The 96,633-nt window shown below is 72.8% G+C and carries 71 protein-coding genes (1 of these 71 running past the window's edge); 38 read left to right on the forward strand and 33 right to left on the reverse strand.

What is annotated here, in order from left to right; genetic code table 11:
* The 6 genes from LPA42_RS03195 to LPA42_RS03220 form a co-directional block, all read left to right on the forward strand.
* On the forward strand, window positions 1-724 hold the 3' portion of the coding sequence (locus LPA42_RS03195) for an ATP-binding cassette domain-containing protein (protein ID WP_077939574.1). Its footprint begins 107 nt before the window's first position; the window shows 724 of its 831 coding nt (coding positions 108-831); the start codon falls outside the window, past its left edge; it ends in the stop codon at window positions 722-724.
* Window positions 721-2,289 carry an ABC transporter substrate-binding protein gene (locus tag LPA42_RS03200; RefSeq protein ID WP_077939575.1) on the forward strand — a complete coding sequence of 523 codons (1,569 nt, stop codon included), beginning with the start codon at window positions 721-723 and terminating at the stop codon, window positions 2,287-2,289. The genes LPA42_RS03195 and LPA42_RS03200 overlap by 4 nt, the downstream gene beginning before the upstream one ends.
* Before the next feature lie 132 nt (window positions 2,290-2,421).
* Window positions 2,422-3,441 (forward strand): ABC transporter permease, encoded by a 1,020-nt coding sequence (locus LPA42_RS03205; protein ID WP_077939576.1) that lies wholly within the window; start codon window positions 2,422-2,424, stop codon window positions 3,439-3,441.
* Window positions 3,438-4,355, forward strand: a complete 918-nt coding sequence (locus LPA42_RS03210) for an ABC transporter permease (protein ID WP_077939577.1) — start codon at window positions 3,438-3,440, stop codon at window positions 4,353-4,355. The genes LPA42_RS03205 and LPA42_RS03210 overlap by 4 nt, the downstream gene beginning before the upstream one ends.
* Window positions 4,352-5,524, forward strand: a complete 1,173-nt coding sequence (locus LPA42_RS03215) for an acyl-CoA dehydrogenase family protein (protein ID WP_077939578.1) — start codon at window positions 4,352-4,354, stop codon at window positions 5,522-5,524. Before LPA42_RS03210 ends, LPA42_RS03215 begins: the two co-directional genes overlap by 4 nt.
* A complete protein-coding gene (locus tag LPA42_RS03220; protein WP_077939579.1) occupies window positions 5,521-6,684 on the forward strand; it encodes a CaiB/BaiF CoA-transferase family protein in 1,164 nt (387 codons plus the stop codon). Before LPA42_RS03215 ends, LPA42_RS03220 begins: the two co-directional genes overlap by 4 nt.
* A 309-nt stretch (window positions 6,685-6,993) precedes the next feature.
* Here LPA42_RS03220 and LPA42_RS03225 read toward each other — a convergent pair whose 3' ends face one another.
* The 5 genes from LPA42_RS03225 to LPA42_RS34340 all read right to left on the reverse strand — a co-directional run bounded on the left by LPA42_RS03225 (window position 6,994) and on the right by LPA42_RS34340 (window position 11,159).
* The gene (locus LPA42_RS03225; RefSeq protein WP_077939580.1) at window positions 6,994-7,281 is read right to left on the reverse strand and encodes a BON domain-containing protein; all 288 of its coding nucleotides are present in this window, start codon (window positions 7,279-7,281) and stop codon (window positions 6,994-6,996) included.
* Window positions 7,278-7,523, reverse strand: a complete 246-nt coding sequence (locus tag LPA42_RS03230; protein WP_077939581.1) for a hypothetical protein — start codon at window positions 7,521-7,523, stop codon at window positions 7,278-7,280. The genes LPA42_RS03225 and LPA42_RS03230 overlap by 4 nt, the downstream gene beginning before the upstream one ends.
* Before the next feature lie 239 nt (window positions 7,524-7,762).
* Window positions 7,763-8,191 carry an OsmC family protein gene (locus tag LPA42_RS03235; RefSeq protein WP_077939582.1) on the reverse strand — a complete coding sequence of 143 codons (429 nt, stop codon included), beginning with the start codon at window positions 8,189-8,191 and terminating at the stop codon, window positions 7,763-7,765.
* A gap of 129 nt (window positions 8,192-8,320) precedes the next feature.
* Window positions 8,321-8,593 carry a YgaP-like transmembrane domain gene (locus LPA42_RS03240; protein ID WP_198956719.1) on the reverse strand — a complete coding sequence of 91 codons (273 nt, stop codon included), beginning with the start codon at window positions 8,591-8,593 and terminating at the stop codon, window positions 8,321-8,323.
* Between the two features lie 43 nt (window positions 8,594-8,636).
* Window positions 8,637-11,159 carry a helix-turn-helix transcriptional regulator gene (locus tag LPA42_RS34340; protein WP_077939584.1) on the reverse strand — a complete coding sequence of 841 codons (2,523 nt, stop codon included), beginning with the start codon at window positions 11,157-11,159 and terminating at the stop codon, window positions 8,637-8,639.
* 116 nt (window positions 11,160-11,275) lie between these two features.
* Here LPA42_RS34340 and LPA42_RS03250 point away from each other — a divergent pair, with 116 nt between their 5' ends.
* Together LPA42_RS03250 and LPA42_RS03255 are read left to right on the forward strand one after the other, a co-directional pair.
* Window positions 11,276-11,767 carry a hypothetical protein gene (locus LPA42_RS03250; protein ID WP_144082772.1) on the forward strand — a complete coding sequence of 164 codons (492 nt, stop codon included), beginning with the start codon at window positions 11,276-11,278 and terminating at the stop codon, window positions 11,765-11,767.
* A gap of 162 nt (window positions 11,768-11,929) precedes the next feature.
* Window positions 11,930-12,343, forward strand: coding sequence for a hypothetical protein (locus LPA42_RS03255; protein ID WP_144082773.1), 414 nt, complete (start codon window positions 11,930-11,932; stop codon window positions 12,341-12,343).
* A 157-nt stretch (window positions 12,344-12,500) separates the two neighbouring features.
* Here the strand turns inward: LPA42_RS03255 and LPA42_RS03260 are convergent, their stop codons facing one another.
* Complete coding sequence (locus LPA42_RS03260; protein ID WP_077939587.1) at window positions 12,501-12,941, reverse strand: hypothetical protein; 441 nt, start codon at window positions 12,939-12,941, stop codon at window positions 12,501-12,503.
* 383 nt (window positions 12,942-13,324) lie between these two features.
* Between LPA42_RS03260 and LPA42_RS03265 the strand changes: the two genes are divergently transcribed.
* The 5 genes from LPA42_RS03265 (at window position 13,325) to LPA42_RS34700 (ending at window position 17,094) form a co-directional block, all read left to right on the forward strand.
* Window positions 13,325-14,251: an ABC transporter ATP-binding protein gene (locus tag LPA42_RS03265; RefSeq protein ID WP_077939588.1), complete on the forward strand. Its 927-nt coding sequence runs from the start codon at window positions 13,325-13,327 to the stop codon at window positions 14,249-14,251.
* The gene (locus tag LPA42_RS03270; protein WP_077939589.1) at window positions 14,229-15,017 is read left to right on the forward strand and encodes an ABC transporter permease subunit; all 789 of its coding nucleotides are present in this window, start codon (window positions 14,229-14,231) and stop codon (window positions 15,015-15,017) included. The genes LPA42_RS03265 and LPA42_RS03270 overlap by 23 nt, the downstream gene beginning before the upstream one ends.
* Window positions 15,010-16,143, forward strand: a complete 1,134-nt coding sequence (locus LPA42_RS03275; protein ID WP_304442038.1) for a CdaR family transcriptional regulator — start codon at window positions 15,010-15,012, stop codon at window positions 16,141-16,143. Before LPA42_RS03270 ends, LPA42_RS03275 begins: the two co-directional genes overlap by 8 nt.
* Before the next feature lie 344 nt (window positions 16,144-16,487).
* Window positions 16,488-16,877: a carboxylesterase family protein gene (locus LPA42_RS34120; RefSeq protein ID WP_304442037.1), complete on the forward strand. Its 390-nt coding sequence runs from the start codon at window positions 16,488-16,490 to the stop codon at window positions 16,875-16,877.
* Window positions 16,771-17,094, forward strand: a complete 324-nt coding sequence (locus LPA42_RS34700) for a hypothetical protein (RefSeq protein WP_368665531.1) — start codon at window positions 16,771-16,773, stop codon at window positions 17,092-17,094. Before LPA42_RS34120 ends, LPA42_RS34700 begins: the two co-directional genes overlap by 107 nt.
* Here the strand turns inward: LPA42_RS34700 and LPA42_RS03285 are convergent.
* Both LPA42_RS03285 and LPA42_RS03290 read right to left on the reverse strand, forming a co-directional pair.
* Window positions 17,060-19,495, reverse strand: coding sequence for a M14 family metallopeptidase (locus LPA42_RS03285; RefSeq protein WP_077939299.1), 2,436 nt, complete (start codon window positions 19,493-19,495; stop codon window positions 17,060-17,062). The two genes, LPA42_RS34700 and LPA42_RS03285, sit on opposite strands and share 35 nt — an antisense overlap.
* A gap of 381 nt (window positions 19,496-19,876) precedes the next feature.
* Window positions 19,877-21,109: a CdaR family transcriptional regulator gene (locus LPA42_RS03290; RefSeq protein ID WP_141722336.1), complete on the reverse strand. Its 1,233-nt coding sequence runs from the start codon at window positions 21,107-21,109 to the stop codon at window positions 19,877-19,879.
* Between the two features lie 221 nt (window positions 21,110-21,330).
* Between LPA42_RS03290 and LPA42_RS03295 the strand changes: the two genes are divergently transcribed.
* The 11 genes from LPA42_RS03295 to LPA42_RS03345 all read left to right on the forward strand — a co-directional run bounded on the left by LPA42_RS03295 (window position 21,331) and on the right by LPA42_RS03345 (window position 37,386).
* On the forward strand, window positions 21,331-22,248 hold the full coding sequence (locus LPA42_RS03295) for a dihydrodipicolinate synthase family protein (RefSeq protein WP_228986304.1): 918 nt from the start codon (window positions 21,331-21,333) through the stop codon (window positions 22,246-22,248).
* Window positions 22,249-22,502: 254 nt separating this feature from the next.
* Window positions 22,503-24,548 carry a M6 family metalloprotease domain-containing protein gene (locus tag LPA42_RS03300; RefSeq protein WP_077939302.1) on the forward strand — a complete coding sequence of 682 codons (2,046 nt, stop codon included), beginning with the start codon at window positions 22,503-22,505 and terminating at the stop codon, window positions 24,546-24,548.
* 77 nt (window positions 24,549-24,625) lie between these two features.
* Complete coding sequence (locus LPA42_RS03305) at window positions 24,626-25,078, forward strand: hypothetical protein (protein ID WP_141722335.1); 453 nt, start codon at window positions 24,626-24,628, stop codon at window positions 25,076-25,078.
* On the forward strand, window positions 25,075-25,656 hold the full coding sequence (locus LPA42_RS03310; protein WP_052503910.1) for a TlpA disulfide reductase family protein: 582 nt from the start codon (window positions 25,075-25,077) through the stop codon (window positions 25,654-25,656). The genes LPA42_RS03305 and LPA42_RS03310 overlap by 4 nt, the downstream gene beginning before the upstream one ends.
* Before the next feature lie 423 nt (window positions 25,657-26,079).
* On the forward strand, window positions 26,080-27,192 hold the full coding sequence (locus LPA42_RS03315) for a sugar phosphate isomerase/epimerase (protein WP_228986305.1): 1,113 nt from the start codon (window positions 26,080-26,082) through the stop codon (window positions 27,190-27,192).
* 380 nt (window positions 27,193-27,572) lie between these two features.
* Entirely contained in the window at window positions 27,573-30,791 is a 3,219-nt protein-coding gene (locus LPA42_RS03320) for a ThuA domain-containing protein (protein WP_077939305.1), read from the forward strand.
* Between the two features lie 305 nt (window positions 30,792-31,096).
* The gene (locus LPA42_RS03325; RefSeq protein ID WP_077939306.1) at window positions 31,097-32,323 is read left to right on the forward strand and encodes a glycosyltransferase family 4 protein; all 1,227 of its coding nucleotides are present in this window, start codon (window positions 31,097-31,099) and stop codon (window positions 32,321-32,323) included.
* A 64-nt stretch (window positions 32,324-32,387) separates the two neighbouring features.
* On the forward strand, window positions 32,388-33,887 hold the full coding sequence (locus LPA42_RS34345; protein WP_077939307.1) for an O-antigen ligase: 1,500 nt from the start codon (window positions 32,388-32,390) through the stop codon (window positions 33,885-33,887).
* 26 nt (window positions 33,888-33,913) lie between these two features.
* Window positions 33,914-34,969 carry a Wzz/FepE/Etk N-terminal domain-containing protein gene (locus tag LPA42_RS03335; RefSeq protein WP_158229456.1) on the forward strand — a complete coding sequence of 352 codons (1,056 nt, stop codon included), beginning with the start codon at window positions 33,914-33,916 and terminating at the stop codon, window positions 34,967-34,969.
* Between the two features lie 6 nt (window positions 34,970-34,975).
* A complete protein-coding gene (locus LPA42_RS03340; RefSeq protein WP_144082739.1) occupies window positions 34,976-36,544 on the forward strand; it encodes an oligosaccharide flippase family protein in 1,569 nt (522 codons plus the stop codon).
* Complete coding sequence (locus LPA42_RS03345) at window positions 36,541-37,386, forward strand: sulfotransferase (RefSeq protein WP_077939310.1); 846 nt, start codon at window positions 36,541-36,543, stop codon at window positions 37,384-37,386. Before LPA42_RS03340 ends, LPA42_RS03345 begins: the two co-directional genes overlap by 4 nt.
* Before the next feature lie 12 nt (window positions 37,387-37,398).
* On the opposite strand, the gene LPA42_RS03350 is transcribed toward LPA42_RS03345, so the two are convergent.
* From LPA42_RS03350 to LPA42_RS03360, 3 genes are read right to left on the reverse strand one after another with little or no spacing between them, the layout of a single operon-like run.
* Window positions 37,399-38,883: a hypothetical protein gene (locus tag LPA42_RS03350; RefSeq protein ID WP_077939311.1), complete on the reverse strand. Its 1,485-nt coding sequence runs from the start codon at window positions 38,881-38,883 to the stop codon at window positions 37,399-37,401.
* The gene (locus LPA42_RS03355; RefSeq protein ID WP_077939312.1) at window positions 38,880-39,680 is read right to left on the reverse strand and encodes a sulfotransferase; all 801 of its coding nucleotides are present in this window, start codon (window positions 39,678-39,680) and stop codon (window positions 38,880-38,882) included. The genes LPA42_RS03350 and LPA42_RS03355 overlap by 4 nt, the downstream gene beginning before the upstream one ends.
* Entirely contained in the window at window positions 39,673-40,608 is a 936-nt protein-coding gene (locus LPA42_RS03360) for a hypothetical protein (RefSeq protein WP_077939313.1), read from the reverse strand. Before LPA42_RS03360 ends, LPA42_RS03355 begins: the two co-directional genes overlap by 8 nt.
* Window positions 40,609-40,847: 239 nt before the next feature.
* On the opposite strand from LPA42_RS03360, the gene LPA42_RS03365 reads away from it, so the two are divergent.
* From LPA42_RS03365 to LPA42_RS03385, 5 genes are all read left to right on the forward strand, one after another.
* Window positions 40,848-42,092, forward strand: coding sequence for a glycosyltransferase (locus LPA42_RS03365; RefSeq protein ID WP_158229457.1), 1,245 nt, complete (start codon window positions 40,848-40,850; stop codon window positions 42,090-42,092).
* Window positions 42,089-43,144, forward strand: coding sequence for a sulfotransferase (locus tag LPA42_RS03370; protein WP_077939315.1), 1,056 nt, complete (start codon window positions 42,089-42,091; stop codon window positions 43,142-43,144). The genes LPA42_RS03365 and LPA42_RS03370 overlap by 4 nt, the downstream gene beginning before the upstream one ends.
* Window positions 43,145-43,147: 3 nt before the next feature.
* Complete coding sequence (locus tag LPA42_RS03375) at window positions 43,148-44,059, forward strand: sulfotransferase (RefSeq protein WP_043967787.1); 912 nt, start codon at window positions 43,148-43,150, stop codon at window positions 44,057-44,059.
* Between the two features lie 137 nt (window positions 44,060-44,196).
* Complete coding sequence (locus LPA42_RS03380) at window positions 44,197-46,092, forward strand: CocE/NonD family hydrolase (protein WP_077939316.1); 1,896 nt, start codon at window positions 44,197-44,199, stop codon at window positions 46,090-46,092.
* 199 nt (window positions 46,093-46,291) lie between these two features.
* The gene (locus tag LPA42_RS03385; RefSeq protein WP_077939317.1) at window positions 46,292-47,875 is read left to right on the forward strand and encodes a beta-1,3-glucanase family protein; all 1,584 of its coding nucleotides are present in this window, start codon (window positions 46,292-46,294) and stop codon (window positions 47,873-47,875) included.
* Between the two features lie 212 nt (window positions 47,876-48,087).
* Here the strand turns inward: LPA42_RS03385 and LPA42_RS03390 are convergent, their stop codons facing one another.
* The 7 genes from LPA42_RS03390 to LPA42_RS03420 all read right to left on the reverse strand — a co-directional run bounded on the left by LPA42_RS03390 (window position 48,088) and on the right by LPA42_RS03420 (window position 56,439).
* Window positions 48,088-49,317, reverse strand: a complete 1,230-nt coding sequence (locus LPA42_RS03390; RefSeq protein WP_077939318.1) for an iron-containing alcohol dehydrogenase — start codon at window positions 49,315-49,317, stop codon at window positions 48,088-48,090.
* A 126-nt stretch (window positions 49,318-49,443) separates the two neighbouring features.
* Window positions 49,444-50,904, reverse strand: a complete 1,461-nt coding sequence (locus tag LPA42_RS03395) for an NAD-dependent succinate-semialdehyde dehydrogenase (RefSeq protein WP_077939319.1) — start codon at window positions 50,902-50,904, stop codon at window positions 49,444-49,446.
* 97 nt (window positions 50,905-51,001) lie between these two features.
* A complete protein-coding gene (locus LPA42_RS03400) occupies window positions 51,002-52,078 on the reverse strand; it encodes an ABC transporter ATP-binding protein (RefSeq protein WP_077939320.1) in 1,077 nt (358 codons plus the stop codon).
* Window positions 52,078-53,145 (reverse strand): ABC transporter ATP-binding protein, encoded by a 1,068-nt coding sequence (locus LPA42_RS03405; protein ID WP_077939321.1) that lies wholly within the window; start codon window positions 53,143-53,145, stop codon window positions 52,078-52,080. The genes LPA42_RS03400 and LPA42_RS03405 overlap by 1 nt, the downstream gene beginning before the upstream one ends.
* Window positions 53,145-54,056 (reverse strand): carbohydrate ABC transporter permease, encoded by a 912-nt coding sequence (locus tag LPA42_RS03410; RefSeq protein ID WP_077939322.1) that lies wholly within the window; start codon window positions 54,054-54,056, stop codon window positions 53,145-53,147. Before LPA42_RS03410 ends, LPA42_RS03405 begins: the two co-directional genes overlap by 1 nt.
* Window positions 54,056-55,006: a carbohydrate ABC transporter permease gene (locus tag LPA42_RS03415; RefSeq protein WP_077939323.1), complete on the reverse strand. Its 951-nt coding sequence runs from the start codon at window positions 55,004-55,006 to the stop codon at window positions 54,056-54,058. The genes LPA42_RS03410 and LPA42_RS03415 overlap by 1 nt, the downstream gene beginning before the upstream one ends.
* The gene (locus LPA42_RS03420; RefSeq protein ID WP_077939324.1) at window positions 55,003-56,439 is read right to left on the reverse strand and encodes an extracellular solute-binding protein; all 1,437 of its coding nucleotides are present in this window, start codon (window positions 56,437-56,439) and stop codon (window positions 55,003-55,005) included. Before LPA42_RS03420 ends, LPA42_RS03415 begins: the two co-directional genes overlap by 4 nt.
* 384 nt (window positions 56,440-56,823) lie before the next feature.
* Between LPA42_RS03420 and LPA42_RS03425 the strand changes: the two genes are divergently transcribed.
* From LPA42_RS03425 to LPA42_RS03435, 3 genes are all read left to right on the forward strand, one after another.
* Window positions 56,824-57,567, forward strand: a complete 744-nt coding sequence (locus LPA42_RS03425; RefSeq protein WP_077939325.1) for a GntR family transcriptional regulator — start codon at window positions 56,824-56,826, stop codon at window positions 57,565-57,567.
* Between the two features lie 87 nt (window positions 57,568-57,654).
* Complete coding sequence (locus tag LPA42_RS03430; protein WP_077939326.1) at window positions 57,655-58,224, forward strand: DJ-1/PfpI family protein; 570 nt, start codon at window positions 57,655-57,657, stop codon at window positions 58,222-58,224.
* 19 nt (window positions 58,225-58,243) lie between these two features.
* Window positions 58,244-59,065 (forward strand): alpha/beta fold hydrolase, encoded by an 822-nt coding sequence (locus tag LPA42_RS03435; RefSeq protein WP_077939327.1) that lies wholly within the window; start codon window positions 58,244-58,246, stop codon window positions 59,063-59,065.
* Between the two features lie 62 nt (window positions 59,066-59,127).
* Here LPA42_RS03435 and LPA42_RS03440 read toward each other — a convergent pair whose 3' ends face one another.
* From LPA42_RS03440 to LPA42_RS03460, 5 genes are all read right to left on the reverse strand, one after another.
* Complete coding sequence (locus tag LPA42_RS03440; protein ID WP_077939328.1) at window positions 59,128-59,859, reverse strand: cation transporter; 732 nt, start codon at window positions 59,857-59,859, stop codon at window positions 59,128-59,130.
* Window positions 59,859-60,188: a helix-turn-helix transcriptional regulator gene (locus tag LPA42_RS03445; RefSeq protein WP_077939329.1), complete on the reverse strand. Its 330-nt coding sequence runs from the start codon at window positions 60,186-60,188 to the stop codon at window positions 59,859-59,861. Before LPA42_RS03445 ends, LPA42_RS03440 begins: the two co-directional genes overlap by 1 nt.
* Before the next feature lie 70 nt (window positions 60,189-60,258).
* Window positions 60,259-60,657 (reverse strand): VOC family protein, encoded by a 399-nt coding sequence (locus LPA42_RS03450; protein WP_077939330.1) that lies wholly within the window; start codon window positions 60,655-60,657, stop codon window positions 60,259-60,261.
* Window positions 60,658-60,798: 141 nt separating this feature from the next.
* Window positions 60,799-61,467 (reverse strand): hypothetical protein, encoded by a 669-nt coding sequence (locus LPA42_RS03455; protein ID WP_077939331.1) that lies wholly within the window; start codon window positions 61,465-61,467, stop codon window positions 60,799-60,801.
* Window positions 61,468-61,575: 108 nt separating this feature from the next.
* Window positions 61,576-62,403, reverse strand: a complete 828-nt coding sequence (locus LPA42_RS03460) for a M23 family metallopeptidase (RefSeq protein WP_077939332.1) — start codon at window positions 62,401-62,403, stop codon at window positions 61,576-61,578.
* Between the two features lie 176 nt (window positions 62,404-62,579).
* Here LPA42_RS03460 and LPA42_RS03465 point away from each other — a divergent pair, with 176 nt between their 5' ends.
* Both LPA42_RS03465 and LPA42_RS03470 read left to right on the forward strand, forming a co-directional pair.
* Window positions 62,580-64,124 (forward strand): MDR family MFS transporter, encoded by a 1,545-nt coding sequence (locus LPA42_RS03465; RefSeq protein WP_144082742.1) that lies wholly within the window; start codon window positions 62,580-62,582, stop codon window positions 64,122-64,124.
* A gap of 65 nt (window positions 64,125-64,189) precedes the next feature.
* Window positions 64,190-65,062 (forward strand): oxidoreductase, encoded by an 873-nt coding sequence (locus LPA42_RS03470; protein ID WP_077939334.1) that lies wholly within the window; start codon window positions 64,190-64,192, stop codon window positions 65,060-65,062.
* Between the two features lie 14 nt (window positions 65,063-65,076).
* On the opposite strand, the gene LPA42_RS03475 is transcribed toward LPA42_RS03470, so the two are convergent.
* Window positions 65,077-76,941 carry a type I polyketide synthase gene (locus LPA42_RS03475; RefSeq protein WP_198956692.1) on the reverse strand — a complete coding sequence of 3,955 codons (11,865 nt, stop codon included), beginning with the start codon at window positions 76,939-76,941 and terminating at the stop codon, window positions 65,077-65,079.
* Between the two features lie 272 nt (window positions 76,942-77,213).
* Between LPA42_RS03475 and LPA42_RS03480 the strand changes: the two genes are divergently transcribed.
* Genes LPA42_RS03480 through LPA42_RS03490 form a run of 3 tightly spaced genes read left to right on the forward strand, consistent with a single transcriptional unit; the run spans window position 77,214 to window position 81,055 of the window.
* Window positions 77,214-78,710 (forward strand): NDP-hexose 2,3-dehydratase family protein, encoded by a 1,497-nt coding sequence (locus tag LPA42_RS03480; RefSeq protein WP_228986306.1) that lies wholly within the window; start codon window positions 77,214-77,216, stop codon window positions 78,708-78,710.
* A gap of 43 nt (window positions 78,711-78,753) precedes the next feature.
* Window positions 78,754-79,518 (forward strand): thioesterase II family protein, encoded by a 765-nt coding sequence (locus tag LPA42_RS03485; RefSeq protein ID WP_077939336.1) that lies wholly within the window; start codon window positions 78,754-78,756, stop codon window positions 79,516-79,518.
* A gap of 19 nt (window positions 79,519-79,537) precedes the next feature.
* Window positions 79,538-81,055 carry an FAD-binding oxidoreductase gene (locus LPA42_RS03490; RefSeq protein ID WP_077939337.1) on the forward strand — a complete coding sequence of 506 codons (1,518 nt, stop codon included), beginning with the start codon at window positions 79,538-79,540 and terminating at the stop codon, window positions 81,053-81,055.
* Window positions 81,056-81,059: 4 nt separating this feature from the next.
* On the opposite strand, the gene LPA42_RS03495 is transcribed toward LPA42_RS03490, so the two are convergent.
* Complete coding sequence (locus LPA42_RS03495; RefSeq protein ID WP_077939338.1) at window positions 81,060-82,325, reverse strand: nucleotide disphospho-sugar-binding domain-containing protein; 1,266 nt, start codon at window positions 82,323-82,325, stop codon at window positions 81,060-81,062.
* A 44-nt stretch (window positions 82,326-82,369) separates the two neighbouring features.
* Entirely contained in the window at window positions 82,370-83,566 is a 1,197-nt protein-coding gene (locus tag LPA42_RS03500; RefSeq protein ID WP_158229458.1) for a nucleotide disphospho-sugar-binding domain-containing protein, read from the reverse strand.
* 141 nt (window positions 83,567-83,707) lie between these two features.
* Between LPA42_RS03500 and LPA42_RS03505 the strand changes: the two genes are divergently transcribed.
* On the forward strand, window positions 83,708-84,313 hold the full coding sequence (locus tag LPA42_RS03505; protein ID WP_158229459.1) for a TetR/AcrR family transcriptional regulator: 606 nt from the start codon (window positions 83,708-83,710) through the stop codon (window positions 84,311-84,313).
* 203 nt (window positions 84,314-84,516) lie between these two features.
* Here LPA42_RS03505 and LPA42_RS03510 read toward each other — a convergent pair whose 3' ends face one another.
* From LPA42_RS03510 to LPA42_RS03540, 7 genes are all read right to left on the reverse strand, one after another.
* Window positions 84,517-86,367, reverse strand: a complete 1,851-nt coding sequence (locus tag LPA42_RS03510) for a 2-oxo acid dehydrogenase subunit E2 (RefSeq protein ID WP_077939341.1) — start codon at window positions 86,365-86,367, stop codon at window positions 84,517-84,519.
* Window positions 86,364-86,591, reverse strand: coding sequence for an acyl carrier protein (locus LPA42_RS03515; protein WP_043967830.1), 228 nt, complete (start codon window positions 86,589-86,591; stop codon window positions 86,364-86,366). Before LPA42_RS03515 ends, LPA42_RS03510 begins: the two co-directional genes overlap by 4 nt.
* Window positions 86,588-88,489: an HAD family hydrolase gene (locus LPA42_RS03520; RefSeq protein WP_077939342.1), complete on the reverse strand. Its 1,902-nt coding sequence runs from the start codon at window positions 88,487-88,489 to the stop codon at window positions 86,588-86,590. The genes LPA42_RS03515 and LPA42_RS03520 overlap by 4 nt, the downstream gene beginning before the upstream one ends.
* Window positions 88,486-89,514 carry a 3-oxoacyl-ACP synthase III family protein gene (locus LPA42_RS03525; protein WP_043967832.1) on the reverse strand — a complete coding sequence of 343 codons (1,029 nt, stop codon included), beginning with the start codon at window positions 89,512-89,514 and terminating at the stop codon, window positions 88,486-88,488. The genes LPA42_RS03520 and LPA42_RS03525 overlap by 4 nt, the downstream gene beginning before the upstream one ends.
* 55 nt (window positions 89,515-89,569) lie before the next feature.
* Window positions 89,570-91,045 carry an FAD-dependent oxidoreductase gene (locus tag LPA42_RS03530; protein ID WP_144082743.1) on the reverse strand — a complete coding sequence of 492 codons (1,476 nt, stop codon included), beginning with the start codon at window positions 91,043-91,045 and terminating at the stop codon, window positions 89,570-89,572.
* A 20-nt stretch (window positions 91,046-91,065) separates the two neighbouring features.
* Entirely contained in the window at window positions 91,066-95,679 is a 4,614-nt protein-coding gene (locus LPA42_RS03535; RefSeq protein ID WP_077939344.1) for a type I polyketide synthase, read from the reverse strand.
* Window positions 95,680-95,753: 74 nt separating this feature from the next.
* Window positions 95,754-96,633, reverse strand: an 880-nt coding sequence (locus LPA42_RS03540) for a beta-ketoacyl reductase (RefSeq protein ID WP_228986307.1), incomplete at its 5' end; no start/stop codon positions are given.

Raw genomic sequence — 96,633 nt, forward strand, 5'->3', positions numbered from 1 at the left:
CTTCGACATCCCGACCGGATCCACCTTCGGTCTGGTCGGCGAGTCCGGCTCCGGGAAGTCCACCACCGCCCGGATCGTCTGCGGGCTGGAGCCGATGGACCGGGGCGCGGTCCGGGTGCAGGGCCGGGATGTCGGGTCCCTGCGCCGTCGGGACGTCAAGGCGTTCCGACGGTCCATGCAGATGGTCTTCCAGGACCCGATGGCTTCGCTCAACCCGTACTGGAAGGTGGGAACGCTGGTCGAGGAGGGCATCCGGGTGCACGACCTGGTGCCCCGCAACCGGCGCCGGGACCGGGTCGTCGAGCTGCTGGAGCGATGCGGTCTGCCGGCGTCGGCGCTGGACCGGCACCCCCACGAGTTCTCCGGCGGACAACGACAACGGATCTCCATCGCGCGGGCGCTCGCCGTCGAGCCGGCCATCCTCGTGCTGGACGAGCCGGTGTCGGCGCTGGACGTCTCCATCCAGGCCCAGATCCTCACCCTGCTGAAGCATCTGCAGGAGGAGTCGCACCTCACCTATCTGTTCATCGGCCATGACCTGGCCGTGGTGGAGCGCTTCTGCGACCGCGTCGCCGTCATGCGGCGCGGACTCATCGTGGAAGAAGGCTCCACGAGGGACGTCATCCGAAATCCCCAGGATCCCTACACCGAACGCCTCATCGAAGCCACGCCGGTTCCTGACCCGACGCTGCGGCGTCGCGTCCCACGAAAGGACCACTCATGAAGCTTCCCCGACCCGGGCGCCGCCCGCGCCCGGGACATCGACCCGCCGGGCGATCCGTCACGGCCGTTCTGCTCACCTCCCTGCTGGCCCTGACCGCCGCCTGTTCCAGCGCCAGCGGCACGGACGACGCCACCGGCAACGACGGGGAGACCGCTCTGCTCACCATCGGGCAGGCCGACAAGGTGATGAACCTCGACCCGGTTCAGCCGCCCACCGGCGGCCGGGAGACACGGGCGGTCAAACGACAGATCTTCGACGCCCTCGTGGTGCAGGGACGCGACCTGGTTCCGGCTCCGCAACTGGCCCGTTCGTGGAGCAATCCCGATGAGTTGACCTGGGTGTTCACCCTGCGCGACGACGTGACCTTCCACGACGGGGAGAAGTTCACCGCGGCGACCGCCAAGTTCAACCTCGACCGCATCCTCGACCCGAAGAACAACGCCTCGTGGCAGACCCAGCTGGCGGCGCTCGTCGCCGAGGTCAGCGTGAAGGGCGACCACGAGCTGGTGATCAAGACCAAGGCACCCGCCCCGACCCTGCTGACCATCCTCGCCTTCCAGGAGATCGTGCCGCAGCAGTACCTGGAGAAGGTCGGTGCCGCGGAGTTCAACGCCAAGCCGATCGGCACCGGGCCGTACAAGTTCGTCAGCCGCACCGAGGACCGCATCATCCTGGAGCGCAACGACGACTACTGGGGTGGCAAGCCCAAGGCGAGGCAACTCGCCTTCCAGACCATCCCGGACGTGGCCGCCCGCATCGCGGCGTTGCAGGCCGGCGAGATCAACATCGCCGACAAGATCCCCACCGACCTGGCGGACACGCTGACCGGCGGCGTCAAGGCCGTGTCGGCCAGCGGGACCCGGATCTACTTCCTCGCCATGAACGTCACCGCCGCCCCGTTCACCGACGTCGGCGTGCGGCAGGCGGTCGGCTCCGTGATCAACACCGAGGAGCTCGCCAAGAGCCTCTACAAGGGGCGCGCCCAAGCGCTCAACCAGCCGGCATTCCCGCAGATGTTCGGCTACCAGAAGCAGGCCGCCGGCTTCAGCTTCGCTCCGCAGCCGGCTACGGCGACCCTGAAGTCGGTCGGCGCCCCGGTGACGGTCGACATCAAGCAGTCCGACCTGACGCTGGCCCAGGCTGTGGTGGGGCAACTGACCTCGGCCGGCCTCAAGGTCAAGCTCCAGCCGCTCGAGGACGAGGCCTTCAACGAGGCCATCTCCACCGGCCGCAGCCAGGCATACCTGGGCTCCTGGGGGGTGGCCGAGGGTGACCTCGACGCCATTGTCGGCCGGCACTTCTGGGGCCAGCGTGGTGACGACAGCCGCTACACGAACTACGAGAGCGCGGCGCTGGACGCGCTGATCGAGCACGCTCGCGGCACCGCCGACCAGCCCACCCGGCTGGCGGACTACGCGAAGGTCATCGACCTTCTGGTGCGCGACGCGCCGTGGCGACCCCTCGTGACCCCGGACGAGATGTACGGCGTGTCCAGTTCGCTGCAGGGCTGGGAGCCGTCCCCCACCGGGATCTACCACCTCACCGAGGCGTACCTGGCGGGGTGACCTGTCGTCGACCGGGCCCGCGCCGACGGGCCGGGCCCGGTCGGCACTCCCGGAGGCGGTTCCGGCCCCCGGGATCACCCGTAGGCCCGCGTCAGCCCCACCGGCGCGCCGAGACACTTGTTTGGAGGTGTCATGCTCCGACTTCTCTTCAACCGTCTGTTGCAGACAGCGCTCGTGCTTCTCATCGTCTCCGTGATCGTTTTCCTGCTGTTGCACCTGGCGCCGGGCGACCCGGTCGACCGACTGTTCGGTGAGCAGAACGTCAGCGCCGAGCAGAAGGAGGAAGCGCGCCGCAACCTCGGTCTGGACCGGCCTCTGCTGCTGCAGTACCTGCACTTTCTGGGCTCGGCCGTCACCGGCGACCTCGGTAACTCGATCTTCCGTGGGGCCAGCGTCCTCTCGCTCATCAAACCGGCGTTGTTCGCGACGATCGAGCTGACCGTGGGCGCGGTGCTGGTCGCGACCATCGTCGGGGTGCCGATCGCGGTCGTGTCAGCCCTGCGACAGAACAGTTTCGTGGACCGCGCGGGCAGCGCCATCGCGTTGTTCGGCATCTCGATGCCGAGTTTCTGGCTCGGCATCATGCTCATCCTGCTCTTCTCGGTGAAACTGGGCGTACTGCCGACCGGATCACAGCTCGACCTCGGGGTCGACGTGCCACACCTCACCGGTTTCGTGGTGCTGGACAGCCTGCTGAGCGGTGACCCGGCCGCCTTCGGTTCCGCCCTGCGGCATGTGGCGCTGCCGAGCGTGACGCTCGGTACGGCGCTGGCGGCCACGGTCGTGCGAGTGTTGCGCGCCGGTCTGATCGAGGCGAAGAACCAGGACTTCATCGACGCGGTGCGGGCCCGCGGCGTCAGCCACCTGACCGTGGTCCGGCACATGCTCCGCAACGCGTTACCACCCACCGTCATCATGATGGGAGTCAAGATCGGTTCGCTGCTCGGCGGAGCGATCGTGGTGGAGACCATCTTCTCCTGGCCGGGCCTGGGACGGCTCATCGTCGAGGCGATCCGAGCCCGCGACTACCCGTTGGTGCAGGGCGGCGTCCTGCTGATGGCCGTGCTGTTCGTGCTGGTCAACCTCTGCGCCGACATCCTCCACGGCGTCCTCGACCCCCGGATCCGGCAGGGTAGGAGGAGCCGGGCATGAAGACTCTCGCGCACGTGCTGCGTACGGGACTGCTGCGCAGCTGGTCCACCCGCGTCGCGGTGCTCGTGTCCGTGCTCTTCGTCGTGGTGGGGGTGGCGGCGCCACTGTTGGTGCCACAGGATCCGAACGCCCAGGACCTCGGGGCGCGGCTGCTCGCTCCGCTGTCCGACGGGCACCTCCTCGGCACGGACCTGCTGGGTCGTGACGTGCTGTCCCGGCTCATCATGGGCACCCGGGTCGCGCTGATCGTCGCCCTGGTGGCGGTGACCGTGTCGGTGCTGATCGGCGTCGTGGTCGGTCTGGTCAGCGGATACTACGGCGGTTGGGTCGACTCGCTGCTGATGCGGCTCATCGATGCGTGGCTGGCGTTTCCGTTCCTCCTGCTGGCCATCGCCATCGTGGCGGTCCTCGGTCCCGGTCTCCGCAATGTGATCATCGCGCTGATAGCCAGCGGCTGGGTCCTCTATGTCCGCCTGGTTCGCGGTGAGACGCTGTCCCTGCGGGAGCGGGAGTTCGTGGCCTCGGCGCGGATGCTCGGCGTGGGCACCGTGGCGATCATGGTCAAGCACATCCTGCCGAACATCTTCGCGCCGATCATGGTGGTGGCGACGCTGGAGATCGGCGTGGTGATCGTGACCGAGGCCTCGCTCTCCTTCCTGGGACTGGGGGTCGACGCGGCCCAACCTACCTGGGGAGCGATGCTGGCCGACGGCAAAGCGTACGTCGCGACGGCCTGGTGGCTGGCACTGTTGCCCGGCCTGATGATCTTCCTGATCGCGCTGGCCGTGAACATCGTCGGGGACGCCCTGCGTGATCTGCTCGACCCGAGAACCAAGTCGTCGGCCCGGTCGGTCGATCCCGAACTCACCCAACACGCCGGCGTGACCGGCGATGCCAGAAGGAGTGCGCCGTGAGCCGGACGTCAACCTGGAGACGACTGCTCGAGATCGAGCCGCTGCTCGCGGAAGAGGAGATCGCCATCCGGGACACCGTGCGGCAGGTCGCCGAGAACCGGATCCGGCCCCACGTCGCGCAGTGGTTCGAGTCCGCCACCATTCCTGCGCGTGAACTGGCCCGGGAACTCGGCTCCCTCGGCGTGCTCGGCATGCACCTGGAGGGGTACGGGTGTGCGGGCCTGTCGGCCACGGCATACGGACTCGCCTGCCTGGAACTCGAGGCCGCCGACTCCGGGGTCCGCAGTCTGGTCTCCGTTCAGGGGTCACTGGCGATGTTCGCCATCCACCGGTACGGCAGCGAAGAACAGAAGACGGAGTGGCTTCCCCAGATGGCCGCTGGCGAGGCGATCGGCTGTTTCGGCCTCACCGAGTCGGACTTCGGTTCCGATCCGGGCGGGATGCGGACCCGGGCCCGCAGGGACGGCCGGGACTGGGTACTGAACGGCACCAAGATGTGGATCACCAATGGCTCGATCGCCGACGTCGCCATCATCTGGGCGCGGACCGACCAGGGGATACGCGGATTCGTCGTGCCGACCGCCACACCCGGCTTCAGCACGTCGGAGATCACCGGCAAGCTGTCGCTGCGGGCATCGGTGACCTCCGAGTTGGTGCTCGACGACGTCCGGCTGTCGGAGTCGGCGATGCTCCCCGGCGCGCACGGTCTGTCCGGGCCCCTGGGCTGCCTCAACGAGGCCCGCTTCGGCATCGTCTTCGGCGCACTCGGCGCTGCCCGCGAGTGCCTGGAGACCGCCACCATGTACGCGAACACCCGGCTGGTCTTCGGCCGGGCGCTGGCGGGATACCAACTGACCCAGGCCAAGCTGGCCGACATGGCGGTCGAACTGGTGAAGGGGCACCTCCTCGCACTGCACCTCGCCCGGCTCAAGGAAACTGGTCGGTTGCGAGCGGAGCAGATCAGCGTCGGCAAGTTGAACAACGTTCGAGAGGCGCTCACGATCGCCCGCGAGTGTCGCAGCATCCTGGGCGCCAACGGCATCACCCTGGAGTACCCGGTGCTCCGGCACGCCGCCAACCTGGAGTCCGTGCTCACCTACGAAGGCACCTCCGAGGTGCATCAACTGGTCATCGGCCAGGCGCTCACCGGTGAGGCGGCCTTCCGGTGAGCGGACCCGACGCCCTCGGCGGGCTCCTGATCGCCGACTTCGGCCGGGTCCTGGCCGGGCCGTACGCCACTATGCTCCTGGCCGACCTCGGTGCCGAGGTCGTCAAGATCGAACGGCCGGGGCAGGGGGACGACACCCGAGCCTGGGGCCCACCATGGGACGAGGCCGGCAATGCCACGTACTTCATGGCCGTCAACCGCAACAAGCGCTCGGTGGCCCTGGACCTGCGCACCGCGCAGGGCCGGGCCGCGGCGGAAGGCCTGGTGGCCCGCGCGGACGTGGTGGTAGAGAATTTTCTTCCCGGCACGATGGACCGGCTGGGGCTCGGGTACGACGACGTGCGGCGCGCCAACCCCGACGTGGTCTACTGCTCCATCACCGGGTTCGGTCGGCAGAGCACGTTGCCGGGTTACGACCTGCTGGTCCAGGCCGTCGGTGGGCTGATGAGTGTCACCGGCCCCGACCCCACCCAGCCGGTCAAAGCCGGGGTCGCCGTCGTCGATGTCGTCACCGGCCTGCATGCGGCCATCGGGATCCTTGCCGCCCTGCGCCACCGCGACCGGACCGGGCAGGGCCAACGGGTGGAGGTCAACCTGCTGTCCTCGCTGCTGTCGTCGTTGGTCAACCAGGCCTCGGGTTACCTCGCGACAGGTGCCGTTCCCCACGCCATCGGCAACCGCCATCCGAGCATCGCGCCGTACGAGACCTTTGCCACCGCCGACCGGCCGATGGTGGTCGCGGTGGGCAACGACCGCCAGTTCCGGGCGCTGGCCACGGCCCTGGGCACGCCGTGGTTGGCGGACGACGTGCGGTTCCGGACGAACGCTGCCCGGGTCGCCCACCGCGAGCCCCTGCACCAGGAGCTGAGTCGGCAACTCGAGCCGCGTACCGCAGACGACTGGTTCGGCCTGCTCAGCGCGGCCGGGGTGCCGTGTGGTCCGGTCAACGATCTCGCGGGGGCCTTCGCGTTGGCGGACCGACTCGGCCTCGACCCGATTGTGGAGATCCCTGACCAGGAACAGGGCATGACGTCCCGTCAGGTGGCCCATCCGATCCGGTTGAGCGCATCGCCATCGCGATACCGCAACGGCCCACCACGGCTCGGTGAGCTGTCTCCCGAGTTGCTCGCCCGTGCGGGCCACGCCGGGCCACTGCCGTAGCTGTCGCCCGGATCATCCGGATCCTGTGGTCCACGACGGTTCTTCCGCCCGTCCTCAGAGAATCCTCAGACGATCGAAAAGTATCGGCGCGGCGATTCCCGCAGGCTTTGCGCGGGTCCGGACCGGCGGACCCGCATGTCGAGGGAGAGATCGCCGCGGTGACTACCGCCCAGGCTCCCGCCACCGATGCCGTCGGGGTGGGTGGCGGCGCACAACAAGCTCAGCCATCCGAGGTGAGGCGGGATGGCGGGGCGACGATCCGGCCACGGATTTCCATCTGCGCTGGTCGATGTGATCGATGGTGTGACCTCATCCGTGGTTGCGGCCCCGACCGTACAGGGTGAGGGCGTTGCACACGTCGAAGACGCCGGGAACGTCCCAGGCCAGCTCGGCGGCGGCCGCCCTGGTAGCGGGGTCGGCGACCATGCCGGTGAGGATGACCACGGCGTTCTGCACGGTCACCGAGATCTGCTGCCGGCGGGTGGTCCAGTCGATGCTGATCCGCTGAGCAACCAACGCCGCGAGACGCAGGTCCTCGTCCAGCACATGGCTGTGTTCCGGAAAGTTGTTGTGCTCCGGGTGCGGCCAAGAAGTCACTCTCTGGCCTCCTTCGTCGATGTCCGTCCGGCCGGCGTCACGGCAGGGACGATGGATTGTCGGAACGACGTGCGGGGGACGGTCCCGTTGCCGGTGCCGATGATCCGCCGGGTCCGCAGGCTGGGCGCCCCCGAGGTGAGCACTCCGCCGTGACGGCTCACGCGGCGTTGAACATCGAGGAGCAGGCCGATCGCCGCTGCGTCCACATGCCGGCATTCGGGCAAGCCGATCATCACCTCCACGGGGCAGGGACAGGGCCCGGTCGATCGACGCGTGGACGTCGGACCGGCGGGGAAGGCCGGGTTCCTCGATGACGTGGATCTCGACCCGGAGCACCCGATTGCCCTGAGCACTCTGCCCGCGGATGGTGGAGGTCACTCCGCAGGTTGATGACAGTCCTGTGACAGAACCGAAGAGGCGGGACCGGGTAGGCCGGTGCGCCGATGTCCGTCTCGTATCCCGCAACCGTGACCGGACGCCGTCAGAGTGCGTCGATGGTCACCTTCGGTGGTGCCGTCAGGGTGTTGTGCACCGTGCAGTGCGATGCCACCGCCAGCAGCGCCTGCCTCCGGGCCGGCGGGAACCCCTGCGGCAGCCGTAGGCGCAGCTGGATGTCGGCCACCCGGGCCGGCCGGTCGGCCGCCATCCGGTACGTGACCGACACCCCCAGACCATCCCGGTCCAGGCCGTGGCGGGTCAGGTACCGGCCGGCGTAGAACGCCACGCAGGTGGCCAGCGACGCCACGAACAGTTCCGTCGGTGTGGGCGCCTCGTCGGCGCCACCCGCCTCCGCAGGTTGATCCACCAGCGACTGGTGCCCCCGCACCGCGAACTCGTACGACTCGCCCGCCGCGAACCGGACGTCGACCGTCCCGACCCCGTTCGTGGTCTGCACGCCAGCGTGGCCCATGTCCCGCTCCTCTCGCGTTCCCGATTCAGCGAACACCCGAGGCATGCCTGCGCAGAAGTTCCGTCCGGCCCTGGTGGGAGGACCTTCGACCCGGTGGTCCCGTCGGTGGGCCCGGTGCCGGATCGGCCGTCATCGGCGGGTGCTGCTCCGGCTCGCCTCCTGGAAGCGGCGGCCGGACAGCGGCATGCCGAACAACGGTGCCAGGGTGCAGAAGTCGAAGATCCCGGCGGCCAGTGGTGACAGGCCCAGCAGGGCCAGCAGCCACCACCAGCCGCCCAGCCACGCCCCGACCGCGATGAGCGCCAGCCCGAGGACGACCCTGGCGAACCGACCGGCGGGCGAGTTGAAGAACCTCAGGACGGGCACGGCCACCTCCGGCGCATACAGGACCAATCTGCGCAATTCCCCGCCAGCGTATCGCCGAAGCCGCCGCCGGGCCCGCGCTTCACCACCCTTGGCTGGCGGCGGGGCCAAGCGCATCGGGCAGCTCGTCGCGCCCGCGTACGCCGAGCTTGCGGAAGATGCGGGCCAGATGGTTGTCGACCGTACGCACGGACAAGCCGAGCGACTCGGCGATCTCCCGGCTCCGTACCCGCCGGGCCGCGAGTTCGGCGATCTCCAACTCGCGGCCGGTCAGCGCGTCGGCCTCGTCGGATGCCGGCCAGCGGGCGGATCCGGTGGTGGAGGCGATGGCCAGCGCGCGGTGTCGCAGCTTTCTGGACTGCTCGCCGGCCCCGGACCTCGCCGCCAGTTCGGCCGCGTTGGCCGCCGCCTGCGCGGCCCGGCCGACCATCCCCATGGCCAGCAACTCCTCGGCGCACTCCGTCACGACGTCGAGCCGCCGCTCCACCACGGCCCGCGCCCGGCGGGCCAGGAGCCGGTACAGGTCGGACACCTCCGAGTACGCGCCGAGCTGCGCGGCGACCTCCTCGGTCGGCCGGACCATGCCCGCCTCGTCCAGGGCCAGCACGCCGAGGTGAACGTTGTGGGCGGCGATCGCCGCTTCACCCGCCAGCCGGAGCGTCTCGTGCGCCGCCTGCCGATCGCGGTGGCGCAGCTGCCGCTCCGCTTCGACCCGCGCCAGATGCAGAGCAACCTTGGGGTCGACGCGTTCCTCTGGGGCGCACTGACCGGCGAGTTCCCGCGCGAGGGTGATCCTGCCCCGGCGCGCGAGCACAGCCGCCCGGAGGGCGCGGGCGGCCGGCCGGAGACCGGTGAAGTCCCGCCAGGCCAGGTGGCGTATCGCGCGGGCGGACATGGCATCGGCCTGGGCCATCCGCCCGGTGTGCAACGCCAGCTCGGCCGTTCCGTACTCCCACATGCCCAGGGCCGGGTCGGCGCTGTGGGCGGCCGCGTCGCGATAGCCGAGGGCAAACTCCTCGGCGCCGGCGAGGTTCCCGCCGAAGGCCATGGACAGGTACGCCGACAGGCGCAGCAGGTCCCCGGCGAACGGTGGGGCGATGTCGGTCGAGGCCAGCGCCTCCAGACCGGATGCCACATGACGTTCCGTCTCGCCGAGCGGACCGGCCGTGGTCGAGATCATGGCCGCGATGACCGCCTCGTTGACCCGCACCGCCGCCTGGGGCGCCGCCGGCCGTACCTCGATGTTGTCGACGGGAAGGCCGGCCATCAGGCGCCACTTGACGAGGTCGGCGGCCAGCACCGGACGCCACGACGGGTCGGTGACGGACGCGGCGATCCGGGTTACCTCCTCGACGGCGGTTGCCGGATCGGCCCGGCGGACCGCATGCAGCAATCCGACCTGTTGTCCCACCCGCACCCGGGCGCGGTCGTCGCCGGCCAGGACGAGCGCGCTGCGCAACGCCTCCGCCGCCGCCAGATGGTCGCCCTGTTCGGAATGGGCGGCACCCAGGACGAGCTGGGTGTCCGCGAGGTCGGGGTCGGCGAACCGGGCGAGCTGGAGCGCGCGGTCGGGGGCCTGTGCGTTGAGTGCCCGCCCGGCGGCGTCGAGGGCGACCGCGGGATCGATCCGTCGACCCGCCCGGGCGGCGAGCAGGACGGCGCCGGCCTCCCACCCGTCGCGGTCGCCGACCAGGGCGGCGGCCTCGCCGCAGTACCGGGCGTGAAGCTGAGGGCTCATCGAGGCCCGAAGCACGTCGTCGAGGAGCGGGTCGGTCAGTCCCACGGTGGGCCCGGAGACCTCGACGAACCCGTCGGACTCCGCCGGCCCCAGCGCCGCCGGATCCACGACCTCGACCGGCAGCGCCGACGCGACCGCGAGCAGGTCGAGCAGGTGCCGTGGGCCGGTGCCCGGGTCGGGCAGCTCCGGCGCCACCAGCTTCCGCAGCCGGGGCGACACCCGCACCGGGCCGAGCTCGATACCCGCGTCGGTGCGTACCGCCGAGGCGGCTGCGGCGCGGAGCATTTCGGCGGCACGGCCAGGGTTGCCGCGGGCGTGGGTCACGAACACCGCCGCAGAGGGCGCGGCGAGTTCGTCACCGAGGATGTCGGGGGCCAGGCTGAGCAGATCGTCGGCCCCGAGCGGGCCGAGTGTCTCGATGTGCCACCCCGTCGGGCCGGGGTCCCGCGCAGGTCTGGGCAGGTCCGCCAGCTCCCGCGCGGTCACGACGATCCGCGCCCGGACCCGGGAGATCTGGCCCAGCAGGACCAGCGACGCGCGGTCGAGCCGGTCGGCGTCGTCGACGGCGACGATCCGCCGCTGGGCGGTCACGATGCCGGGAAGGCGGGTGTATACCTCGAGCGGATCCGCGCCGCGCAGCCCCACGGCGGCCACGAGGGGGGCGAACGCGGCCAACGGCACCGCGGCCTCCGCGTCACTGCCTTCCAGCAGATCGACATCGACGCCGTCCGCGACGAGCCCTGCGACGACGGCCCGCAGGACGGACGTCCTGCCGGAGCCCTGGGGCCCCAGGACGGCCGCGCAGCGGCCCGCGGCCACGGCCGCGCGCAGGTTCGACAGCGCCTGGCGGCGACCGATCGGGATCACCTGCGCCAGGGTAGTGACCGTGCCGGCTCTGGGGAGTCGGCCATGAGTAGGGAGTACTCATCGCGCTTCGGTCAGCCGGACCGCACGATGGCGGCGTCGATCAGGAAGGACTTGCCATGACCCGCCGACTTGCCCTCCTCAGTGTCGCCCTGGTAGCGAGCGCGCTGTTGACCGGATGCGGTTCCGTCACCATCCCGATTCCCACCGGGGACGGTGGTTCCGTCGAGGTCGACACGAACGGCGATGGCAGCGTCACCGTCAACGGCGACGGGGGATCGGTCACCACCGGATCCGGCCTGCCCAAGGGCTTCCCGGCAGACGAGGTGCCGGTGATCGAGGGACGCGTCACCGGAGCCATGGCGATCAAACAGGCCGATGGCACCCAGGGCTACACGTTCGTCGTCGTCGTCGACGACGACATCGCCTCGGCCACGGACAAGGCGAGCGGCCTGCTGACCGACGCGGGCTACAAGCTGGAGAACTCGGTGGACAGCCCGGGGTCGACGGTCCGGTCGCTGGGCTCCGACGCCTGGATGGTGGTCATCACCGTGGCCGCCGCCGAGCAGGGCAGCGGGGTGAACTACGTGGTCGCCACCCGCGAGCAGTGACGTCGGCACGTCGTTGACCGGGGGCGCTCGTACTGGGCGTCCCCGGTCAACCGGTTGCCGACCGGAGAGCCTCGGTCAACCGGTTCCCGATCAGCCGGGCCGGGGCCGGTAGGCAGAAACTACTCATTGGGAGCCCGGGACGGTGGTGTGACGATCACTGCCGTGAACGAGATTCCTACGCGCAGGCATTTCCTGCGACGAGCGTCCCAGGCGGTGGTCGCCACCGCCATGGCCATGATGATCACCGCTTGCGGCACAGCTCTGGACGACCCGGATGCCAGCGCGCCGCAGGCACCGGCGCAGGCGCCGGCCGGCAGCCCGACCGCTGCGGCACCGGCCGTCAACAGCGCTGGTGAGGACCTTGATCAGCGCGTCAAGCTGATCAAGATAACGGTGAAGGACATTGCAGACCATGAGATCGACCAGGCGACCCGAACGATCACGTTGAAGTTTGCCGCGCCAGCCGATCCGGAGCAGCAGCGGATCACCTGCCAACTGGCGAACCCGGCAGTCGAAGACGTCGGGGCGCGGATCGTCCTGCAATACCCGGACACGTCCGTGAACTGTCGCGACTGATCGCCGTCCCCCTGCAGACACCCGGGGCGCGGCTACGCGTGACCCCGCCGGGTGTTCTGCGGGCCCTTCGACAAGATCGACGCGCTGACCGGCCGCGAGCTGGAGATCGCGCTGAGCTCGCGGCCGGTCAGGAGAAGGCAGGGCCCGGCACGCGGGGTCAGCTCATGACGTCGACCCAGTAGCGCAGCCGGTCGTCGGCGTGGGTGTGTTCCAGCTTCACCGCGTGGCGGGTGTTCTGGAAGTACCACTGCTCCTCGCCGCCGCTGTCGACGTGCACCTTCGAGTCGAAGTCGTGCTGGGTGAACCAGTCGGCGAAGCTGCGGGCGTCGTCGCTGGAGATGTCGCCGTAGACGTACTCCCAGGCGCTCGTCTCCGGTTTGGCGCTGACCAGCGTTCCGGGCGGCACCGGAAGGTAGTCGGCCAGGCCCTCGGGCCGCTCGGCCGCGACGGTGTCCGGCTTGGCGCCGCTCCCGTCGGCGGCAGCGGAGCCGGCGCTGACGGAGGTGGGTGGCCGGTCGTCGGTGCCGGTGGCACCGCAGCCCGGCAGGAGAGCCAGCGAGAACGTGACGAGGACAGCGAGGCGAGGCGTAGCGCGCACGGGTTTCCTAAATGAGTTCTGGGAGCGGGCCATCCGGCCCGCTCCTGATGGGCTGTAGCCGTCAGCCGGTGGGCACCCGGTTTCCTGGATGTCGAGTCCCGACGGCTGGTCGAGGTAGGGCTCGGTTGCGTAGGTGCCGCGCCCGGCCGGTTGCGACGTGAGCACCGCCGAGGCCCTGGGATGTCGTTCGGTCTTGTCGTCCAGGAGTCTCGGCCCGGCCATCGCTGCGGACAATGAGTACTCATTGCTCAGGCCGGCGACGAGCGGGCTCCTCGATCAGGACGTGTGCCCGGCTGGTTGCCGGGGTTCGGCAGGACATGTCGCCGGATGTCGGCCGGGCGCCGCCCTGGATGGTGGACGGGGGTGAGCGTCACGATGTGGGCATGACAAGCGACATCGCCGTGTTCGCCGAGGACCTGACGAAGTTCTACGGCCAACGTCGCGGCATGGAGGGGCTCACCCTGGAGGTCCGCGCCGGGGAGGTGATGGGATTCCTCGGGCCCAACGGTGCCGGGAAGACCACCACCATCCGGTTGCTGCTGGACTTCCTGCGCCCGACCTCGGGCCGCGCGACCGTGCTCGGGCTCGACCCGCGCCGGGACAAGGCGGCCCTGCACCGGCTGATCGGCTACCTGCCCGGTGAGCTGGCGTTCCCCGGCCGGGAGAGGGCGGACGAACTGCTGCGGTTCTTCGCCGACGCGCGGGGCGGCGTGGCGTGGTCGCAGGTGACCGACCTGGCCGATCGGCTGGAGTTGGAGCTGTCCCGTCCGGTACGCACCATGAGCAAGGGCAACAAGCAGAAGGTCGGCCTGGTGCAGGCGTTCATGCACCAACCGGCCCTGCTGATCCTGGACGAGCCCACCAGCGGCCTGGACCCGCTCATGCAGCAGGAGTTCCTGGCCATGGTCCGCGACGCCCGCGACGCGGGCCAGACCGTGTTCATGTCGAGTCACGTCCTCGCCGAGGTGCAGCACACCGCCGACCGGGTCGCCATCGTCCGCGACGGCAGGCTGGCCGCGGTCGAGCGGGTGGAGTCCCTCGGCAAGCGCGCCGTCCGGTCAGTCGAGATCCACTTCGGTGATCCCGTCGACTCGGCGGAGTTCGTCGTGCTGCCCGGCGTCAGTGACGTGGTCGTGTCCGGGCCGGTGCTCCGGTGCACGGTGGACGGCCGCCTCGACCCGCTGATCAAGGCGGCGGCGCGACACGACGTCGTGGACATTCTGTCGGCCGAGCCGGACCTGGAAGAGACGTTCCTGTCGTTCTACTACCACTCCGAAGGAGCCGGCGATGTTTCCCGCACTGGTGCGTAAGACCTGGCGCGACGACCGCCGCGCGCTGGTCGGCTGGGCCGTCGGCGTGGCCCTCTTCACCGTCATCTACACCTCCTTCTACAGCCAGTTCCAGGGAGCGGCGGAGCTCAAGCAGGACGCCCTGCCGCAGGAGATGCTCGACTTCCTCGGCATCGCCGACATGCTCTCGCCGGCCGGCTACCTGCAGGCGACGGTCTTCAGCCTGATCGGGCCGCTGTTGGTCCTCATGTGCGCGATCACGCTGACCGCACGCACGATCGCCCGGCCGGAGGAGGATGGCGGCATGGAACTGCTGCTGGCCACCCCGTTGTCGCGTACCGCCTTCGCCGGACAGCGCCTCGCGGCCACCGGCAGCGCCATCACGCTGGTCGCGGCCATCCCGCTGATCCTTTTGATGATCATCGTCCCCCGGGTGGGCATGGACATCGCCCTGTCCCACGTCGCGGCCGCCGGAGTCGGCCTGATCGCCCTGGTCTGGTGCTTCACCGGCGTCGCCTTCCTCGCTGGCGCGGCCACCGGAAAACGCGGCACCGTCCTGGCCGTCGCCGGTGTGCTCGCCGTGACCACCTACCTGGCCAACGCCATCGGCGGCATGTCCGACGGCTGGCAGTGGATGCGCTGGCTTTCACCGTTCCACTACTTCATCGGCACCGACCCGCTGCACACCGGCTGGCACGCGGCTCAACTGCTCACCCTCGCGGGCGTCGGCGTCGTGACCGCGGCTGTCGGGATGGTCCTGTTCGACCGCCGTGACGTCGGTGTCTGAAGCCCAGCGCGCGGGTGGCCGACGGCCGCGGGGCAGCCACCACCATGCCCCACCGGAACAGCCCGGGAACGATCACACCTGGCTGACCCGAAGCTGCGAGGACCTCCTGCGTGCCACGGCCGGCGAACAGCGGGGCGAGGCAGCCGCCCGGCTCGGTGCCCGCGCCGCCGACGAGGACCTGCCACCACGTGACCTCGTCGACGGCGTCTTCGCTGCTGCCGGCCGCTGGTGGAGCACGCCCCTCAAAGCCACCGACACCGCCGCCGCCGTCCACACCCGCTCCGCGGCGCTGCTGGAATCCGCTCATTCGGTGCTGTCGGCCGCCATGGACGGCTACCTCCACCAGGCCCGGTCCGAGCTGGTTCGACACCGCACCGAACGAGCCGCGTTCGTCGACGATCTGCTCACCGGCCGAGCCGAACCCGGCAGGCTGGCCGAACGCGCCCACCGCTACGGCATCCGCCTGTCGGCCACCCACACCGTCCTGGTCGCCCGCGCGCCCCGCCTCACCGCCGACATCGTCCGCCGCATCGACGCGGCGCTCGCCGCCCGCTTCGGCGAAGGGAACACCCTTACCACCCTGCACGACGGCGGCCTGGTGTGTATCAGCGCCGGAGGACTGCGAGGCATCGGGGCGGAACTGGCGCACCTGCTCCTGGCCGAGCTCGGCCCCGACGGCTGGCAGGTGGCCGTCGGTCGTGCCCACCCCGGCGTGCACGGCCTCGTCGACTCGCTCGACGAGGCCCGCAACGCCCTCGACCACGCCGGCAAACTCGGCTTCACCGCACCCGTGCTCCACGCCGCCGACCTGCTGGTCTTCCCCGTCCTGCTGCGCGACCGCGAGGCTATCACCGACCTGGTCACCACCGTCCTCGGCCCGCTCACCACCGCCCGCGGGGGAGCCCAGCCCTACCTGGACACCCTCACCGTGCTCTTCGACAAGCAGGGCAACCACACCGCCACGGCCCGGCAGATGCACCTGTCCGTACGCGCGGTCACCTACCGCCTCGACCGCATCCACCACCTGACCGGCTACCACCCCAACGAACCCACCCAACGATTCACCCTCCACGCCGCCGTGCTCGGCGCCCGACTGCTCGGCTGGCCAGCCAGGGCAGCAGGTTAGCTCCGGCGCACTCGTCCAGGCGGGACCGTTCGAACCTGAGGCACCTCATCGGGCGGGGCCGTGCCGGCCAGCCCGTAGGGCGCGGTCTCCTGGGCCTGCCGGTCGTCCGCCGCTGTGGGCCTGGGCGGGGGCTGGGCTGCCGAGGGCGACGGGGATCGGGGAGGGGTCAGCGTGCAGTCGGGATCCGAGCCGGAAGTGCGTAACGTGTTCGGTGTTCTGCGTGGCGGTCGGGAGGCGGGCCTGGCGGTGTTTCGCGGCCTCCCGTACGCCGAGCCTCCGGTGGGCGCCTCCGGTTCGCCGCGCCACGGTTCCGCTGCCGGCGAGATGCCCGCCGTCGTACTGTGGTGACGCTCAACTACCGCCTCGGTTTCGAGGGTTTCGGGGAGATCGACGGGGCCCCGGCCAACCGGGGGCTGCTCGACCAGGTCGCGGCCCTGGAGTGGGTACGGGACAACATCCGCGCCTTCGGTGGCGACCCGGACCGGGTGACGGTCTTCGGGCAGTCGGCCGGCGGCGGCTCGGCCGCCGCACTGCTGGCCATGCCGCGCGCCGCCGGACTGTTCCGGCGCGTGGCCCCTCGTCTTCCGCGACCGTGCCACGGCGCTGGGGTTCTTCGACGGTCTGGAACTGGTGGAGCCGGGGCGGGTCCAGGTCCACAAGTGGCGTCCGGACGGATCCGAGCCTGCGGGAATCGCGGACCGGGACATCGCCATGGACGGGGCGGTCGCGCGTAAGGGCCAACCGTCTGTCCCACGCGTCGTGGGTGGGGTCGCCGGACGTCAGGCGGACAGGAGGTCCACCTGGCTGGTGCATCTCGACGCGCTCGCCGAGCACCGACCGCTGGCGGGCCACGGCCTGAGCGGGGTCGACCAGCGGGGGTCCGGCGGCGCGGACCCCCGCTGGTGCGCTGGGGACCTCAGCCGGTGGGCAGCGTCGCCCAGCCCCGGTTGAAGGTCTTGCTGTCCTCGTCCGGTCGGTAGTTGCGTTCGATGTTGCCGGCCGCGTCCACCGAGAACCAGTGGATCTTGGTGCCGGTCGGGACGGTCAGCGTCTCGGCCCCCTCCCGGATGCCCGCCGAGGCGTACAGGGTGGACTCGAACGTCGGCCGGCTGCCGTCGAGGGTGTAGAACACCGCCGCCGGCTCGCTGACGTCGAACCGGACGCTGACCGCGCCCTCGGTGGCGCTCGGCGTGACCGACAGGGTGCTGGTCGGGCGCTTCTTGTCCTTGTCGTAGTCCCGGGCCACCCGCAGCAGCTCGACCAGGCCGTTGCTGAACTCCATGGTCTCCTGGTGCGCCTCCTCCCAGGTGGGCTGGAAGCTGGTGCCGACCTCGAAGTTCCAGGCGTAGATGCCGTACTTGTACCAGAGCATGTCGCCGGAGTTGCCGGCCGCCGAGTACAGCACGTCGGAGATCGGGCCGGTCCGGGCCGGGGTGACCGCCATGTTGCGGTGCCGCTTGATCGCGGTGAGGATGCGCGACGACGCGCCCCAGAAGAACGACTCCTCGGCCAGCGTCGGCCGGGGCGCGGAGATCCGGCCCGGGGTGGCGTACGCGCCCGGCGACCACATGAAGTAGTTGCCGGAGGAGTGCAGGTTCATCGAGAACTTCATGTTCGGCCGCTGGGCCAGCCAGTCGACGTTGCGGTTCTCCGGCTCGGACAGCTCGCTCGGCCCGGCGTAGGTGTCGCTGGTGCAGCTCGCCGACGCCCCCGAGTAGCCGTCGAAGAGGCTGTACTCGGTGTAGTTGCGGTTGTTGTCCACGCCCCACGAGTTACGGGCCAGCGCGTCGGTGGCACCGCCCGGCACACAGTGGTTGGTCATGTTGCGGCGCTGCGAGGCGTAGTCGTAGAACGAGTAGTGCCCGCCGTCCGGGTTGATCGACGGGACGATCCAGATGTCCAGGGTGCGCAGCAGCTGCTTGGTGTTCTCGTCGGTGGCGTGGTTGCGCAGCAGTCGCTCGGCGGTCTCGATGGTCACCAGCGGCGGCACCCACTCCCGCGCGTGTTCCTGCGCGTACGCGAGGACCCCGGTGCGGGAGCCGTCGCGGTACTTGCCGATCCGGATGGCGTACACCGGGTGCGGGTCGCGGGAGACCCCGGCCGGCGCCTTCAGGTTGTCCGACAGCGGCGTCGGCGCGACCGGCGCGACCACCCCGGCGCCGGCGTCCCCCCGATAGGTGTACGCCGTGACCAGCGCCCCCGCCTCGGCCGTCAGCGCCGCGGCGACCTGGGCGGCGGTGCTGGTCACCGCCCCGGCGGCGTCGGTGGCCAGGCTGACCCGGATGGCCTTGCCGGTCACCGTGACCGAAAGCGGCTGGTCGGCCGCGCCCGGGGCGGCCAGCTCGACGGTGATGTCGTTGCCGCCCTCGTGCCCCCAGGCGAGCGAGTCCACCGCGACCCGGGTGGCGTTGGTCCCACCCAGCACGACCTGCGCCTTACGCCGGTACCCGTTGGTCTGGTAGGGCAGCTTCACCACCTCGGCGAGCTGCGGGTAGGCGTCGGCCAGCCGCTTGATCCGGTCGTACAGCTCGGTCGGGGTGAGGTAGCTGGTGACGAAGTCCTTCTGGTAGCCGGGGCCCTCCGGGCTGTCGGCCGGGATCGGCAGCCACTCCTTGACCTCGGCGACCGCCACGTCGCCGGTGGGGCTGGTGATCTGGATGCGCTCCGGCCGGGCGGTGACGGCGGCGGCGCCCCGGTGGTAGAGGTAGACCCCGGCGTCGACGAACCGGGAGATGTTCTGGGTGCCGCCGGAGCCGATCTCGGTGCCGGGGCCGTTGTCCCGGGCCACGGTCAGCGTGCTGGTGGAGGTCTGCCCCTGGGCCCACTTCGCCTCGACCGAGAGCACCTGGTTGGTGCCGGAGGTGTAGTAGTCGGCCCGGATGATCTTCACGTCGGAGGCGGCGGCGCTGCGCTCCAGGGTCGCCGTGTACGCCCGGTTCTCGGCCTGATGGGCGGCGATCGTGGCGTCCCGCTCGCTGATCCGTTGCGCGGAGTCGTCGGCGTCGTGCAGCACGGCGCCGACCCGGTAGCCCATCCGCTTCAGCCCGGCGACCTCGGTCGGGGTGACCACGGCGTGCACCACGATGCCCGCCTCGGTGGGAGTGACGTGGTGGTCGAGGTCGACGCCGGTGGCGACCAGCGCGTCGAGTTGGGCGGTGCCGTCGACCGTCACCTCCACCACGTCGGCCTGCTCGTCGGCGGAGCGTTCGAGCGCGACCGGGGCGTCGGCCTCCCGGTCGGGCGGGGCGGCGGTGCCGGCGGTCGCCGGGCCGGCGAGCAGCAGCAACGCCACGCCGGCGGCCGTGGCGGCGGGTAGCCGCCGCCAGCGGCGGGGGAACGCGGAACGGGACATCTCGGGCCACCTTTCCTGGGGGTGCGAGACCGGCCGACGGCGCGCGGCAGCGCCCGCCGTCGGGCGGGTGTGCGAAACGGGGAGGTCGGACGCCGACAGTCGGGCGACGGTGGGCGACCGAACACGACGTCCACTCCGCCGACGACGGGGGACACGGGGGTGTCCTCCGGACGCGCGGAGGCGACGGACCGGCGCCGATCCGGTCTGCGTGACGGGCGGGGGGCGTACCTGGTTACGGTAGGTCGTGGGGGCGTTGCCGATCGGTGCGCCCATCCTGGCCGTGCCTGCTCGGATCTGTCAATGATCTGTCCGGCCGGACACGGACTGTCACAGCGCGGCGGCGCGGGTGTCCTCTCCGGACGGCCGGTCCGGCGGCGACGGTCAGGACGCCGACCGGTAGTGGCCGGCGAGTCGACCGAGCTTCATCGCCAGGTGCAGGCACAACCGTTCGTTGCCGTCTTTGAGGTCGGTGTCGGCGAGCTGCTCGACCCGTTGCAGCCGGTAGTAGAGGGTGGTCCGGTGCAGCCGCAGCTTCTCGGCGGTCGCGTGGGCGTTGCCGGCCAGGTCAAGGTACGCCTCCAGGGTCTCCAGCAGCACCTGGTGGGCGTCGTCGTGCAGTAGCCGCTCCAACCCGGGGTGCACCCCGGCGATGTCGAGGTGCCGGCCGTCGAGCTGGGACAGCACCCGGTAGATGCCCAGGCCGGCCCAGGAGACGACCCGGCCGAGCGCCGGCAGCTGCACCCCGACCCGGGCCGCCTGCACCGCCTCCCGGTAGGACTGCACCGCGTCGGCCAGCCCCGGGCGGGACTGGCCGATCCCGGTCACCGTCCGCTCCACCGAGGACAGCCCCCGGGTCGCCTGGCCCAGCGCCTCGTCGAGATGCTCGGCGGCGGCCTCCAGGGTGGGCTGGCCGGCGATCCGGCCGCCACAGATCAGCAGCACCCCGTGGTCGGGCCAGACCATGTGCAGCGACTCCCGCACGCCGAGCCACCGCCGGGTCGCCACCAGCGCCTGCTCCAGCGCGATCCGGGCCACCTCGTCGGGGTGCCGCCCGGCGGCGGGGACGAGCTGGACCACCACGGCGGTGGTGGGGCCGTCACCGGCGACCGTGCCCTCCTCCAGCAGCGCCCGGACGGCGTGCGCGCGGGCCTGCGGGCTCTCCACCAGCAGCGTCCGGGTGGCCTCCGACTCCCGCTGCGAGGCCAGCTCGCCGAGCAGGTTCTCCCGGTAGAGGGCCAGCGACAGGTCGGTGAAGGCGCTGGTCGCGGTGGCGATGTCGGCGTCGGTCATCGACCCGTCGTCGTCGATGAACCAGACGAACCCGAGCAGCAGGTCGTCGTGCCAGATCGGCACGCAGACCCGGGGGAGCAGGTCGAGGTCGACGTCGGCCGGGGTGCGCACCGGCTCACGGGCGGTGAGCACGCCCATCCGGCGGAACCAGGCGATCACCTCGGGGGTGGTCTGCCGGCGCAGGATCGACATCCGACGCACCTCGTCCATCGGCCCGTCGTGTTCGCTGTAGACGACCACCCGCTGCCGCCGGTCCTCGATGAGGGCGGGACGCCCCACCCGGGCGGCGACGGCATCGACTATGCGTTGAAGCTCACCGTGCATGGATCTCCCCTGGTTGGCTGCGCGGCAGGGGTGCGACAGCCGGTGCCCTACCATCTGCGGCCGGTGGCCCCGGGCGCAAGGTCCACCGGGGATCTACCGACAAAAGGACGGCCCCCATGGCGACTGTTCCGGCAATTGTCCGAAGCGCCGCCGTGATCGCCGATCGTAGGGTTCCGGTGCGGTGGGCAGCGGGCCACCGGAGCGCAGGAGGGAACGCCCGAGTGACAGCTGGTAGGCCCTGGCGGGGGGTGCTGGTCGCCATCACCACACCGTTCCGCGACGACCTCGGCGTCGACTTCGACCGGCTCCAGGAGCACGTGCGCTGGCTGGCCGAGGCGGGGTGTCACGGGGTGACCCCGTGCGCGTCGGTGGGGGAGTACCGGGCGCTGTCCGACGACGAGCGGGCCGACGTGGTGCGGGCGACGGTGCAGGCCGCGCCGCCCGGCTGCGCGGTGCTGCCCGGCGTCGGCGGGTACGGCAGCCGGCAGTCCCGCCGCTGGGCGGAGCAGGCCGCCGCCGCCGGGGCGCACGGGGTGCTCGCCCCACCCCCGGACGGCTACCCTGCCGGCGACGCCGACGTGGTCGCCCACTACCGGGAGGTGACCGCCGTCGGCCTGCCGGTGGTGGCCCACAACGACCCGTACGACACCCGGGTGGACCTCACCCCGGAGCTGCTCGCCCGGGTCGCGGAGACCGACGGGATCGTCGCGGTCGAGGAGTTCTCCGGCGACGTCCGACGGGTGCACCGGATCAGGGACCTCTGCCCGCACGTGGACGTGCTGGCCGGCGCGGACGACGTGCTGCTGGAACTCGTGTTGTGCGGGGCCCGGGGCTGGGTCGCCGGGCTGTCCAACGCGCTGCCCCGGCAGGCCCTGCGCCTCTACGACCTCTGTGCCGCCGGTGACCTGGCCCGCGCGTTGCCGCTCTACGCCGAGCTGCACCCGGCGTTCGGCTGGGGCTCCCGGCCGGAGGCGGTGCAGGCGATCAAGCTGGCGATGGACTGTGCCGGGCGGTTCGGTGGACGGTGCCGCCCGCCGCGCGGCCCGCTGCCGCCGCCGGTCGCCGCCCGGCTGCGCCGGGACCTGGTCCGGGCCCTGTCCGTCACCGTCGACCCGGTTGCCGACGGCCGTCCCCGCTGAGCCGTCCGGGCTGCTCCGGGCGGTGCCGGGGCGGGCCGGGCCGGTCGGTCCGGACCGGGGCCCGGCCGGTCACGACCGGCTGCCGGTCCTTCAGGTGTCGGAAGCCGCCGGTTCACCTGCCGACATCTGCACGGTGACCCGCCCCGGCCCGGCCTCCTAGATTCGCTGCGCGGCCCGGTGCACGGCTGTCCCGGCAGTCACCCTCGGGACACCGGTCACCGGCGGCCGCGTCCCTCCCGACGAGAGGTGAACCCGTGCACCGTGCTCCCCGCAACACCCCCCGACTGCGGCGTCGCGTGCTGGCCGCGGTCCTGGCCGGCACGCTCGTGGCGACCGCCTCGACGCAGGCCGCCGCGGCCCCGGCCAATCCGGCCGGCGGCACCGCGCCGTTCCAGGTCCTCGACCCGCAGGCGTGGCAGAACCCCGACACCATGACCTGGGACGACTACCAGGCGGTTCCCGGCAAGAACTGGGCCGATCCGAGCGTGCGGGGCTCGATCCGCAACTTCAAGATCGCCCTGGTCGCGCTCGACTATCCCGACCAGACGTTCGCGGTTTCCCAGCGGGCCCGCTCGACGGTCTTCGGCAACCCCCAGTCGGTCGCGGCCAACATCCCCCGCGCCGACGTGCCGAAGTTCTACCAGGACTTCCTCAACACCCCGAACACCCTGAACAAGGGGCACACCCTGCACGAGTACTGGATGCAGGACTCCAACGGGCGCTACGGCGTGGACCTGGCCGGGTTCGGGCCGTACCAGATGCCGGCGAAGTCCTACCAGTACGGGCTGGACAACAGCTTCAACCCCGGCGCCTGCCCGAGCGGTGACACCTGCAACAAGAACATCCGCACCGACGGGCTGGGCGCCTGGCGGGCGGCGGTCGGTGACGAGGTCGCCAACCAGTACGAGCTGGTCTTCATCCTCAGCGCCGGGCAGGACGAGTCGTCCACCTGGCAGGAGTTCGGGCAGATGATCTTCCAGAACAAGGAGGACGTGCCGGATTCCTGGGGCCCGCCGGACCCGAACCTGCCGAACTGGGCCAAGACCCGCTACGTGGAGTGGACCTCCTGGAAGGCGGCGGCGACGTTGTGGCCCAACGCCGGTTCCGGCTCCTCCACCCAGGGGGAGAGCTCCGGCATGGGGGTGTACGCCCACGAGCTGACCCACCTGCTCGGCATCGGCGACAACTACAACAACCCGTACGGCGAGCCGTTACGAAGGGCGTACACCGGCATCTGGAGCATGATGTCGCGCGGTTCGTTCAACGGACCGGGCGGCCCGCACACCCGCTGGCAGATCCCGCCGACCAACGGCGGTTCGATGGGGTCGCTGCACACGGTGCGGGACAAGCTCAAGATCGGCCTGCTCGGTGAGGAGCACGTGCTGCGGCTGTCCCGGGAGGCGCTGGCCTCCTCGGGCCTGGTCGTCGCCCAGGTGACCGCCCGTGCGGTCGACGCCGGCCCGAAGGGGCTGACCGGGGTGAACATCGCCCTGAACAAGGACCTCTCGCCGGCCTGCACGGTCGCCACGAACCCGCTGTGCGACGGCGGGAGCTTCAACAACTACACGGTCGAGGTCGTCGACCGGATGGGCGCGGACTCGTTCACCCCGGACCGGGGCGTGCTGCTGAGCAAGACCAAGAACGCCGACAGCGCACCGTTCCAGTGGGTGGTGGACGCCAACCCGCAGGACATCGACATGATCGATTTCTACCGGCCGGACGGCACCCCGCAGAAGATCACCATGGGTGACTACCGGCAGCTCTCCGACGCGCTGTTCCACGCCGGGGCGGACACCGGCAGCCAGTACGAGTACGTCGACGAGGCCAACCGGCTGCACTTCTACATCATCGACCTCAAGCGGGACGCGGCCGGCTCGCTGTCGTACACGGTGGCGGTGCGGTCGCTGGACGGCACCGGGGGGCCGAGCACGCACGGCGTGACCCTGGGCAAGGGCGAGGTGACCAGCACCGGCAAGCCCACCAACCGGGGTGTGACCTGCTCGTTCGAGCTGACCAACAGCGGCGTCTACTCGGCCGGTGGGCAGCAGCACCCGGAGAACGCGACCGCGTACCTGAAGTCGGACGTCTACCGGCTCTCGGCGGAGGTGGCCGGCACGGGCTGGCGGACCTGGCTGCCCAACCCGCTGGCCACCGCCCAGTTCGGCAAGTCCACCACCGTCCGGGTGTCGGTGGGGGCCACCGCCGCCGCGGCGGACACCGGCTTCGTCAAGCTCACCGCGACCTCGGAGAGCGACCCGTCGAAGACGGTGACCAAGCAGTGCCGGGTGGAGAAGTCCTGACCGGAATCGACCGACGCCGTGGGTCCGTGGTGGCGCAGGCCGCCACGGACCCACGGCACGGGTGGGGAGGAGACCACGTGCGGCTGACCACGAGCGCCCGTCGCGGCGTCGGCGCGCTGGCGGTCCTGCTGCTGGCCGGCGCCGCCGGCTGCGGCGGCCCCGACGCCGAACCGGAGGCGGTCACCCCGACCACCGTCCGGGTGCTGGTCCGCGACATCAACATCCGGGCCGAGGGCGTGGACTGCGCCGGCACCGGACCGTACCTCTACTTCCACCACCGGGCGCCGTTCCGGGTGCTCGACCCCGCCGGGGCGGCCCTGGTCACCGGGACGCTGCCGGCGGGCACGGCGGTGGCCGCCTTCGCCGAGGACCTCGGGGTGGAGCGGGTGCCGACCTACTGCGAGTTCGCGGTGCCGGTGCAGGTGCCGCAGCGGACCGGGTACCGGCTGGAGGTGGCCGGCCGGCCGGCGCTCGACCTGACCCCGGACACCAGCGAGGGTCCGGCGCTGGTGGCGGTGGTGCCGGCGTGAGGCGGCGGCTGCTCGCGCCGCTGCTGGCGGTGCTGGTGCTGGCCGGCTGCACCGCCCGGCCGGCCGCCGAGCCCGCACCGGCGCTCGCCGGCGGCGCGTCGACGTTGCCCGGCCCGGTCCCCGCCGACCTGGCGCTGCGCCCGGCGCCCGGCACCGCGCCGGCCGCCCCCGCGTTCACCGGTGGGCTGACCGACGGCACCCCGCTCACCGCCGCCCGGCTGTGGGCCGACCGGCCGGTGGTGTTCACCTTCTTCAGCTCCTGGTGCACCACCTGCGTCGACCGGCAGGACGCGCTGAGCGACCTCGCCCGCCGCTACCGGGACCGGGTGGTCTTCGTCGGGGTGGCCGGCGCCGACCAGGCCGACGAGTTGCAGGACTACCTGCGTGCGCACCGGGTGGAGTATCCCGTCGTCGTGGACGAGCAGCAGACGATCTGGCGGTCGTACGCGGTGCGGGAGCCACCGGCCGTCGTGCTGGTCGCCAAGGGCGGCGCGCTGCTGCGCGGGTGGCCCGGCGGGCTGGACGCGGCGGCGCTGGAGCAGCGGCTCGGGGAACTGGTGCTGGCCGGCTCCGGGTAGCCGCCCGGATGGTGACGGCCGGTCCCCGCCGGCTCGTGCGGGCGCGGCGTCGAATCGACGGGAGGTCGACGCCGCGCCCTGCGGCGTGCCCGTGTCCTCGGATCCCCGTCACGGCCGGTGTTCGCGCTGGTGGGGGTCGGTGGATCGACGGGGGAGGCCGGTGCGGGCGACCGTCCGGCCGCTCCCCGCCGACCATCGGGAACTTCTGTTCGCACGAACAAAAGTTTCTCCGTTCGAGGTCTATCTTTAGCTGGCGGTCGCCGTTAGTGTCCGGTTCACGGACGTAACACGGTTGACATCACCCCTTGATCGACCAGCCATCTACCGGGCCACGCGTATTCGGCGGCGCAGGTCCTTCGACCCTCCTAGTAGGACTCTGCACGTCTCCACGGTCCGCAGGGCCGCTTTCGAAAGGTGGAAATTGTGAACGAGGATCAGCGCCGTATGGCCTCCGACCCCCAGTACCGCGCCCAGGTCACCCGCCGTCGGCTGCTGGCCGCGTCGGCCGGCGCCGCCGCCGTGCTCGGCGCGGCCGGCCTGCCGGTGCTCCAGACCAACGGTCCCGCCCGCGCGGACGGCAAGTGGCGGGTCGACCCGCTCATCCCGGCGCAGAACCGGGGCATCATCCTCTACAGCGTCCGGGACCGGATCTCCGCCGCCCCGGACGACAGCGGCGTGCCCTACGGCTTCGAGCGGGTGCTCGCCAGCCTGGCCGAGATGGGCTACAAGGAGATCGAGTTCGCCGGCTACAACCAGCACACCTCGATCCTGGGCCGGCAGATCACCCCGACGGAGATCCGCAAGATCCTGGACGACAACGGGCTGGTCGCCAACGGCACCCACACGAGCATCCGGGCGGACACCTTCCAGCAGCAGCTGGACATCGCCGAGGAACTCGGCATGAAAAACATCGGCACCGGCAGCGACCCGACCAACAGCGCCTACCAGTCCGACTGGGACGCCGCGGCCGACCTGTGGAACGAGCTCGGCCGGCAGGCCAAGGAGCGCAAGATGCGCCTCTACACCCACAACCACGACGTGGCCTACTCGTTCCTGCTCGACAGCGGCCCGTTGGACGCCAACGGCAAGCCCACCCGCTCCTCCGGCGTGCGCCGGCTGGAGTACTTCTTCGCCAAGACCGACCCGAAGTACGTCTTCTTCGAGTGCGACATCTACTGGGCGTACGTGGCGCGGCACAAGCACACCACGTACACCAACTCGGCCGGCCAGCAGAAGACCTCGCTGTTCGACCCGATCCTGAACGTGGCGCGGCGCACCAAGCGGTTCCCGCTGTTCCACGCCAAGGACGGCAACCGCAACACCGCGCTGCCCAACGGCTACGAGATGATCCCGCTCGGTGAGGGCGACATCAACTTCCAGCAGTTCTTCCAGACCATCGGCGAGTCGGACTTCCACCACGCCAACTGGGAGATGGACACCGCCCCCGGCGGCACCGCCAACCCGGGCCAGTCGCTGGACTTCGCCCGGCTCAGCTACGCCAACATGGCCGACCTGACCATCTACACCAACGACTGACCCGCCCGGCGGCCGTAGCTGGGCACCGCCCGGCCGCACCGCCGCCGGCACCCAGGTGGCGGTCGCGTCCCCCCGACGCGATCGCCACCTCCCGGGGCCCGCCCCGACCGTCCGCGCCGCCCGGCGGCCCCGGACGGCGACCGGGCGCACCGCCCCCCGTAGCCCGTCACCTCTTCCGACCCGTGACCCCGGGCCGCGCTGCCGCGCGCCCCCGGCACGGGTCCAGGCCGTACGCAGCTCCCCGGTCGGCGAACCGCACGGGATCGGGACGGCGTCGTCCCGTACCCCATGGGAGAGCGAGACGCAGCACACACCACCCGGGTGGCCCCGGCGTCCCGCCCGGAGCAGGCAGCACATCGTCCCCCCACCGGAGGAACCAGATGGCAAGATCGGTACACCGATGGCTCGCCGCGATCGCAGGGGTCGGGATCGTCGTCCCGCTCGCCGCGACCGCCCCGGCGTTGGCCCAGCCGGCCCAGGACAGGACCAGCGTCCTGGTGTTCACCAAGACCGACGGTGAGCGCCACCCGTCGATCGACAAGGGCGTCAACGCGATCCGCACCCTGGGCAACGGCAACGGCTTCACCGTCGACGTCACCCAGAACTCGACCGCGTTCTCCGACGACAACCTGGCCAGCTACGGCGCGGTGGTCTTCCTCAACACCACCGGCGACGTGCTCAACGGCAGCCAGGAGGCGGCCTTCGAGCGCTACATCCGCAACGGTGGTGGCTACCTCGGCGTGCACGCCGCGGTCGAGGCCGAACCGTCGTGGACGTTCTACCGCGACATCGTCGGCACCACCGCCGCCGGCACCGCGTCGAGCGGGCCGGCGAGCATCGACGTGGCCGACCGGGCGCACCCGGCGAGCAAGCCGCTCGCCCGGCAGATCAGCCTGAACGACCAGTGGTACAACTTCACCACCAACGTCCGGGGCACCGCGCACGTGCTGGCCACGGTGGACGAGAAGACGTTCACCGGCGGCACCATGGGCTACGACCACCCGATCTCCTGGTGCAAGGACTTCCAGGGGGGCCGGTCGTTCTACACCGGGCTCGGCGACTCCGCCGACACGTACGCCAACGGCGCGTTCCGCAAGCACCTGCTCGGCGCGATCCAGTGGTCGGCCGGCATGGTCGAGGGGGACTGCGGCGCGACGGTCAAGGCCAACTACGAGAAGGTCATCCTCAACGACGAGCCGGGCGAGCCGATGACCCTGTCGGTGCTGCCCGACGGTCGGGTGCTGCACAACACCCGGGCCGGTGAGATCCGGCTGTACGACCCGGAGACCGGCGCCAGCCCGGTGATCACCACCATTCCCGTCTACCAGCACGACGAGGACGGCCTCCAGTCGGTCACCGTCGGCCCGGACTTCGCCACCGACAAGTGGGTGTACGCCTACTACGCGCCGAAGCTCGACACCCCCACCACGGACGCGCCGGCGACCAGCGCCGACCCGACCGCGTGGGACGTCTACAAGGGCCACAACCAGCTCTCCCGGTTCAAGTTCGTGGAGGAGCCGACCCCGCACCTGGACCTGGCCAGCGAGCAGAAGATCATGAAGGTCGACACCGACCGGGGCATCTGCTGCCACGTCGCCGGTGAGGTCAAGTTCGACGGCAAGGGGCTGCTCTACCTGGTCACCGGTGACGACACCAACGCCGGTGGCTCGGACGGCTTCACCCCGATCAACGAGTCGCCGACCCAGGGGCCGGGCTACGACGCCCAGCGGTCCGCCGGCAACACCAACGACCTGCGGGGCAAGGTGCTGCGGATCAAGGTGAAGGCGGACGGGTCGTACAGCATCCCGGCCGGCAACCTCTTCCCCGAGTCCGAGGACCGCGACGACCAGACCCGCCCGGAGATCTTCCTGATGGGTCTGCGCAACCCGTTCCGTTTCGACGTGGACTCCCGCGGCTTCGTCTACATCGGCGACTACTCGCCGGACTCGCAGGTGCCGAACCCGGCCCGGGGACCGGAGGGCACCGGTCGGTGGATCGCCACCAACAAGGCCGGCAACTTCGGCTGGCCGTACTGCTACTCGCCGACGCTGCCGTACATCGACTACGACTTCGTCACCAAGCAGTCCAAGGGCGCGTTCAACTGCGCCGCGCCGGTGAACGACTCGCCGCGCAACACCGGCCGGCAGGTCCTCCCGCCGGTGCAGGACCCGCAGCTCAACTACACCTTCCGGGCCACCACCACCTGCGCCGAGGCGTACCTGGCCACCCCGCCCGGCACGTGTGAGTTCAAGTGGCCGGTGCTCGGCACCGGTGGCGTCGGCCCGATGGGCGGCCCGGTCTACAAGTACGACGCGGCGCTGGCCTCCGAGACCAAGTTCCCGGAGTACTACCAGGACGCGGTGGTCTTCGGGGAGTTCACCCGGGACAAGATCTTCATGATGCGCACCAACGGCAGCGGCAAGCTGGTCGGGGTGGAGCAGTTCCTGCCGGGCTTCGTCTTCGACAACCCGATGGACATGGAGTTCGGCCCGGACGGCAACCTCTACCTGCTGGAGTACGGCGACGGCTTCTTCCGGGCCAACCCGGACGCCGCGCTGTCGGTGATCCGCTACGCCAAGGGCACCCGGGCGCCGGTGGCTGAGCTGCACGCCAGCCCGACCTCCGGCCAGGCGCCGCTGACCGTGCAGTTCTCCGCCGAGGGCTCCTACGACGCGGACCCGGGTGAGACCATCACCTACGCCTGGGACTTCGACGGCAACGGCACCACCGACTCGACCCAGCGGGACGCGTCGCACACCTACACCACCAACGGCGTCTTCACCGCCAAGCTGACGGTCACCGACTCCAGCGGCAAGACGGCGGTGCTCACCCGCGAGATCACGGTGGGCAACACCGCGCCCACCGTGAAGGTCACCTCGCCGCTGTCGGGCACCTTCTTCAACTGGGGTGACACCGTGCCGTGGACGGTCACCGTGACCGACCCCGAGGACGGCCCGATCGACTGCAGCCGGGTCACGGTCTCGTTCGTGCTCGGCCACGACACCCACGGCCACGGCATGAGCGACGCCAACGGCTGCTCCGGCTCCTTCGAGACCCCGGCCGACGGCGCCGACCACGCCGGTGGCTACCTGTACGGCGCGATCAGCGCCACCTACACCGACAAGGGCGCCAACGGCCAGCCGGCGCTGTCCTCCCTCGACCAGGTGGTCCTGCAGACCTTCCGGCAGCAGGCCGAGTTCGCCCAGGTTCAGCAGGGCGTCACCCTGGCGAACACCACCGACGCCGGTGGCGGCCAGCACGTGGCCGGCATCGACAACGGCGACCACATCGCGCTCGACCCGATCAACCTGGGCGGGATCGACACGATCACCTTCCGGTACGCCGGTGGCTCCACGGCCACCGCCGGAACCCCGCGCGGCATCGTCGAGCTGCGGCTCGACTCGCCGACCGGTGAGCTGGTGACCAGCGCGACGCTCAACGCGACCACCGGCACCAGCGCCTGGGCCAGCCAGACCTTCCCGGTCAGCCAGGCGGCCGGCACGCACGCGCTCTACCTGGTCTTCAAGCCCGTCTCCGGCGGACCCACGACCAGCCTGTTCAACCTCAACTGGGTGGAGTTCGGCGGCCCGACCTCCTGACGTCACCGCCCGGACGCCGGGAGGACGGAGACTCCGTCCTCCCGGCGTCGCACCGGCACCGGGGCGGCCACCGGCACCCGGCCGGGCGGCACCCGTAGGTGCCCGTACCGGCCGGTGGCGACGGTGGCCGGCCAGGTCTGACTGACCGGCCAGTGGCCGGCCGATCGTCGATGATCTAGCGTCCCGTGCGCCCGGGGGCCACGCCCCGCCCCGGCACGCAGCGAAAACGAGGGGGGACCGTGCCGTTCCGTAACGATGCCGCCGACCGAGGGGGACAGCCTCGCCCCGACCGCCCGGGGCCGGGCGTGACCTGCCCGCCGGGCTGGCGCCCCCTGCGGGTGGCGATGATCGGCCAGAAGGGCGTGCCGGCCACCTACGGGGGGATCGAACGGCACGTCGAGGAGATGGCCAGCCGGCTGGCCGGCCTCGGCCACGAGGTGACCGTCTACTGCCGGGACAGCTACGGCGCGGTCGAGGAGACCCGGCACCGGGGCATCCGGTTACGGCGGGCCCGCACCGTGTCCAGCAAGCACCTCGACGCCATCGTGCACTCGGCCACCTCCACCGTGGCGGCGCTGGCCGAGCGCCCCGACATCGTGCATTACCACGGCCTCGGCCCGGTGCTGACCGCGCCGCTGGCCCGGTACGCCTCCCGGGCCCGGGTGGTGCTCACCGTGCACGGGCTGGACAACCAGCGCGACAAGTGGGGCCGGGCGGCGCGGGCCGTGCTCGGCACCGCGTACCGGCTCAGCGGGCACCTGCCCGACGCCCGGGTGACCGTGTCGCGGGGCCTGGCCGCGCACTACGCCAGCCGGTTCGGCCGGCCCGCCCGCTACATCCCCAACGGGGTGGTCGCCCCCACCCACCTGCCGCCCCGGGAACTGTCCCGGTTCGGCCTGCGCCCCGGCAACTATCTGCTGCTGGTCGGCCGGCTCGTCCCGGAGAAGGCCGCCGACCTGCTCGTGCGGGCGTTCCGTCAGCTGCCGACCGACCTGCGGCTGGCCATCGTCGGCGGTTCGGCCTTCACCGACGGGTACGTCGCCCAGCTCCGCGCCGCCGCCGCTGACGACCCGCGTATCGTGTTCACCGACTTCGTCTACGGCGACGTGCTGGCCGAGCTGTACTCGCACGCGGCGGCCTTCGTGCAGCCGTCCCGCCTGGAGGGGCTGCCGCTGACCGTGCTGGAGGCCGCCTCGTACGGCCTGCCGGTGGTGGCCAGCGACATCGAACCCCACCGCGAGATGCTCGACCGCGACGGCCCGGGGCAGCGGCTGTTCCGCGACGGCGACGTCGACGACCTGCGCCGCGCGTTGCACACGGTGACCGCCGATCTGCCTGCCGAACGGGCCGGCGCCGCGCTGCTGCGGGACCGGGTGCTCGCCGAGTACAGCTGGGACGCCGCCGCCCGTGAGCTGGAGGAACTCTACTTCTCGCTGGCTCTGCGCGCCCCCCGCCGGGGGGAACCGGACGTTGGGTCGCCCACGGTCGGCGTAACGGCCCATGTCTCCCGACCTCGGCGACCGTTAGATTAGGCCGTCCTTCCGGCCGTCGGCGGCGACCGGCAACAGTTCCCTGGAAACGAGTGGTCGGCGAGCGGTGGACGGACAGCGACACGGCACGGAGAGTGACCTCGCCCTGCCCGCCGACGGGCGGCGCCGGTGGGCCGCCGGTGATCCGACCGCCCGCCTGCTGACCGTCGGCGCGGCCCTGCTCTGCGCCGTGGCGGCGGTCGCCGTCGGGTTGGCCGCCACCGGTGGCGGCCGGGTCGGCGCGGTGCTGCCCCTGGCGGTCCTCGCCGGGCTGGCCGTCGGCGTGCTCGCGCTGACCCGGTTCGCGGCGTACGTGCTGCTGATGCTGGCGGTCCGCTCCTGCGTCGACCTGTTCAAGCTCAGCGGCCCGACGGCCGGCCGGGCCGACGGCGCGGCGGCGACCCGGGCGATGGATCCGTCGACGATCCTCGCGGTCCTGTTCCTGCTCGCCGCCGGGCTCTGGCTCGCCGCCCAGCTGCGCCAGCGGGGCCGGCTGCGCGGCTCGCCGCTCGGCGTGGCGATGCTGCTGGTCGGGGCCACCTCCCTGGTCAGCGCGGCGGGGGCCGCCCAGCCGGTGCCCAGCGCCCTGGAGGCGCTGCGGATCGGCACCGTGGTGGTGATGTTCGTGGTCCTGGAGCAACTGATGCCGGACCTGCCGGCGGTCCGCCGGGTGCTGCTCGCCGCGTACGCCTCGCTGGCGCTGGCGGTCGGCTACACCGTCGTGCTGTCCCTGCTCGGCCACCCACCGGCCGAGGTCAAGGGGGGCTTCACCCGGATCAGCGGGCCGTTCGGCCAGTCCACCACCTTCGGCCGCTACCTGATGTTCATGGTGATCTTCGGGTTCGGCATCTACCGCTACCTGAGCCGCCGGCTCCGGCTCGGCCTCGGCGCGCTGCTCGCCGCGTCGCTGCTGTTCCTGCTGCTCACCAACACCCGCAGCGCGATCCTCGGCGCGGGACTGGGCCTGCTGGTGGTGGCGGTGCTGCACCGCAGCCGGCGGATGCTGGTGGCGCTCTGCCTGGTCGCGGTGGCCGGGGTGGCCCTGCTGCCGAGCGTGGCGCACCGCTTCGGGCAGCTCGCCGACAGCACCGCCGTGGGCGGCGGCCCGACCGGCAACACCCTCGCCTGGCGGGTCGGCTACTGGTCGGAGATCGTGTCGCTGGCCAACCGCAACCCGGTCACCGGGATCGGCCCCAACATGACCAAGTTCGAGGCCGACGAGGCGAAGAAGCCACACAACGACTTCCTGCGCGCGTACGTGGAGACCGGGCTGGCCGGGCTGCTGGCGTACCTGGCGATGCTGGCGCTGTGTCTGCACACCGGGCTGAACGCGCTGCGCCGGGCCCCACCGGGGAGCCTCGGCCGGGGGATCGCGATCGGTTTCCTGGGCTGCGCGGTCGCCTTCGTCGCGGTCAGCGCGGCGTCCAACGTGATCTCGAACGTGGTGACCCTGTGGTACTTCGCGGCGTTCGCCGCGGCAGCCGGCGCGGTCGCCCGGGGGCTACCGGCCGAGCCGACCCGGGTGGCGACGCCCCGACCGGTGGGCACCGGGTGGCACAACCGATGAAGCAACGAGCAGTGGGGAGCGGCAGGGTGGAGATCGTCGACTATCTGCGGGTCGCGCGGCGTCGACTCTGGCTGCTGGTGGGCATTCCGCTGGTGGCCGGGGCGGCGGCCGCGCTGGTCGTCCTGCTCGGCCCGCAGCAGTACGCGGCCACCTCGTACGTCGCCGCGCCCGCCCTGGTCGGCGGCAGCGCGGCCCAGCAGTACACCGGCACCCAGGCGGCCAACCAGTTCGCGGCGGCCTTCGCCGCGGCGGTGACCTCCCCGCAGGTGGTCGACCAGGTGGCGGCCGACACCGGGGTGCCCGCCGACACGCTGCGCGGCGGGCTGGCGGTCAAGCAGGTCGGCGCGAGCAGCCAGCTCACCGTGACCTACACCGCCGCCGACCGGTCCACGGTCGACCCGGTGCTCGCCTCGACCGGCAAGCGGGCCCTGGCCTTTCTCTTCGCCAGCCAGGTCGGCATCGCCACCGACGAGGTGAAGACGGCCACCGACGAGCTGACCACCGCCACCCGGGCGATCAACGACTGGGAGAAGGCCAACAAGGTCAGCCAGCCGGACAAGCTCTACCAGTCGACCCTCCAGGAGATCGCCAGCCTGCGTCAGCAGCAGTTGCAGATGCAGGCGGTCGGCAACTCCCGGGGGGCCGACGCCGCCGCCGAGTCGATCAGCGCCGGGCAGAAGCGGCTCGACGGGCTCGGCCCGAAGCTGCCCGACTACCAGGCGCTGATCGCGCAACGGGACAGCGCCGCCAGCGCGTTGGCCTCGGCCCGGCAGCGGCTGCAACAGGCCCGCGCCCAGTCCCAGGCCGCCGACCCGGAGAAGGTGACCAGCGTCGGCGAGGTGCAGCCGGTGTCCCGGGTGAAGGCGTTGGTCGGCCTGGTGCTCCCGGTGCTCGGCGCCGGCCTGCTGCTGGCCGTGCTCCTGGTCGCGGTGCTGGAGTGGCTGTCGCGCAGCCGCCGGGCCGGCCAGCCGTCGGCCGTCGGTCGGGCGGCTCCGGCCGGTGGGGGGCGCGGCAGCGACGACACGGTGGTGCTGCCGGCCGTCACGGCGACCGTGGCCGAGCAGAACTCCCGGCACCGGTAGGCGGGGGTGCCGGAAGGGTCCGCGCGGGGCGACCAGCACGTCCGGGGAATGGCCCGGGGCGGCGGGCTCAACCTGCTCGGCGCCCTGCTCAGCCAGGCGGCGGTCTTCCTGATCATGCTGCTGCTGGCGCGGGTGCTGGGCATCCGGGAGGTCGGCCGGTACGCCCAGTGCTACGCGGTGCTGTCGCTGGCCGGGCTGCTGTCGCTGTCCGGGTTCCGGGCCGGCCTCACCCGGTTCGTGGCGGTGCACCTGGCCGACGCGGACGCCCCGGCGCTGCGCGGCACCATCCGGTTGGGACTGGCCGTCTCGGCCGGCTCGTCGGTCGTCCTCGCCGGGGCGCTGGCGGCGGGCGCACCCTGGCTCGCCGACCGGCTGCACGACCCGGGGCTGGTCACCGGCCTGCGGCTGGTCGCGCTCACCCTGCCCGCCTCGACGGTCTGCGAGGCGGCCCTCGCGGCGACCCGGGGCTGGCGTACCCAGCGGCCGTTCACCTTCATCGGCCAGCTCTACGAGCCGGGCGCCCGACTGCTGCTCACCGCGCTCGCCCTGGGCACCGGGGTGGGGCTGACCGGGGCCTTCTGGGCGCTGGTGGTGGCCGGCTGGTCGGCCGCCCTGCTCGCCCTGCTGGCGCTGGGCCGGCTGGTGCGCCGGGTGCCGTCGGCCCGCCCGGTGCACCGGCCGGGGGAGCTGTTCCGCTTCTCCACGGTCAGCTGGGTGTCGTCGCTGTCGTCGACCGGGCTGATCTGGGTCGACACCCTGCTGCTCGGCTTCTTCGCCAACCCGGACATCGGCGTCTACAACGTCGCCACCCGGCTGGTCACCGTCGCCATCTTCGTCCTCGCGCCGGTCAACGCCGCGTTCGGGCCGTACCTGGCGCACCTCTACCACCGGGGGGACCTCGACGACGTCCGCCGGGTCTACGCGGTGGCCACCGGCTGGGTGGTCCGGCTGTCGCTGCCGGCGTTCGTGGCGCTGCTGGTCCTCCCCGGCGACCTGCTGCGCGTCTTCGGCGGCGAGGTCGCCACCGGCGCGGCGGTGACCGTGATCCTCGCCCTCGGCCAGCTGGTCAACGCGGCCACCGGCCCGTGTGGCACGGTGCTGAACATGTCCGGCCGGGTGGCCCTCAACATGGCCGACAACCTGGCCGCCCTGCTGCTCAACGTGCTGCTCAACCTGTGGCTCATCCCGGCGTACGGGATCGTCGGCGCGGCGGCGGCGTGGAGCGCCTCGCTGATCGTGGTCAACGTCGCCCGGGTGGTGCAGGTCCGCCACCTGACCGGCGCGCTGCCGTTCACCGTCGGGATGGCCAAGGGGCTGGCCGCCGGGGTGGCCGCGCTGCTCGCCGGGCTGCTGGTGCGCTGGCTGGTGCCGGGCTGGCCGGGGCGGCCGGCCGCCGGGCTGACCGCGATCGTGGCCGTCTACCTGGGGACCGTGCTGGCACTGGGCCTCAGCCGGGAGGACGTGATGGTGCTGCGCACCCTGGCCCGCCGACGCCGTCGCGGCGGCCCGCCCGATGCCGCCGGGGACGGTCCCGCCCCGGCCGTCGACCAGGCCGGCCGGGCGGTGTCGCGGTGAGCGCGGGGCCGCGGCGGGCCACCGTGGACCGACTGCGCCGGATGGTGCGCGGCACCCGCGCCTGGGCGCGGGCGGCGCGGCCCGGTCCGGTCGGCGCGCTGCCCGATTTCCTGATCATCGGCGGGCAGCGGTGCGGCACCACCTCGCTGCACCACTACCTCGCCGCGCACCCCGACGTGCGGGCCGCCACCGGCAAGGAACTCCAGTTCTTCAGCCTGCACTACGGTCGGGGGCCGCGCTGGTACCGGGCGCACTTCCCACCGGCCGCCCCCGGCCGACGCAGCTTCGAGGCCAGCCCCTACTACCTGTTCCACCCCGGCGTGCCGGCCCGGGTGGCGGCGACGCTGCCCGAGGCCCGGTTCGTGGCGCTGCTGCGCGACCCGGTCGAGCGGGCCTACTCGCACTACCTGCACACCCGCTCGTACGGGCTGGAGCCGTTGGGCTTCGCCGAGGCGCTCGCCGCCGAGCCGGGGCGGCTGGCCGCAGCGCTGGCCGACGGGCCGGACACCCCGGCGGCCCACCACGCGCTGCGCAACTTCTCCTACGCCGCCCGGGGCCGCTACGCCGAGCAGCTCGACCGCTGGTACGCCCACCTGCCCGCCGAACGGCTGCACGTGATCCGCAGCGAGGACCTGTACGCCGACCCGGCGACCGCCTACGCGGGCGTGCTGCGGTTCCTCGGGCTGGCCCCGTACGCCCCGGCGGAGTTCGCCCGGCACACCCGCCGGGCGGACACCGGCCCGTCCCAGCTCACCGCCGAGTTGCGGGCCGAACTGAGTGCCGTCTTCGCCCCGCACAACGCCCGCCTCGCCGCCCTGCTCGGCTGGCCCCGCACCTGGTGAACGGCCACCGCGTCAGCGGATCGGGGCGAGGACGCCGGCCGGGTCGCCGTTCGCGCGCAGCAGCACCGGGCTCGGCCCGATCGGCAGCGCGCCGGTGCGGGCGGCCGGGTCGGCACCGACCGGGCCGCCGGTCACCCCGGCGGTGGCCGGCAGCGATACGGTGCCCCCGGTGGTCGACCAGACCACCAGCGTGCTCTCCGCACCCCGGCGGAAGGCCACCCCGGTCAGCCCCTTGGCGTTCACGGGTTCGACGGTCGCGTCCCGGGCCGCCGCCGCCAGGGCGGCCATCATCGCGCCGGCCTGCCGCTGGGTGCCGTCCGGGTCGAGCAGGCCGTAGCGGACCTCCGCGCCGGCCCGGTTGTCGGGGTTGTACGCCAGCGGCAGCCAGAGCACCTCGTGGATGCCCCCGGCGACCAGCAGACTGACCACCTTGACCATCTCGTCGCCCCGGGCCGCGGCGTCGTCCGCGCCGTCCTTCCAGAACTGGCCGACCTCCCACGCCTGCACCGGCACCCCGGGCGGGGTCTCCGCGCGCAGGTAGTCCAGCAGCGCCGGCACCCCGGAGAAGTGCTCGTAGAAGTGCAGCTGCCGGACGTCGACCACCCGGTCGTCGAGCAGCTTCTCGGTGACCGCCAGGTAGGCCAGGTTGCGGGAGTTCTGCGTGTTGTCCAGCGCCGCGCGCAACGCCGCCGGGTCGGCGACCGCCGGGATCAGCCGCCCCCGGGTGCCGATCCGCCGCTGGAAGTACGCCTGGTAGGCGGCGACGGCCTGGTCCGGCTGCCCGGCCCGCAGCAGCCGGTCGGCCACCCCCATTCCGTACGCCACGCTGCTCATGCCCGAGTCGACCACCGTGGCCTGCGGGTCGGCCGACCGGATCGCCTCGGCGGCGGCGGTGACCAGCCGGCGGTAATCCTCGGGGCTGCCGGCCCAGTACTGCTGCGCGTTGACCTCGTTCTCGATGGCGTACTCGCGGACCCCGTACGGGGCGTACCGCTGCACCAGGGCGCGGACGAACGCCTGGTAGGCGGCGAGGTCCCGGGGCATCGCCGACTCGGTCTTGTTGGCCTGGCCCCGGGTGAACTTCGCCGTCCCGCCGGTGGCCCAGCAGACCCCGGTGCGGATCTTCAGGTGCAGGGTGATGCCGAGCTGCCGGCTGCGCTCGGCGATCCGGTCCACCGCCGAGAAGTCCGGGCTGCCCTGGGTCTTCTCGATGTCGCACCAGCTCAGTTCGTGATACGTCGCCGAGCCGGAGAGCTTCTCCAGGTAGGGCACGAACTGGTCGTAGCGGGACCAGTCCCAGTGCGCGCCGAACGGGTTGCGGGCCGTCGCGCCGGCCGGTGGCGCGCCGGTGGCACCGGCCGACGGGGTGGCCGCCGACGGGCCGGTCGCCGACGGGGCCGGGCGGGGCGCGGGATCGTCCGAACAGGCCGCCCCGGCGACCAGGGCGGCCAGCAGCACCCCGGCGAGCAGCACCCGCCGCCCGGTCCGGCGGCTCACCGGTAGCCCAGTTCGCGCAGGGTGGCACCGGAGAAGATCCGGACCAGCACCCGCAGGAAGGGGTCCAGTTCCCGGCGGTAGGTGCCGACCCGGGAGCCGTAGATCGGGGCGTCGGTGCCGGCGGCGGCCCGCCGACGATCCGCCTCGGCGGTGTACTTGCCCGCCACGTCGTGCTGCTTGCCGTCGTAGTCGAGCACGCCCGCCTCCCAGGGTTCGCCGAGGAACTCGAACAGGCCCCGCATGGCCTTCTCCGGGTCGGTGACCGTCTCCTCGTAGCGCAGTTCGTGGTAGCGGTCGGCCGGCAGCCGGGCCCCGGAGGCGCGGGCGATGCGGATGTAGCGCGGCCACTTCACCACGCACTTCACCGCCGACCAGTAGCCGAACCGCTTGCGGTGCGACACCACCACGTCCCGGCCGTCCCGCACGACGTGCACGAACTGCGCGTCGGGGAAGACCTCGGCCAGGAAGTCGATGGACAGCGCGTAGAGCGGCGTCTTGTCGGCCCAGCGGGTCTTTCCCCGGGACCGGGCGTAGTCGGCCTGGATGCCGCCGAAGAAGTCGGCGATGCGGCCCAGCCAGTATTCCCGGGGGAACCCGAAGCGGGCCAGCCGCTCCCAGTCCCGCCCGACGATGCGTTGCATGTCGGCCAGGAACCGGGTCTCCGGGCCGCAGCTGACCCGGGAGTGCGAGTCGAGCACCAGCCGCAGCATCGTGGTGCCGGACCGCTGGCAGCCGACCAGGAAGATCGGCCCCCGGGCCGCCCCCGCCCGCGCCGCCGGGGTGTGCGGTTCAGCCATGCTCCACCGCCTCCTGCCGGCCGGCCGCCGCGTCCAGCCGCCCGGCCAGGGTGGTGCAGAGCGCCCGTACCCGGGCGTCGATCTCCAGCCGGGGCCGCGCCGGGGTGCGCGCGCCGACGTGCGCGTGCAGCACCGGGTCGTACGGCAGGTCGAGGAAGGCGCACAGCCGCCGGGTGGACCCCGCCGGGTCGGCGACCAGCAGGTCGTACGAGCAGAGCAGGGTGTCCGGGCGGTCGGCCAGCCCGAGGGAGAAGTACAACGAGTTGCGCACGTACCAGAACAGGGCGGCGGCGGTGTGCGGGGTCATCCGGTCGTAGTCGAAGCCGGCGACCAGGTCCCGCATCGGCGCGTCCAGGCGCTGCCCCTGCCAGCGGTCCCCGATCGTGCCGTCGGCGATCGCCCGCAGCGCCCGCAGGTTGGCGTCGCCGAACTTCGCCACCTCGGAGCGGGCCCGGTCGTCGACGTCCCGGTACGCCCACAGCGCCCGCCCCGGCGCGACCCCGGCCAGGCCGAGCAACTCGTCCACCCGGTGCGTGTCGCACAGCGGCTTGACCAGCACGTACCGGTGCCGGCTGCGGCGGATGACGGCGCCGAGCACCGGGTCGGGGCGCAACCGGAAGCGGTGGAACACGGCCCGGTCGTTCTCGTTGCGGACCTCCACCGACGGGTCGGCGTCCAGCCCCCGGGTCAGCATGTTGGTGCCGGAGCGTTGCAGGCCCACCAGGTAGACCGGGACGGCCCGGCCGGGCGGCCCGGGATGGGCCCGCCGCCAGCGCCACTTCGCCAGCGCGGTGCGGGCCCGGTCGACCGGGTCGAGCCGGTCCTCCTCGATCAGCCGCCGGACGCCCTCGGTGCGCGCCCAGCGCAGGTGCCGGCGGACCCGTCGGGCGGTGTACGCCAGCGCCGAGGGCTCGTCGGGGTGGGGCACCGGTCCTCCTCGGGCACGTCAGGCGGGGTGGGGCACACGGTACCGGCAGATCATCACGGGTGGCCACGTGGCCGTGTGGTCGACCGGCGATGGGCCGTGTGGTCAGCTTGGGGATCATGAGCTGGACTCACGACGTGGCTGGTGCATACGGTGGGGCCCCTGGTCACCGCTGCCGTCCGGGGCGACCACCCCACCCCTGGACCCCGACGAACCGCAGCAGCCACCCCCGGAGCGGGCCGATGCGTGTCCTCCATGTCAACAAGTTCCTCTACCGGCGCGGCGGCGCCGAGGGCTACCTGCTCGACGTCGCCGAGCTGCAACGGGGCGACGGCGACGAGGTGGCCTTCTTCGGCATGACCCACCCGGACAACGACGCCCCCACCCCGTACGCCCGGCACTTCCCGCCCCGGGTGGAGCTGGACCCAGCGCCGCGCGGCGCGGGCCGCCGGGCGGCGGTGGCGGCCCGGATGATCTGGTCGCCGGCCAGCCGGCGTGGCCTGGCCCGGGTGCTCGACGAGTTCCGACCCGACGTGGTGCACCTGCACAACATCTACCACCAGCTCTCCCCGTCGGTGCTGGCGGCGGTGCGGGCCGCCCGGGTGCCGGCGGTGATGACCCTGCACGACTACAAGCTGGCCTGCCCCAGCTACCAGATGCTCGACCGGGGGGCGGTCTGCGACGCCTGCGTGACCGGCGGTCCGCTGCGCGCGGCCCGTCGCCGCTGCAAGGACGGATCGTTCGGGGCCAGCTCGCTGCTGGCCGTCGAGTCCTGGCTGCACCGCACCACCCGGGCGTACGGGCCGGTGCAGGCGTTCGTCAGCCCCAGCCGGTTCCTGGCCGACGTGATGCGCCGGGCCGGTGTCTTCCCCGACCGGATGCACGTGGTGTCGCACTTCGTCGACGTCGCCGCGACGGCGGTGAAGGCGGCCCCCGGCGGGCCGGTGGTCTTCGCCGGCCGGCTGGCCCCGGAGAAGGGCGTCGACGTGCTCATCGAGGCGCTCACCCGACTGCCCGACGACGTCGTGCTGGAGGTGGCCGGGGACGGCCCGGCCCGCGACGGGCTGACCGAGCTGGCCCGGCGGCGGGCCCCCGGCCGGGTCCGGTTCCACGGCCGGCTGGACAAGGCCCGGCTGCACGAGCTGGTCCGCTCGGCCACGGTGGTGGCGGTGCCGTCCCGGTGGAACGAGAACCAGCCGATGGCGGTGCTGGAGGCGTACGGCTGTGGGGTGCCGGTGGTCGCCTCCGACCTGGGCGGGCTGCCCGAGCTGGTCACCGCCGGGGTGGACGGCGAGGTGGTGCCCGCCGACGATCCGGTCGCGCTGGCCGCCGGGCTGGCCCGGGTGCTCGCCGACCCGGCGCGGGCGTACCGGATGGGGCGGGCCGGCCGGGCGCGGGTGGAGCGGGACTTCTCCCCGCAGGCGCACCTGACCCGGTTGCGGGAGGTCTACGCGACCGCCGCGCGGACCGTGCGGGAGCCGGTGTGAACCCGCCGGTGCGGGTGCTCTACCTGGCCGGCAGCGGACGCAGCGGCAGCACCCTGGTCACCACCGTCCTCGGGCAGTACCCGGGGGCCTTCGCCGCCGGGGAGCTGCGCTACCTGTGGCAGCGCGGCGAGGTGGAGAACCGGCCGTGCGGCTGCGGCCGGCCGCTGCGGGACTGCCCGCTGTGGCGCGCGGTGGCCCGGGAACTGCCGGTGGAGCGGGCCGCCACGATCGCCGCCGGACTGCGGGGCCGGCTGCGGATGCGCGGGCTGCCGGCGCTGCTGCGTCGCCACCGGCGGGGGGTCCGGCCGGTGCCCGCACATCCCGACGACGCGGCGCTGGCCGACCTGTACGCGGCCGTGGCCCGGCACACCGGGGCCCGGGTGGTGGTCGACTCGTCGAAGCTGCCCCCGTACGGCGCGTTGGTCGGCGCGCTGCCCGGCATCGACCTGCGGGTGCTGCACCTGGTCCGCGACCCCCGGGCCACCGCCTTCTCCTGGCGTCGTCGCCGGGGGCTCGACGGCGACACCGATCCGGAGCTGATGAGCCGGCCGCCGGCATGGAAGGCGGCCCTGCTTTGGCTGGTGTGGAACACCGTGACCGTCCGGCTGTGGGGTGACAGTGCCCCGGAGGGCTACCTGCGGGTGCGCTACGAGGACCTGACCGCCGACCCGGAGGGGACGCTGCGCCGGATCGCCGACTTCGCCGGGGTCGACCCCGACGGGGGCCCGTTCACCGGCCCGGCGACGGTCCGGCTGACGCCGACGCACTCGGTGGCCGGCAACCCGTCCCGGCACCGGACCGGTCCGGTGCCGATCACCGCTGACGTGCAGTGGCGGCGCGACCTGTCCCGCTGGTCGTACGCGCTGGTCACCGTGCTGACCGCGGCGGGGCTGCGCCGGTTCGGCTACCCGTGGCGGCGGGGTGCCCCGGGCCCGGCGGGGGCCGACCGGTCGGCGGGCGACGGGCGGCCCGCGCAGGGTCGGCCGGCTGCGGCCGGTGGGCGGCCGGTGGGCGTCGGGCGGTCGGGGCCGGCCCGGCACGAGGAGGGTTGAGCGATGTTGGCGGTGGTGGTGGGCACCGGGCGGTGCGGGTCGACCCTGGTGCAGGAGCTGCTGTCCCGGCACCCCGGGGTCGGGTTCGTCTCCGGTGTCGACGACAAGCTGTCCCGGCTCAACCTGACCGGCCGGCTCAACGGCCCGCTGTACCGGCGCTCCGCGCCCCGCCCGGCGGGGATGACCTCGCTGCGGCACAGCCGCCGGTTGCTGGAGAAGGGCCGGCTGCGGGTCGCCCCGTCGGAGGCGTACCACCTGCTGGACCGGCACGTGCTTGCCGGGTTCTCCCGCCCGTGCCGGGACCTGACCGCCGAGGATCTCACCCCGTACCTGCGGCGGCGGCTGCGCGCCTTCTTCGACGCCCGGATCGCCCGGCAGGGCTGCCGGCTGCTGCTGCACCACGTGACCGGTTGGCCGAGGACCGGGTTCCTGCGGGCCGGCTACCCGGAGCTGCGGGTGGTCAACGTGGTCCGCGACGGCCGGGCGGTGACCAACTCCTGGCTCCAGATGGGCTGGTGGGACGGCTGGCGAGGGCCGGACAACTGGTTCCTCGGCCCACTGCCGACCGACCTGCGCCGGGAATGGGAGGAGTACGACAGGTCGTTCCCGGTGCTCGCCGCGCTGGGCTGGAAGATGCTGATGGACTCCTTCGCCGAGGCCCGCGCGGCGCACCCCGAGGCGCAGTGGCTCGACGTGCGCTACGAGGACCTGCTCGCCGACCCGCGCGGCGAGGTGGCCCGGATGCTCGACTTCCTCGACCTGGACTGGTCGCCGGCGTTCGAGAAGGGCTTCGGACGGTACCGGTTCCACGCCGGTCGGCAGGCCGCCTACCACGAGGAGTTGGGCGACGCGCAGCTCGCCGCCGTGGAACGGGTGCTGGACAAGCCGCTGCGGCAGTGGGGCTACCGGGACTGACCGGCGCGGCACACCGCCGTCGGGCTCGTCGCGTCGGCGTCGTCGGAGCGGCGTGGGAAAAGTTCCTACAGGTGCAGGTGGTGGTGCCGGTCGGTCGGCCCATAGCGTGCGGTTCTCGGGACATTCAAGGAGACTGCATGGCTGCAACGGGAACACCCCTTCGCGCCGGGGCGGCCGTACTGGCCGCGGTGCTGCTCGCCGCCCTGGGCGCGGCGCCACGGGCGGTGGCGGCGTCGGACGCACCGGCGATCGTGGTCCAGGACGGGGTCACCCAGCCGGTGTTCGGCTACGCCGACGCCATCCGGGAACGCCTGTTCATCGACTCCACCTTCGACAGCGACAACGACGGTCTGCGCGACATCATCGCGTTCGACCTGATGCGACCGGCGGCCACCGCGAACGGGCTCAAGGTGCCGGTCATCATGGACGCCAGCCCCTACTACTCGACGGTCTGCCGGGGCAACGAGTCCGAGTGCAAGGCCGACCTGGACGGCGACGGCCTGCTCGACAGGTGGCCGCTGTTCTACGACAACTACTTCGTGCCGCGCGGCTACGCGGTGATCCTGCTGGACATGGTGGGCACCAACAACTCCACCGGCTGCCCCACCACCAACGCCAACCAGGACAATCTCAGCGCCAAGCAGGCGATCAACTGGCTCAACGGCCGGGCCACCGCGCGCAACGCGGCCGGCCAGGTGGTCACGGCCGACTGGCACAACGGCAAGTCGGGCATGATCGGCAAGTCGTACGACGGCTCGCTGGCCATGGCGACGGCGGTGACCGGCGTCAAGGGCCTGACCACGGTGGTGCCGATCAGCGGTCCCACCGAGTACTACGACTACGTGCGCAGCAACGGGGTGGTCACCCGGGGCAACAGCTACGTGGCGTCGCTGGCCAACACCGTCACCAACCCGGAGCGGCGGGACTACTGCAAGCCGGTGCGCGACGCGATGGCCGCCGCCGACGGCGACGAGCACGGCGACTACACCGCCTTCTGGAACGAGCGCAGCTACGTCAAGAAGGTCCCCAACATGACCGCCAGCGTGCTGCTCTACCACGGTCTCAACGACGACAACGTCCGCCCGGACCACTTCAGCAAGTTCTGGTACGCCCTGGCGGAGAACAACGTCCCGCGTAAGCTGTGGCTCTCCCAGGAGGGGCACGTCGACCCGTTCGACTCGCGCCGCGCGGTCTGGGTGTCCACCCTGCACCGGTGGTTCGACTTCTGGCTGCACGGGGTGGCCAACGGGATCATGGACGAGCCCCGGGTCGACCTGGAGCGGGCCGCCGACGTGTGGGAGACCCACGCCGACTGGCCGATCCCCGGCAAGGCCGACACCGAGGTGTTCCTCCAGCCCGGCACCACCGGGGCCGGCGGCCTGAAGCTGGTGCCGACGGCCAAGCCGGCGACCGGCGTGTTCCAGGACAGCCGTACCCAGAGCCAGAACACGATGATCCTCAACCCGGACACGGTGCAGCCGAACCGGCTGGCGTTCCTGTCCGCGCCGCTGACCGCGCCCCTGCACATCTCGGGCACGCCGACGGTGCAGCTGCGGGCCTCGGCCGACCAGACCGACACCAACTTCGGGGCGATCCTGGTCGACTACGGCACCGACGAGCGGGTGGCGCACCGGGCCTCCGGCGAGGGCATCATCACCCTGGCCACCGAGGACTGCTGGGGGCTGAACAGCCCGACCGACGACGGCTGCTACAAGCAGACCGCCAAGCGGGTCGCCACGGCCGACTACGAGCTGGTCACCAAGGGCATCATGGACGCCCAGAACCGGCAGTCCATCCGCACCGCCGTGCCGCTGGTGGTGGGGGAGTCGTACAACTTCACCTTCCCGCTGCTGCCGGAGGACTACGTCTTCAAGCCGGGCCACCGGATCGGCGTGATCATCGTGGCCAGCTACCCGCAGTACTCCAGCCAGGCGGACACCACCGCCGCGAACATCAACGTCGCACTGAAGAGCAGCAAGATCGTTCTTCCGGTGGTCGGCGGCACCACCGCCGCCCACGCGGCCGGTCTCTGACCGGTCCCCGGGTGGCCACCGGCGCAGCACCGCTGCGCCGGCGGCCACCCGGCCAGGTCACCCGTGCGGGGGTCGCCGTCGCGCACGACGTGACCGTCGGCGAGGGCGGGCTGAAGCAAGCACCTATTGACAAACATTGTTAACAATCGGACCCTGCTGAGAGAGCGCTCTCCCGTCCCGTCTCCAGCGAGGTGTCGCCATGCGTCTCCGAAGAAAGCTGCTTGCCGCCGCGTCCGCACTGCTCGCCGGCCTCGCGGCCGCCGTCGTCGCCACGCCCGCCCACGCGGTCGGACCGGCGTTGCTGCCCGTCACCGTCACCAATACCACCGGCCGCAGCGACGCGGTCTACCTCTATGTCATCGGCGTCCAGCTGTCCACCGGCCGGCTCGGCTACGTCACCTCCGGCGGCGCCTTCGCGCCGTGGACCGGCGGCCAGATCCCGCCGTCGCCCGCGCCGGACGTCTCCATACCGGGCCCCGGCAACGGCGGCAGCACCACCCTCCAGTTCCCCCGTGGCTTCTCCGGCCGGGTCTACTTCGCCCTCGGGCAGAAGCTGAAGTTCTTCCTCACCCCGGACGGGCTGGTGCAGCCCGCGCCCTGGGCGGCCGGTGACGCGAACCGCGACATCCTCTTCGACTGGAGCGAGTTCACCTACAACGACTCCGGCCTGTGGCTCAACAGTTCTCAGGTCGACATGTTCGCGATCCCGCACGCGGTCACCGTGACCGGCGCCAACGGCGTCACCAAGCGCACCGGCGACGTGGTGGCCAACGGCCGCAACGCGGTCATCGACGGGATCCGGGCGCAGCCGGGCTGGGCCAACACCGTCCACACCCGCTCCGACGGGACCGTGCTGCGCGTCCTGGCTCCGGGCAAGGCGGCCGCGGCCGGCCTGCTGAGCACCACCTACCTGGACTCCTACGTCGCCTCCGCGTGGAACGCGTACACCGCGAAGACCCTGACCGTGGTGCCCTTCGCCGACCAGCCGGCCATCAGGTACTACGGCCGTACGTCGGGCAACACCATGACCTTCACCAACGGCAGCGGCCAGGTGGTCGCCTCCTTCAACCGGCCCTCCTCGGCCAGCGTCTGGGGCTGCGACGGCGACCTGCCCGCGCCGAACGACCAGGTGGTCGGCCCGATCTCGCGTACGCTCTGCGCCGCGCTCAACCGGGGCACGCTCGGCACCATCGACACCCAGCCCACCACCAACGCCGCCGACTTCTACCGCAACAGCCCCACCAACCAGTACGCCCGCCTGATCCACGCCAACATGACCGACGGCCGGGCATACGCATTCGCCTTCGACGACGTCGGCGGATTCGAGTCGCTGGTGCACGACGGCGACCCACGTGCGGCCGGGCTGATCCTCAGCCCGTTCTCCGGCGGCAACCCGACCACCGGGGTGCCCGTGGTCAGCACCTGGAACAACAAGTGCATCGACGTGCCGAGCTCCAACTTCGTCGACCGCGCGCCGTTGCAGATGTGGAACTGCAACAACACCAACGCGCAGAAGTGGACGTTCAGCGGCACGGCGCTGAAGAGCCAGAACAACAAGTGCATGGACATCGACGCGGGGTCGACAGCGAACGGAGCGGTGGTGCAGCTCTACACCTGCAACGGCACCGGCGCCCAGCAGTTCACCCTGAACGGGGCCGGAGACCTGGTCAACCTTCAGGCCAACAAGTGCGTCGACATCAAGGACGCGAACGGCAACGACGGCGCGAGGCTCCAGCTCTGGGACTGCGCCGGAACGGCCAACCAGAAGTGGCGCACGGGCTGACCGGCCGGTGCGACGGGGGCGGGGGCGCGAGTCGCCCCCGCCCCCGGCAGGGCGCTTGACGAAGCCGACTCGCACACCCTGCTCGGCACCGTGCTCCCGGCGGCGCTGCGGTGCCACCAACCGACCGTCACCGCCATCGCCGACCACCTGACCGCGCGCGAGTGTCGCGGTGGCTGCCGATCCGGCTGCCGGTCTCCGGGCCGGTCACCGTCTCAGCCCGGAGCCCGGACGTGTCGGGTCCGGTCCCCGGTCCAGGCCGCCTCGAGGATCGCGGTCAGGCTGGCGGTGTCGGTCGGGCCGGGATGGTTCTGGATCAGGCGGGTGACGCCACCGGCCATCTCGGCGAAGCGCGGGAGGTCGGCGCGGGCCACGCCGATGTCCGCCAGCGTGGCAGGGATGCCGATGTCGGCGAGGAGGCCGTCGAGCCAGGTGAGGAACGCGTCCGCGGCCTCGGCGTCCGAGGCGTCGGCCACGTCGAGCCCGCACGCCCCGGCGAGGACGGCCAGCCGGTCGACGATGGCATCCCTGGCCGCGTCCAGCGCGTACGGCAGCAGCAGCCCGACGCCCAGGCCGTGCGGCGTGTGGGTGGCCGCGCCGATCGGGTACTGGAGAGCGTGCGGGGCCGCGTTGCCCGCGTGGGAGAAGGCGAGCCCGGCGAGCATGGACCCGTAGGACATGTCCGCGCGCGCGTCCGTGTCGCCGCCGTCCCGGACGGCACGACGCAGGCTGCGGGCGATCCGCTCGGCGGCCCGGAGCGCGTAGTGGTCGGTGACCGGGTTGCGGCCGAGGAACACCTGCTCCACCGGGTCGCGTGGTGCGTGGGCCCGGGGCCGCGCGGTGTAGCTCTCCACCGCGTGGCAGAACGCGTCGATGCCGGAGTGGGCGGTGACGGTCGCGGGGCAGGTGTAGGTGAGTTCGGGGTCGACGATGGCGAAGTCGGGCACGATGTGGACGCTGGAGACCCCCACCTTCAGCGCGCGGTCCGGGTCGGTCAACACCGAGACGGGGGTGAGCTCGGAGCCGGTGCCGGACGTCGTCGGGACCGCGACGAGGGGAAACGTCGGCCCGGGCACCTTCGACTCGCCGTAGAAGTCGCGTGGCGTCCCACCGTGGCGCCGGATGACGCCGACGATCTTGGCGAGGTCGATCACCGTGCCGCCGCCGATGGCGAGGATGACGTCGGCGTCCACCTCGGCGGCGGCCGAGACGGCCAGGTCGACATCGGTGAGTGGCACGTCCGGGGTCGCGTCGGAGAACACCGCGACGGCCTCGACCTTCTCCCGCACGGCGGCCACGATCTCGGCCACGCCCGGCTGCCCCAGGAGAATCCGGTCGGTCACGATCAGGACCCGCGAGCCGCTCTCGGCCACCACTCGTGGGATGTTCTGCGCGACCCCTTCGCCCACGATCAGCTGGCGTGGTCCGCGGACGGTCTCAAGCATGTCGGTGCCTCTCCGGAACGTCGGCGGCGATGTGCTGGGCGGGCGTCCGGGTCACCTGCGGGACCGGGACGGCGTCGGCCGGGTCGGGTCGCCCGGGTGGCCCAGGCGCCCCCGGGTGGAGGCCGGTCACGGCAGGTCGATCGCCGCGTAGGTGAGGTCGAGGTATTCGAGGATGCCCTCGTGCGACCCCTCCTTGCCGATCCCGGACTGCTTCACGCCTCCGAACGGGGCCGACGGGTCCGAGATCAGGCCACGGTTGATGCCGACCATCCCCGTCTGCAGGCCCTCGGCGAACCGGATCGCCCGCTGCAGGTCACGGGTGAAGACGTAGCCGACGAGGCCGTGCTCGGTGTCGTTGGCCTTCGCCAGCACCTCGTCGTCGGACGTGAACGGGATGATCGGCGCCACCGGGCCGAAGATCTCCTCCCTCAGCATCCGCGCGTCCTCGGGCACGTCGACGAGGACCGTGGGCGGGTAGAAGTGGCCCGGCCCGTCCGGGCGCTCGCCGCCCACCAGGACCCGGGCGCCGCGCTCGACCGCGTCGGCGACGAGCTTGTCGATCGTGGTGACCGAGGCGTCGTCGATCAACGCCCCGACGTCCACGCCGTCGTCGAGGCCATGGCCCACCGAGAGCGCGCCCATCCGCTCGGCGAAGCGCGCCGTGAACTCCTCGCGCACCGGCTCCTCGACGTAGATCCGGTTGGCCGCGATGCAGGACTCCCCGATGTTGCGCATCTTGGCGACCATGGCACCGTCGAGCGCGACGTCCAGGTCGGCGTCCGCACACACGATCAGGGCCGCGTTGCCGCCCAGCTCCATGGAGGTACGCAGCACGTTGTCCGCAGCCTGCCGGAGCAGCACGCGCCCGACCTCGGTCGACCCGGTGAAGGAGAGCTTGCGGGTCCGACCGTCGGCCAGCAGCGCGGAGACCACCTCGCCGGAGCGCTTGGTGGTCACCACGTTGACGACACCCGGGGGAACGCCGACCTCCTCCATGATGCGGGCCAGCAGCAGCATGGTGAGCGGCGTCTGGGCTGCCGGCTTGGTGATCGTCGTGCAACCGGCGGCCAGCGCGGGGGCGATCTTGCGGGCGCCCATGGCCAATGGGAAGTTCCAGGGCGTCACGAAGACGCACGGTCCGACCGGCTTCGGCACGGTGAGGATGCGGTAGCCACCCGCGGGCGCGGTGCTGTAGCGCCCCTCGACGCGCACCGCCTCCTCGGCGAACCAACGGAAGAACTCGGCGCCGTAGGCCACCTCTGCCCGAGCCTCGGCGAGCGGCTTGCCCATCTCGAGCGTGATCAGCCGGGCGACCTCCTCGGATCGCGCGGTCAGTGCCCGGTGCGTCGCGGTCAACAGCTCCGACCGCTTCCGCGGCGGGGTCGCCGCCCACTGCGCCATCGCCGTGCTCGCCGCGTCCAGCGCGGCGAGCCCGTCGGCGACACCGGCGTCCGCCACCTCGGCGATGGTCTGGCCGGTGGCCGGGTCCTCGACGGCGAAGGTGGCTCCGCTTGCGGCGTCGCGCCAGGTGTCGCCGATCCGCAGCCGCCGGTGCTCGGGGGCCAGGACGTTCGTCGGGTCACTCACTGCGTCGCCTCCTGTGATGATCTTGGTGATGTCCGGCGTCCCGGCGATCGCGCCGTGCGCGTACCGGACGGGCCGCCCGCCCCCGTCGGCCGCGCGGCTACCGTCCGGCCGCGGACAGCGACAGCCCGGTCTCCGCGTCGAACAGGTGCGCACGGTCCAGGTCGACCGTGACCTGCAGCCGCTCGCCCGGCGTGCCGGTGACGGTGGGTCGTGCCTTGACCTTGAGGACCTCCGTCCCCACGAGGACGTCGACCACCGTCCGGTCACCGAGCGGCTCAAGTCCGTAGAGTTCCCCCGACAACGACGCGTCCCCGCGCTGTTCGATGGACAGGTCCTCCGCGCGCAGGCCCAGCAGCAGCGCACGACCGTCCTGCGCCGTGGTCCAGCGGGGCCGGGGCAGCGTCCAGCCTCCCGCACCGATCAGCCGATCTCCCTCCGCCCGGCAGGCGAGCAGGCTGATCGGCGGGCTCCCGACGAAACCGGCGACCCACTGGTTGGCCGGCCGCTCGTACACCTCGGTCGGCGTGCCGACCTGTTGCACCTTCCCCTCCTTGAGGACCGCGACCTGGTCGGCCATGGACAGGGCCTCGACCTGGTCGTTGGTCACGTAGACGAAGGTCGCTCCGAGGCTGCGGTGGATGCGGGTGAGCTCGGTGCGCATCTCGACGCGGAGCTTGAGGTCGAGGTTCGTCAGCGGCTCGTCCATGAGGAACGCGCGCGGGCTACGCACCAGCGCCCGGGCCAGGGCGACCCGCTGCATCTCACCGCCCGACAACTGCGCGGGACGACGCTGCAGCAGACGTTCGATGTGCAGCAGGCTCGACATCCGCTCGACAGCAGCGGCGATCTCGCTCGCAGAACAGCGGCGTGCCCGCAGCGGCGAGGCGATGTTCTCGTACGCCGTGCGTCGCGGGTAGAGGGCGTAGTTCTGGAAGACCATGGCCAGGTCGCGTGCGGCCGGGGCGTCACCGGTCGCGTCCCTGCCGTCCAGGTGCACCGACCCTGCGTCGAGCCTGTCGAGGCCGGCGATCGCCCGCAGGGTCGTCGTCTTGCCAGCCCCGGAGGGCCCGAGCACGACGAAGAACGAACCGTCCGGCACGTCCAGCGTCACCCCGTCGAGGGCCTGGACCTTGCCGAAGGACTTGCGCAGCCCGTGCACTGCCACGGTACCCATCAGGCCACCAGCTCTTCCGTGCGCACGTCGTAGACCGCCGGGGTTCCGCCGGTGTGCCGCAGCCCGACCGGTGCGTCAGCGGCGAACCGGACGGTCGGTGGCATCCGAACCCGCACGTCGCGCTGGCCGCCGTGGTCGACCACGTAGATGATCTCGTCGCCCAGCCACTCGGCCGAGACCACGCGGGCCGGGATCGAACGTTCCGCCCCGGGCGCGGTGACCTCCAGCGCCTCCGGCCGGACGCCGGCGACCAGGCGACGGTCGCGCGGCAGGCCCGACGGTGGCGTGAGGGCCAGGCCGCCCTGACCGCGCAGGCTCCCGTCGGCCACCTCCACCTCGATCAGGTTGATCGGCGGGGAGCCGATGAACGCGGCGCAGAAGAGGCTCGCCGGACGGTCGTAGACCTCCAGCGGCGTGCCGACCTGCTCGACGCGGCCCTTGTTGAGGATGGCGATCCGATGACCGAGCGACATCGCCTCGACCTGGTCGTGGGTGACGTAGACCATGGTCGCCCCCAGTTCCCCCTGCAGGTGCTTGATCTCCGTACGCATGTCCGCCCTCAGCTCCGCGTCCAGGTTGGTGAGAGGTTCGTCCATGAGGAAGGCGCGTGGTCGTCGCACCAGGGCGCGGGCCAGCGCGACGCGCTGCTGCTCCCCGCCGGACAGCTGGCGCGGTCGCCGGTCCAGCAGCGGACCGAGCCGCATCAGCCGGGCGGCCTCGGCGACCCGCGCCTGCACCTCCGGCTTGGGCAGCCCCTCGGCACGCAGGGGGAACGCCAGGTTGTCGCGGGTCTTCAGGTGCGGGTAGAGCGCGTAGAACTGGAACACCATGGCGATGTCGCGCTCGGCGGGCGGCAGATCGTTGACCAGCGTGTCGCCGATGCGGATGTCGCCCGTCGTCTGCCGCTCCAGGCCGGCGATGGCCCGCAGCGTGGTCGTCTTGCCGCAGCCCGAAGGGCCGAGCATCACGAACAGCTCGCCGTCGCCGATGGACAGGTCCACGTGTTCGACCGCGACCGTTCCGTCCGGGTAGCGCTTGTGCAGGGCGGTCACCTCGATGCCGGCCATCAGCGTCGCACCGCCCCGAGCGTCACGCCGGCGACGAGGTGCTTGCGCACCAGGTAGGCGAAGACGAGCACCGGCAGGGCGAACACGACGGAGGCGGCGGCCACCAGACCCCAGTCCACGGTGGTGCCGCCGATGAGGCCGGCGATGGCGGGTGGGGCCGTGCGGACCTCGTCGCTGGAGGTGAGGAAGATGGCGAACACGAACTCGTTCCAGGAGAAGATGAGGGCGAAGACCGCCGTCGCGGCGATGCCGGGCACGAGCAGGGGGAGGGTGAACTTCCAGAACGCCTGCAGACGGGTGTAGCCGTCGAGCATCGCGGCGTCCTCGTACTCCGCGGGCACCTCGTCGACGAACCCCTTCATCATCCAGATCGTGAACGGGACGTTGAACGCGGCGTAGATGAGGATCAGGCCGAGCTTGCTGTCGATGAGCCCGACCTGGCGGTACATGAGGAAGATCGGGATCACGACCACCACGGGCGGCATGAAGCGGGTGGACAGGATGAAGAACAACTGGTCCTTCTTGGCCTTCAGCGTGAACCGTGAGTAGGCCCAGGCCGCCGGGACCCCCAGCACGGTGGCCAGCACCGTGGAGACCCCGGCGACCACCACGGAGTTGAGGAACGAGACGGACAGGGCCGAGCGACCGCCGTCGGGGGCGACGAACACGTCCTTGAAGTGATCCAGGGTGACGTTGAAGTCGAAGAACTTCGCCGGGATGGCGTAGACGTCCCGGTTGTCCTTGATGGACGTCTCGATCATCCACAGCACCGGGAAGAGCATCACGACGGCCAGCACGGTCAGCAGCACGACCTCCAGCGCGGGGCGGCCCCGGCCGCCGAAGCGGCGCGCGGGGGGCGTGCGATCCCGGGCAGGAGCTGCGGACACGGCCTCGTCGACGGAGACGGCCATCAGCCCTCCTTGAGCTTGTTCAGGTAGCGCAGGTAGAGCTGCGTGAGGACGACGACGACGAGGACCATGAGGATTCCGTACGCCGAGGCGGTGCCGGTGTTGAAGCCCAGGAACGCGACCTTGTAGACGTGGAACGACAACGTCTCGGTGGAGACCCCCGGGCCCCCGTTGGTGAGGATGTAGACGAGGTCGAACAGCCGGAACGCCTCGATGGCCCGGAACAACACGGCGATGAGGAGCAGCGGCCACACCAGCGGAAGGGTGATGGTGCGGAACCGGAACCACTCGGACGCCCGGTCGATCGAGGCGGCCTCGTACAGGTACCTGGGCACCGCGGTGAGGCCCGCGAGTGCGATGAGCATGATGAAGGGCGTCCACTGCCAGGTGTCGACAACGATCAGGGAGACCAGTGCCGTCCGCTGCCGGGTGAGCCACTCCACCTGCTCCAGGCCGATCGAGCCGAGCATGCTGTTGACCACGCCGAACTGCGCGTCGAGCATGAATCGCCAGAACAGCCCGACCACGACCGGCGACAGCATCATCGGGACCAGGAACAGTGTGGTCAGCAGTCCTCGCCCGTGCGTACGCCGGGAGATCAGGTAGGCGATGGTGAAGCCGAGCACGGTCTGCAGGGAGACCGCGCCGACCACGTAGATCAACGTCGTCAGGGCCCTCGTGTGGACCTGCGCCGACGTCAGGATGGCGGTGTAGTTGCCGAACCCGACGAAGTTGGCGGGCCCGCCGCGGGTGGCCGAGTAGTCGGTGAACGACAGGTACAACGCCCACAGCAACGGGAACACCGACATCGCGAGCAACAGCAGCAGCGCGGGGGAGATGAAGGCCACGGCGAGCCCGCGGTCGCCCAGCCGGGGGGACCGGCCCCGGGCAGGCGGTGTCGCGGACGCCACCTGCCCGGGGCCGTCGGTCGTCAGAGGGACGGGCTCACTCACAGTCCGCCGCCGCCCTTGCGACCGCTCGAGTCGAGCACGCTCTGCTGCTCCCGGGCGATGTCGTCGAGCGCGTCCTTCGGCTTCTTCGCGCCGTTGAGGGCCGCGTTCACGTTGGTGTTCTCGATGTCGACCAGGCGCGCGTACTCGGGCACGTTCCACATGTCCCGCATCCGGGGAACCGAGTCGGCGTACACCTTGTTGAACGGCCCGGCGTTGAGGAACTCGGGCGACTCCAGGGCGTCCGTACGCGCCGGCACGCCACCGGCTGCGGCCCACTTCTTCTGGATGTCGGGCCGCTCGAACCACTTCATGAAGTTCAGCGCCTCCGCCTGGTTCGCCGCGGGGGAGTAGGCCGACACGTGCATCCCCATGCCGCCGAGGGGGACGAGGTTCGTCTTCTGGCTCGGCAGGGTGGCGAAGCCCAGCTTGTCGAGGATCTGCTCCCGCGTGGTGCCGAGCGTCGACTGCTTCGGGTCGAGCAGGCCGCCGCTCGCGGCGATCCAGTTGAACGCGATGCATGCCTTGCCCTGGGCGACCGCCGCGTTCACCTCGTCGATGAACCAGTTGCCGGAGCCCTTGGCGGTCAGCGGCTTCATCTTGTTGACCAGGACGTCCATCGCCTCCTGGCCCGCGGCGTCGTTGAGGACGCCGTCGATCTTGCGCGTCTTGGGGTCCCAGAGGTTGCCGCCGTAGATGCCGTTGACCGTGTTGTAGGTGACGGCCGCGGCGTCGGAGCCGTTGGCCTGGTGGAACGCCAGCCCGCTGACGCCGGGGTTGTCCGCCTGGCACTTACCGGCGACCGAGATCATCTCGTCCCAGGTCTGCGGCGGCTTGTCGCCGATCAGGTCCTTGCGGTAGATCATCGTCCAGGTGTCGCCGAGCAGCGGCAGCCCGTACAGGCTGGCGTTCTCGTCGCGCTTGCCGGTCTCCGCCTGGGGGAACTGGCCGTAGGCCGCCAGGAGGTAGGGGTTGTAGGCCTTGACGTCGATGTTGTTCTTGACGAAGTCGGTGAGGTCGAGGATGTTGCCGTTCGTCACGGCCTCGCCGATGTGTTGCGAGTCCAGGATCGCGATGTCGAAGTCGGTCTTGTGCGCGGCGAACTGGGTGAACATCGCGTCGTGCCAGTTCGCGTTCGGCACGGTGTTGACCTTGATGGTCGCGTTCGGCCGCTCCTTCTTGTACTCCGCGTTCGCGAAGTCTTCCAGGGCGTGAGCGGGGGGCCAGTCGAACCAGATGAAGCTGAGGGTCAGCGGGTCCTTGGTGAGCTCCGGGATGGTCGCCGGTGCCTTGGGGGCGCCCGCCTTCGCGTCGCCGTCGTCCTGGCCGTCGCCGCAGGCCGCCATGGTCGTGGCGACCAGCAGCATGGCCGCCGTCGCCAGCCGCGCCTTTCGCCCGGGAACGGACAATCGTCCTGTCAGCTTCGGATGCCGCATCTTCTGGCCTGCTTTCTGGTGGGGGTGTGGAGCCTCGCTAGGTGCTTCGCCGAGCAGGTGCCGGGTCGTTCAGGCGTGTTGCCGGGCTGTCGCGGGGCCGACCCGCGGGGGTCGGGCGTCGCGAGCGCGCCGGGACGCGCCGGGTCCGCGCGCCGTCGAGCGGCCCTTCGACCCGTCCGGGCCGGTGACGACCGGGGAGGGGTGTCGAGCATGCTCGTGGGAGCGTCAGGTGATCGAGTGGAGCGGTGGCAGGTGGTTCCGGCGGTGCAGAATGACGGGCGCCCGTCGAATTTCCTATACGATCGAGCGGGGCGTCAGCATGTCGCAGCGTGGTGACTGGTGTCAACAGGTTCCCGAAGATGCAGGAAAGGACCTCACGTCACGATGGACGACGAAGCGATGACCGCGCGGGGCCGTAGGGTCGTGACGGGTGGGACGTCGTCGGGCAGATCCGGCGGTCGGCTCGCCGACGAGGTGTACGACACGCTGCTCGGACAGCTGATGTCGCTACGGATCGAGCCTGGCTCCCGCGTCACGATCGACGTCCTGGCGCGGGAGCTGGGGGTCTCGCAGACGCCGATCCGCGACGCTCTGAACCGCATGGAGGCCGAGGGCCTGGTCGTGCGGGTGCCCCATGCCGGCTACCGCATTCCCCCCCAGATCACCCGGAACCGATTCGAAGACATGCTCGAGGTCCGCCTGCTCCTGGAGCCGGCGGCGGCGCGCAGGTCCGCCGAACGCGCCTCCTTGCCGCAGGTGGCCGGGCTGCGCCGGATGCTGGAGGAGATGGCGGAGCTGGAGGGGGGCAGCGAGCCCCTGGCCTACGGCGCCTTCGGGCTGCGCGACGCCGCCTTCCACGATCTCGTCGCGCTGAGCGCGGGGAACCAGGTCATCCGCGAGGCGCTCGCCCGCCTGCACAGTCACGTGCACCTCTTCCGGCTGCACCACGACACCCAGGTCACCCACCTGGCCATGGCCGAGCACGAGGAGGTCGTGGCCGCGATCGCCGCGCGTGACCCCGACGCCGCCGCCTACGCGATGCGGCGGCACATCCTGCGGTCCGGCGAGCGCTTCCGGCGACTGTTCGACGAGGTCGAGGGTGCGGACGCGATGGCGGTTGAGGCTTGACGGGCGGGCGGGGCAGGGGAATGCTAGCCCAATCGGATCGGATTGGATCGCGTCCGCCTCACCGCCACCAGACACGAGGAGAAGCAGGTGCCCAGAGCGCTGCTCCTGACCGGCGACGCCGCCGAGGAACTCGACACCATGTATCCCTACTACCGCGTCCAGGAGGGCGGCTGGGACGTCGACGTCTCGTCACGGACGTTGCGTGACGTGCAACTGGTCATCCACGAGTTCGACCCCAACTCCGACGCCTACGTGGAGAAGAACGGCCGGAAGCTGCCGGTCGACGTGCCCTGGGCCGAGGTCGACGTCGAGCGCTACGACGCCCTCATCATCCCCGGGGGGCGTGCCCCCGAGTGGATCCGGGTCGACGCCGACGTCAGGCGCATCACCGAGCATTTCTTCGCCCGCAACCTCCCCATCGCGCTGGTGTGCCACGGCGCGCAGGTCCCGGCGGTGTACGGGCTGCTGAAGGGCCGGAAGACGGCGTGCTTCCCCCCGATCACCGGGGACATGGAGAACGCGGGCGCGACGGTCATCGACGCCCCCGACGTCGTGGACGGCAACCTCGTCTCCTGCCGGGGCTGGCCCGACATGCCGCAGTTCGGCAGGGCGATGATGGAGGTCTTCTCGAAGTCCGTCGACCCCGCGTCGGCATGAGCACACCCGGCCTGCCCCGGTGACGGCACTGCGGACCGTCACCGTCGACGGCTCTCCCGTCCACGTCTTCGAGAGCGGCGCCGGGCCCGCGGTGTTGATGCTGCACGGCTCCGGACCCGGCACGACCGGGTCCGGAGCCTGGGCGGCGACGGCGCAGGCGCTGGGCGCGTCCTGGCGCGTGCTGGCCCCTGACCAGGCGGGATTCGGCCGCACCCCCGTCCCGGCGGGCTCCAGGGGCGGGCTCAGGCTGTGGACGGAGCAGGCCGCCGGCCTGATGGACGCTCTCGGTATCGAGCACTACGCGGTCGTGGGTCACTCCATGGGCGGCGCCGTCGCGCTGGCGTTGGCGGCCGCGCGCCCCGAGCAGGTCAGCCGTGTCGTGGCGGTCTCGACGATGGGCGCCCCCGGGGCGCCGCTGTCGGCCGACCTCGACGCGATCTGGGCCGCCCCCGCCGGCCCGCCCGGGGCCCGGGACATGCTGAGTCGACTCGTCCTCGACCAGGCGCTCGTGACCGACGCGGCCGTCGAGACCCGCGCCGCCGCGATGCGGGCGGGTGCGGCCGCGTTCGCGTCGTTGTTCCCGCCACCCAGGGCGCGCTGGGCCGACGACCTCACCCTCTCGACGCAGACGCTGGCCGCGATCCGCGCGCCCGTGCTGCTCGTGCACGGCGCCGATGACCGGGTCACTCCGCTCGCGACGTCGACCCTGCCCCTGCTCGAACACCTGGCCGATGTCCGGCTGCACGTGCTCGGCCGGTGCGGGCACGTGCCGGCGATCGAGCACCCGCACGAGTTCCGGCAACTGCTGTCGGGCTTCCTCCGCCGGGACAGCCGCCCCTGACTGCTGCGCCAGGTCCGCGGCCCGCGCTCAGGCAGCTCAGCGGGAAGCAGGGCCGGGCCTGCTCACCGGCCGTCGCCGGAGCAGCAGGAGCAGCCCGACTGGCATCCACAGTCGTCCTCCCCGCCCGGGGCGGCGGCGGTGGGCGTACCGGCCGCCGGGGCCGCGCAGCAGGCGTCGCCGCGCCAGGCCGCGCGGCCTTCCTTGACGGCGACGGCGGCGATGACGAGCGCGGCGAGCGGGTCGGCCCAGGACCAGCCGAACAGGGCGTTGAGGCCGAGGCCGACGAGCAGGACCGCCGACAGGTAGGTGCAGAGCATGGTCTGCCTGGAGTCGGCCACCGCGGTGCGGGAGCCGAGTTCGCGGCCGGCGCGGCGCTGGGCGTACGACAGTCCGGGCATGATGGCCAGGGACAGCGCGGCGAGGACGAGGCCGACGGGGGAGTGGTCGGCGTCGGCGCTGCCGAGCAGGGCGCGGACGGATTCGACGGTGACGTACCCGGCGAGGGCGAAGAACGAGACCGCGATGACGCGCAGGGCGGTCTTCTCCCGGGCCTCGGGGTCGCGGCCGGCGAACTGCCAGGCCACGGCGGCGGCGGAGGAGACCTCGATGACGGAGTCGAGGCCGAAGCCGATCAGCGCGGTGGACGAGGCGATGGTGCCGGCGCTGATGGCCACGACCGCCTCGGCGACGTTGTAGGTGATGGTGGCGGCGACCAGCAGGCGTACCCGCCGGGCGAGGACTGCCCGGCGGGCCGGCGTCGGGCCGGCCGGGGCCTGGACCAGGGGCAGGGTCATCAGCAGCAGCCCTTCGTGGCGGCGTCGGGGCAGGCGGCGGGGTCGACGGCGAGCACGAGGCCGAGCAGGTCGCCGAGGGCGTGGGCGAGGCGCGGGTCGGCGAGCTCGTAGCGGGTGCGGCGGCCTTCGGGGGCGGCCACGACGAGGCCGCAGCCGCGCAGGCAGGTCAGGTGGTTGGACAGGTTCTGCCGGGTGGTGCCGAGCAGGTCGGCGAGCTGCGCCGGGTAGCCGGGGCCGTCGCGCAGCGCCAGCAGCAGGCGGGCCCGGGTGGGGTCGGACAGGGCGTGGCCGAACCGGGCCAGCACCTGCCCGTGGGTCAACGTCTCCACATCCCGGATAGTACATCCGTGGCTGTATCAAGCAAGGCGGTCCGACGCAGCCGGGCCCTGGCTCGGGGCGTCAGACGTCGGATTCGACGGCGAAGGTGTTGCCGTCCGGATCCTGGAACCAGGCGATACGTCCACCGCCGGCCCGGGCGGTGATTCCTCTGGCGTCGTGGTCGAGCTGGTCGTACCGGATGAACCCGACGCCGGCCGAGGCGAGCTCGTCGACGATCCGCTCGATGTCGTCGACATACCATGTCGCCAGCGTCGCCGGGCTCTTCCCGGCGGTGACCGACTGGTAGACGTTCAGCGCCGCCACGCCGCCGGAACCATAGACGCGGCTGCCGCCGGCGATGTCGGCGCTGGGGCCCGACCGCAGCGGCCGTAGGCCCAGTCGGCCTTCGTAGAACGCGACCGCCCGTTGTATGTCGGACACGGCGATCGAAGCTCTGAGGTGATATGTGTTCAGCGGCATGGACCACTGTCGCACACGCAGACCCCGGGGTCAGGGTGAACCAGGCAACGCGCGAACCCCACCCCCGCAGCCGCCGACGGCTGTGGAGGTGGGGCGGCGTTCCGCACGGATGCCGGCGCTCAGACCCAGAGTGGACGCGGGTTAGGAGTGCGGCTTGTCGACGTACCCGATCTCCTCCAGCTTGCCGTCGATGAGCCGGTAGGTGGCCGTCCGCTCGATCACCAGCTCGACCATCGAGGCGTCGTCGGGCCGGGTCAGGTAGACCACCTGCGCCTGGCCGGCACCGATGGTGACCTTCTCGACCGGGGTGCGGTCGCCGAGGTCGACCGTGCCGACGTAGGCCGGGGCGCCCTTGACGTTGCGCCAGAGCACGATGCCCCAGAACTTGCCCGTCCCGCCGCCGTCGAGCATGATCGCGCGCACCGCGTCGGCGGCGCCGTCGCCGGTCATGTCGCCGATCGCGCACGGCGGCTGCAGGGCGACCACCACGCCGTCCTCGCCGGCCCAGCGCCCCTCGGTCAGCGGGATCGGGTCGGGGTAGTCGTTGTATCGCACCTTCGTGCTGCCCAGCTCCGACTCGGCCACCTGGTCGCAGGTCAGCGCGGGAACCTTCGCAGGCGGCGCGGCGGTCGGCGAGACATTGTCGTTCTCGCTGCTGCCGTCGCCGAACGGCTCTTCGGCCACCGGCGAGTCCGCCGGCGTCGTGGTGTCGCCGGGGCCCGGCGCGGCGCCGTCGTTGATCTCGATCGTGCAACCGCCCGCCACGAGGACCAGGGCGAGCGCGGCCAGCGGCAGCAGCGTCCTGCGCATGTTGTTCCTTTCGATGAAGTCGGCCGCAGCGTAGTGCGCCCCCGCCACTGCCGGACTTCATCGCGTTCGGCGCGGGCCAGCCCCGGGCGCCGCGCCGGCCGAGCTACCTCAACCGATGCCGTCGACCGCGGCCCGGAGCGCACTGATCGACGGATCCCAGCTGAAGTTCAGCACGGGGATGCCGGAAGCGGCGGCGTTGCTGTCGCCGCCGAGGACCACTGCCCGCGGCTTGCCGGTGCCCTGGGGGACCACCAGATACCAGCTGCCCTTCACGTTCGCGATGAACACGTCGTCTACCTCCTGGTCGGTGGGGTCGGGGGTGGCGGCGTCCCCGGCGTAGTTCTCGAAGTCCGCCGTGGCGCCGAAGTTCGTCGGGCTTGCGGTGTTCAGCCAGAGGCTGGTGTGCACATGCGGCCCGACGCCGTAGTCACTGCCGTTCGCCGAGGCGCCGGAGTATGCGATCGTCTGTCCGCGCGACACGCGTTGACCGGTCGAGACGGCGATCGACGAGAGGTGCAGGTGCCGGGTGTAGTTGCCGTCGTCGTGGGCCATGCCCACGACACGCCCGGTCGCGGTGGAGGTGTCGGTCTTCACGAAACGGATCGTGCCGTTGGCCGCGGCCATGACGGGCGTGCCGGTGCCGACCGCGTAGTCGGTGCCCGGCTCACCCGAGGGGGGCGTCCGGTTCCGGTGGTCCTGCCAGGAGCTCGAGATGCGGACGTTCCCGCACGGCCGCTGATAGCTGCCGGCAGCCCGGGCGGGGTCGGGCAGCAGGGCAAAGGCGGCCGACACCCCGGACGCCGCCAACGCGGCGCCCGTGATGAACCCCCGCCTCGAGAGTCCTCGCAGATAGGCGACGCCGGCGAGATCCTCCGGCCGCAGCTCGCCGTGGCTGACATCCTGTAGGTCAGGGTGAGGCTCCTCGTTGAGGATCATCAATGCAAACTAGGGCCACTTCCGGTGCGGGGCAAGGGTTTCTCCCCGGTCGGCCCGGAAGTCGCGTGTGCCCGCGCCGTCGCGGGGCAGGTCCGGGAGCGTACGTCGTGGTCGCCGCCGCGCGGCCCGCCCGACGCCCGACACGAACCCGACGTGCGTAATCGGCACATAGTTGCGTGCTCGGCAACGTTGTGGAAGCCTCACTCAGTGTTGAGGCCGAGACGCAAGCGCTGGTTCGGGGGCGTGTGATGCTGAGAAAACGATCGACTGAACCTCGTGCGGCAGGCGGGGACGCGCCCCTGCCCAAGGAGCTGCAGAAGATCGCCGTGGTGGTCCTGGTCGGCCTTCTGCTGATGCAGCTCGATGGAACCATGGTGGGCATCGCGCTGAACACCCTCTCCGGTGAGCTCTCCGTCTCCGTGTCGACCCTCCAGTGGGTCGTGACCGGCTACCTGCTCGCGCTGATGGTGGGCATGCCGATCGCCGGCTGGGCGGCCGACCGGTTCGGCACCCGCAGAATGTGGACCGTCTCGCTCGTCGTCTTCCTCGTCGGCTCGGTGCTCTGCGGCATCGCCGTCAACATCGAGACGCTGATCTTCGCGCGGGTGGTGCAGGGCCTCGGCGGCGGCATGATGGTCCCCGTCGGGCAGGCGATGCTGATGCGGGTCGCCGGCGCCGAGCACCGCGCGCGTCTGGTGGGGCTGATGGCCATCCCGGGCGTGATCGGCCCCACGCTCGGCCCCGTCGTGGGCGGCGTCATCGTCGACGACTTCAGCTGGCGGTGGATGTTCCTCATCAACATCCCGATCGGGCTGATCGCCTTCTTCCTGGCCGGCCGCAACCTGCCCAACTTCAAGGAGGAGGCCCGCGCCGCGCTGGACGTGCTCGGCGTGGTGCTGCTGGTGCCCGGCCTGGTGGCCGTGGTCTTCGGCCTCTCCCGGGCGGCCGCCGGCGGCCTCGGCGACCCCCTGGTCGTCGCGCCGCTCGTCACGGGCGTCGTGCTGATCGCCGGGTTCATCATGCACGCCGCCCGGCCGAACATCGAGGCCCTGGTGTCGATGCGGCTGTTCAAGTACAGGAACTTCGCGGCGGCCAGCGCGTTGACGTTGCTGGCGGCGCTCACGATGGGCGCCGGGATCGTGCAGCCGCTGTTCCTGCAGCAGGTGCACGGCGAGAGCCCGATGGGCGCCGGCCTTCTCCTGGTCGGTTTCGGTGTGGGCTCGGCGCTCACCTCCGTCGTGCTCAGCCGCGTGTTCAACCGGCTCGGCGCGAGGCTGGTGGGGACCGTCGGCCTGGCCCTGACCTTCACCGGAACGGTCGCGTTCACGCAGTTCTACGCCAGCACCGGGCGGGTGTTCATCGTGCTCGCCATGCTCCTGTCCGGGGTGGGGCTCGCGATGGTCACCCTGACCATGTCGACGGCCCTCTACGTCGGGCTGCCGCCGCAGCAGATCGCCCGCGCCACCGGCGCCTCGCGGATCGTCCAGCAGCTCGGCCTCTCGACCGGCACGGCGGTGATCAGCCTGGTGCTGCAGATCCAGCTGACCAAGCAGACCGCCGGGTCCGACCTGGACAGTCTCGCGAACGCCTACCACCACGCGTTCTGGTGGAGTGCCGGCTTCCTCGCGCTCGCGATCGTACCGGCGCTGCTGTTGCCCGGGCGGATCCCGGCGACCCCCGGCGCCCAGGACAAGAAGGTTGCCCAGGCGCAACCCGCGTGAGCGGGACCGGGACGGCGTCACCGGTCTTCTCGACATCTCGTTGATCTGGAAAGGAAAACAGGAACATGACTGCGAACTCCATCACGGCCGAGGCCGCCGGGACGCTGACGCTCGGCGGTGGCCTGCCCGTGCGCCGGCTCGGCTTCGGCGCGATGCGGCTGGCGTTCGGCGGCTCCGTGCGCGATCCCGAGACTGCCGCCACGGTGCTGCGCAGCGCGGTCGACAGCGGGGTGAACCACATCGACACGGCCGGCTTCTACGGGTTCGGTGACCTCCACTCGCACGAGGTCATCCGGCAGGCGCTCTCCCCGTACCCCGCCGATCTGGTGATCGCCACCAAGGTGGGCCCGGTGATCGAGGGCGGGGTGGTGCCGACCGCGGAGGCCAAGCCCGACCAGCTCCGCCAGCTCGTCGAGGAGGACCTGCGCCGTCTCGGGGTGGACCGCCTCGACCTGGTCTACCTGCGGGTGGGCGGCGCGACGGCGGCACCGGGCGGCGTGTCGATCGGGGACCGTTTCGCGGCCCTCGCGCAGCTTCGCGAGGAGGGCCTCATCCGGCATCTCGGCGTGAGCAACGTCGACGCGGAGCAGCTTGCCGAGGCGCAGGCCATCGCCCCGGTCGCGGCCGTGCAGAACCAGTTCCACGTGCACTTCCGTGGTGACTCCGAGCTCGTCGCCCAGTGCGCGAAGGACGGCATCGCGTACGTGCCGTTCTTCCCGGTCGGCGGCGGTGGCGCGCCCATCGACCACGACCGGCTCAAGGCCGTCGCGGAGCGCCACGGAGCGACGACCCGGCAGGTCGCGCTCGCGTGGCTGCTCGCCGTGTCGCCGGCGATCCTGGCCATCCCCGGCACCAGCGTGCTGGACCACCTCACCGAGAACATCGCGGCGGCCGGCCTTGCCCTCACCGACGAGGACATGGCCGCCCTGTCCGAGTAGCGCGACCGCGGGAGTCACGCCTGCCGGAACTCCCGGTCGATCAGGTCCATCAGCTCGTCCGCCGAGGCCGCCCCGATCATGGCGCCCTCGGCGGCGCGCTGTTCGGCCTCGTCCACGGGGTCGGGGCCCAGGGCCAGCAGCCGCAGCCGGTGGTCGATCAGGTCCCGGGTGGCGTCCCCGGGAAGCGCCGCGAGGGCCGCCTCCAACCGGTCCAGGTGTTCGAGGACGGCCTCCGCGGGTGACGGCTGCGGCGGAACCAGGCGCTGCCGCACGTGGTCCGCGAGAGCCCCCACCGTCGGGTAGTCGAAGACGAGCGTGGCGGGCAGCGGCAGGCCGGTCGCCCGGCGCAGCCGGTTACGCAGCTCGAGCGCCGTGAGGGAGTCGAACCCCAGGTCCTGGAACGGGCGGTCGGTGGCGATGTCGCCCGGCGACCCGTGCCCCAGGACCGCGGCCAGGTGACCCCGCAGCACCTCGACCGTGACGGCCCGCTGCTCGTCGTCGTCGCGGCCGACGAGGCGGGCCGCGAGGTCCGGTTCGGCGCTCTCGGCCCGGCGGCGGGGCACCCGGACCAGGTCGCGCAGCACCGGGGGCAGCGCGTCGGCGACGGCCTGGGCGCGCAGTTCGCGCAGGTGCAGCCGGGCCACGACGACGGTGGGCAGGTCGGCGTCGAGGACGCCGTCGAAGCAGGCGAGCGCCTCGTCGGTGGGCAGCGGGACGAGCCCACGGCGGGCCGCGCCGCCGTGCCGGCCCTCGTCGAGTCCACCGGTCAGCGCGCTCTTCTGCTGCCACGGACCCCACGCCACGGACACGGCCGGAAGGCCGAGGGCGTGCCGGTACCGGGCGAGCCCGTCGAGGAAGCTGTTGGCGGCGGCGTAGTTGGCCTGGCCCGGCGCGCCCAGGACGCCCGCAGCGGAGGAGAACAGGACGAACGCCGAAAGGTCGAGGTCCCGCGTCAGCTCGTGCAGGTTCCAGGCGGCGTCGACCTTCGGGCCCAGCACCGTGTCGAGCCGCTCGGGGGTGAGGGACGGCACCGTGGCGTCGTCGAGGGTCCCGGCGGCGTGGACCACGCCCGTGAGCGGGTGCTCGCCGGGTATCGCCGACAGCACCCGGGTGAGCGCGGCGCGGTCGGTGGTGTCGCAGGCCGCGACGGTGACGCTCGCGCCGAGAGCGGACAGCTCGGTCGCCAGCTCGGGCGCGCCCGGCGCGTCCAGGCCGCCGCGGCTGACCAGCACGAGATGTCCGACCCGGTGCGCGGTGACGAGGTGCCGGGCGACGAGGCCGCCGAGCGTGCCGGTGCCACCGGTGATCAGCACCGTGCCGCCCGGCCGGAAGGCAGCCGCGAGCGCGGGCCGGGCGTCGGCCCCGCCGCTCGCGTCGTCCGTCGCCGACCACCAGGCCAGGCGAGGCACGTACGCCCTGCCGTCGCGGACCGCCGCCTGCGGTTCCCCGGACGCGATCACCGCGGCGACCGCCTGCTCCGTCGCGGTGGCGTCGACGTCGACGAGCTGGAAGCGCCCCGGATTCTCCGCCTGCGCGCTGCGGACGAGGCCCCAGACGGCAGCTGCCGCGAGATCCGTCACCGGCTCCTGCTCGGTGCTGCCGGTCGCGCCCCGGGTGATCAGGGCGAGCGACGACCCGGCGAAGGTGTCGTCCGCGAGCCACTCCTGCACGGTGTGCAGGGTCCGGTGCGTCGCGAGGTGCGCCTGTGCCGCCGGGTCGGCTCCCGCGCCGTCCGGGACCGACACGACCACGACCGGGGGCACCGGTGCGCCGCCGGCGAGCGCCGCGCGCAGGTCGTCCAGGGTGGCGTGCCGAGGAGCGGAGACCTGGTCGACGGCGGTCGCGCCGACGAAGACCAACGGCTGGGCGGGGGCCGCCGGCGCTGTCGCCTCGACCCACCGCCACCGCAGCGTCGGTGCGCGGTCGCGGGCCGCTGCGCCGAGATCGCCGCGCAGGGGGCGCATGCGCAGCGCGCCGATCCGCCCGGCCGGCCGGCCCTCGGCGTCGGTCAGGTCGAGGCTGACCGCCTGGTCGGCGGAGGACCTGATCCGGACGCGGAGCGCCCTGCCCACGGTCGCCTCCAGCGAGAGCCCGGTCCAGGAGAACGGCAGCAACGCCGCGGAGCCGGCCGCCTCCCGCGCCCGCGCCGGGTCGGCCATCAGCGTGTGCAGGGCCGCGTCGAGCAGCGCGGGATGGACGCCGAACCCCCCGACGTCCACGTCCTCCGGCAGGGTCACCTCGGCGCAGAGCTCGTCGCCGTGCCGCCAGGCCGCCCGCAGGCCCTGGAAGGCCGGGCCGTAGAGCTGGCCCTTGGCGAGGAACCGGTCGTACACGGCGTCGAGGTCGAGGCGCTCGGCGCCCGGCGGCGGCCAGGCCGTCAGCCCCTCGGCGGCCGGCGGCGCGGTGCCGGTCAGCGTGCCGCTGGCGTGCAGGGTCCAGTCCGCGTCGTCGTCCTCGGACTCCGGTCGCGCATGCACCGTGAGCTGCTGTGTCCCGTTCTCCTCGGAGGCGACCACCAGCTGCAGCCGCACCCCGCCCTGCTCGGGCACCACCAGCGGCGCGAGCAGCGTGAGCTCGTCGACGGCGGCGCCGCCCGCCAGGTGCGCCGCGTACAGCGCCAGTTCGACGAAGGCGGCTCCGGGCACGACCACCACGTCCTCGACGCGGTGGTCCGCGAGCCAGGGATGGGTACGCAGCGAGACCCGGCCGGTGAAGATCCGCTGACCGTCCGCGGCGACCGACAGCCCCGCGGCGATCAGGGGGTGCCCCGTGTCGTCCAGGCCGGCCGACGTGACGTCGCCCGTCGCGGTCTGCGCCTTCAGCCAGTAGTGGCCGCGTTGGAACGGGTAGGTCGGCAGGTCGAGCCGAGCGGATCCACGGGGCAGCACCGTCGTCCAGTCCACCGGCGCGCCGTGGACGTGGGCCCTGGCGAGGGCGGCCAGCACATCCCGGGCGCCGTCCTGGTCGCGGCGCAGCGTCCCGCCGACCTGGCCCGTACGGCCGGCGCGCTCCAGCGACTGCTCGATGCCCACGGCCAGCACGGGATGCGGGCTGGCCTCGACGAACAGGTGGTGACCGGCGTCGAGCAGGGCCTCGGTCGCCGCGGCGAACCGGACCGTGTGCCGCAGGTTCCGGAACCAGTAGCCGGCGTCCAACTCGGTGGTGTCCACCGGCGCTCCGGTGAGCGTCGAGTAGAACGGCACGGTGCCGGCGCGCGGCCGGACCGGCCCGAGAGCGTCCAGCAGCTCGTCGCGGATCGCGTCGACGTGCGGGCTGTGCGAGGCGTAGTCGACGGGGATGAGCCGGGCGCGGACGCCGTCGGCCACGCACCGGGCCACGAAGTCGCCCACGGCGGTGACGTCGCCGGCCACCACGCAGTCGTGCGGTCCGTTGACCGCCGCGAGGTGGACGTCGCCGGCCTCCGAAAGACGCGCGGTGACCTCCTCCGCCGCCAGGGACACCGAGGCCATCGCGCCCAGGCCGGCGATCCGGGTGAGGATCCGGCTGCGCAGCGCCACGACGCGGGCGGCGTCGTCGAGGGACAACACACCGGCGACGTACGCGGCGGCGATCTCGCCCTGGGAGTGCCCGACGACCGCGTCCGGCACGACGCCGGCGGCCCGCCAGAGCGCGGCCAGCGACGTCATGACCGCGAACAGGGCGGGCTGGACGACGTCCACGCGGCCCAGGTCGGCCGAGCCGGGTGCGCCCCGCAGCACGTCGAGCAGCGACCAGTCGGTGTGCCGGTCGATCGCCTCGGCGCAGGCGCGCAGGTGCTCGGCGAACACCGGCGACTGCTCCAGCAGGTCGAGCGCCATCCCCGTCCACTGCGAGCCCTGCCCGGGGAACACCAGGACGATCCGCGCGGGGCCGGTGGGCGTGTCCGCCCGGACGACCGCGGGATGCTGCTCACCGGCGGCCACGGCGTCCAGCCCGGCCAGCAGCTCGTCCCGGTCACCGCCGACGACGACGGCGCGGTGGTCGAAGGTCGTGCGCGCCGTCGCCAGGCTCCAGGCCACGTCGGTGGCCCGCGTGTCGTGGTGCGCCCGGGCGTACGAGGCGAGGCCGGCGGCCTGCTGCCGGAGGGCGGCCGGGGTCCGCGCCGAGACGAGCCACGCGAGAGGGGTGGGGTCGCCGTCGGGGCGGCCGGGCGACAGGGCGGCCGGCGTCGCCGTCGCCTCCGGCGCGGGGGCGCGGCGGCTGTCGGCGTCCGCCGGCTGCTCGAGGATGACGTGGGCGTTGGTGCCGCTGATGCCGAACGCGGACACCCCGGCGCGCCGGGGCCGCCCGGTCTGCGGCCACGGGGCGGTCTCGGTCAGCACCGCGACGCCGCTGTCCGCCCACTCGACGTGCGGGGTGGGCGCGTCGACGTGCAGCACGGCGGGGAGGAGGCCGTGCTCGATCGCCTGCACCATCTTGATCACGCCCGCCACCCCGGCGGCCTGCTGGGTGTGGCCGATGTTGGACTTGACGGAACCGATCCACAGGGGACTGTCGTCGGAGCGGGCCCGTCCGTACGTGGCGATGAGCGCCTGAGCCTCGATGGGGTCGCCGAGGGTGGTGCCGGTGCCGTGTGCCTCCACGGCGTCCACGTCGGCGTGGCCGAGCCCGGCGTTCGTCAGGGCCTGGTCGATCACCCGCTGCTGGGCCGGCCCGTTCGGCGCCGTCAGGCCGTTGCTGGTGCCGTCGGAGTTGACCGCGCTGCCCCGGACGACCGCCAGCACCCGGTGGTTGTTGCGCCGCGCGTCCGACAGCCGTTCCACCAGCAGCAGGCCCACGCCCTCGGAGAAGACGGTGCCGTCGGCGGCGGCCGCGAACGGCTTGCAGTGGCCGTCCGGCGCGAGGCCGCGCTGGCGGCTGAAGCCGACGAACACGCTGGGCGAGGGCATCACGGTGGCCCCGCCCGCCAGGGCGAGGTCGCACTCGCCGTTGCGCAGCGCCTGCACGGCCAGGTGCAGGGACACCAGCGACGAGGAGCAGGCGGTGTCGACGGTGACGGCCGGGCCTTCGAGGCCCAGCGCGTAGGCGATGCGGCCGGACGCGACGCTGCTCGACGCGCCGGTCAGCAGGTAGCCCTCGACCGCCTCGGCGGCCCGCGACGCCCCGCCCGGGTATCCGTAGGAGGTCATGCCCACGAAGACGCCCGTGCGGCTGTGCCGCAGCGACTCGGGCCGGATCCCGGCGCGTTCGAGGGTCTCCCACGCGGTCTCCAGGAGCACCCGCTGCTGCGGGTCGGTGCCGAGCGCCTCGCGGGGGCTCATGCCGAAGAACTCCGCGTCGAAGTGCCCGGCCCCGTCGAGGAAGCCGCCGCGGTCGACGTAGGTGGTGCCGGCGTGGTCCGGGTCGGGGTGGAAGAGCCGGTCCAGGTCCCAGCCGCGGTCCTGCGGGAACGTCGACACGTGCTCGCCGCCGGAGACCACGACGTCCCAGAGGTCCCTCGGCGACCGGATGCCGCCGGGGAAGCGGCAGGCCATCCCGACGATCACGATCGGATCGTCGGCCTCCCGCGTCGTCGCCGCCCGGGCCGTGGCCGGGCGGTCCTGCCCGCTCACCCGCTCGTGCAGGTGGCCGGCGAGCGCCGCCGCATGGGGGTAGTCGAAGATCAGGGTGGCGGGCAGGCGCAGGCCGGTCTCGGCGTTGAGGCGGTTGCGCAGCTCCACCGCCGTGAGCGAGTCGAACCCGATCTCCTGGAACGGACGCCGCGGGTCGATGGTCTGCGGCGCCGGGTGGTTCAGGACGGCGCCGACGTTGTCGCGGACGAGATCCAGCAGCAGGGCCTGTTGTTCCGCCTCGGAACGACCGGCCAGTTCCCGCTGCAGCGCGCCCTGGCGGGCGGCGCGCCCGCCGACCTGGCGGCGGGTGGGGTTCAGGAAGCCGCGCAGCACGGCGGGGGCCGCCCGGGTGTCGGCGGCGGCCCGTACCGCACCGAGGTTGATGCCGGCGGGGACCAGGTCCGGTCGGCCGCCGTCGAGCCCGATGTCGAACAGCGCGAGGGCCTCGGCGTCGGACATCGTGGTGAGCAGGCTGTGCGCGACGGCGTGCCGCTTGTCGTCGAAGAGTTCGGCGGTGATGCCGCTGGCGCTCTGCCACAGCCCCCAGGCGAGCGAGACGGCGGGCAGTCCCCGGGCGTGCCGGTGGGCGGCGAGCGCGTCGAGGTAGGTGTTGCCGGCCGCGTAGTTGGCCTGGCCGGGGTTGCCGAGGGTGCCGGCGAGCGAGGAGAAGAGCACGAACGCGCTGAGGTCGTGTGCGGCGGTGAGCTCGTGCAGCTGCCACGCCGCGTCGACCTTGGGCCGCAGCACCGGGTCGAGCTGCCGGGGCTCCAGCACGGTGACGGCGGCGTCGTCGGTGACCCCCGCCGAGTGGACGACGGCGGTGAGCGGGTGCTCCGGCGGGATTTCGTCGAGCAGCCGGCGCAGGTCCTCGCGGTCGGCCACGTCGCAGGCGCGGACGACGACGTCGGCGCCCAGCCCGGCCAGCTCGGCCTGCAACTCGGCGGCGCCGGCGGCCTCGATGCCGCGCCGGCTCACCAGCAGCAGGTGCCGCACGCCGTGCGCGGTGACCAGGTGCCGCCCGACGGCCGCCCCGAGGGTGCCGGTGCCGCCGGTGACCAGGACCGTGCCGTCGGCGTCGAGCGGGCGCGCGACGGTGAGCACCAGCTTGCCGGTGTGCCGGGCCTGGCTCATCAGCCGGAACGCCTGAGGGGCCTGCCGGACGTCGAAGGCCGTGACCGGCAGCGGGGTCAGCGCGCCCTGCGCGAACAGCCGGCCCAGGTCGGCCAGCATCCGCTGGACGTGGTCGGGGCCGCTCTCCACCGTCTCGAAGGCCCGGTACGCGACGCCGGGATGCCGGGCCGCCACCTCGGCCGGGTCACGCACGTCGGTCTTGCCCAGCTCCAGGAAGCGCCCGCCGCGGGGCATCAGCCGCAGCGAGGCGTCCACGAACTCGCCGGCGAGCGAGTCGAGGACGACGTCGAAGCCGTCCCCGCCGGTGGCGGCGCGGAACGTCTCCTCGAAGGCGAGGGTCCGCGAGTCGGCGACGTGCCGCGCGTCGAAGCCCATCGCGTGCAGGGTGTCCCACTTCGGTGTGCTGGCGGTGGCGTAGGTCTCGGCGCCCCAGTGGCGGGCGAGCTGGACCGCCGCCATGCCGACGCCGCCGGTGGCGGCGTGGACCAGCAGCCGCTGGCCGGGCCGCAGGTCGGCGAGGTCCCGCAGGGCGTAGTAGGCGGTGAGGAACGCGACCGGCGCCGCGGCGGCCTGCACGAACGTCCAGCCGGCCGGCACGCGGGTCAGCGCCCGGCGGTCGGCGACCGCGACCGGCCCGACGGCCCCGTCGCTGAACAGTCCCATCACCGCGTCGCCGGGGGCCAGGTCCGTCACGCCCGCGCCGGTGTCGAGGACGACACCGGCGGCCTCGCTGCCGATGAGCGCCTCGCCGGGGTACATGCCGAGCGCGATCAGCACGTCGCGGAAGTTCATCCCGGCGGCCCGGACCGCCACCCGCACCTCGCCGTCGGCCAGCGGCTGCCGGTCGGCGGCGCAGGGTTCCAGGACCAGGTTGTCGAGGGTGCCGGGGCCGCTGCTGGACAGCCGCCACGCGGTGGCGTCGGCGGGCGGGACAGCCATGGCCTCGGCGTCGGCGTGGATCAGACGCGCCGCGTACGCCTCGCCGTCGCGCAACGCGAGCTGCGGCTCCCCGGAGGCCAGCGCCGCCCGCAGCCGGCGCAGCGAGCTCTCCCGACCGTCCATGTCCACCAGGTGGAACCGGTCGGGCTGCTCCAGTTGGGCCACGCGCAGGAACCCCCACGCCGGTGCGGCGGCCAGGCCGGTGACGTGGTCGCCGGCGCGCGCGGCGACCGCCCGTTCGGTGACGACGACCAGCCGGCTGTGCTCCAGCCGTTCGGCGGCGAGCCACCGCCGCACCAGATCGTGGACCCAGTGCGTGGTCGCGTGGGCCCCCGACGGCGGGTCGGCGTCGGCCGGCGGGGCGGGGGCGAACGCGACCACGGTGCCCGGAACCGGTGCTCCGGCGTCGACCGCCGGCCACCACGACTCGGGGTCGGCGACCACCCGGAGGTCGCCGCCGAGCCACTCGACGGGCTGCGGCGGCGCGCCGAGGACCAGCCAGTCGCCGTCCTGCTCGGCCTCGGTGCCCGCGGTCACCGGCTGCCAGGCGAGCCGGTAGAGCGAGCTTCGCCGGGCGGCGCTGGCGGCGGTGCGCCCGGCCGAGAGCGGCCGGACGGTCAGCGCCTCCACCGACGCGACCGCAAGCCCCGCCTGGTCCATGACGGACACGCTGACGGTGTCGGGTCCCTTTGGGCGCAGCCGGACCCGCACGGCGGTGGCGCCGACGGCGTGCACGGACACGCCGCGCCACGCGAACGGCAACCGGGTCCGGCCGTCGTGTTCGCCGCCGGACAGCGCGGTGGCGTGCAGCGCGGCGTCGAAGAGGGCGGGGTGCAGGGCGAACCCCCGGGCGTCGACGTCGTCGGGCAACTCGACCTCGGCGTACAGGTCGCCGCCGAGGCCCCAGGCGGCCCGGAGCCCGCGGAAGACCGGGCCGTACGCCAGGCCGATGTCGCTCAGCCGCGGGTAGACCTCGGCGGTGTCCAGGCGGGTCGCCCCGGCCGGCGGCCACAACTCGACCGGAGCGGGCGCCGGGGCGACCTGCGGGAGCAGGAGGCCGGTCGCGTGGCAGACCCACGGGGCGTCCTCGGCGTCCCGGTCGTCGTGCTCCGCCCGGGAGTGGATGGTGACCGGGCGCTCCCCGTCGGCTGCTGCCGCGCCGACCAGCACCTGGATCTGCACCGCGTCGCGTTCGGCCACGACCAGCGGCGTCTGCAGGGTCAGCTCGGCGAGCTGGCCGCACCCGACGCGGTAGGCGGCGTGCAGGCCCAGCTCGACCAGGGCGGTCGCGGGGACGATCACCTCGCCGTGCACGGCGTGGTCGGCGAGCCACGGGTGGGTACGCAGGGACAGCCGGCCGGAGAACAGGTGACCGCCCCCGTCGGCCAGCATGGTCTCGGCGGCCAGCAGCGGGTGGCCGGCCGAGCCCAGCCCGGCCGACCGGACGTCGCCGCCGGTCTGCGCCCCGTCGGGCCAGTACCGGTGCCCGACGAAGGGGTAGGTGGGCAGGTCGACCGGGGTCACGTCGCGCCGGGGCAGGACGGTCGCCCAGTCCGGGGCCGCACCGTGGACGTGGGCCTGGGCGAGGGACTGCAGCAGCCGGTCCGGGCCGCCGTGGTCGCGGCGCAGCGTGCCGTGGGCGGTCGCCGGCGTTGCGCTGTCGTCGATGGTCTCCTGCAGCGGTGTGGTCAGCACCGGGTGCGGGCTGACCTCGATGAACAGGGTGTGCCCGTCGGCCAGCAGGGCCCGGACGGCGGGTTCGAGCGCGACGGGCTGCCGCAGGTTGCGGTACCAGTAGGCCGCGTCGAGCGAGCCCGTGTCGGCCGGCGCGGCGGTGACGGTGGAGTAGAACGCGATGTCGGCCGGCACCGGGGTGATCCCGGCGAGGGCCGCCTCCAGCCGTTCGCGCAGCGGCTCGACGGCCGCGGTGTGCGAGGCGTAGTCGACGGGGATCACCCGGGCCTGCACCCCGTCGGCCTCGCAGGCCCGGACGAGGTCGTGCAGCGCGTCGGGGGGCCCGGCCACCACGGTCGAGCCGGGCGCGTTGACCGCGGCGATGCTCAGCCCGTCGCGGCCGGGATGCCGGAGCAGGCGCTCGACGTCGGCCGCGGGCAGCGGCAGCGACGCCATGCCGCCCGTGCCGGCCAGGTCGAGCAGCAGCCGGCTGCGCAGCGCGACGATCGTCGCGGCGGCGTCGAGGGGCAGCGCGCCGGCGATGTGGGCCGCCGCGATCTCCCCCTGCGAGTGGCCCACGACCGCGTCCGGGCGTACCCCGGCGGCCTGCCAGACCCGGGCGAGCGACACCATGACGGCGAACAGCGCGGGCTGGACCACGTCGACCCGGTCCAGGGCGGGCGCGCCGGGGACGCCGTGCAGGACGTCCAGCAGGGACCAGTCGGTGTGCGGGGCGAGCGCGTCGGCGCAGGCCCGCAGGTGCTCACGGAAGAGGGGGCAGCTCTCGGACAGCTCGACGGCCATCCGGTCCCACTGCGAGCCCTGCCCGGGGAAGACGAACACGGTCCTCGCCGCCGCGCCGTGCCCACTCACCACGGACGCCGCCGGCCTGCCGTCCGCCACGGCGGCGAGCCCGGCCAGCAGCTCCTCGGCGGTGTCGGCGACGACGGCCGTACGGTGCTCGTGGTGTTCGCGTTCGAACGCCAGCGCGTGGCCGATGTCGGCGAGCCGGTCGCCGGGCCGGGCGGTCGCGAACTCCCGCAGCCGCGCGGCCTGCCGGCGCAGGGCCTCCTCGCTCCTGGCGGAGAGCAGCCAGGGCAGCGTGCCGCCGGTGAGCAGCGCTCCGGCCGGGGCCGCGCGGTCCGGGGCGGGCTGCGGTGCCGGCCGGGGCGGTGCGGCCTCCAGCACCAGGTGGGCGTTGGTGCCGCCCACCCCGAACGACGACACGGCCGCCCGGCGCGGACGGCCGGTCTCGGGCCACGGCCGCGCCTCGCCGAGCAGGCTCACCTGCCCGGCGTCCCAGTTCACGTGCGGCGTGGGCGCGTCGATGTGCAGCGTCCGCGGCAGCAGCCCGTGCTGGAGGGCCAGCACCATCTTGATCACTCCGGCCACGCCGCCGGCGCCCTGCGGGTGACCGATGTTGGACTTGACCGAGCCCAGCCACAGCGGCTGGCCCGTGGGCCGGTCCTGCCCGTACGTGGCCAGGAGCGCCTGCGCCTCGATGGGGTCGCCCAGCGTCGTGCCGGTGCCGTGTGCCTCGACGACGTCGATGTCGCCGGGGGTGAGCCGGGCGTCGGCCAGCGCGAGTTCGATCACCCGTTGCTGCGACGGGCCGTTCGGCGCGGTGAGCCCGTTGCTGGCGCCGTCGGAGTTGACCGCCGACCCGCGCAGCACGGCAAGGACCCGGTCGCCGTCGCGGTGGGCGTCGGACAGCCGGCGCAGCATCAGCATGCCGACGCCCTCGCCCCAGCCGATGCCGTCGGCCGCCGCCGCGAACGGCTTGCACCGCCCGTCCGGCGCCAGGCCGCGCTGCCGGCTGAACTCGGTGAACCAGGCCGACGTGGCCATGACGGTGACGCCACCGGCCAGCGCCCGGTCGCACTCGCCGTTGCGCAGTGCCCGGACGGCCAGGTGCAGCGCCACCGCCGAGGTGGAACAGGCGGTGTCCACCGTGACGGCAGGGCCTTCGAGCCCGTACGCGTACGCGATCCGCCCGGACATGATGCTGGCCTGCGTGCCGGTCAGCACGTAGCCCTCGACCTGCGCCAGGGCGGGCAGCAGGCTCATGTTGTAGGTCTGGCCGATGCTGCCGACGAACACGCCGGTACGCGTGCCGCGCAGCCGCGCCGGGGGGATGCCGGCCCGCTCCAGGGTCTCCCAGGTGACCTCGAGCAGTTGGCGCTGCTGCGGGTCCATCGCCAGGGCCTCGCGCGGGCTGATCCCGAAGAACTCGGCGTCGAAGCGGTCGGCGTCGGCGAGGAACGCCCCCTCGCGGGTGTAGCTCTTGCCCACCGCGTCGGGGTCGGGGTCGTAGATGTCCTCGATGTCCCAGCCGCGGTCCGTGGGCACCCGGGTGACGGCGTCCCGCTCGGCCACGAGCAGCTCCCACAGCTGTTCGGGGGAGCCCACGCCACCGGGGAAGCGGCATCCCATGGACACGACCGCGATCGGTTCGTGCCCACGGTCCTCGACCTCCTGCAGCCGCCGGCGGGCCTGGCGCAGACCGGTCGTGGTCCGCTTCAGGTACTCGCGCAGCTTCGCCTCGTTCGCCATCGGGTCGAGCTCGGCCGACTCAGAACTCATCCACGCCTCGCACGGGACTCGAAATGATTGCATAACGGCGTCGCGCAGGGCGGGCGCCAGTGGCAAGAATGGCACCGGATTCTAACGGTCGGCTTGGTCGCCGCTAAATTGCGGAATCGCCGCCGACGAATTCCGGGCGGCTGGTTGCCGAGGTCCGGGGCGGTCCCGGCGGTTCTGCATCGGCGGGCCATCGTCTGCTGGCCGGGCGCACCGAATCCGTACGGAAACGGATAGGGCTTTTAGGGCGAATTTAAAGAACGGCAGCATAATGTGTGGACGGCGTTCGCCGAGGAGAGGTGAATGTTTTGAGTGGCATTCTCAGTCGATCTGATCCGCGGTCGTCGGTCCTGCCGGACGGGCTCCGCGTCCTGCGGTCCGGATCGGCCACCCAGGGCGTGCTGACCACGAACGAGGAGTTCTCCGCGTGGCTGCGCGAACGTGAGGCGACCGACTCGATGACGGTCGAGCAGGTCCCGCTCGACGAGATGAGGGGCTGGCACTTCAGCGCCGGCCGCGCCGCGCTCGTGCACGACAGCGGCAAGTTCTTCAGCGTCGGCGGGGTGGACGTCTCCCGCACCGGTCGCGGTCCGCGGTCCTGGCAGCAGCCGATCATCCGGCAGAACGAGGTCGGGATCCTCGGCCTGCTGGCCAAGGAGTTCGGCGGCGTCCTGCACTTCCTGATGCAGGCCAAGATCGAGCCGGGCAACCGCCGGCAGGTGCAGCTGTCGCCGACGGTGCAGGCCACGCGCAGCAACTACACCAAGGTGCACGGCGGGGCGTCCACGCCGTATCTGGAGCACTTCCTGCGTCCCGGCCGCGGCCGGGTCCTCGCCGACGTGCTGCAGTCCGAGCAGGGCACGTGGTTCCTGGGCAAACGCAACCGCAACATGGTCGTGGAGACGACCGACGACGTCCCCGTCCGGGACAACTTCCGGTGGCTGACGTTCGGTCAGATCCGGCAGCTGCTCACCGTGCCGAACATGATCAACATGGACTCCCGCACGGTGCTCTCCTGCCTGCCGAGCGACACCTCCGGCTGGCTGTTCGATCCGCTGGCGGGCAACGGCGACTGCGCGGACCCGGAGTTCGCCTTCGATCTCCAGCGGTCGCTGCAGGCTTCGGAGGCGGAGGGCCGGCACACCGACGCCGAGATCATCAGCTGGCTCAACGACGTCCGGATCGACACGGCGATCGAGCTCCGGTCGGTCGGCCTGGCCCAGCTCGAGGACTGGGAACTGTCGCGTTCGCGCATCGAGCACCGGCAGGGCAAGCACTTCCGCGTCATCGGGGTCTCGGTCGCCAGCGGCCAGCGCGAGGTCACCCAGTGGGCCCAGCCCCTCATCGCGCCGTGCGACGTCGGGCTGGTGGCCTTCCTGACCCGCCGGATCAACGGTGTGCTGCACATTCTGATGCGCGCGTCGGTGGAGGCGGGGTTCCTCGACGTCGCCGAGCTCGGCCCCACCCTGCAATGCAATCCGGCGACCTACGCCGACCTGCCGCCGCAGGAGCGACCGCGCTTCTACGACTACGTCCTCGCGGCGCGCGACAACATTCGATACGATGTGCTGCTTTCCGAAGAGGGCGGCCGTTTCTACCATGCCGAATGTCGTTACCTGGTGCTTGAATGCGATGCGGAGCCGGCGGTGCTGGAGCCGCATCCCGACTTCCGCTGGATGACCGTGCGGCAGTTGACGGCATTGTTGCGCCACCACAACTACGTCAATGTCCAGGCCCGCACTCTGCTGGCCTGCCTGCACGCCCTCTGGTGAGGGCCGTGCGGCGGCGGACGACGCGGTGCGCGAAGGAGGATGAATGACGACGGCTTCACAGGAGAGCGCCCGGTGGGCCCGGCGGTTCGTGCCGGCGGCCGAGGCCGCCCCCGTGCGGTTGCTGTGCCTCCCGCACGCGGGCGGCTCGGCCAGCTACTTCCACCCGTTGGCCCGCCTGCTCGACACGCGCGTCGACGTGCTCGCGGTGCAGTACCCGGGGCGCCAGGACCGGCGCCTGGAGCCGTGCATCGACGACATCCGGGTCCTGGCCGACGCCGCGTTCGAGGCCCTGCGGCCGGTGCTCGACCGGCCGGTGGCCCTCTTCGGGCACAGCATGGGCGCCACGCTCGGGTTCGAGCTGGCGCGGCGGATCGAGGCCGCCGACGAGGCGAACCCCGTGCGGTTGTTCGCCTCGGGGCGGCGGGCGCCGGCGACGCAGGGCGGTGAGCTGGTGCACCGCTTCGACGACGACCGCCTCCTGGGCGAGCTCGCCAGCCTCAGCGGCACGGACGTCCGGGTGCTCGGCGACGAGGAGATGATGCGGTCCGTGCTGCCCGCGATCCGGGCCGACTACAAGGCCGCGGAGTCCTACCGGCTCACCGAGCAGGTGCGGCTGCGGTGCCCGATCACGGCCCTGGCCGGCGACGCGGACCCGAAGGCGAGCCTGGACGACGTCCGGGCCTGGCAACGGCACACGACGGCCGAGTTCGACCTGCGGGTCTACCCGGGCGGCCACTTCTTCCTGGCCGAACACGGCCAGGCGATCGTGCAACTCATCACCGAGCAACTGACCGTGTGCACGGCATGACAGCGAAGGAGAGCAACGCGTGCCAACCCGCAGAACGTTACTGAAGGGCGCGGCAGCGCTGGCCGCGGCCGGCACGGGCATCGTCGGGATCGGTCAGGGCGCCTCGGCGGCGGTGAACAACCGCTGGAACAGCCTCCGCCGGAACCTGTCCGGCAAGCTGGTGCTGCCCTCGGACAGCAACTACGACGTCGCCAAGCAGCTGCACTTCTCGGCCTTCGACGCCGTGCAGCCCGCGGCGATCGCCTACTGCACGTCGGCGAAGGACGTCCAGGTGTGCCTGGCCTACGCCCAGCACCACGGGCTTCCCGCCGTCCCCCGCAGTGGGGGGCACAGCTTCGGTGGCTACTCGACCACGAACGGTCTGGTCATCGACGTGTCCCGGCTGAACGGGATCCAGGTGGAGCAGAACAAGACGGTGGTCGGCCCGGGGGCGCAGCTCGTCGACCTCGTCGACACCGCGTCCGCGCACGGCGTCGCGCTGGCCGGCGGCATCTGCCCCACCGTGGCGATGGGCGGCTATCTGCAGGGCGGCGGCGTGGGCTGGCAGACCCGGGCGCTCGGCCTGGGCTGCGACTCGTTGCTGTCGGCGCAGGTCGTGCTGGCCGACGGCTGCGTGGTGACCTGCTCCGAGCAGGTCCGGCCGGACCTGTTCTGGGCGCTGCGGGGCGGTGGCGGCGGCAACTTCGGCATCGTGACCAGCTACGAGCGGCGGAACAGCACGATTCCCCGCATGGTCAACTTCACCCTCGCCTGGCTCTGGGACAGCGCGGAGAGCGTGCTGACCGCATGGCAGCAGTGGCAGCGCGCGGCGCCGCGGGCACTGAGCTCACGCTGGCTGCTCGGCCTCCTGGACGCGGCACCGGGAGCGGTGCCGTTCCTGCTCGTCGACGGCACGTTCCTCGGCACGCCCGAGGACCTCACCCCGCACCTGAACGCCCTCGCCTCGGCGGTCGGCACCCCGCCCGCCTACAACAGCGTGCAGGATCTCGGCTTCCGCGACGGGATGATGGCGTTCTTCAAGTGCGGGGACAAGACCGTCGACCAGTGTCACCGGGTCGGCACCAACCCGGAGGCCATGCTCGCGCGCAGCGGCTTTATCATCCAGCGCTCCCGGTTCTTCCGGGAGGACATCCCCGGCACGGGCGTGTCGGAGATCCTCGCCGCGTTCGACGCCGACCGCCGGGCCGGGCAGACCCGCATCGCCACCGGCTTCGCCCTCGGCGGCGCGGCCTCCGACATCCCGCGCACCGCGACCGCGTACGTCCACCGGGACGCGCAGTTCTCGGTGGACTGGGCGGTCGCGCTCTCCGAGGCGGCCGACACCGGCGAGGGCCGGGCGGCCGCCTCGGTCTGGGCGGACAACGCGTTCACGGTGACCGACCGGTACTCCACCCACGAGACCTACCAGAACTACATCGACCCGGCGCTGACCGACTGGCGGGAGGCGTACTACGCCGAGAACTACCCCCGCCTGTCCACGGTGAAGCACACGTACGACCCGCACGGGTTCTTCTCCTTCGCGCAGGCCATCAGCTGATCCGCTAGGCGCAGGCCAGGACCTGGAGGGAGTCGACGACGGCGGACGGCGGGGGAGTGCCGGCGATCTCTTCGCGGACCTTCTCCGCCGCCGCCCGGCACGCCTCGTCGGTGAGCACCCGGGCGACGGCCGCGCCGATCTCGTCGTTGGCCACCCTGGTCGGGTCGAGGGTGATGCCGGCGCCGCTCGCGCCGTAGTTCGCGGCGTTGAACGGGTTGTCCGCCGTCTGCGGCATCATCACCTGCGGCACGCCGAAGCAGGCGGCCGTCAGCAGGGAGCTGGTGCCGCCCTGGTTGACGATGGCCGAGCAGCTCGGCATGAACAGGTGCAGCGGGACGTTCTCGGCGACCCGGGCGTTGTCCGGCAACGAGCCGAGCTTCACCCGGTCGGCCGCGCTGATCGCCAGGACGACCTCCACGTCCATGCCGGCGAGCGCGTCGACGACCCGGGGCAGGACGAATGCCTCGTCGCCGGCCAGGGCGGCGGTGGAGGTGCCCCAGGTGACGCACACCCGGGGGCGGGCGGGCCGGTCGAGCGCCCAGTCCGGGACGGCCGCCGCCCCGTTGTACGGGACGAACCGCACGGGCAGCCGGCCCGCCATCCCGGGAAGTTGGAGGCTGGTGGGCCAGGGGTCGACGGTCCGCAGGGGATGGTCGTTGCGGACCTCCACGCCGTGATGGTCGTACAGCTCGGGCAGCCCGACGGGCCACTGGCCGCGCACGTCCCCCGCGTCCGAGAAGCCCTGCAGCGGCTGGCTGATCATCCGCATCACGTCGGGTCCCCAGGTGTGGCGGACCAGCGGAATGCCCAGCTTCGCCGCGACGATCGGCGCGGCGAACACCATCGAGTCGGTCACCACCAGGTCCGGTCGCCATCTCTCGGCGAACCGCAGGAGGTCCGGCGTCATCCTGGCGGCGCCCTCGACGAGCGGGGCCATCGCCGCGTTGCGGAGGTCGGCCAGCCCCGCCTGGTCGGCCGGCGGCGGGGCGGAGGCGGCGCCGTCGGCGCTGGCCAGGCCGCTCCTGGTCCACTCGCTGGCCGGAGCCTCGATCACCCGGTGACCGCCCCGGGACGCGATCACGCCATCCATGATCTTGTAATCTCGGCCGACCTCGGCCACGGGCAGCCCGGTGGCCGTCACGGCCTGGGCGAGGTCCGGGAGCACGGCCACCCGCACCTCGTGGCCCGCCGCCCGGAAGGCCCAGGCGAGCGGCACGAGATGGAACAGCGGGGTGGCCGTCGCGGCGACCGGGGTGAACAGGATTCGCAAGGCTTCTCCTCGGGTGTCGCTGGTGCGGATACGTGCCGCGGCCCTCAGGCGGCGAGCTTCACGAGCGTGTCGACGACCTCGGCCGGTGCGGGCATCCCGGCGATCTCCTCGGACACCTTCCGGGCCGCCGTGCGGATCGCCTCGTCGGTCAGGACCCGGGCGACCGCCGTGGCGATGGTCTCCTCGTCCGCCTTCGCGTAGTCGAGGACGAGGGCGGCGCCGCTCTCCCGGAAGCTGAGAGAGTTGACCGGGGTCTCGCCGGTCTCCGGCAGGAGCACCTGCGGGACCCCCACGCTGGCCGCGGTCAGCAGCGAACCCGTGCCGCCCTGGTTGACGATCGCCTGGCAGGTCGGCATGAACAGGTTGATGGGCAGGTTCTCGGCGACCCGCACGTTGTCCGGCAGCCGCCCGAGCTTGGCCCGGTCGGCGGGGCCGATGGCGAGCACGATGTCGATGTCGAGCGGCGTGAGCGCCCGGATCACCCGGGGCCAGACGTCCTTGGCGCCGCCCAGGATCTCGTTGGTCGTGCCCCAGGTGATGCAGACCCGGGGGCGGTCGGGGCGTTCGGTGACCCAGTCGGGGGCGGCGCCCTCCCCGTTGTAGGCGATGAAGCGCCGCGGCAGGCGGCCGGGGGAGCCGAAGTTCTGGAGGCTGCCCGGCCACGGGTCGACGGTGTGCTTGGGGTGGTCGTTGCGGACCTCCACCCCGTAGCGGTCGAAGAGCTCGACGAGCCCGGTGGGCCAGTCGGCGCGCTCCGTGCCGGTGTGCGGCTGGCCCTGGACCGGGTGACCGTAGAGGATGTCCGGGCCCCAGATGTTGCGCACGACCGGGATGCCCTGCGCGGCGGCGACCAACGGGCCGGCGAAGATGACCGGGTCGGTGATCACCAGGTCCGGCTGCCACCGTTGCGCGAACCGCATCAGGTCGGGGGTCATCCGGGTGGCCAGCTCGACCGGCGGGACGAACCGCTCGTCGCGCAGCCGGACCCGCTCCTCGAAGGTCAGGTCGGCGACCTGCGCGGCGGTGAACTTGTTGCCGCTGCGCAGGGCGACCATGCCGGCCATGAAGTCGTAGTCGTCACCCACCTCGACCGGGGTCAGGCCGGTGTTGGCGATGATGCTCGTGAGCTGCCGCTGGGCGGCGATGCGAACGTCGTGGCCGGCCGCCCGGAAGGCCCAGGCCAGCGGGACCTGGTGGTAGTAGTGGGACCGGACGGTAAGCGGGGTGAAAAGGACGCGCACGGGCATATCCCCCAGACTCGATGACGACGCCCCCAGTTCATCCGGTCGGCCTAAAAAGCCCCTGAAAAGCCCCGTTGACGTGCACTCTTGCCTGCCTGGCAACAACTTGCCGAGCCCGCACCGGCGTGTCACCCTGTCTGCGTGTCGACAACGATTCGGGCCAACAAGGTGGCCGCCGTCCGTCGGGTGCTCAGCGAGGCGGCCCTCGGCCTCGCGGTCGAGCGCGGCTGGGACAACGTGCGGGTGGAGGACATCGCCGCCCGGGCGGGCATGTCCACCCGCTCGTTCAACAACTACTTCCGCAGCAAGAACGAGGCCCTCTACGCCGCCGACCTAGACCGGTCCGCGGCGATCCGCGAGCAACTGCGCGCCCGGCCGGCGGACGAGCCGCTGACCCAGGCCGTCATCAACGCGATGCTCGCGGCCTTCCTCGCCTGGGACAACCTGGACCGCGACCTGGTGACCAAGGTGCGGCTCGCGGTGGCGACCTCGCCGCTGGGCGGCGAATACCTCAAGGCGCACGCGGCGCGGGAGACGGCGCTCGCCGAGGGGATCGCCGAGCGGCTCGGGATGGAGCTGCACGACGACATCTACCCGAGGCTGCTGGCCACGATGGTGGTCAACGCGGTCCGGGTCGCCGTCGAGTTCTGGGTCGACTCGTCGCGGGCCACCTCCCTGTCCGACGCGATCCGCGACACCCTGGAACGGATCGCGCCCGGCCTGCCCGGCCCGCCGACCGGCCGCTGAGGCACGGACCGTGGCCGCCCCCCGGGGCAGCTCCCGGCCGGGCCCGGCCCGGCGGCGGACCGGCGGCACCGGCCCGGCGGCCCGGGCCTGGCACTGGCCCGGCGGCACGGGCCTGGCACTGGCCCGGCGGCACGGGCCTGGCACTGGCCCGGCGGCCCGGGCCTGGCACCGGCCCGGCGGCCCGGGGCCGGCGGGACCGCGCCTCAGCCGGCGGCCGCAGCGCGCCGCCGCGCGAGCCGGTAGAGCAGGTCGATGACCAGGTGGACGGGGGCCTTGACCCGGCGGACCCGCAGCAGCGACCGGATCAGCCACAGCTGGGTCTCCGCGGCGTGCGCCGGGGCGCCGTGCACGTCGTCGTGACGCAGGATCTCGATGTCGCGGACGTGCCGGGCGAGCAGGTCGACGTCGGTGCCCGGGATGATCTCGTCGCGGTCGCACGCGACGTAGCGGACCGGGATGGTCAGGGCCCGCAACTGGTCGGGGGACAGGGCCCACGAGGGCAGCTCGCCCAGCGCGCTGCCCGCCTCCTTGCCCATCAGGTGGGCCAGGGTGTCCACCGTGATCCGGGGCAGGGTCGCCTGCCACCGCCGATCGGTGAACAGGGTGTCGATCGGGGCGCCCGCCGTCAGCACCGCCCTGATCCTGCTGTCCTCCAGGGCGCAGCGCAGGGCCAGGTGACCGCTGAAGCTGAGCGCGAGGGCGTACGAGTCCGCGACGTCGGCCCGGTCGCTGACGTGGTCGAGCAGGTGCGACAGCATCCGCCAGCTGTCCCGGTCGTAGGGGAGGGTGTTCTCGCCGACCCCCGGCATCTCGGTGACGATGCCGGCCATGCCGAGGCGTCGGATGGCGCGCAGGGTGGACGCCCACTGCTCCTTCACCGTCACGATGCCGCCGCTGACGATCAGCACCGGCCGCCGGACGCCGTCGGACATCCCGGTGGCCCAGGCCACGACCCGTCCGGTGGGCAGGTCGACCTCCAGCCGTTCGATGTCCCGGTCGCCGCGCCGCCACTGGTCGAACGTGCGCACCGTGTCGTCGAGCGCCCGCTGGCGGGCCGGCCCGTCGACGAACGGGAAGCGGGCCATGGTGTAGTGGCGGCACGCGTCCAGCAGCCGCCCGTCGCGCTCCAGCGCCCGCGCGGACCGCGTCCACTCGGCCGCCCAGGACCCGTCCCCCTCGGCGTCGGTGCGGATCCGCGCCAGCACGTCCTCGTGATCGGTGACCCGCTGCCCACGGGTGTGCGCCAGGACGAACTGCTTGAGCTCCCCGACGTCGTTGGTGCCGTCGTCCTCGGCCGGCGGGTCCTCGAACTGCTCCAGCGCCTGCTTGAGGTCCGTGAGCAGATCCGCGGCCTCCGCGCCGTCGATCACCCGGTGGTCGAACGTCAGGTTCAGCCGCAGCACCGGCGCGACGGACACCGCGCCGTCGCGGACCACGGGCCGGTCGACGATCCGGCCCAGGCCCAGCGTGACGGTCGTCCCGCCGGTGGAGTGGAAACCGTCGACGTCCCGGTGGGACAGGGAGGTCACCGCGAAGGTGCCGACCGTCGTCGCCCGGGTCCGCAGGGGACGGGTCCGGCTGCGGTACGCGGCGCTGCCCAGCACCCAGGGCAGCCGCCGGAGCAGGCGGGCGCCGGCGAACTCGGGCAGCTTCTCCGCGTCGCCCCGGGTGTAGTAGTCGACCTGCCGCTGGATCTCCGCCAGGCCGGCGCTCTGCACGTGGGGGATGATGGCCGAGAGGACCACCCGCCGGCCGTTCACCGTGTGGTCCATGGTGAACTTCCCGTGCGCCGAGCGGAAGCGGACCACCTTCGGACGGATCCGGCCCCGGATCGCGGCGTTGGCCTCCGGGTGGGCCGCCATGGCGCGGCCCGCCGCGTACAGGACGTAGGTGAGCCAGGAGAAGTGCCGCCCCTGCGCCCGCGCGGCGGCGCGATGGTCCCGGATCCGGGTCATGTCGACCTCGGTGTCGAGGTGCACCGGCGCGAAGGACCTGATCTCCCGCAGGAAGTACAGGGTGGGACGCCGCTCCCTGGCGACGCGTTCGATCGTCACTCGGCCACCACCGCCCGGTAGATCTCGTCGAGGTTGGTCGCCTGCAACACCGCGGGCAGCGCGATCTGCCGGCCCGTCTCCCGTTCCAGGATGGTCAGCAGGGACAGCAGGTGTATCGAGTCCCACCCGGGGACCGAGTCGAGCGGCAGGTCGACCTGCTCGTGCCGGACCGGCAGGCCGAGTTCGGCGCTGACGATGGCCAGGAAGTCGTCGATGGTGGTCATCGGTTCTCCTCGTATGCAGCGGTGAGCCGCACGTGCGCGGGCGGCGGCTCGATCTCGGCGAGGTCGTGGCGGAAGACGAGGACGTCTCCCTCGTCGGCGACCAGGGTGAAGCCGTTGTCCGGGTAGAAGCCGCGCGCGCCGGCGTTCTTGGCGGTGGGGCGGAAGCGGGCCTCGACCGCCCGCGCGCCGGTGGCCCGGGCGTGGGACAACACCGAGCGCAGGCAGGCCGTCTCGATGCCCCGGGCGAACACCCGGCAGCTGAGCAGGAAGTTGTCGATGTGCACCAGCTCGCCGTCGACCCGCGTCAGGACCAGGCCCACCATGCCGTTGTCGCCGAACCGGTCGCCGGAGTGGATGCCGAGCACCTGGCTGCCGTGCCGTGCGGCGGCGGCCCGCACCTCCGCGGGCTGCATCCGGTGGCCGGTCAGGTTGAACTGGTGGGTCCGCAGCGTGATCTGCGAGGCCCGGGCCACCTCCCGCGCGGCCACCGGGGCCAGCGACACCCGGGTCTGCAACTGCTGGAGGTAGTCGGCGACGGAGTCGAACGTGGCGAGGAAGCTCTGCCGGTCCAGTTCCTCCCGGTACCGCGTGGGGCGGGCCCGGTCGTCCGTGCTCACCTCGCGGGTGTCGAACCAGCCGTCGCAGAGCAGGTCGCCGACGTGCCAGGCGGGTTCCTCGCCGAGCCGGACGACCGCGACGCCCGGCAACGCGTGGCGTACCAGACCGCACTCGTACGCGCTGTCGTCCACGAACACGAACGAGTCCACGCCGAGGTTCAGCGCGGCGGCCAGCGCCGTGAGGTTCTCGGGTTTGGGACGCCAGTTCGCCGTCACCCGGACGAAGTCGTCCGGGCCCAGCACCATGCCCTCGTGCCCGCGCAGCACCGCGTCGACGGGCCCCGGGTCGTTCTTGCTCGTCACGGCCAGCAGCACCCCCTGCGACCCGAGCTGCCTGACCACCCGCTGGAAGGCGGCGAACACCTCGCCGCGCGGCGTCCCGCCCAGCTCGATCCCGTCCGGGCCGTCGTCGCCGAGCACCCCGCCCCACAGCGTCCCGTCCAGGTCGCAGACGAGGACCTTCTTCGTCTTCCCGGTCAGGTGCCGGCCGAGGTGGCCGATCTCGCGCGCATAGCGGGCCAGCAGGGCGGGCGACAGCCCGGTCCCGGCGTAGCTGCCGAGCCGTACGTCCTCCGCGGGAATCCCCTCGGCGAGCAGCGGGTCGAGATCGAGCGGGACGACGGACGGGAACTCGTCGCCGAGCGCCAGCAGCCGCGCGTTGGCCTGGCGCCAGGCGGCGCCCAGCCGGGCGCGCGACCGGTAGTCCACCAGTTGCGCGGTGAACCGCCTGGGCAGCGGAAGCGTGTTGAGCACCAGAGTGCCCGCGCCGCGCCGGTCGAAGGTGGCCGCGAGCCCGCGCAGCATCGCGACCTTGGCGTCCAGGGCCTGCTCGACGTCCGCGGCGGTCCACGGCAGCGGCAGCTCGTCGAACACCACCTCCGGGTCGAGCACGCACAGGACGAGACCGGGGTCAGCGGCGTACAGCGCGCTGCCCGGGTCGCCGAGCTCGAAGACGTAGCTGTCGAAGTCGGACAGGTGCGGTCGCAGCAGCACGCCGTGCCGGGCGAACTCCGCGGTGAGCGGGGGGATCAGCGTGCCCAGCGTCCGGTGCCCGGTGACGGCCACCGTGAGCGTGGGGGTGGACGGGTGCCGGCGCAGGACCTCGTCGGCGTCGGCCCGGGCCAGCACGTGCCCCGCCCGGGACAGCTCGTCGGCCGGCAAGCCGGCGAGCAGCCCCTGCACCAGGGGATACTCGGCCTCCAGCCGGCCGGCGTCGTGCAGTTCGCGCAGCGTACGCGCGGGCGCGGCGGTGTCCGGGGGGAAGGTGCCGGCCGTCGTCACGGTCCCACCTTCTCCAGGGCGAACCCCGCCTTGATCCACTTGCTGGACTCGATGGCGACGCCGACCGCGCGGTCGCCGGTGACCATGCCGGGCAGCAGCCGTTCGAGCTGGAAGAACGGCAGCGCGTTCCCGGTGTTGCCGGTCTCGCCGACGCAGCTGACCTCCTGCGCCTGCGGCACGTCGAGCCGGGCCTGGATCTCGGCGGTCATCCGGCCCGACAGCTGCGGCGGCAGCACGTAGTCGAGCCCGTCGCGGTCCCAGCCGAGCACGTCCAGGACCTCGTCCAGGGTCTCCACGGCCATGGGCGGCACCGCCTCCTGGACCGCCCGGTAGTCCTCGACGGCCGCCGGGCGCAGCACGTGCCGCTCGGCCGCGCCGAACCAGTTCAGCGTCTGCCCCGGCGGCCGGTTGTGCCCGACACAGTGCACCTGCGTCCAGCGCAGGGCGACCGGTTCCGGCGGCGGCGTCGTGCCGAGGACCGCCGCGCCGGCCCCGTCACCGAACAGCACGCCGTTGACCTGCTCCTCCGGCGGCAGCGCGCTGACGTCGGCGGTGAGGTCGAAGTGCTTGGCGCAGGAGTCGGCGCCGAGCACCAGCGCGGTCCGGGCCGCCCCCGAGCGGAGCATGTGCCGGGCGACGTCGAGGGCCTGCACCGCCCCGGTGCACCCCGACTGCAGCTGGTACGTCGGCACGCCGTCGACACCGAGCTGGTCGGCCACGACGTTGACCGTGGCGGGCATCAGCATGTCGGGTGAGGAGGTGCCCATGACCACCAGGTCGACGTCGGCCGCGGTCATCCCCGCGGCGGCGAGCGCCCGCTCGGCGGCCGTGGTCGCGAGGTCGGCGAGGGAGAACCGTGCCTCACCGGTGTCCAGGTCCACCGAGTAGTGGCGCACCGGCGTGCCGATGAACGCCTCCACCCACTGTTCCCAGATCGAGGTCATCCTGAACCGTCTGGCCAGGGTGGGGATGTCCACGGGCGGGCCGGGCAACATCGACCCGGCGGAGTACACGTACACGTCCATGCTCGTCCTCTTCGTCGCCTGCACGGCCATGGTTTTCCGCGGCCCTTAATCGGTGCTAAGAGCCCTGGGCGGGGGCGCCGGCGACGGCCGTGAGCGCGGCGTGCAGGCCGGCGGTGTCTCCCCCGGCCGGCGCGGCCCAGGCGACCCGGCCGTCGGGCCGCAGCAGCACCGCGGCGGCGTCCACGTGGGGCAGCGGCGCGGACCGCAGCACCGTCACCCGCTTGGCCGAGCCGCTCACCGCCCGGCCGAGGCTGTCGTCGCCGGTCAGGTCGAGCAGGACCGCGTGACCGGCCGCCCACGCCTCGGCGAGGCCGGGAACGGACCGCGCGGCCGCCGCGATCCCCGGCAGCCGCCGCCCGGCCAACGGGTGCGCGTCGCCGCCGGCCGGCTCGACCGGGTAGCGCGTGTCGGTGCCGCCGACCATCATGCCCAGGTACTCGTTGACGGCCGGGAAGCGCACCAGCTCGGCGACGATGTCCCGCAGCTCCGTCAGGGGGTGCAGCAGCGCCACCTGGGCGCGCGTCGTCCGGCAGGCGCGCGCCCCGGCCGGGTGCCGTTCGGTGTGGTACGTGTCGAGCAGCCCCTCCGGCGCCCGACCGCCGAGGTCCGCCGCGAGCTTCCAGCCGAGGTTCACCGCGTCGTCGAGCCCCGTGCTGAGCGCCTGCCCGCCGAGGGGGAAGTGGGTGTGCGCGGCGTCCCCGGCGACGAAGATCCGTCCCGCCCGGTACCGCTCGGCCAGCCGGGTCACGTGGAACCAGCGCGCCGACCAGGCCAGGGTGCCGCCGGTGACGGCGACGCCGGCGATCCGGCGGACGCTGTCCTGGATCTCCGCCAGGTCCGGCGCGCCGTCGCGGCGGGGCGGCTCGACCCCGAACTCGCCCGTCAGGAGGCGGACCCGCCCCGGGCCCATGGGGGTGACCGCCACCAGCCCCGCCGGATACTCCCGCGCGCCCACCAGCTCGCCGAGCGGGCTGTCGGGGCCGACGGCCAGATCGGCGACCGTGCCGTGGAAGGGCTGCTCGTCGCCGGGGAACCCGATGCCGGCGGCCTGCCGCACCCGGCTGTCCACGCCGTCGCAGCCGACCAGGTACCGGCTCCGCACGGTCTGCTCGCCCGACGGGGTCTCGATCCTGGTCCGCACCGACTCCTCGTCCTGCGTCACCTCGACGACCCGCTGCCCCAACCGCAGGTCCACGCCGAGCGACCGGGCCCGCTCGGCGAGATGGTGCACCAGCCGGGAGTGCGGGATCGCGAAGTTGAACGGATACCGGTCGGCGAGCTGGGTCGGGTCCAGCCAGATGTGCGCGAAGTGCGCCATCGGGAACTCGAACCCCTCGGCGCGGCAGGCGTCCATCAGCCCGCGCATCTCCAGCAGCTCGACCACCCCGGCGTTGAGCGCCACGCCGGGCGCCTGTGCGCCCGGCTCCGAGCCGCTCTCCAGCACCACGACGGGAGTGCCGGCCAGCCGCAGCTCGCACGCGAGCATGAGGCCGACCGGCCCGGCGCCGACGATGACGACATCGTGAAACATGAGGGTCCTCCGGATCTGGTTCAGCCGGCCGGGCACACGGCCGCGGCCAGGCTGGCGGGTGTCGGGTGGTCGAAGATCTGCCGGGGGGAGACGTCCAGGCCCACGGCGCGCAGTTGGGCGCTCAACTCCAGGGCGGCGAGCGACGACAGCCCCAGGGCGAGCAGGTCGGCGTCCGGTTCGAGGTCGTCGGCCGACTCCCTGCCCAGCACGTCGGCCGCCCGCGCCCGCACCAACGCCAGGACGATCGCGGCGCGCTCCGCCGGCCCGCTGGCGGCGAGCCGGTCGAGCAGGGTCGTGTCCACGGCCGGCGCGGTCGCCTCCGGCGCCTGCCGGAAGCCGGGCAGGTCCCGGAAGAGCCGGTCGGACCGGGGCCACGAGCCGGCGTGCGGATCGAGGTCGACCACGGTCACGTCCCCGACGCCGGGCTGGGCCACGTACCCGAGCGCCTCCACCGCCACGGCCGCCACCAGCGGCCGCAGGCCGCGCGGCGCGCCGGCCCCACCGTCGTCGCCCGGTGGGGCGTCGGCGAGCGGCCCGAAGGCCACCGACAGCGCGCGGGCTCCCCGTTCCCGCCGCCGCCCGGCGAGCGCGGCGAGGTAGGCGTGCGCGGCGGCGAGACCGGCGGAGCCCGGCGCGCCCACCGCGCCCGCTCCGGCGGCGCACACCACGAACGCCGACAGCTCCAGCCGCGCGGTGACGTCGTCGAGGACCGTCGCGCCACGCGCCACGGCGGCGAACCGCTCGTCCGGCGGGCGGCCGGCCGCGTGATCGTCCCCGGCGTCGCAGGCGACGTGCACGACGGCGGTGGGCGGCCGCTCGGCGACGAGCCGTTCGAGCGCGGCCCGGTCCGCCGGGTCGCAGTCGCTGACCGTGATGTCGACGCCGTACTCGGCCAGTTCCTTGCGCAACACCGTGACGTCGGCCGAGGCGTCCGCCGGCCCGGTCAGCACGAGCTGCTCGGCCCCGTGCTCGGCGAGCCAGCGGGCGACGTGGCCGCCCAGCGTCGTGGTGCCGCCGGTGACCAGGACCGTGCCCTCCGGCCGCCAGGCCTCCCGGTCGGTGCCGGGCGGGGCGAGCCGCACCAGCCGCGGGGTGCGGACCCCGTCCCCGCGTACGGCCAGGCGGGTGTCGGCGGGCCGGCCGCGCAGGAGCGCGGCGAGCGCCCGCCGCGCCGGCGCGCCGAGCACCCGGGGCAGGTCGACCAGCCTGATCTCGCGGCGCGGGTGGCCGGCGACGAGCGCCTGCCCGAGCCCCCACACCGCGGCCTGGCCCGCGACGACCGGGGTGTCCGACCGGCCGGTCTCGACGGCGCCGCACGTCAGCACCCACAACGGCACGTCGAGCCCGGCCTGGTCCAGCGCGTCCGGCAGGGCGCCGGTCAACCCCAGGCCGGCCGGCACACCGGTGTCGGCGGCGTCCCGGCGCAGGCCGAGCAGGGACACGACGCCGTCGCCCACCCCGGCCCGCCGGCCGCGCAGCAGCATGGCCAGCTCACCGGCGTCCTGCGTGGACGCCGGCACGAGCAGGGGCTTCGTGGTCGTGTCGAGGGCGTCGAGGGCCGCGGTGACCGTGGCGTCACCCGCCAGGTCCGCGGGCACCAGGGCGAGGAGCGCCCGCGGCCCCGGTGCGGCGACCGCGCCGGGCGCGGGCTGCCAGGACGTCCGGTGGTGCCAACCGGTCCAGCGCCGCCGCAGCGCGAGCGTCGGCAGGAGGGCGGCCAGCGAGGACCGCTGCTCCCGCGAGAGCCGCAGCGCCCGGCCGAGCGATTCGACGTCCTGGCCGTCCACGGCGGCCCAGAAGAGCGATTCGAGAGACGTACGGCTCCGCTCCTCGCCGCCGGCCGTTCCTTCCGGCTTCGGGTCGAGCCAGTAGTGGCGCCGCCGGAACGGGTAGTTCGGCAGCCCGACGCGCTCGGCCCCGGAGCCGGCGAAGTGCGCCGCCCACTCCACGCGGTGCCCCGACGCGTGCACCCGGGCCAGTGCCAGCAGCGCGGTCTGCGGCTCCGGGCGGCGGGCGCTCAGCAGCGGGGCGAACGTGGGCGGCCGCCCGCCGGCGTCGTGGTCGCGCAGGCACTCGCGCGCCAGCGGGGTGAGCACCGCGTCCGGGCCCACCTCCAGGTACGTGGTGATCCCGCTCGCCCGCGCGGCGCGGACCCCGTCGGCGAACCGGACCGTCCCCCGGGCGTGCTCGCGCCAGTAGCCGGGCGAGCGCAGTTCGGCGGGATCGGCGAGCCGGCCGGTCACGTTGGAGACCAGGGGGATCGCCGGCTCGGCGAAGGTCAGCCGCGCCGCGGCGCGCGCGAAGTCGGCCAGGACGTCGTCCATGTGCGGGCTGTGGAACGCGTGGCTGACGGTGAGCCGGCGTACCCGACGTCCCTCGGCCTTCCACCGCGCCGCGACCTCGCCGACGGCGTCCCGGTCGCCGGAGACCACCGTGGCCCGGGGGCCGTTCACGGCGGCGATCGAGACCTGGTGCTCGCGCCCGGACAGGGAGGCGAGCACCTCCTCCTCCCCGGCGTCGAGCGAGACCATCGCCCCGTCCGCGCGGGCCCGCTGCATCGCGTGTGCCCGGACGGCGACCAGCTCGGCGGCGCCCGGCAGGTCGAGCATCCCGGCCACGTGCGCCGCGACGAGCTCGCCGATCGAATGGCCGACCAGCACGTCGGGGCGCAGGCCCCAGTGGTCGAGCAGCCGGAACAACGCCGTCTCCACGGCGAAGATCGCCGGTTGCGCGTACCCCGTCTCGTGCAGCAACCGGCTCTCCGGGGCGTCCTCGGCCGCCCACAGCAGCGGACGCAGCGGACGGTCGAGGTGCCGGTCCAGCTCCGCGCACACCTCCTCCAGGGCGTCGGCGAAGACCGGATGGGCCTCGGCGAGCGCGCGGCCCATCCCGGGCCGCTGGCTGCCCTGGCCGGTGAAGAGGTACGCCAGCCCGCCCGGCTCCGGCGCGGCCCGGTCCAGGACCACGTTGCCGGGCAGCAGGCCACCGCGCGCCACCGCGTCCAGCCCCCGCGCCAGCTCGGCCCGGTCCGTGCCGACGACCACGGCGCGCTGGGCCAGGGTGGTGCGCGTCGTGGCGAGGGAGTACGCCACGTCCAGGGGCCGCGGCGGCGGGTCGGCGGCCAGCCGGTCGGCCAGGCTGCGGGCCACGTCGCGCAGCGCCGCCTCGTCGTGCGCCGAGATCAGCAGCGGCAGCGGGCGGGCCGGCGCGGGCCCGGCGGCCGGCGCCACCGGATCGGCGGCCGGCGTCGGCGGCGCCTCCTCCAGGATGACGTGCGCGTTGGTGCCGCTGACCCCGAACGAGGAGACGCCGGCCCGGCGCGGGTTGCCGTCCGGCCACGGCCTCGCCTCGGTGAGCAGCTCCACCCGGCCGGCGGTCCAGTCGACGTGCCGGCTCGGTTCGCCCGCGTGGAGCGTGCGCGGCAGCACCCCGTGCCGGATCGCCTGCACCATCTTGATTACCCCGGCGATCCCGGCGGCCCCCTGCGTGTGCCCGATGTTCGACTTGACCGAGCCCAGCCACAGCGGCCGGTCCGCGGGACGGCCCTGGCCGTACGTGGCGAGCAGCGCCTGCGCCTCGATCGGGTCACCCAGGACGGTGCCGGTGCCGTGTCCCTCCACCACGTCCACCTCCGCCGCCGTGAGGCGCGCGTCGGCCAGCGCCTGGCGGACCACCCGCTGCTGGGCGGGGCCGTTCGGGGCGGTCAGCCCGTTGCTGGCGCCGTCGGAGTTCACGGCCGATCCCCGCAGCACCGCCAGCACCGGGTGCCCCCTGCGCCGCGCGTCCGAGAGCCGTTCGAGCAGCACCAGCCCGACCCCCTCGCCCCAGCCGGTGCCGTCCGCGTCGGCGGAGAAGGACCTGCACCGCCCGTCCGGGGAGAGGCCGCGCTGCCGGCTGAAGTCGACGAAGACCCCAGGGGTGGCCATCACGGTCACCCCACCGGCCAGCGCCAGCTCGCAGTCGCCGGCGCGCAGTGCCCGGGCCGCCAGGTGCAGCGCCACCAGCGACGACGAGCAGGCGGTGTCGATGGTCACGGCCGGACCCTCAAGACCCAGGGTGTACGCGATCCGGCCGGTCGCGACGCTGCCGGCGCTGCCGGTGCCCAGGTAGCCCTCGAACCCGTCCGGCGTGTGCTCCATCAGCCGGGCGGCGTAGTCGTCGTACAGCACACCGGCGAACACACCGGTGCGGCTGCCGCGCAGCGACGCGGGGTCGATGCCGGCGTTCTCGAAGGCCTCCCAGCTCGTCTCCAGCAGCAGGCGCTGCTGGGGATCGATGGCCAGCGCCTCGCGCGGGCTGATGCCGAAGAACTCGGGGTCGAACTCGGCCGCGTCGTAGAGGAACGCGCCCTCCCGGGTGTAGCAGGTCCCGGTCGTCTCCGGGTCCGGGTCGTAGAGGGCGTCGAGATCCCAGCCCCGGTCGCCGGGGAAGGCCGAGACCGCGTCCACCCCGTCGGAGACCAGCCGCCACAACTGCTCGGGCGAGCGCACGTTTCCCGGGTACCGGCAGCTCATCGCCACGATGGCGATCGGCTCCCGGTGCGCCGCCTCGACGCGGGCCAACCTCCGACGGGTCTCCTGCAGCTCAGTCGTCGTCCACTTGAGATAGTCGACGAGCTTCTGCTCCTTGTCCATGGCACTCTCTCCTCCGGGACTGCTGCCGGTGGTGGGATCGGAAGCCCCAAGTGCCTGCCCGGGGCGTGGCCGCGTCATCGCTCGTCGAGCCCGGAGACACCGAGCTCCTCGTCGAGGACCTCGAACAGCTCGTCGTCGGTGACCGCCGCGAGGTCGTCGTCGACGGCGGTCCGCGCGGTCTCCCCCGACTCGGCGATCCGGGCCAGCAGCGCCTGCAGCCGGGCGCTGAGCCGTTCCCGGGCCGCGCCGTCCCACGACTGGACGGCGACGGCCGCCTCCAGCCGTTCGAGCTCCGCCTGGGCCGGTGCCTGCGCGCCGGCTTCGCCCCGGCCGAACTGCTCGCCGAGGAAGGCGGCGATCGCGGCGGCGCTGGGATGGTCGAACACCAGCGTCGTCGGAAGCTGGAGCCCCGTCGTCTTCGACAGGTGGTTGCGTAGGGCGACGGCGGTGAGCGAGTCGAAGCCGAGTTCCTTGAGGGTCTGCCCGGGCGCGACGTCGGCGGCGGAGGTGTGCCCGAGGGTGCCGGCGATGTGGGTGCGGACCAGGTCGAGCAGCGCCTGCTCGCGCTTCTCCGGGCTCAGCCCGCGCAGGCGCTCGGCCAGCGGCGCCGACGGGGAACGGGTGTTGCGGACCTGGGCCGGGACGAGCCTCTCGAACAGCGGTGGAAGCGTGCCCTCCCGGGCGTGCCGGTGCAACGCGGTCCGGTCGATGTGCGTCAGCACCAGATGCGGGCGGTCGGGGGTGCGTAGCGCGGCGTCGAACAGGGCCAGCGCGTCGTCCGTGGCGAGGGGGAGCAGCCCCGTGGCCTTGAGCCGGTCCACCTCCGTCTCCGTGAGTTTGTTGGTCATTTTGCTGGTGTGGGTCCAGAGGCCCCAGGCGAGGCTGGTGGCGGGTTGGCCTTGGGTGTGGCGGTGGTGGGCGAGGGCGTCGAGGTAGGTGTTGGCGGCGGCGTAG

This window comes from Micromonospora sp. DH13, assembly GCF_020873825.1.
Classification (GTDB): Bacteria; Actinomycetota; Actinomycetes; order Mycobacteriales; family Micromonosporaceae; genus Micromonospora; species Micromonospora haikouensis.

Coding starts and splice junctions, on each gene's coding strand:
- LPA42_RS03475 (WP_198956692.1), bottom strand. CDS start 76,941: ATGAGTTCTGAGTCGGCCGAGCTCGACCCGATGGCGAACGAGGCGAAG.
- LPA42_RS03265 (WP_077939588.1), top strand. CDS start 13,325: ATGACAAGCGACATCGCCGTGTTCGCCGAGGACCTGACGAAGTTCTAC.
- LPA42_RS03250 (WP_144082772.1), top strand. CDS start 11,276: ATGACCCGCCGACTTGCCCTCCTCAGTGTCGCCCTGGTAGCGAGCGCG.
- LPA42_RS03320 (WP_077939305.1), top strand. CDS start 27,573: ATGGCAAGATCGGTACACCGATGGCTCGCCGCGATCGCAGGGGTCGGG.
- LPA42_RS03440 (WP_077939328.1), bottom strand. CDS start 59,859: ATGACCCTGCCCCTGGTCCAGGCCCCGGCCGGCCCGACGCCGGCCCGC.
- LPA42_RS03290 (WP_141722336.1), bottom strand. CDS start 21,109: ATGCACGGTGAGCTTCAACGCATAGTCGATGCCGTCGCCGCCCGGGTG.
- LPA42_RS03385 (WP_077939317.1), top strand. CDS start 46,292: ATGCGTCTCCGAAGAAAGCTGCTTGCCGCCGCGTCCGCACTGCTCGCC.
- LPA42_RS03535 (WP_077939344.1), bottom strand. CDS start 95,679: ATGGACAAGGAGCAGAAGCTCGTCGACTATCTCAAGTGGACGACGACT.
- LPA42_RS03450 (WP_077939330.1), bottom strand. CDS start 60,657: ATGCCGCTGAACACATATCACCTCAGAGCTTCGATCGCCGTGTCCGAC.
- LPA42_RS03270 (WP_077939589.1), top strand. CDS start 14,229: ATGTTTCCCGCACTGGTGCGTAAGACCTGGCGCGACGACCGCCGCGCG.
- LPA42_RS03380 (WP_077939316.1), top strand. CDS start 44,197: ATGGCTGCAACGGGAACACCCCTTCGCGCCGGGGCGGCCGTACTGGCC.
- LPA42_RS03210 (WP_077939577.1), top strand. CDS start 3,438: ATGAAGACTCTCGCGCACGTGCTGCGTACGGGACTGCTGCGCAGCTGG.
- LPA42_RS03455 (WP_077939331.1), bottom strand. CDS start 61,467: ATGCGCAGGACGCTGCTGCCGCTGGCCGCGCTCGCCCTGGTCCTCGTG.
- LPA42_RS03390 (WP_077939318.1), bottom strand. CDS start 49,317: ATGCTTGAGACCGTCCGCGGACCACGCCAGCTGATCGTGGGCGAAGGG.
- LPA42_RS03205 (WP_077939576.1), top strand. CDS start 2,422: ATGCTCCGACTTCTCTTCAACCGTCTGTTGCAGACAGCGCTCGTGCTT.
- LPA42_RS03375 (WP_043967787.1), top strand. CDS start 43,148: ATGTTGGCGGTGGTGGTGGGCACCGGGCGGTGCGGGTCGACCCTGGTG.
- LPA42_RS03355 (WP_077939312.1), bottom strand. CDS start 39,680: ATGGCTGAACCGCACACCCCGGCGGCGCGGGCGGGGGCGGCCCGGGGG.
- LPA42_RS03485 (WP_077939336.1), top strand. CDS start 78,754: ATGACGACGGCTTCACAGGAGAGCGCCCGGTGGGCCCGGCGGTTCGTG.
- LPA42_RS03425 (WP_077939325.1), top strand. CDS start 56,824: ATGGACGACGAAGCGATGACCGCGCGGGGCCGTAGGGTCGTGACGGGT.
- LPA42_RS03200 (WP_077939575.1), top strand. CDS start 721: ATGAAGCTTCCCCGACCCGGGCGCCGCCCGCGCCCGGGACATCGACCC.
- LPA42_RS03460 (WP_077939332.1), bottom strand. CDS start 62,403: ATGATCCTCAACGAGGAGCCTCACCCTGACCTACAGGATGTCAGCCAC.
- LPA42_RS03525 (WP_043967832.1), bottom strand. CDS start 89,514: ATGGACGTGTACGTGTACTCCGCCGGGTCGATGTTGCCCGGCCCGCCC.
- LPA42_RS03420 (WP_077939324.1), bottom strand. CDS start 56,439: ATGCGGCATCCGAAGCTGACAGGACGATTGTCCGTTCCCGGGCGAAAG.
- LPA42_RS03400 (WP_077939320.1), bottom strand. CDS start 52,078: ATGGGTACCGTGGCAGTGCACGGGCTGCGCAAGTCCTTCGGCAAGGTC.
- LPA42_RS03285 (WP_077939299.1), bottom strand. CDS start 19,495: ATGTCCCGTTCCGCGTTCCCCCGCCGCTGGCGGCGGCTACCCGCCGCC.
- LPA42_RS03235 (WP_077939582.1), bottom strand. CDS start 8,191: ATGGGCCACGCTGGCGTGCAGACCACGAACGGGGTCGGGACGGTCGAC.
- LPA42_RS03515 (WP_043967830.1), bottom strand. CDS start 86,591: ATGACCACCATCGACGACTTCCTGGCCATCGTCAGCGCCGAACTCGGC.
- LPA42_RS03410 (WP_077939322.1), bottom strand. CDS start 54,056: ATGGCCGTCTCCGTCGACGAGGCCGTGTCCGCAGCTCCTGCCCGGGAT.
- LPA42_RS03530 (WP_144082743.1), bottom strand. CDS start 91,045: ATGTTTCACGATGTCGTCATCGTCGGCGCCGGGCCGGTCGGCCTCATG.
- LPA42_RS03405 (WP_077939321.1), bottom strand. CDS start 53,145: ATGGCCGGCATCGAGGTGACCGCCCTGCACAAGCGCTACCCGGACGGA.
- LPA42_RS03470 (WP_077939334.1), top strand. CDS start 64,190: ATGACTGCGAACTCCATCACGGCCGAGGCCGCCGGGACGCTGACGCTC.
- LPA42_RS03365 (WP_158229457.1), top strand. CDS start 40,848: ATGCGTGTCCTCCATGTCAACAAGTTCCTCTACCGGCGCGGCGGCGCC.